We start from the raw sequence: 114,703 nt of genomic DNA on the forward strand, positions 1-114,703 counted from the left end.
GGATTCAAGACACCATATCAAGCAAGACAAGCAGTAATTCACGGTCACATTATGATTGGAGACAGAAAAGTAGACATTCCATCATATACTGTTACAGTTGAGGAAGAGAACAATATTCATTTTTCACCAGAATCCAAAATACCAGAAATGTTAGAGAAAACAAAATCAAAAGAACCAGTATTAGATACAGATGTTGAAGAAACTGCAGAGACTGCTGTTGAAGAACCAATAAAAGATGAAAGTTCTTCAACCGAATAATCAAAAAAATAGGCTTATCAGTAAATAACCCCCATTATCAGAGAGATTAACATGTGTTCAATTATAGGCTATTATGGAAAGATTAGTGCAGCACCAATTCTTGTTAAGGGATTAAAAAGAATGGAGTATAGGGGATACGATAGTGTTGGGGTTGCAACAGAATCAGATAACAGAATTGAATTAAAGAAAGGTATTGGAAAAGTTGATGAAGTAAATTCAAAAATTCAATTAGACATAATGCCTGGAAAAATAGGTATTGGTCATACAAGATGGGCAACTCATGGAAAAGTTACAGATACGAATGCACATCCTCATCCAAGTAATTCAGGAAAAATTGCAATAGTACATAATGGAATTATAGAGAATTTTGAGGAATTAAAACAAAGATTAGAAAATGAAGGGTATAGTTTCAAAAGTGAAACAGATAGTGAAATAATTGCAAATTTACTTCAAAAAAATTATGAGTTGACCGGAGATGTCAAAGAAACAGTAATGAAAACAGTTTCAGAGATCAAAGGTCATTATGCATTTGTTGCAATGTTTGAAAATGGGCAGCTTGCAGCAGCAAGATATCATGAACCATTGATTATTGGGGTCGGAAAAGACGATTTCTTTTTGTCAAGCGATGTTTTAGGATTCATCGAGTATACAGATGATGCAATTTACATGGAAAATGGAAATTTTGTAATTTTAGATAAAGATAGATTTCAGATCTGGGATTTTGATGGGAATCATGCAAAATATGGAATAACCAAAGTATCTAAAGAATTTGGAGATGCATACAAAGGAGATTATGCACATTTTACATTAAAAGAAATTTATGAACAACCTGAGACAATTTTGAAAGCTGGAGAAAAAACATTAAATGCAATTGATAAAACTGCAGATTACCTTAGACATGCAAAAAATGTATACATCACGGGAAGTGGAACAAGTTATAATTCTGCACTAATTGCAAAACAAATGTTTTCAAAATATGCCAAAATTAAGGTAGAACCAATTATGTCAAGTGAACTTCAGTTTTCACCTGATAGTATTGAAGAAAACTCGATTCTAATTGCAATATCCCAAAGTGGAGAAAGTGCAGATGTTTTAGACGCAGTAAAGATTGCAAAAAAAGCAAAATGTAAAATCATAGCTATTGTCAATCTTCTTACATCATCTCTTGCACGTGAAGCAGATGTAGTTATTGGAATGAATTGTGGGCCAGAAATAGGAGTTGCGGCAACTAAAAGTTTTACATCACAACTTGTGATAATTTACAAGATTGTACAAAAATTAAGTAATAATGAAATGAAGATTGATTTTGATAAGATGTCAAAATCAATTTCTAAAACATTGGACAAACCCATAAGAATTCAGATTGTTGCACAAAAATTAAAAAATATTTCAGACATCTATGTTCTAGGAAGAGGAATACATTATCCTATTGCAATTGAAGCTGCCTTGAAACTAAAAGAGCTCACATACATTCATGCAGAAGGAATTCCGGGAGGAGAATTAAAACATGGTCCACTTGCTTTAATGGATGAAAGTGTATTTGTATTAATCATCAATCCAAATGATTCAACATATTTAGATACACTAACTAGTGCGAGAGAAATTAAAGCTAGAGGATCAAAAATCATAGGAATTTCAGACATAGAAAGTGATGTATATGATTATTGGATCGATATTTCAAATGTGGAAGAGTTAATGTTCCCAATTTCAGAAATTATTCCCATACAATTGTTATCATATTATGCAGCACTTGAAAAAGATACAGATCCGGATTATCCCAGAAATTTAGCAAAATCAGTCACAGTGAAGTAAATAGTCGATGATATTCTTTTTCAACTAAATCCAAATATTTTATAGAATCATTTCCAGTTTTTATCATGGAAGATATAATACTTCCACCAGCACCTACACCTTCTTTTGCAAATCCTTCTGAAAATGCCTTAAGTCCAGAATATCTAGAATTTTCTAAATTAGGATTTACAGAAATTGCCGGAATATCAGCAATTTCTCGAACCAGATTTATAAAATTTGCACTTTCATCATGTGTAATGTATGATGTTGTTCCAATCACAGAATTTTCTTCATTGAATCCAATTTTAGATGCAAAAGCTAAAACTGCAGCCATCTGAGTTCCACCAGCCAGCATAACCTTAGATACATCAGAGGCAGAACTCAACATTCCAGCAACAAAGGGAATCATAGGATCACCGACCTTTGCCACAATACTATAAGGGTGAACTGAATTAACTCGTTCAAGTGCAGAATCAACAATTTGGTTTTTTAAATCCACAGGATTGTTTGGAATACTAGAACTGACCTTGGCATCATATCCTAATCCTCTCAATACAGCCAATGCAGTTGTAGTTCCTCCCGGAATACTTTCACCAATCACTAGACAATCAGTGAGAGATGCCAAACTTCTTCCAACAATTCTGCCATAATCTACAGCATGAGAAACTTGAGAATCAGACATAGCCTCACAAATCGAAATATTCTTTCCAAATGACAAACCTGCTTCAACAAAGGGTAATTGTGGGACAATTTTACTACCTGCATTAATAGTTAGATGAGGAATACTAGCAGATTCTAATGCAGTTTTTGTTAGTAAACCAGGAGTAGGTTTTCCATCAGGAGTCATCGGAATTTTATCAATTGTTTTACAATATCCATAGTGAAGATACTCGGCATCAGCAGGTGGAGTAAACTGAATTGAGTTCATATCTGCTCCAGCAAAAGTTATTCCAGGAATTTCACATGTTTCAGTATATGAAATAACAAATGAAAAAAGAAACCGTCCAGAATTCATAGTTTCGAAAAAATTATTTGCTCGATCTATATTACCATGTAGTTCAAAATTTTCCAAGAAATCACTATCCCATCATGTCAATAAATTGTTGTTCAGTTCGTTTTTGCATAACATGATTAGTCACCTTTTCTTGTCCGATTGTGGACACTTCTGATGGACCGTAATTATGACCGGAATATAACACCAGATTATCATCTAATGAATACAGAACATCAAACAGACTATGATATAGATCTTGTGCACTTCCTCCAGGCAAGTCAATTCGACCGCAATTTCCAACAAACAATGTATCACCTGAAAAAATTTTGCCATCACCTATTAGGCAAATGCTGTCTTTTGAGTGTCCAGGCGTATGGAGTACTTTTAATTTTGAATTACCAAATTCAATAAAATCACCGTCTTTTACGGAAATATCATGCGGTAATTCAGAAAACTCATGTTGAATAATTGGAGATTTTGTTGATTTTGCCATTGCTTCATTTCCCAAGGTGTGATCAAAATGATGATGAGTGTTTACAATGTATTTGACTTTAAGGTTATTTCTTTTAATGATCATTTCCAATTCTACTAAGTCCCAGGATGGATCAATGATTATTGCGTCACCGGTATCTTCATCTTCTATAATGTAAGAAAAGTTCTGCATATTCCCAACTTGGATTTGATGAACTTTCACAGTATTCCCTCTTCAGCTTCTGGAGGAATTCCAATTTTTTCTACAAACAATTCACCTGTCAAATCTTTTCTTTTAGGAATTCCTTGTTTCATTTTATGAAATGTAACAGTCATATCACATTTTGTACAAATATTTGCAGTCTCACCTGTTTGAGGATCTAATCCAGATGGAACATCTACTGCAAACTTGAAACAGTCTGTTTGATTGATGAAATTAATTGCAGATGCATATGGTTCTTTAATTTCTCCAGAAATGCCAGTTCCCAATATAGCATCAACTATTACATCAGGAGTAAAATGAAAATTAAAAGAATTTCCAGTCATTAATTTAACAGAAGTCATTTTCTCTAATATCGACCAATTCCAATTACTTTCTTCAGTTTTTATTTTTTCAAAAGTTCCAAGAAGCACAACAGTTACTTTTGCACCATAACCAGCTAAATGTCTTGCCATAACTAAACCATCACCTCCATTATTTCCCAAACCTACGAAAATGACAATATTTTTTGATTCTATGTTCCCAAGTTTGTCAACTAATCGTCTAACTGATGCGGCACCGGCATTTTCCATCATGAATTTTTTTAAAAATCCCATATCATGACCTTTATTTTCAATTTGATACATTTGATCCACAGTAATTTCCATACGGTAAATGAAAATCATATCCAAAATAAGAGTTTGGCAAACGGCTTTATCCTAGTTTTTAGATATTTTCATTATGACGCTAAAAAATGTCAAAATTTCATTAAATAAAATTTCAAAATCTTTAGTAGACATTCAGGATTCAAGAGAGTTTTTATTAAAAAATACTAGAGAAATAATCATTCTTTGTAGCAAAGCAATTATCGCAGTTCATAAAGGTGAACTTTCAACAGGTAAAAATAATTTAAAGCAGGCAGATATTCTCTTAAAAAAATATAAAAAAAAATCAACAGGAGGACTTGAAAAATATCTAATAACACCAGAACAAGAATTTGTAGAGGCGGCATCCCTCATAGCAATTGTTGAAAAAAAAGAAATTCCATCAGATAAAAAATTATCAGTGATGCCAGAATCATATGTCCTAGGATTGCTTGATTGTGTAGGAGAATTGAAAAGAATGGTGTTTGATAAAATCAGGATTGGAAAAATTGATGAAGCTACAAGAATTTTTGACATAATGGAGAATTTGTATCTTCAACTGTATACTTTTTCATTATATGATAAAGTAGTAAAAGAGGCCAGAAGGAAAATCGACGTAAACAGAATATTAGTAGACGATGTTAGATCTGCAATCACAGAAGAGAAACGACGAAGTGAATTAATCAAAACTTTACAAAAACTAGAAAAATAATTTTTAAATTTTAATGCGGGCGATGGGATTTGAACCCACGAACTCCTAAGAGACTAGCCCCTCAAGCTAGCGCCTTTGGCCAGGCTGGGCGACGCCCGCAGTGAAACTTCCTTGTATGGTTTTTATAATCCTTGATTACTTTTTCGTTCGTATGTTAATTCCTGTTAGATGTTTTACTTGTGGAAATTTAGTTGCAGATAAGTTTGAGGATTATCAAAACAAAATCAAATCTGGAGAAGATCCAGTAAAAACACTGGATTCTTTAGGAATTGAGAGATATTGTTGCAGAAGAATGCTTTTGACAACTGTGGAAACAATTCAGCAAGTAATCCCATTTTATGAAGCAATTCAGAGAAGAAAACAAGAAGTTCAATCTGAGTTAGAATAACTTGGCCAAAATATCCTCAATTGAAGGACGTATTCTATACAATAGTAGAGGAACAAAAACGATTGAGGTAGATGTTGAATCTGAGGGCAAATTTGTAGGAAGGGTTTGTGCACCATCAGGAGCAAGTGTAGGAAAATATGAAGCAGTCAGTTTTCCCAGTGGAAAACCAGAAGAGAGTTTAAAAATTTTAAAAGAAAATTCAAAAAAATTCATTGGATTAGAATCATCAGATCTTAAAGGAATCCATAATGCTTTGAAAAGTTTGGACAATTCTACAAATTACTCAAACATTGGAGGAGCATTAGCTTTTGCAGTAACAATTGCATCAATGGAATCGGCATCAAAAGCTTTGGGGCAAGAATTGTTTCAAATACTGTCGCAAGAAACATCATTCAAATTTCCATTCCCAATAGGGAATATTCTAGGCGGCGGAGCACATGCAGGTCCTGGTACCCCAGATATTCAAGAGATACTTATTTGTGCTACAGGTTCAAAAACAATTGAAGACGCCATTGAAACGAATTTGTTAGTTCATAAAGAATTACGTAATGTTTTAGAAAAAGAAGACCCACATTTTACAAATGGTAGAGGAGATGAAGGCGGATGGGCACCAAAATTAGAAAATATGAAAGCTTTAGAAGTTTCAGCAAAAGCCTGTGAGAATTTAGGATTTACATTAGGAAAAGAAGTGTCATTAGGAGTTGATTTTGCGTCATCTACTCAATGGAATGAAGAAAAAGGAAAATATGTGTATGACAGAGCAGGGTTTGAAAATTCTCCTGAGGAGCAAATTGATTTTGCAGCAGGCATTATTGAGAAATTCAAATTGATTTATGCAGAAGATGCAGTGCATGAAGAAGCATTTGAAGGAATGGCAGAACTGACAGAGAAATTTCCAGACATATTAGTTACAGGAGATGATTTAACAGTCACAAACAAAGACATTTTGACAAAAGCAATTGATTTAAAATCATGTAACGCAGCAATTCTCAAAGTCAATCAGGCAGGTAGTCTGTATGATGCACTAGAATTTGCCAACATTGCAAATCAAAACAATATTAAATTAATCACATCACATAGATCGGGAGAATCAACAGACTCACAAATCTCGCATATTGGTCTTGCTACAAAGTCAAAAATGCTCAAAGTAGGAGTAGTCGGGGGAGAAAGAGTAGCAAAATTAAATGAATTATTACGCCTCTCAGAGCATGATTTAATACGCGGTATGGCAGAGATTTAAAATCGTCATGAGCCAACAAACAGAAACAACTGACATTAAAAAGAAGATCCTGGCTACGGGAATTAGAGTAGGGACACAAGTAAAGACAAAATTCATGAGGTCATTTATCACCAAAGCCAGCCCTGAAGGACTTTACATGCTTGATCTAGACATTACGCTAGAGAAAATTAAAACTGCAGCAAAATTTATCAACAGATTAGGTGCGGAGAATCTCATAGTATGTTCAGGAAGACAATATGCAGAGACGCCAATAGAAAAATTTTGTGAGATGTTAAATTCCAAGAAGCTTCTTGGGAGATTTATGCCGGGAACATTGACAAACCCTTCATTACCATATTACATTGAGCCAAAATTAGTATTAATTTCAGATCCTCAAGTAGACGAACAAGCCATTATTGAAGCAACAAATGCAGGAATTCCAATCATAGGAATTGCAAATACAGATAACATCACATCAAATCTAGATGTAATCATTCCAGCAAACAACAGAGGGAGAAAAGCTCTTGCTACAGTATACTGGTTGTTAGTGCGTCAAGTCCTCATAGAAAGAGGAGAACTAAAAGAAGATGAATCAATGAAGTATGAAATTGATGATTTTGAAACAAAGATTACCGAAGAGGAAATCGAATAAATTAATTAGAATTCAGCATTCACTTGAAATCTAAAGCTTCTGCTCCGGGAAAAGTAATTCTTTTTGGAGAACATTTTGTTGTTTATGGAGTGAAAGCAATACTATGTGCAATTGATAAAAGAATAACAGTCACTGCAGAAAAAACAAAAGAGAGAAAAATTTCCATAAAATCAAATATCGGTAAATTAGAATTAGAACCAAATAAATTAATTTCAGAGATTAATTCTCCATTAAAACCATTTTATTATTTAGCAGACAAAATAATAAAAAATTATGAAACAGGGATTAAAATTACTGTAGAATCAGACATCCCATTAGGAGTAGGTTTAGGATCTTCATCTGCATGTTGTGTGGCTGGTGCTGCAGCAATTTCCAGATTATTCTCATATGCCACGAAAGAAGAAATTCTAAAACTAGCAATTGAGGCAGAAAAAACAATTTTTGAAAATACTTCAGGTGCAGATTGTACTGTTTGTACATATGGAGGAATAATGGAATATGATAAAAAAAACGGGTTTACTAAAATAAAATCCAAGCCTAATTTTCATTTAGTAATTGCAAATTCCAACATAGAGCATTCAACAGAAACGATTGTTGCGGGAGTTAGAGAATTTAAAGAAAATAATGAGGAAGAGTTTTCCAGATTATGTAAAGAAGAATCCAAATTGATTGAGGATGTCTTAAACGAATTAAAAACAAATAACATAATCGAAATAGGGAAAAAAGTTATTCAGAATCAAGAATATCTTGAAAAAATAGGAATATCAAACAACAAATTAAAAGAGATGGTAAAAATAGGTCACAGTGAATCTTTCGGAGCAAAAATAACAGGTGCTGGTGGCGGAGGATGTATTTTTGCTCTCACCGATGATTCAAATTTGAATAATACAATAAAACAATTCAAAAATAACAAGTATGATTGCTTTGCAGTAAAAATTGATTTTAAAGGACTGGATACTTTTTAATTAACTAAATAATTGTGAACAGCATGATTCTAATAAAATTTGGCGGTTCAATTATCACAAATAAAGAAAAACCGTTATCGCCACGAAAAAAATCAATTGATAATCTTTCAAAGAGTTTAAAGAAAATCAAGGAACCGATAATTATTGTTCATGGCGGCGGATCTTATGGACATTATTGGTCTGTAAAATATGATATGCACACAAAAGAAAAAAAGTACAATCCAAGAGGAGTTGCAATTGTCAAAAATTCAATGATAGAATTAAACAAAATGATTTTAGATTCATTACTATACTTTAAATTAAATCCATATTGTTTGCCACCAACAGATTTCATGTCAGGAAACAAACCAATTACTAAAAAAATCAAAGAGATTGAAAAAATTGCCAAATCGGGATTAATTCCAGTAACATATGGAGATGCATTATGGTATGGTCAGAAAAAAACATTCATTTTATCTGGAGATAAAATCATGACACACCTTGCAAAAATATTGAAACCAAGACTCTGCATTTTTGCATTAAATGAGGATGGACTTTATTCAGATCTAAAGTCAAAAAAACTAATTTACGAATTGCAAGGCGAACTTCCTTCAATATCAGAAAATAAGATGGATGTCACTGGCGGAATGACTAGAAAAGTAGAGGAAGCATCAAAAATATCAAAAATGGGAATAAACGTGTTCTTTGTGAATGGAAATAAGCCGGATAGAATTGTAAAAGCTGTTAAAAATAGGAAATTCGAAGGAACATTGTTCAGGAGTAAATGAAATGACGGATGAATTTGTTATTTTAGTTGATGAAAATGATAACCCAATTGGCAGTGAAGAGAAAGTAAAGTGTCATTTACCAAATGGAAAACTTCACAGAGCGTTCACTGCACTATTGTTTGATCAGGATGGTAGACTAGTACTTACAAGAAGAGCAAAAGAAAAAATGCTTTGGCCAAAAGATTGGGATGGAACGTTTGCAAGCCATCCAAGAGAATCAGAGACATATGTGTCATCAGGAGAAAGAAGAATGCCTGAAGAATTAGGAATAACAGGAACGCTGGATTATTTGCATAAATTTGAGTATCATGTTCCGTACAAAGACATAGGTTCTGAAAACGAAATTTGCGGAACATTGGTTGGAGTAATTGACAAATCCACAGAACTGAAAGAGGTTGAAGGAGAAATCGATGAAATAAAATGGATTTCGTCAAAGGAATTACTCTCAGAATTAAATACAAATCCTCAAAATTATTGTCCTTGGATGCTAATTGCTTTAGAATTACTAGAGAAATCTGATCAATCTATGCTTGAAAAATATGCAAATATCCTAACTACATGGATGAATAGTGAAGTGCATGAAGGATTACAAAAAGCAATAGAAACCCATCTGCCAAAAGAGAAATGGAGGTTAGTAAATGAAAAAAACTAAACAGATTGAAAAAAATGCAAAAACAGTAAACAGATATCTTAATTCAAAACTAAAGGGAAATCCAAAAAAACTCTATGATGCTGCAGGACATCTAATTGTAAATGGAGGAAAAAGACTTAGACCATACATGGTAATTAGAAGTTGTCAAATTTTAGGAGGCAAAAGTTCCAATGCGATGCCAGCTGCAAGTGCAGTAGAAATGGTTCACAATTTCACTTTGGTTCATGATGATATCATGGACAATGATGAAATGCGTCACGGAGTACCAACAGTGCATAAAAAATTCGGAATGCCAATTGCAATTCTTGCAGGAGATGTTTTATTTTCAAAAGCATTTCAAGTAATTACAGATTCCAAATTATCACCAAATGCTACAATTCAACTTGTGTCTAGACTAGCTAAAGCATGTGTGGATGTATGTGAAGGTCAATTGTTAGATGTAAAAATGGCAGAAGAAGAAAAAATTCCAACAGAGGCAGAATACATCACAATGGTAAGCAAAAAAACTGCGGCGTTATTTGATGTATCATGTGCAATGGGGGCAATATGTGCAACAAGTAGAATCAAAGATATTTCAAATCTTTCATCATTTGGAAGAAATTTAGGGATAGCATTTCAAATTACAGACGATCTTATTGGAGTCATGGGTGACCCAAAACTTACAAAGAAACCTGTAGGAAATGATCTCAGAGAGGGTAAAAAATCTCTTCCGATTTTAATGGCAATAAAATCAGCAAAAGGAAAAGATAAAAAAATAATTTTGAAGGCATTTGGAAATTCAAAAATTTCAAAAAACGATCTTAACAAGGCCGTAGATGTAATTCGTTCTCTCAATATTGAGGAAAATGTAAGAAAACAAGCTCTAAAATATGCAGATATGGCTGAAAAATCTCTTTCAACATACTCAAATCCTGCCAAAGCAGAACTCATATCGTTGTTAGATTTTGTAGTAAAAAGAAGTGTATAGTAGAAATAGGAAAAACAGGAATGGATGAAGAATTAAAAAAAGAAGTTAGGAAAATGTCACTTCAAAATGCATTTGAACATGGAGGAAAAACTCAAGATAAAATAATTTTAGGAAAAATTCTTGGCACAAAACCAGAATATCGAAACAAGGTGAAAGAAATTTCAAAAGATATTTCCGAAATTGTCAGTACAATAAATCAGTTATCATTGGAAGAGCAGGAAAAAGAGATTCAAGAATATTTTCCAGAAATTTTACAACCTAAGGAAAAAATTGAGGAAAGGGAAGGACTTCCAAAATTAAAAGATGCTGTACAGGGCAAAGTTGTCACAAGATTTCCTCCAGAACCTAATGGATATCCTCACATAGGACATGCAAAAGCCGCTATAATAAATTCAGAATATGCAAAGATGTATGATGGAAAATTTATTCTAAGAATGGATGATACAAATCCTGAAGCAGAACGTATGGAATATCATGCTGCCATTAAAGTTGGATTAGAATGGCTGGGAATAAAATTTGACAAGGTGAAGAATACTTCAGACGATATGGAAATATTTTATGAAAAATGTAGAGAACTGATTAACTCTGGAAAGGCATATGTTTGTACTTGTAAAAGAGAAGATATCAGCAAGAACAGAAGAGAAAGAAAATCCTGTAAATGCAGTATGAATGACATTGATAAAAATAATCAAAATTGGGTAAAAATGAATTCAAAATACAAAGCGGGAGAGGCGATTGTGAGATTTCGCGGAGATATGAAAGCAGACAATGCAGTAATGAGAGATCCCGTATTATTTAGAATAATTGATGAGAAACATTACACGTTGGGAGAAAAATTTAGAATTTGGCCCAGTTATGATATGGCAGTAGCAATTGAAGATAGCATTGATGGAGTAACACATGCCTTTCGTTCAAAAGAATTTGAACTTAGAAAAGAATTGATTGATGGAATTTTAGATGCACTAAACATGCGTAAACCACACCAAGGATTTTTCTCAAGACTAGAATTCAAAGGAATGCCAATTTCAAAAAGAATCATCAAACCATTGATTGAAGAAGGAAAGGTTTCATGGTATGATGATCCAAGATTACCCACTCTTGAAGCGCTAAGAAGAAGAGGAATAAAACCTGAGGCGATTAGAAAATTCATCATGTCGTTAGGTCTAACTAAAGCAAATACCCTTGCACCATTTGATTCTCTTGAAGCATTTAATCGAAAATTTGTGGATGCAGAAAGTATCAGATTATTCATGGTTAGCGATGCAAAAAAACTCCTAGTCAAAAATTTGTCAATTTCATATGTAGAAATTCCAAATCACCCAGTTAATGATATGGGAAAAAGAAAAATTGAGATCGATGAAAACTTTTATGTTTCTGGAGAAGATGGCAATAATTTCAAAGAAGGGGATCTGATCAGACTTTTAGGTGTAGGAAACATTATGATTAAAAAAATTGGTTCAGAATTCGAAGGAGAATTAGTTGATGTTCAGAATGCAAAAGACATTCCAAAAATACAATGGGTTCCTCAAAAAACTGCTCATGGAATAAAGATGATCATTCCAAAAGCATTATTCATTGGAGATGAATTTAATGAAGAGAGCTTAGAAGAATTAGATGTGTATACAGAACCACATTATCTACAATTAAAAGAAGGTGAAGAAATTCAATTTGTTAGATTTGGATATTGTAGAAAAGATTCACAAAATCAAGCAATTTTCACACACAAGTGATCTAAAATGAAAATAGCACGATTGTCATACGAGAATAATGAAACATATGGTTTTGTAAACGGAGATAATGTAGCTACAAAAGATGAGATCACATACCTTACAGGAGTCCCAATTCCACAAAATGTCAAAGATTTCCTTTTTGACGGATGGTATGATGAAATTAAAAATAAAATTAAAGATTTGCCATATGCAGAAAATATTTCAAAATACAAATTATTGCCTCCAATTCCAAATCCAAATAAGATTATCTGTTTAGCATTCAATTATGTAGATCACGCATTAGAACAAGGATTGGAAGCACCAGAAGATCCCGCCATCGTAATAAAGCCAAGAACTACACTCAACAGCACAGAATCAGACATAGTATGCCCAGATTTTGTCAAACAATTAGACTACGAAGTAGAATTAGCTCTAATAATTGGAAAAAACTGTAAAAATATCAGCGTAAAAGATGCATCAAGCGTTATTTTTGGATACATGATATTCAATGATGTATCAGCAAGAGACATTCAATTCAAAGATAAGCAATTTACAAGAGGAAAAAGTTTTGATTCATTTGCTCCTTGTGGACCATGGATCACAACAGTAGATGAAATTAAGAATGTGCAAAATCTAAAACTAACAACAAAGGTAAATGGAGAATTAAGACAAAACTCTTCGACAAACAACATGTTTATAAAAATTCCAGAAATTATTTCAAAAATATCTCATGTAATGACTTTGGAAAAGGGAGACATAATTTCTACAGGCACTCCAGCTGGAGTAATGTTAAACAAACCAAATGCGGTATTTTTAAAAGATGGTGATAAAGTAGAGATGGAAATAGAAGGTCTTGGAATTTTAAGTAACACAATAAAGTTTGTAAAATCAAATTAAACCAAACATTTTTTCATCAAATAAAATGAAATTTTATGTTCTAGTGTATCAAATGTTGGCAAATACTCTTTTGTTAAAATTTGTATTCGTTCATATTTTTTTTCCATTGCATAGTTTTGTAAAAATGAAATTAATTGTAGAACAGAATTTTCTGAACCCGAAAACAATGTAACAATCAAGGTTTTAGTGAAATGCTCAGAATCAACAAGAATAGCAATTGAATCATTTTCAAGGTTTGTGGATTTGATAATTTTTTTGTCATCATAAAATTTAGAAAGAGTGGAATCATCCAAAGGAAGCCACCTCCAAGATTTTACATAATGACTATAACGTTTTAAATTAAGTGATTTTTCAAACTGTATTTTATGATTCAGGTTATGTTTTGGCAATAGTGAAAAAAAATTCCATGTTTGAAATATTTCATAATCTAAAGAATGCGCCATTTTCAATGATGAAGAATTTTGAATATCTATTAACATATATGAAAAAGAAGCATTTTTTTCCTTACCCACAATTTCAGCATGCATTACTAGTTTAGAGGCAATTTTTTGTCTACGATGTTCAGGATCAATTCGAATACCTTCAATCCAGATTTGATCTTTGAAATAAAATGCGTGACAAATTCCAACTGGAAATTGCTTTTCAAATACGAACAGATTTCCTTCAGATAGCCAAAAATCCCAAACTTGTTCTATATAGTCACCCCAAGAAAAAGTATTTTTACAAAATTTTAAAATTGGAATTTTATCACCTATTGTTGCCTCTCGGATCATCGTTTTTATCATATACGAAAAAATATTAAGAAATGCTAGATAATAACTTCAATGGGAAAAATAATTGCTGGAAAAACATCAGATATTCCTCCTGGAAAAATGATTAAAGTTTCCATCGATGGAAGAGATATACTAGTTGCAAATATTGATGGAGAATATTGTGCTACAGATGATTCTTGCACTCATTCAGGTTCTAGTTTATCTGAAGGAAAATTAGAAGAAGGCATAATTACGTGTGGTTGGCATGCAGCACAATTTGATTGTAAAACTGGAAAATTGGTAAAATTTCCAGCAAAAATAAGAGATTTAACATCATACAACGTTATTGTAGAATCAGATAACATATTTGTAGAGATGTAACTATATACCTCTAATTTTTAATAGAATGTGATAAAATGGCCGATAATGCTCAGAATAAAGAATCTATGAAAGAAGCAATTGACACGTTAAATCAAATTGTTTCTAGCAATTCAACTCCAAAGACAATAAAAAAATCCATTACAGATTTAATCGTAGATTTGAACAATGAAGAATATTCGTTATCAGTAAGAGCTGCAAATACAATCAGCCTGTTAGACGATGTTACACAAGATCCTAACATGCCATCATATGTAAGAACTCAATTATGGCAAGCAGTTTCAAAACTAGAAAGCATAAGAGAATAAATTCTTGTTTACTTTATGTTGAATATTGAAAATTGAAGAATATTTAGAAACGCTTCCTGAGAACATACTTAATGGCGAAGATGTTCATCTTCCAGAAAAATCATTGAGAGAGATTTTCAAGTTTGTAAATTTAGGGAAAAATGATGTTTTTTATCATTTAGGTTGCGGAAATGAAAAAGGAGTAAAGATGGCAATTAATGAATTCAATGTAAAAAAGGCCATAGGAATAGACAATAATGATGAAAAAATTCAGCATGCAAAAGAGAATTTTGGAGAGAGTAATTGCGTACAATTCATTTGTAAAAACATAGAGGATTCAGATATTTCAGAAGCATCAGTGATTTTATTTTGGTTTACAGATGAAAATATGATAAATAAAATGATGAAAAAATTTGAGAATCTCAAACCAGAAACAAAAATAATTACAATTTGGGGACCACTTCAGGACTGTCTCCCAGACGAAGTGAATTTTCCATACATCATCAATAAAACACCATTCAAAAGAGCTGAAAATCTACAGGAGCAATTATTATCTATTTTTGGGGTAAAATGCATAGATTTTGTAACAGCATGGGAATTTGCAGAAAGATACACAAAGTCAATTGGAATGCCTGAGATTCAAAATGATCGATTTTTAACAATAATTCAAACCCTGATGATTTGGATTAATGCTAAAAAGTTAGGGGTAGCATGTGGTGAAGAAATTCCAGAATCCATTCAAACATACATTAGCATTATGAAAATGCATTTTGATATTGATTTTGAACACTTGTTGGATGAATAATGCATGCAATCTTTTTATTTTATTTTAACATGAATTGAGTATGGAAGGAAGAATCAACATCAATGTTTCTGCAATAGATTATGATAAAACTAGTAAAGCTTTAACACGCCAATTATCACTTTTAGAAGAAATGGTCCATGGTGAGGAAGACTTTACGATGACAGATTCAGAGTTTGCATTTGGTTGGCACTTTTTTGTATTAAGTGTGAATAAATCACTTGTTCAAAAACTGGCAGAAATGATGGGTTCGGATTTTGATAAATTAAAAGGAAAGGGAATCGAAAAAAAATTCCTCACATGGTTAACAAAGAACATAGAAAGTAAATCACCTAGATTCAAAATTGCCATAAAAGAAGAGATGGAATCTAGTAAATTTGGAATATTCTAAAATTTAAGCGGGCCCTCGAGGGGAATCGAACTCCTGTCCGAGGATCCACAATCCTCTATACTAACCACTGTACTACGAAGGCCACAAAGAAGAAATCTTGTTTATCCTGTAATAATCTTTTAGCTGGAAATTAGACTGTAGATTTATTATTAACTAGGTGGGATTTGTGTTATGAGATTATGGTGGGTAGCAATGGCAATCGCAATTGGATTAACATGGGTCGGAATGAATTACTTACTTCCATTCAAGTAAAAGATTATTTCAAAAATGTCTTATTTGTGATAAACGATAGTTTTTCTACCAAATAACGTCGATCGCTTTAAATTTGTTGTATATGGGTATTTTTCAACTTGAAAAAAGGATTTATCACTAAAAAATTACGTACAGGGAAAAGAATTCTTGAGGAGGATTCTAGTCAAAGAAAAATTGAGAGAATTCAAGGTGGAAAATTCACATGGTTGGATCTTCAAAATCCAGACAGAGGACAAATGGAAAAACTGGCCCAAGAACACAACCTAAATTCACTTAACGTAGAAGATTGTTTAACAAAGTTTGAACTCCAAAAATTAGATAGTTATGATAATCATTTCTTTGTAATTCTACATTTTCCTCCACTTTCACAAAAAGCAGGAATATCAAAGAATAGTCAATTATCCATTTTTATAGGCAAAGATTTTCTAATTACAGTTCATCAAGGAGATCTTAACCCATTGGTCGAATTAGTTGAATTATGTATGGGTGATTCGGATCAAGAAAGAAAAAATAGACTTTTAGAAAAATCTCCAGGACATTTACTACACGAAATAATAGATGTATTAGTAGATGATCTTCTGCACACATCTAGAAAGATTATTGCAAACCTAGATGAAATGGAAGACAGGGTATTTGATGAAAGAAAATCTGTAGCAAGAAGCATCTCATTGTTAAGAAGAGAAATTAACAGATTAAGAAGAATTGCCAATCCATTGAAAAAATTTGTTTTAGAAATTGCAAAAAACATTGAAAGATATTCAGATAAAGAACATGAAGAGCTTACATTATATTTTGACGATGTAATTGATCACATAGACAAAGTAATTGAAACATTAGAAGAATCACGAGAGACTATGGAGATTTACAAAGATACTGACTTTGTGTTAAGTACTGAAAAAACAAACAAGGTGTTAGGAGTATTAACAATTATCTTTACTTTAGCAATCCCAGCAACAGTGATCGGGACATTTTACGGAATGAATGTGAACTTGCCAGGAGGAATTGGAGATGATGTTATGTTTCTGGGTCCTTTTACAACATTCATTATTGTCATACTTGCATCAGCAATACCTGCAATTCTGATGTTCGTATATTTTAGAAGATTGGGCTGGATCAGCAGTTAAAATATCAACCACAAGTTTCCACTAGTTGAAAACCACAGATGCAAAAAAGAAGCTTAGATAAATACGAGATGTTTTAAACTAAATTATGGGGAAAATTAGAATTAGAACCGGTAGAGGCACAGGAACCATCGAAGTTGATGATGATCCTTCTAAATGGTCAGGAGATGAATATAGGAAAATCCAAGAAGCAAGGAAAAAAGCAGCGGCAAATAGAATGGTTCACACAGGTAGAGGAACTGGTTCAAGAAAGCTAGGCGATATGCCTGATCCAAAAGCTAGACCTTCAACAGAAGGAATGACCAGAGTTACAGGTAGAGGAACTAGTTCAAGAAAAAGTACTAACAAAGGTTCAAAATAATACCTCAATTTTTCATTTTTAAGATTTTTTACAGATTGCTTGAATTTGATTAGATTTTAACATCAGGATTTCCAGCTTTTAGTTTTTCCCAATCTGCAAGAAAATTTTCCAACCCAATTTTTGTCAAGGGATGTTGCAACATCTTATCTAACACAGCAGGAGGCAAAGTTACCACATCAGCTCCAATTTTTGCAGCATCAACTACATGTACAGGATGGCGCACACTTGCAACAAGAATTTGAGTTTTAAACGTAGGATAGTTTTTAAAAATTTCTTTAATATCTGCAATTAGTTTCATTCCATCCTGACCAACATCATCCAGTCTTCCAATAAATGGGCTAACATATTTTGCACCAGATTTTGCTGCAAGTAAAGCTTGATTTGCAGAAAATATCAATGTAACATTAACAGGAATTCCTTCAGAGGAAAGTGATTTGCACGCTTTAAGTCCATCAGGAGTCATAGGAACTTTAACAACAACATTATTTCCATATTCACGTAGTCGCTTACCTTCTTCAATCATTCCAGAATATTCAGTACTGACAACTTCTAGGCTAACATCACCTTTGATAATTTTTGTAATTTCCTCCATCGCATTCTTTGGATTTCCTCCTTCCTTTGACATCAAAGACGGATTGGTGGTAATTCCATCAAGCAATCCCATATCATTGAATTTTTTAATTGAATCTAAATTGGCCGTATCAAGAAAAATTTTCATAATTTTTTGCTCCTAATTTCTTTGACTTGTTTTGCTATATTAAAAGATGTTATTCCATGTTTTTCCAAGAGTAAAGGAACCTCATCATCTCTAGCAGATTCCCCAAACATGTCTTGAGCACCAATTCTCTTGATAGGAACAGGGTAAGATTCAGTAACAGATTCTGCGACTGCAGAACCCATTCCAGCAAAAATATTATGTTCTTCAGTAGTTACCATACAACCAGTTTCTCTGGCAGCTTTTTCCAATAACTCATTATCAAGAGGTTTTATTGAAAACATATCCAAAACTCTACATGAGATTCCATCGTGTTGCAATGTATCAGCCGCCTCTAATGCCATTCTAACAGTAATTCCACAGGCCACAATAGTGCAATCAGAACCATCTCGTAATGTTATTCCCTTTCCAATGTGAAATTCTTGAGATTCTGAATGGATTAATGGAGTTTTAGATCTTGCCATTCTCATGTAAAAAGGACCATATTCTCTTGCCATTAATTGAGTCAATTTAGAAACGGCCACAGTGTCGGCGGGAATTAAAACTCGGAAATTTGGAATCACTCTCATTATTGCAATATCTTCAATTTGCTGATGAGAGCCACCATCAGGTCCAACAGATAGACCACCATGAGATGAAACTAATTTTACATTTAGGCCTTTTTTCCCTGGAGGTGAAGGATATGCAACATTATTACGAATTTGATCAACCGCTCTTCCGGGTAAAAATATAGCATAAGTGCTTGCAAAAGAGATCTTTCCAGAAACAGCCAATCCTGCAGAAATTGTAACTAGATTTGCTTCGGCAATACCCACATTAAAGAACCTATCAGGAAATTCTTTTCCAAAATCAGAAGTCTTTAGTGAATCAGTTGTATCAGCACCTAAAACTACAACGTTGGGATTTTCTTTTCCAAGTTGTACAAGTGCTTTAGAATATGCTGAGCGCATATCAGTCATTATAGGATCATTCAAAGATATCCCGCCTCCTTTGCAATTCTTTGAATTTGATCTTGTTTTTCTCCCACCACATGCAAACCAATCCATTTTTTCACTAAATCAATTCCACCTAACTCATTTGCTTTATCAAGCAAAATTCGTCGTCTAGATTTTAAAACTTCATTTCTAAAATCTCTAATTGCAGATCTTACATCTTGTTGTCCAATAATTGCTCCACCACCAACAAATACACGTGCTCCATCAGCAAATACAGAGCCAATATTTTCTAGGTTTACGCCTCCATCAGCCTCAATATAACCTGAAAAGTTGTGTTCTTTTAGAACAGCGTTCAATCTATTCATTTTTGAGTGTGTCTCTTCAATGTATTTTTGTCCAGATTTTCCGGGTACTACAGACATTACAATTAGTTGATCCAATGATGGTATGAATTTGTAAAACCATTCAGGTAATTCAGTTTCTGGATTTATAGCAAAACCCACACCTACTTGATTTTGTTTAAGTAAATCATGAATTTCTCCAAAACTTGATTCGTCAGTTACTTCAGCATGAACTGTAATTATGTCACTGCCTGCATCGATGTAATCCTTAACATGTTTTACAGGCTCATTAATCATTAAGTGAGAATCAAATGGAATTACAGTAAGTGATCTTAGTTCTTTTATTTTATTATGATCAAAAGTTTTGGTTGGAACAAATCGACCATCCATTACATCAAGATGAATATAGTCAGCCCTGCCTGAAACACATCTTTTGATTTCATTTTCTAAATTTGTCATATCGCCTGCAATGATTGATGGGGCAATCATAAATTGAGAATCTAATTCAAGATTAATAATTTGGAGAACATCAGAGTCGGGAGATTTGCCATGCCATTGTGGATTATCCTCCATATGTTCAACAGACTTGCCCTTTATTGTTCTAGATATTATCATTGTAGGAACTCCTTTTGTAGCATTTGCTTTGGCTATTGCAGAGTCAATTTGCTCAATTCGATGACCGTCAATTTCAATGACATTCCAACCAAAAGATCTCCATTTATCTCCGGTCTTCCATCTTGAAGCATCCTTCCACATTTCAGAAAGATTATCGCCTTCTAATTTTTCATCAAGGGGCATAATTTTTTCAGTGTAAGAATCTTGTTGAATGAAATTTCTATCAAGAAAAGCAGTCAGATTGTCAACTTTGTATTTTGCAGCTGTCATTGCTGCCTCCCAAATCTGACCTTCGTCAGATTCACCATCGCCTATAATTGTGTAAATATGATGATTTTTGGAATCAATTTTTGCAGCCAGTGCAATTCCAATAGAATATGACAATCCAGTACCTAATGAACCGCCACAAAATTCTACGCCAGGACATTTAAGATCTGGATGTCCCTGTAATCTACTTCCAAATTTTCGTAAAGTATCAAGTTCAGATTCTGGAAAATAACCTGCTACCGCCATATTGGAAAATAACCCCGGAGCTGCATGACCTTTGGACAGAACTAAACGATCTCGATCTTCCCATTGAGGATTTTGAGGATCAAATTTCAAATACTTGTTGAATAAACACCCCATTATTTCTGCCATTGAGAAAGAACCACCAGGATGACCAGAACCTGCAGCGTTTGTTGCCGTGATAACTAATTTTCTGGCTTTAAGAATATTTTTCTTGATTTGATAATAATTGAGCCCCATCTCGAACGTTATCTTTGTAAATTGAATAAAAATCTACTTCTGCAATATTTTAATTGGATCGGCAATATGAGAAGATATGGAAATTATTGAAAATGTTCCAATAGTAGTTTTTGATAATCAATGCTATTTGTGTATAAAATTTGCAAAAGCTGTAGATTTTTTTGCCAGAGGTAAAATTTCAATGGTAGGTCATTATTCAGATTTTGGAAAAAAGATAAGAGACCAAATTTTAGATGAATCGGCTTTGGAAATGTTTTGGTTTATTGACAAAAAAACTGCGTATGGAGGAAGAGCTGCAATATACCCATTATTAAAATCATTTTTTTCTAAAAGAACAAAAAAATTAATTTCAGTTAAAATTGATGATAATTGTGAACAAAATTGCAAAACCGTAAATGCAGTTTTTGTTAGATCCTCTAGTTTACTAACTAATAGCAAAAAAATTAATTTTTAGTAAATCTAAATAATACTTCAAAATTATCAAGTTCAGTGAAAATAAAAACTGAAAGTTCTATTAAAAAGAAAACGGATTTACTTTGTGGATTTGTCCTAGAAAATTCAAACAAAGTGTTAGGATTATCTAAGATTGATAGAAAAATAGCACTGTCAGTAAATCAATCTCTAAAAGACATGGAAGGAAAGTTAGGGAAATTGAGCATCATTCCTTTGCCTGAGGACAAATATACTAAAAGAATTCTTCTTGCAGGATTAGGAAAAAGAGAAGAATGGACAGAAGATACTTTAAGAAATGTTTCAGGCAAAATTGCACAAAAAGCACGAGAGTTAAAGTTGAAAGAATTTTCAATAATTTTGCCCCCAAGTTTTGAAATTGATCCAATTTCATCTATTTCTCAAATTATCGAAGGCTCAAAAATGGCTCTGTATAAATTCGATAAATTTAAGGCAGAGAAAACAGAAAATGAACCAAATCTCACAATCATTGTTTCAGAATCAAATAAGATTTCCAAGGCCATCAGAACTTCCGAGATTGTTGCAGATAGTGCAATATTTACCAAAAGCATTGCAAACTTACCCCCAAACGAATGCACTCCGACTACTTTAGCAAACTTTGCAAAAATGATTTCAAAAAAGAACAAAATGAAATGCAGTGTTATTTCTAAACTTGAATTAAAAAAGAAAGGTTTTGGAGGAATTTCTGCAGTTGGACAAGGAAGTAAAAATGAACCAAAACTAATTGTTTTAGAACATAATAATGGACCAACAAATCAAAAACCTATTGTTCTAGTAGGTAAAGCTGTAACATTTGACACAGGCGGAATCTCATTGAAACCAGGGGATAAAATGGATGAAATGAAATTTGACAAATGTGGTGGATGTACAGTTCTAGGAATCATGAAAGCAGTTTCAGAATTAAGATTGCCAATCAACGTAGTAGGAATAATTCCTTCGGTTGAAAATATGCCAGGAGGGGAATCATACAGACCAGGCGATATTATAAAATTATACAGCGGAAAAACAGCAGAGATTCTCAATACAGACGCAGAAGGCAGATTGATTTTAGCGGATGCATTGTCATATGGAGAAAAACAATTTTCTCCAAAGGCAATAATTGATTTTGCAACACTTACTGGTGCATGCATTATTGCATTAGGAACCAATGTTGCTGCAATAGTATCAAATGACGAAAAACTAACAAGAAAGATCAACGACTCATCTAAAAGGACAAGTGAGGAGATTTGGGAGCTTCCACTAAATCAAGACTATATGGACATGATAAAATCAGATGTTGCAGATATGAAAAATGTAGGGATAGGAAGAGCTGCAGGAACCATCACAGCTGCAGCATTTTTGAAAAACGCTATTAACAATACACCATGGATACACTTCGATATTGCAGGAGTTGCGTGGACTCAAACAGCAACTAAAGAAAAATCATACAATCCAAAAGGTGCAACAGGATTTGGTGTAAGGTTAATTTTAGATTATTTACAAAAATTGGAAAGTTAGTACCCTCTACTGTTTCTATCAGGAACCCCAACATTTGGATTTCTCCAACCATGTTTGTCCATCATGTGATTTAGCAATCGAATATCATTGTCACACAATTCTCCACAAACGCTACAGTTAGGCATTGAATTCACTTCAATCCAAGTAATTGGATATTAAAAGATTGATTGTAAATTAGAAAATGCCAGCACTGTTGCTTCCCAAAGGCTCTCGCATTTTAGTAGCACAACAGCGACGTCAGGTTTGACTTCCAAGTTCGGAATGGGATTGGGTCGCACCCTAACGCTATGGCCGGCTTGAAAAATGATGATGAATTCTCATCTATTAACGTAACGCAGGATTTCAAATGCTCAAAATAGGTATAAAACGAAGAAAATACGAGATTACAGCATGACTCACAGGGTGGCTGTTTTAGATCAAGATCTATGCCAACCAAAAAAATGTGGTTTAGAATGTATAAAATACTGCCCAGTAAACAAATCAGGAGCAGAATGTATTGTTCTTAACGAGGAGTCAAAGAAAGCAAAGATAGACGAAGATATTTGCAATGGGTGTGGGATTTGTGTCAAAGTATGTCCATTTGATGCCATCACCATTGTGAATTTGGCAAGCGAGTTAGCTACGGATAAAATACATCAATATGGGGCAAATTCATTTAGACTGTTCAAATTACCCACTCCAAAAAAAGGGGAGGTTGTGGGATTATTAGGAAGAAACGGAATGGGAAAAAGTACTGTAGTAAATATTCTATCAGGAAATTTAAAGCCGAATCTTGGAAGATATGAAAATCCACCAGAATGGAATGAAATTTTAAAACACTATAGTGGAACTGAACTCAAACAACATTTTGAAAAAATTGAACAAAAACAAATTCGAGCATCTATAAAACCACAGCAGGTCCATCACATTGCACAAGCTTTTGACGGAACGGGAAAAGAACTTCTTGACAAATATGATGAAAGAGGAGTTTCAAGAGACTTGATCAAAGAATTAGGATTAGAAAACTCTATGGAACAGAGTTTAAAGGAATTAAGTGGAGGAGAGTTACAAAGAATTGCGGTAGCTGCTGCTGCGTCAAAAGATGTGGAATTTTATTTCTTTGATGAACCATCATCGTATAATGATGTTTTTCAAAGAACAGGAGTTGCTCGTGTAATTCAGAACTTGGCAAAAATTGGAAAAAGTGTAATGGTTGTAGAACATGATTTAACATTACTTGATTTTCTTAGTGATTATATCGAAGTTCTTTATGGCGAACCTGGGGCTTATGGGATTGTCTCGACCATACTTTCTACGAAAATTGGAATCAATGTCTTTCTTGACGGATATTTACCAAATGAAAATGTTAGATTTAGAGACAAAAAATTTTCTTTTGATGTGTCGTCATCTACTACAGACATATTTGAAGAAGGAAGTACAATTGTTACATATCCTAGATTAGTAAAAAAATACCCTACATTTTCAGTAACTGTTGAAGCTGGAGAAGTGAGAAAGGGTGAAGTCCTAGGCATAATGGGAGCCAATGCACTAGGAAAGACAACAATGATGAAGATGATTGCAGGAGTTGAAAAACCAGATTCTGGCAGCATTGATAAAAAAATAAAGATAGCATACAAACCTCAATATCTTCAAAACGACATTGACGTAGATGTCATATCAGTATTAGACAAAGCAAATGGCAATCCAGTGGAAGGAAGTATGGAAGAAGAACAAATACTGGAGCCATTAAAAATCAAAAAACTATACAATAAATCTATCAAAAACCTTTCTGGTGGAGAATTGCAGAAAATTGCAGTTGCATCATGCTTATTACAAAAAGTAGATTTGTATGCATTAGATGAGCCCTCTGCATTTTTAGATGTAGAAGACAGAATCGCAGTTGCAAAATTCATACAGAAATTTGTTCGTTCTTTTGGAAAATCAGCGATAATCATTGATCATGATCTACAGTTGATGGATTTGATTTCAGATTCAATAGTAATTTTTGAGGGAGAATCAGGAGTAGAGGGAAGAGCTACTACTCCAATGAGAAAAGCTGAAGCAATGAATAGATTTCTAAAATCCCTTGATATGTCATTTAGAAGAGACGAAAGAAGTCTCAGACCTCGTGTGAACAAACTAGATAGTAGATTGGATAAAAATCAGAAAACATCAGGAAATTTCTATTACAAGCATTGACTCGGATGTTAAAAAAAGCACTTTCAAGTGTGCTTTCTGAAAAAGAAAGTGAGGATTTGATCTCAGCATTTGATCAAATTGGAGACATAATTATTGTAAGAATCCCAAATTCCCTGTTGCCAAAGAAAAAAATCATTGGTGAGACTCTGCTAAATGAAGTAAAAATTGCCAGGAGTGTATTCTATCAAGCATCAGATGTCGAGGGAGATTTTCGCACAAGGAATTTAGAAATCCTAGCAGGAGAAGACAACACTGAGACAGAATACAAAGAATTTGGATGTAAATTCATAGTTGATGTTGAAAAGGCATTTTTTTCACCTAGATTATCAACAGAAAGAGAAAGAATTGCAAATTTGATTCAGGATGGAGAGGTAGTAACAAACATGTTTGCAGGAGTTGGAATGTTCTCGGTAATGGCTGCAAAAAAGAAAAAATGCACTGTTTATAGTTTAGATATCAATCCAGTTGCCTCAAAACTATGTGAAAAAAATATAGAACTAAACAAATTAACGGGAAAAATAATATCAATTAATGGAGATGCATCTAGAATTATCGAGGAACAGTTAGAGAATAAATCAGATAGAACATTGATGTTATTGCCAGAAAGATCGGATGAATTTTTAAAATCTGCAATTAGTACAACTAAAAATGAAGGAATAATCCATTATTATTCCCATATTCATGCTGATAAAAAATCGGAAGCTGGAAAACTTTCAGAAGAGCATTACCTTCAAGTCACACCAGTCAAATCAGAAATTCTAGGATCAAAAATTGTAAGAGCAGTAGGTCCAAGATATTATCAAACAGTAGTGGATGTAAAAATTTCTAAATAGTTAATCTTCAGATGTAATCGATGCAGATGATGGTTTGGTTGTTGCCATAACATATCCAATCCATGCAATAACTCCAAGAATTCCTCCTGCAATCATCAACACAGATAATTGCAGTACAATTGGACTCCATTCTGAAAGCATTAACAAATATGCATAAAGGAAAAATCCACCTATACAAAGAACAAAAATTGTGATGCCAGTTCCCTTACGTTTATCCATGGCGAGAAATTTTTTGTGAGTTATTTATTGGTTTGAACTAATCTAATTCAATGGCCATAAGATATGCATCTTCACCATCTCGATAATATGCGTTTAATTGTTGTCGAATTACAAATCCAAGTTTTTCGTATAGCCTGACAGCTTCATTATTACTACATCTTACTTCAAGATAAAATTCGTCACACTTTCTTAATTTGACACCATTAACCGATTCTTCTACAAGTGCTTGTCCAATACCTTTTCTTCTATATTCGTCAAGAACTGCAATGGAAACCACATGGCCTTTTTTAACAAACCCTAATTTTTTGAAGTTTGAAAATCCATATTCAGTTTTACACATTATGTAACCTACATGTTTCCCTCCTATTTCCGCAACAATGAAAGCTTCTGGAAGCTCTGCAAGCAAGCTCTCATAGAAATAATCAGAGTAATGCTCTGGAAGGGTTTTCAAATTGATTTCCATCACAGAGATAAGATCGCTGGGTTCTGCTCGTCTAATATTGCAATCCCCTAATTGCCTTAGAATTACTTGCATATTATAGATTAAGAGTATCAATATTTATTTTTAAACCAAAAGACCATTTAATGGAAAGATTTAGCATTTAAGAGATGGAAGACAACTCACAAGAAGATATTATTTCGTTAGTTAAATCAATATTTGAGGTAAGTGATTTTACAAAAACAGAGTTTTCCTTAGAGTTTAGAATAGAAGATTTTGATTTCAAATCAAAGTTTGAAAATTTAGCAAGAAAATTAGAGAATATGAATTATGCTGGAAAGTTAGAAGAAATAGATAACGGAAGATATGTAATCATTCAGAAATTTTCACCAAAAAAACAGAGAAAATGGATGAGCTCTTCTTGGACTCCTCGAATATTATTTGCAATTGTCATTTCATTTGTAATGATTGATGGGTATTATAGAACATCAGGAACAAATTCGATAATAGAGATCGGTGATCCTCTAGAGATGGCAGGAGTCTATACGTTATCATTGTTAGGAATTTTAGGGATTCATGAACTCGGTCATATTATTGCTGCAAAAATACACAGGCTAAAAACAACTTGGCCTTATTTCATTCCAGGATTACCTGTGATTGGAATTCCAACTTTTGGAGCATTTATTCAATCAAGAGGTTTAACAATTAACCGAGAAATATTATTTGATGTAGCCATTGCAGGTCCAATTGCAGGATTGGTAATTGCGATAATAGTTTCAATTTACGGAGCATATACTGCACCAATGTTGGATCAAGATATTGCAGCAGGATTATTTGCAGAATCGAAATTAATTGAATGGAATCAAGGAGAACCACTTCTAATGACAGCAAGTTTAGCATTATTTGGAAAAGGGGGAGACGGACAGGAAGTAATAATGACACCAGTAATGTTTGCGGCGTGGATTGGATTTTTAATTACATTTTTGAATCTGCTTCCAGCATGGCAATTAGATGGGGGACATATGGCAAGAACATTACTTGGACCAAAACTGCACAGATATGCAACTTTTGGGAGTATGGCAATTCTAATTTTGTTAAATTATTGGTTAATGGCAATGTTAATTCTCATTATGAGTTCAAGAAATCCCGGTGCTACACCACTTGATGATATATCGCCACTTTCAAGAAATAGAAAACTTGCGTATATTGGAATTATAGGGTTAGCAATTTTGTGTGCACCGTTACCATCAGATTTTCTACCGAACTTTCTACCTTAGCAAAAGTCTTGCGCCATCTGTAACAACTGCAACCTTTTGTCTTACTCCTTGTGTTTTTAGAATATAATCCATAGAATATTTTATTCCAGGTAGTGAAATCATATTCAGTTTCTTGGCGTAAAATTCGGGTAAAATTGAAACTAGTCCAATTTGAAAATTCTTTTGTACTTCTGTGAGGAATAACAAATCTTCCATTCCACTGAGATATTTTGTAGGATTTCGCAGTTGTTCCAAAGTCAATCTATCTTCAATATATTGTTGAATTGCATCAGAACCTAATCCACCCTTACATTCAGCTACTAAAATGGCAAGACCGTCTTTTTTGATTGCACCATAACAATTCCAAAGGGATGAAAGAGATTTGCCCAAATGGAAATTACTTGCATCCTTACCTGTACTAATTATCATAGTTTTATGTTCCCCTACATCCTTGATTGAATTAGATTCCAAAATTTTTGATGTTGAAAGAGTTTCTGATGGATGGCCAATTGAAAAATCAAGTATGCCTTTGGAATTTGCAACAATTTCGATCCCTTGAATTTCAAAATTATCAGTAAATTTTTTTGCTTCTACTAAACTTTCAGTATGTTGTCCAGGAACCGGTAAATTGCTTTGTCTTTTTGCATATGCTGAAAGCATGGAATCTAAACCAAATTTTTTGATTAGACGAGTTGAAATGGTTTCATAACCAAATAATCCATCAAATTCCATTTCACCCATGAATACAAGATTTGAATTAGAAATGTCAGCACTATCAAATTCGTTTATAGAGCTTCCTTCAGGAAGTCCTGCTTTGACCAAATTCAAGATTTTTTTCTCAGCAAAAATTTTTGGGAACGGTTTTGATTTTTGCTCACATAGTGTGAACAAAGAAGAGATGATTTTTTGAATGGATTTTGAATTATGCAAAACAACAAGTTCCATAGGTTTTGACAAATCAAGAGAATTTAGCTTTTCATTGATCGCAGAATCTTCCAAAATTTTTCCATCAGAGTCAATTTTTTGTTCTAAATTTTCTGCTCTTATATCCAAAACAACGTCTGTAACACCATAATTTAACCAGATTTCAGGCATAATTCATTGATAATACAAACCAAAATAAATCCAGTGTAGTTAACTTTGGTATGGAATTTGTAAAAGAGTTTGCAACCTTTTTGTATCAAAAAGGAATAATAAAATTTGGAGATTTTACTCTTGCAAGTGGAAAAAAGAGTTCATACTATGTAGATCTAAGACTGGTTCCAAGCTATCCTCACGAATTTAGGAAAATGGTGAAATATCTTGAAAATGAGATTGCTCAAAAAATTGGTTTAGAAAATTTCGATTCTTTTGTTTCTGTACCAACAGGAGGACTGGTGATAACATCAGCGTTAGCAATAGAAACTGTAAAACCGTTAATCTATGTCAGAAGCAAACCCAAAGATTATGGTACTTCAAAAGCAGTTGAAGGAAAAATTCATGATGGGATGAAAGTGATTATGATTGACGATGTGGCAACTACTGGTGGCTCAGTTGTAAATGCAATAAAATCTCTAAAAGAAGTAAACATTTCAATAAAGGATGCATATGTAATTGTCAATAGAATGGAAGGAGCAGATGAGGCTTTGGCAGATTTAGAAGTCAACATGCATTCAATTCTAAATATTTTGCAGATAACAGAAACTTTACATAAACAAAATTTAGTCGATGAAAGTATTTTAGAAAAAGTGAAAAAACAAATCAACAAATGAGTATTGGCAGCTCAGACAAATGCCTTCCAATCACCATTTCAGATATAACTCTGATTCTTCATTGCGGCCGATAAATTTTGGATTGGCTCATTTTAAAACTAATGGAAAAGAGATGGGCCCGAAGGGCTTCGATCCCTTGGCTCACCGGTTATGAGCCGGTTACTCTACCAAGCTGAGTTACGGGCCCTAAGCAGATGAATTTTTTCTTAGGTTTAAAATGTTATGAGATTAACAATATTCTTCATAGCAACTATCAAGCAACATGTTTTGGGCAGAGATAGATTTGTCTGCAATTTCTATCAAGTTGTTTGAGTCAGTTGAAGATTTTTCTAAAATGTTTCTCCATGAAGCAGCATGTCGGATATCAGCTTCTGTATGAAGTTTGAAATACTCTGTTGCATCATTATTTGTCATTCCATAAAATTCAGCCAACCCATCAAGTTTGGTTTGACTTATTTTTGGAATTTCTTTTTCAAAGGCATACATTGCACATGCACCACCTTCAAAAGAATCCATTAATTCACTTAAAATGGAAACGGCTTTCTGAGTTTTAGGCAAACCAGAATATGAGATCAGTTCATCTTCAGAGATACCAAGTTCTCCTGCAAACGCAATCCATGGTTTGATATGATCAGATTCTTCTTGTTGATTTTCAATTAATTCACTTGTGACTGAATTTGGTGCTTTTTCAATAATAGGAGTCATAAAATTTGGAACAGCTTTTACAAGTTGAAAATATTCTTTAGAATAACCTGCCAAAGATTCTTGCGTTAATTTTCCATCAGACCACATTTGATAGAAAGGATGTTTCAATAAACTTCTTTCTTCAATCATTTCATCAATTTTTTTAATTATACTCATGTTTCATCTCCAAATTTGCCAATAAAAAAATCTTTGTTGTTTACAAAAGATTTTATGGTCAAAATGCAGAATTTTCTTGGGTTCCAGTGGTGTAGACCGGTCAAGCATACTGCCCTTTCAAGGCAGTGATCCCGGGTTCAAAATCAAACGATGAAAATCCCGGCTGGAGCACCAAGATTTATTTACTAATGACAAAGTTTTTTGATCAGGCAATTTTGGACAGGAAAAATATTGAGATCAATCCTCTACTTGAAACTTATGGAAGATACATTCAAAAAATTGATGAAGCGTTAGATAATGAGCTTTCTCTTTATTCTGAATCTGAATTCATTGAACCGCTGAAATATTCACTGGACGGTGGAAAACGGATTAGACCCATTATTTTGACTCTCGCAGCCGAAAGTGTAGGAAAAATTGATGAAAATACACTATCTGCATCTTGTGCTGTTGAATTTTTACATATGGAATCAATCATTCATGATGATATCATTGATAATGAAACTATGCGAAGGCAAAAGGATCCGTTTCATATCAAATATGGTTACAATACCAGTGTACTTACAGGAGATTTTGTTTTAGGATTAATCCTTGCAATATCATCCAGATTAGATAACGCCAGAATTACAAAAGATTTAGCCACAACTGCAATGCTAATGAGCGAAGGAGAGATGATTGAGAATAGATTAGAGACCAGCGAAGATGTTACGTTTGATGATTATCTCAAGGTAATTGAATATAAGACAGCAACTGCGTTTGAAGTAGCTGCAAGAACAGGTGCGATTATTGCAAACGGTACCGAAGAACAAATCGAAGCACTAACAGAATATGGAAAAAACATAGGAATTGCATATCAAATAAGAGATGATCTGTTGGATTGGAAAAATGAGGATAAACTGTTTAATCTATTAATCAAAAAGAGTTCTGATCCAAGAGATGTTTTTAATAAAATGGAAGAGCTGCTAAAAGAATATTCTGAGAAAGCAAGAGCAGGTTTAAGAAAAATTCCAGACAATGATGCAAAAATGAATCTAGATAATTTAATTAAATTTACTTCGTTTAAGGCATAAGGCCCAAACTAATTACCGGAGTTGCAAATTCTACAAACTTAATGAGCGGATCTGGATACACACCAAATCCTACTAAGAATATAGTTGAGAAGATCATTACTGCAATAATTGATTTTGGTTCTGCAACTCTTTTTTCTGATTCTCCTTCAAAGTACATTTTTCTTGTAATCCAACCATAGTAAGCAAGAGATAATGCACTGTTAAGAACTCCAGCAATTGCAAGCCAAGGAGCCCACCACAATGCAGAACTTGCATCCAAGGCACTACCAAATAGCATGAGTTTACTCCAAAATCCTGAAAGTGGTGGAATTCCAGCTAATGCAAATAATGCAATCACCAAACCTAGGGCAGTTATTGGCATTCGTCTTCCAAGTCCTTTGAGTTTGTCGATATTAGTTACTGCAAGCGTTGTAACAATGCCAGCTATCGCAATGAATGCGGCACCTTTCATTACAGCATGATTCATGATTTGGTACAATGAACCTTGTAACCCAAGTGAACTATGTGGTGCAACTGCAAGTCCAATTAAAATATACCCCGCATGGGCAATACTGGAATATGCCAACATTCTTGACAGATTCTTTTGCATAATTGCAGCAACGTTTCCTATCGTCATAGTCATTACAGCAATAATACCAAGAGCTAATGTCCAATCAAGATTTAGAACTACCATTCCAAGAACTACAATTCGAATTGTTGCTGCAAATCCAGCTTTCTTTGTTGCTGCTGCAAGGAGTGCAGTAATTGGTGAAGGTGCGCCCTCATAAGTGTCAGGCAGCCACTGATGGAAAGGCACAAGCCCCATCTTGAATCCAAATCCTGCAATAAACATTCCAACAGAAAGTAAAGCAAGAGGCAATAGAGAAGGATCAAGTGCCGAATAACCTTGGATGACTTCTCCGATATTTGTAGAACCAGTCAATCCATAGGAAATAGAGATTCCGTAAACTATGATTGCAGAGGATAATGCACCAAATAAGAAATACTTTAGAGCAGCCTCATTGGAGCTTGGATTCTTTTTCATGAATCCAACTAAAACATATGTTGGAATACTCATTAGTTCCCACGCAACAAACAACATTACCAAATCAGTAGAATATGCTACTAACACCATACCAATCGTTGCAAGTAAAATTAGAGAATAGTATACAGCAGGAGAATTATGTTTCCTCATGTAATTGAAAGAACCAACTGTTGTGAACAAGGCAACAATCAACATTGCTATTGCAAAGAATCCACCAAATCCATCATCAACTAAAACATCTTCAGAGAAAAGAGCAGATGTAGAGACATTGTCGTTAATGAATTGATATCCAACATATCCCAAGGATACAATTAATGCAGCAAATGCAATTACAGCATAGAATGAATTAGAGCCTTTTTCTTTTCTTGCAATACTAATTATAGGAAGAATAACCCCCACGGTACCCAATATTGCAATCAATACCAATGGTGTTGAAGTAATTTCTAACAATTCATCAATCTCCTATATCAACAATATCAGGACTACGAATAGCAGTCCTGCTCCAAATACGAATAGATATGACTGTGAGACACCAGTTTGGGTTCCTTGAACAACTCTTGCACTCCATCCAACTGCTTTTTGAACTCCATCATTCATACCGTAATCGATAGCTGTCTTTTCAAAGTATCTGAATACACCTCTTGCCAACCATAATGGTGCTACAACAAAGCACCAGTAGATAATTGCATTAAGATACCATCTGTTTAAGATAATTTTGTGAATTGCATAAAAGAAGATGTTAGAGTTAACAAATCTTACTGGATCAACCCATCTGCCAATATAGAAGATGTAACCTAATCCAATTCCAATTGCAAATGCAGCTAACGATGAACCAAGAGCAACAGGATTGAGCCCTTGCAAGAATTCAGGCAGAATTGATGCTTCTGCAGCCACATGTTCAGTGTGGATACCAAATGAATGTTCAAGATAATCTGTAAACAAATGATGTAGTCCTTCTTCAGTGGATAATCCAATCAACCCAATTCCAATTGTAAGCACTGCAAGAATTCCATATGGAACCCACATTGATAATGATGCTTCATGAATATGATGTCCTTCTTCTTCCATCTTTTCAATATGTTTACTCTTCTTTCCAAAGAAGACCATGCCAATCATTCTTGTAGTGTAAAATGCTGTAATTACGGCAGTTAATACTGCAATTGCGTAAAGTGGAACTGCCCATTCGTTTCCTGATTCATATACTGCTGCAAATATTGCGTCCTTACTCCAGAAACCAGTTGAGATAAATGGTGCACCCATCAAACCTAGACCTGCAGCCCACATGAACGCATAAGTCTTCTTCATGTGTTTTCTAAGGCCACCCATATCTGTCATGAACCTAGAACCTACAATGTGCAATAGAGAACCCGCAGCCATGAATAATGAAGCTTTGAACATTGCATGTGAAATCAGGTGGAAAAATCCTGCAGTATAACCATCCACATATTGATGAGATAATCCCGCAACACCCATTGCCATCATCATATAACCAATTTGAGAACCAGTAGAATATGCAAGAACTTTCTTAATTTCAGGATTGACCATTCCTTGTGTTGCCAACAGCAAAGCAGTGATTGCACCAACCCAAGCAACAATCTCAAAGAACTGATCTGCCATAATACCTGCAGCACCTAATGCAAAAACAAGTGGTCCAATTCTTGCAACTAAGAACACACCTGCTTTGACCATAGTTGCAGCATGAATCAATGCTGAAACGGCAGTAGGACCAGTCATTGCTTCTAAGAGCCATTCGTTTAGTGGGAATTGTGCGGATTTTCCTATCGCACCTCCAAATAGCAATACAAATGCAGGAATCAAAAGTCCCTGAGCAGACATTGCGGTTGCCCATGCAGTATCACCCATTAATTCTTTGAATCCAAAGGTTCCAGCAAACAAAAATATCAAAAGCATACCTGCAATCATCATAACATCACCAACTTTGGTCATGATGAATGCCTTCATACCTGCATGTGTTGGAGCATAGTAATCTAACATGCCAAGAACAGTTCGTCCTTCAACACCAACATGATCTTTCTTCTTATCTCTATACCAAAAGCTGATCAAAGCATATGATGCAAGTCCTACACCTTCCCATCCAAAGAATACTTGAAGTAAGTTATCAGACAACACAATTAGCTGCATAGAGCCAATAAAGAACATCATCCAAAACCAGAATCTCGTGATATCTTTATCCCCTTTCATGTATCCTGTGCTGTATATCATAATCAAGAAAGAAATCCAACCCACAACATTGGCCATGATAATTGAAAGTGGATCGGCTAATACACCGCCTTTGAGACCAATTGATTCAATCCACATTATTTGATGATGTAACTCATGAGCCTCTAAAGCAACTGGGATCATTGTTGCTGCAGATAATGCACTCATCAAAGCAAATGCAACTGCAACATATCCAGTTGCATGTTTTGATAATTTTCCAACACCTGGAATAATCAGTGCAGCAGCAAATGGTAAAATCCAAACTAACCACGCACTGAGAGTTCCAACTTCAAATGGCAATCCAAAAGATTCTGTAGCCATATTCTAAACTCCCAACACTCCATTCATGTATGGAATAATTGTTTTGAAGAAAATATCTGGATAAATTCCAACTACAATAGAGAATCCTGCCAATACCATCATAGGGGCAGTCATGTACCAACTTCCTTCTTTTACATTTTCAAGATGTTCAGGAGTTTTACCAAAGAATACACGTTTTAGCATCCAAAGCATGTAAGACATTGTAAGTGCAGTTGCAACAAGACCCAACCCAAACGTTACTGCTCTAATTGTAGAGCCCTCTTCAATTGCAGTCTCCAATGCACCATAAAACAGAACCCATTCACCCATAAATCCACTAGTTGGTGGCACACCCATAATTGTTAACGCACCAATTACCGCACATACTGCTGTAATTGGCATCTTTCCTGCCAATCCTCCAAGTTTAGAAATACTACGCGTTCCAACTTTAACAATAATAATTCCAGCCATCATGAAGAGGATGCCTTTTCCTATTGCATGTGTTACATACATCATCTCGGCACCTGAAAGACCTAGAGCAGACATTGAACCAATTCCAAACAAAAGATAACCCATCTGGCTTATACTGGAATATGCAAGAAGGCGTTTCAAATCATCCTGCATCAGCGCCATTGCACCACCATAAATCATTGTAACTAGTCCCCAAATGTGGAACCATATTGAAAGCTCTGCAAACGTTGCAGGTAAGAATTCAACAATTAATCTAAAAATACCATATGCTCCAATTCCGATCATTGCTGGGGACAATAATGCACTGATTGGTGTTGGTGCAGAACCGTGAACATAAGGAAGCCAGATATGGAACATAAAGACGGCCAGTTTAACTCCAAGCCCTATTGCAATTGCTACTGCAGAAATCATAACAATATCTTGAGGAATTTCTGATTCACGAATATCTACAAAATCAAAACTGCCTAGAGAAAGACCAATCATCAAAAATCCCAATAATAAAACAACTGCTCCAGCATGAGTCCAAAACAAGAACATTAAACCAATTTTTCTTCTTGGCCCATCACCCCAAAATGCAACCAAAAAGAAACCAGGAATCAACATCACTTCAAAGAAAATGTAAAATTCAATTAAATTAGTTGAGAGAACGGTTCCAAGCATCCCCATTGCAAAGACAAGATACAATGCAAAGTATAGTCCAGATTTAGCATTGACATAATTTGAAAGAGAGGATGATTCAACTACAGAAGTTTGGCCACTTGAAGATGTATTGATGTGGTGTTCTTCTTCAAACTGTTCATGGAATTTGTGAATCATGTATGGTTTTGAGTAAAGTACCAGGATTGTAGATAGCACGTAAATCATTATTGCAAATGGTGATGCTAAGCCATCCAATAAGAAACCAAATTCGCCAAACTGTTCTGTCCATGGATAATGTTCCTCTACAGTTCCAGAAAGTGCGGCATTAATTACAAGAACTGTGGTGTAGAGTAAAATTGCAAATGTGAACCACATTGCAGGTGTTGGACCTACTTTTCTTCCAATGATGTAAGCAATTGGAGATAGAAGTAACGGCAAGAAAACTGCCTGTAATAATGCATATTCCATTAGCCTTTCAAACTCCTAAAGTCTGCAATATCGACATTTTGATACATACGATAAGCAACAATAATCAAAGACAATCCAACTGCTACTTCTGCCGCAGCAATTGCAATTGAGAATAAAGCCAAAGTCTGACCACCGCTATGAGGTAAAAATCTACCAAATGCCACAAGGTTAAGATTTGCAGCATTGATGATTATTTCAACTGCAAACAACATTCGAATAAAGTTACGTTTTACTGCAAGACCGTAAATTCCTATACCCAGTAAAGCAACAGATACAAGGGTAAAATCAACTAGCTCGCTGGTCATTCTCCACATCCTCACGTTTGGCTAAAACTAATGCACCAGTTACAGAACCGGCTAAAATTAATCCCATCAATATCAATGCAGGCCAATAATATGTCACAAAGTCTGTACCAATATCTCTAAAATCAACTGGAGGTTCATCAGTAGTCATTGTTTTTATTCCAGAATCTAGGAATACAGCTCCCAATGCAACCATGACTACTAACATTAATCCAATTCCTGCAAACTTTCTTCGTTTATCTTCAATTTTTTTGAAAATTAATTCTCTTTTTACTAACATAACGGTAAACAAAATCAAGACAGCTATAGAACCAACATAAACTGCCAATTGAAATAACGCAACAAATGGAGAATCCAACAAGAAAAAGAATCCCGCAATACCGCCAAGGGTCCCCATTAACGCAATTGAACCATAAATCAAAGATCGTAATTCAAGTGCGGCAATTGCCGAACCAATTGTTATTACGGTTAATGCTAAAAATACGGCATCAGCCATGTGTGGCACCTCTATCAGTAATCTGAATTTCACTGTCCTGAGCAACATATGGTTTTACAGCAAGTTGAGCAGGAGTATAGATCAAACCTTCTTTTGAAAATGAAGAGAGTTCATAATCATTTGTCATGTAAAGTGCATAAAATGGACATGCATCTACACAAAGGCCACAGAAGACACATTTTCCATAATCAATTTGAGGCATGATAGATTTTTTATTTTGTTTTTGTTCTTCTGGTACTTTTACCATTGCAATAGCTTCTGCAACACCTTCACATGCTATAGAACATAATTGACAACCAGTACAGTGATCATGAAATAACATATGACGGCCCTTAAGTCCAGCAATTCCAACACCCGTTGAAGGATCAAATTGATATCCATCTCCTACAAATTTTAATTTCTCTTCAGGATAACGAAGTGTAAATCGCTTTACTGCAATATGTTTAATTCCAGAGTTTAATGCGCGAATAATACCTGTTGCAGTTCCCATTATTGTAATCCTCCCGGTCCTAACACTCCAGCGTAAAGCAATCCTAGAGCAATAAAGATGTTAACGAATGCAAGACCAATTAATTTGGTCCAACCAAGACTCAATAACATGTCAATTCTAATTCTAGGAAATACTCCCCTGGGCAATAATATGAAGAAGATCACTCCTACAGTTTTTAGAATAAACCAAAGTGTTCCATTAAGCATTTCTTGTGTAAATACAGGCAAACCAGGGATTTTGGCAGTAATTGGGCCCATTACAATTCCATCTGTAAGAATTTCTGCCGGGAATGGAGGAACAACCATTGGACCATTCCATCCACCAAGGAACAACACTACAAACAATGCCGCAAATGCATAAAGTTTCAGATAGGTTCCTAATTGAACAAGACCATACATCATTCCAGATAATTCAGTTAACCAACCAGCAACAATTTCACTTTCTGCCTCTGGCAAGTCAAATGGAATTCTTTCTAATTCTGCAAGCATGGTAATAAAGAAGACAACAGCACCAACAGGCAAAAATACAATCCATGGAAAGCTAGATTGACTTGCTGCAATTTCAGACAAGTTTAGAGTTCCAGTTAGGATAACAACTCCTAACAAAGATAGAATTAACGGAATTTCAAATGAAACCATCTGGAATAAAGCTCTGATACCACCAATGAAGGGGAACTTACTATTTGCAGACCATGCAGAAAGAATTGTGATGATTGGGAAAAATCCAATTACTGCAAACACTCCAAGTAAACCAAGATCTACATCTGCAACCACCCAACCTGGAGCAACAGGAATTAATGCAACAAACGCTGCAGCTGCACCAACGAACATTACGGGAGCTGCCCAAAAAATGGGCTTGTCAGCTTTTGCCGGAATTATAATTTCTTTTGAGATTAATTTTAGTCCATCCCCCATTAATTGTAGTATACCTTCAACTTTTCCACAGTAAAAAGGACCAACTCGTAATTGTAATTTTGCAAGCATTTTTCTTTCAACAAATATGGTACCTGCAGCAAGCAATGCTGCAAAACCAAATCCTGGAAATGCCATTACTCTGAAAATATCAGTTGCCATGAATGCTTTGATGATTGGGAGTGTTCTAGATGGATCTGCTATCCATGTGAGAGCAAGAAATGGTGTAAGTAATTCACCATTAATTACGGGCATTTCGATTGCAAATAAAACCATGAAAACTGCTGGAATGCCAACCAAAACTAAAAGGAATAATATCCAGAATGCATTGTCAAGCAATGATTTGATAAATTCACTTAGTTTGAATTTTGGCGCAATTACTGACATTTATCGGTCTGCCTCCACTGGCCAATAGTTAAGACTCCAATAAACAGATGGCATGTTGCCAAGCTTTTCACCTTTGAGTAGATATGGTAATGCAATCAAGTTTCTAAAAGAACCAACACTCATCTTCAGTCTGTATGGTTCTGTTTTCCCATCAGATACAATATAACATCCTAAAGAACCTCTTCCAGATTCAACCCGTTTATAGACTGAATTAAGTCCTTTACCTTTTGGATTTGGTTTTAGTTTAGTTCTAACAGATCCTGACTTTGGCATTTTTTGCAATGCTTGTCTAATGATATTACAACTTTCCATCATGTCAAGCCATGGAACTCTAGATCGTGCATAAGAATCACCTTCTTTCATCACATTTGTATGAACATCTAATTCATCGTAGACATCATATGGTTCTTTCAATCGAAGATCATAATCTACACCACTTGCACGAAGTACAGAACCAGTTGTGCCAAGTCGAATAGCATCTTGACGGGAAAGAATACCAGTATCTCGAGTTCTAGAAATCAGAATGGGGTTATCATAGAACACTGCAGCATATTCTTTGATACGTTTTTCAAAATAATTTACTTGGCGCAAACAAACATCTTCAAAGTTTGGTGGCAAATCATTTCTGACTCCGCCCGGAACAAAGTGTGCATGTGTAACTCTGGCACCAGTCATTTTTTCCATTAAATCAATTAAGAGTTCACGATCACCAGCTGGCCACATAAACATTGTAGAATGGCCTAAGAAAATACCATAAATTGCCAGCCAATACATTGTGTAAATACATCGATTCAGCTCAGATGCAATTACTCTAACATATTTTGCACGTTCAGGAACTTCAATTCCAACAATTTCTTCAACTCCTAAAACATAGGGATAAAGAATATTACATGAATCATGAATTACTGGTCTTTCTAAGTGAGGAATATTTGTAATATAGTTTCTATATTCTGCCATTTTTTCCTCACCACGATGAACATACCCTGGATCAGGATCACATGCAACAATATAATCACCATCAATTTGAACAATAATTCTCATGTGACCAGAACCAGGATGTTGTGGTCCAACATTGAGGGTCATAATTCTCTCGTCAACTTTTTGGAGTGCTAATCCAGGAGGCAGTTCAGTAGTCATGTTCATCTTCCCTTTATTGCAAAATCCTTTCTAAGTGGTGGTAAATCTGCCCAATCTTCTGGTAAAAGCAATCGTCTATTATCAGGATGTCCTTCAAAGTAAACCCCAAACATTTCAAAAATTTCTCTTTCATGAAATTCTACACTGTAAAAAACATCTCTTAGAGTTGGAAGTTTAGTTGCATCATTTCCAGGAATTGGATTTTCTTCTCTTTGTGCCCTAGTTGATAAAACAAGAATCTGGCTTGCTAATGAAGAATCAGTATAAGATCCAATATGGTAAACAACTTCTATTTCTTTGTCTTGAGGATAATCTACACCAGAAACAGATTCCACATGATCATAGTTTAATCCATCACGAATGAATTCAGCAACTTCATGAACATTTTCTCGGCTTACATTAATTCCAACTCTATTCACTTTAACAAATGCAACTTGAACTTTATCACCGAATTTTTCTATAATTTTTTCTGAAATTCCTTTTTCAAATGCAGGTAAATCTGCAGGTTTTTCTTCAGGTTTTTTTGTGGGTGGTGTAGATTTCTCTTCGGGTTTTACATCTACAGATGGTTTTTCAAGATCAGAACTCATTATACAAACTTCCTAGCCTTCATTCTCTTGATTTTCTCTTGTAACAACATACATCCTTGGATGAGAGTTTCAGGTCTAGGTGGGCAACCTGGAACATAGACATCAACTGGAATGACTCCATCAATTCCTGGAAGTACGTTGTATGAATCAAAATACAATCCTCCAGTAATAGCACAAGCTCCCATAGCAATAACATATTTTGGTTCTGGCATTTGATCATAAACTAATCTAAGACGTGGTGCCATTTTTCTCGTAATAGTTCCTTGAACAACAACTAGATCACATTGTCTAAGTGAACCAAATGCTTCTATGATACCAAATCTTTCAACATCATACCTAGGACTCGATGCGGCGCCAAATTCAACACTACAACAAGCTGTTTCAATATGGACAGGCCAGAGTGACCAAATTCGACCCCAATTGATGGCATAGCCCAATGGTTTATCAATTGCTTTTTCCAAAATGTCTCCTAACTTTCCGACAAAGACATTCGCATTTTCTGGTGTAACTAAATCTTTAAGCAATCTTATCCCATACCCCCGTAAATACAATTTATATAAAAAACTACCATATTCTCCTTCTCCCTGATTGATATAACGCAAATGCCATTGCTCCAAACATGATTGCTAAAAATCCCATCATTGGCAATGTTGCACTTTTAGGAAGTTCTAAAAGAGCACTACCCCACGCATACAAGAAAATTGCCATCACATCAAAAACCACAAACATCAGAATGTATGGGTAATACTGCATCATGAAATGAGTTCTTCCTTCACCTGTTGGAACTTGGCCACATTCCATTGGCAAAAACTTGACAGGATTACTTCGTTTTCTTGGAGAAATCATTCTAGAAATAATTAACGCAGGAGCCATTGCTGCTACAGCAAAGCCAAACATCAATACAACGGTACTATAATTGCCCGCTAATTCCCCGACCAATTCAACTTCTGACCCTGATTTTTGTATAAAAAGGTATTCTTCCTTTTTCCCGATCAATTTTTTAAAAAAATATTTTTCTAAAGTACTTTATAGGACAATATCAATTAGCGATCATGTCATTGAATATCGGAGATATTGCTCCTAACTTTGAGCTTCCAGATACAGAATTAAAGTTGCGGACTTTGGATGATTTTAAAGGCGGAAAAATTGTTTTGTCATTCATAGTTGCTGCAAGTTCCCCAGTTTGTGAAACCGAACTGTGTAATTTTAGAGATTCCTGGAAAGAAATTTCAGATTTAGGTGCAAAAGTAGTAGCAATCAGTAATGATGGTCCATTTGCAAACAAAGCATTTGCAGAAAAAAATCACTTTAATTTTCCATTGTTGGGAGATTACAGTAGTAAGACAATTCGTGATTACGGAATTTTAATGCCAGACTTACTGCACATTAAAGGCTACAATGCAGCAAAACGTTCGGTCTTTATTGTTAATGAAGATGGAAAAATTGGTTACAAATGGGTTTCAGAAGACCCATTAAAAGAACCAAACTATGAAGAAATTAAAAATTTCCTGAAATAGGAAAAAATAATTTTTTTATTCAATATCAGCAATAGGGTCGCCTTTGGCAACAGTTGCTGTTTCTTTAATTTTGAGAGACTTTACAACTCCATCTTTGTGAGCCTTTACCGAAACTTGCATCTTCATTGATTCTAGTGTACAAATAACATCACCCTTCTTTACTGAATCACCCTCAGATACTGCAATTGAAACAACCTTACCAGGAATTTGACTCTTCAATGATAACTGTGCATTGCCTGCACCCGCTCCACCTGAATGCTTGTAAACTACTTCATCAAAGTGAGAATGACGATTAATAATAATTGGAACGTTATCTACAACAATATTCATTTCATTGGTTGATTGTTCAAGATATTTTGCGTTATGATATTTCTGATCTAAAATAAATTCAATTCCGCTTGAATTCATACTAATAATTTTTAATTGATGTTCGTTATCATTTACTTTAATTACATAATCGTTATTGCCTAGATTTTGTAGAATTTTTCCTTCAAATGATTTTTCAATATCAGTTATTTTGTAATCCATTTGTCATCAATCCAATTTGTATTTCCAATTAGAGCTTGCAGATACATCATTTTGTATACGACTCTTAAGGTATTCAGAATGAATTACTGCAGCAGCAATTGCAGCTTCACTTTTATCAATTTTTTCATTCTTTAGATCTTCAGTCAATCTATCAATCATATCAAATCGTTTAAGGAAATCAGTAGAAAGTTGACCATTTTTGTATTCTTCAGAAGATAGAATTGTTTTGTATAATGGAATTGATGTCTCAACACCTTGAATGTAAAAATCATTTAATGCTGCAAGCATTCTTGTTCTTGATTCCTCAAATGTTTGGCCCCATGTTACAAGTTTTGCCATAAGTGAATCATAAAATGGAGATACGGTACATCCAGGATACAAGTAAGTATCACATCTAACACCCGGGCCTGCAGGAATTGTAACATTTGGAACGGGTCCTGTTGAAGGTGCAAAGTCTAAGAAAGTATCTTCGGCATTAATTCTGCATTCTATTGCATATCCATTCATTTTCAAATCGCTTTGTTTGAATGGAATTTCCTCGCCATTTGCAATGTCTAATTGTAATTTTACCAAATCTAATCCAGAAACATATTCGGTAATTGGATGTTCTACTTGCAATCTAGCATTAATTTCAATGAAATAAAAATCACCATTATCCGCCCTTAGAAATTCTGCTGTACCCAGATTTGTGTAATCTACGGCTTTGGCTGCATTGCAAACAATTTCACCTATACGTTCACGAATCTCTTCATCTACTACAGGAGAGGGGGTTTGCTCAATTAATTTCTGATTGCGTCTTTGAATTGAACACTCTCTCTCAAAGATATGAACAGTGTTACCATGCTTGTCTCTTGCCATTTGATATTCAATGTGTCTTGTTTTCTCTAGGAATTTTTCAACCAGTATTGCAGATTTTCCTACAGCCGCAATTGATTCTCCAGTAACTGATACAAATCCTTCTCGTAGTTCTTTGTCATTGTTTGCAAGTCTAATTCCACGCCCTCCACCACCATAAACTGATTTAAGTAAAACTGGATACCCAATATCATTTGCAATAGATACAGCTTCTTCAACATCTTTTACCAAGTCTGGACTTCCTGGAACAGTTGGAACTTTAGCTTTGAGCATTGCAGCTTTACATCTCATTTTATCTCCACAGAGATTCATTGAATCAGCTGAAGGACCAATAAAATTAATTTTATTTTTCTCACATAATCTTGCAAAATCATCATTTTCAGAAAGAAAACCATAACCGGGATGAACAGCATCAGCACCTGCAGACAACATCACTTCAAGAATTTTTTCTTGATTAAGATATGATTTTGCAGGAGCAGCTTCTCCAATATGATATGCTTCTGAGGCTTGTTTTACATGCATAGAATTGTAATCTTCATCAGAATATACTGCAACAGTTTTGATTCCAAGTGCCTTACAAGTTCTAATAACACGTAAAGCTATTTCTCCTCTGTTTGCAATCAGTACTTTCTCAATCATATTCCATCACAAATTGATGTTTCCGTGTTTTCTTGGAAGTTGTTTTTCACGCTTGTTTGCAAGCATACGTAATGCTTTGATTAACATAGGTCTTGTTTCAGCTGGATCAATTACATTATCAACAGTTCCATGAGATGCAGCAACGTATGGATTCTCAAATTTTTCTGCAAATTCATCGATTAATTGTTTTTTTAGTTCTTCTGCATCATCTGCAGAATCAAGTTCCTTTCTATACATGATTTTAACTGCTGCCTCTCCTCCCAAAACGGCACATCTGGCAGTGGGCCATGCATAATTAATATCAGTTCTAAGATTTTTACTTCCCATTGCAATGTATGCACCACCATATGCTTTTCCAATTACTAAAGTAATTCTTGGAACAGTTGCTTCACAATATGCATATAGTAACTTACTTCCATGTCTAATGATTCCATTATGTTCTTGATTAGATCCTGGCATGTATCCTGGAGTATCAACCAGAGTAATTATTGGAATGTTAAATGCATCACAAAATCGAATGAACCTAGCTGCTTTGTTTGATGAATCAATATCAAGGGCACCTGCAAGATGAATTGGTTGGTTAGCAACAATTCCTACAACTTGACCATCCATTCTTCCATAACCTACAACAACATTTGGTGCAAATAGTTCATGTACTTCAAAGAATTCATGATTATCCACAATTGAATTAATAATTTCTTTCATGTCATAAGGTTGTAAAGGATTTTCAGGAATGATGTTAATCAAATTGTGATCCAATCTATTTGGATCATCATCAGTCTTGATTTTTGGAGGTGCTTCAGCATTGTTTTGAGGTAGATAAGAGATTAATTTTTTGATGTAATCCATACATTCGTACTCATTTTGTGCAACAAAATGCGCAACGCCACTTTTTGAACCATGTGTCATGGCGCCACCAAGATCATCAAATGAAATTTCTTCACCAAGAACAGTCTTAACCACATCAGGTCCGGTAACAAACATTGTTCCAACTTTTTCCACCATTATTACAAAGTCAGTCATTGCAGGAGAATATACAGAACCACCTGCTGAAGGACCAATACTTGCAGTAATTTGAGGAATAACTCCCGATGCTAATTGATTATGATAAAATATATCTGCAAATCCATCAAGACTCATAATTCCTTCTTGAATTCTTGCACCACCAGAATCCATAATACCAATAATTGGACAACCAGTTTTTACTGCATGATCCATCAATTTAGTAATTTTTTTGGCACCCATCTGACTTAGGGTTCCACCAAGAACAGTAAAATCATAAGCAAAGACAAAGATTTGCCTACCGTTTACATTTCCATAACCTCCAACAACACCATCTGTAAAGAATTTTTTCTTCTGCATTTCATATTCATGGTAATGATGTGTAGTTAATGGATCAATTTCAGTAAAAGTTCCTTCATCAAGTAAAAGATCGATTCTTTCACGGGCAGTTAATTTACCTTTATCATGTTGGGCTTTGATTCGATCCTGTCCCCCACCTTGTAATGCTGTGTTATTTCTTTTAGTATATCCTTCAATCTTTTCAGAATGCATAACAGTGATCTAACTCAAGTATGGTTACTATATTAATTTAGTTTTAGAATTAAAATATCATGTGATTTTGACAAAAATTCACAGATCATTGTTTTTTTAGAATTTCAAGAGTTAAGAATTGGAAATTTCTTGTGTGTGGATTTCTGATAAGAAATAAAAGCATCTTTTTCTCCACTGCACTTTTTACATATACATAATTGGGAAACGTTAGAAATATCACAAGTTTCCTGAAATTCACATTGAAGACAACCAGCTGATCCTCCACAAACGCTACATTGTAATTCATTAATTTGAGCACATTTTTCATGTTTTACACCTAATCCTTTTGCCCACAATCCAATTTCATTGATTTCTATTTTTTCATTACAGACAATACATGTGCCTGGAAATTTCATGGGAATTTTTCGCCAACTCATTGAATTAGTTCAATCTCCTTTTCAATAATATCTCCAAAAGTTTCTTCGAGTTCTAATTCCAGAGTTTTATTTTTAATGCAAAATAAAACATAAGGAAGACACAAAGTTACACAAGCACTTGAAGACATATGTAATTTTTTTGCCATTATAGATGATAATGATTTGATTTTTGCACCATCCCAACGAATTCTATTAAGTAATGGCCATGAAAGATTGTATTGTGCATATCTAATTCGATCATCATTTTGATATAATTTTATCAGAATATCATTTAGGTATCTCAAAAGTCTCCAATTCTGAGTTTTCATAATCTTTCCAAAAAGCATATCAGCATTTGAAATAGTTTCCAAATAGTTTGCAAGACTTGAGTTATCCAAAGTACTAGAGACAATACTAGAATAAAACGCATTGATTTTTTCCCTCGGATCAATTTGCATTGAATATAAAACAACTCTAGCTTCTTCAATCGAATTTGCTTTAAAGAAAGCATTTACACCATCTTCGACGTTGATATTTTCAAAAGTTGTTTCGGTTTGAGGATTAAAACCAGTAACTAAAGATTGGGCAAAGTTAATCATTGAACGAATATCCCCTTTAGATTTATCAATTACTTTGATTAATGAACCAGGACTTAGTTTTGCATTTTCTTTTTTCAGAATATTTTCAAGATAGACTCTAAGTAATCTAGGAGGAATTTTTTTGAAAGAGATTACTTTAACTACTTTTTTTATGCTTTTCATTTTATCGGATGTATCATTATTTGCAGCAAGAATAATTGGTACTGTAGGTTCTTTCAAAATATCAACAAGTGCTGAAGCTCCACCATAATCACCACGTCCATGAATTCCGTCAACTTCATCAACAAAAATCATTGGAGTTCCCAGAACGCTTACATTACCCAGAACAGGCGTAAGGATTTCATTAATTCTAGATTTACTTCTAACATCGCTTGCATTTAGTCCAATCATATCATATCCAAATTGCTTGGCCACAAGATATGCAATAGTAGTTTTTCCAATACCGGGTGGACCAACTAGAAGAAGAGGTTTGGTACCCTTTTTCCATTTTGCAAACCATTCCATAATTGCAGTACGCGATTCTTCATTTCCTACCATATCAGAAATATTCTGAGGTCGGTATTTTTCAGACCACATCAATTTTATCACTTAGGAAGTTTAGATTCAAAGTCAGACCATTTGTTGATCTTTTGTAATTTATTATACCAAAATTGATTGTAATGTTCAACAGTTAAAAATAAAAATTCCAGAAATTCTTTGTGTGTGAAATCTTTAGGCAATAATTCCAGAGTTAGTCTTGCATCTTGCAAATACAGATTACTTTTTTCCATAGTTATTTCGAATCCTTTTTTCACATCATTTGCCAACAAAGAATAGTAAAGTGGCCAGGAAGGGATTTTTACAAATCCATTTTTTATAGAATCTTCAATTTCATTTCCGCACCCAACACCTTCGGCAGCTCTTGCCATACCTAAATAGAAAATTTCTCCCAAGGGTCGTTCAGCAAGAGCCATATTTCTACCAGCAGTTCCCATGACAGCACGATATTTTTTGTAAGATAAAGTCATCTCTTCTTCAGTAATAGTAGTTGGTTTTGACTTTAATTTCTCATCCAAGTATTGTCCAACTCTAGCATCTTTAAATCCGTCTTCAAATTCTTTTAGAACTTGTTCACCACCTTTTGAAATTTTGTCTCTAGCCAATTTTAAGATATAAGGATTCATGAGTTTGTAATCATCAAGAAATTCCAAGTCTTCATCTTTATCTACAATTCTATCCATAGGTTCACTCAAATCAATTGCCAGAATATGTCCTTCAACCATATCTTGTTTTAATTTAGGATCACTCCTTCCAGAATATTCTGCCGCAGCATCAAACAATCCATTAAAAACAGGAAATGTCATTTTTACAAAATTAGAATTTAATATTCGGTTTACCCTATCTCGTATAACTTCAATAGTTTCTAATTTAGATTTTATAGGATCAATTTCAGATGCATTAAGAATAATTTCAGTTGAGCCTACTTCGTCACCAAAGGCTTGTTGAGTAAAGTTAGGATTTGTATCAGATTTTATTTCATTTAATAGCCCTTGTGCGAATCTTTCTGTAAAGTTAGGAAATTCACTTTCTGTTTCTTCCTTGTACTTGTTAAATAATTTGAAACCTTTTGATTTAAACAAAGCCTGTTTTATTATTTGTTTTCCAGGTTTGGTACTCATCAGAGATTCTTTACTCACAACAGATTGATCTTTACCACTCACAAACGTAAGCTTCTTTATTGTTATTTATGCTTTCAAAATAAAAAATTTTCTTCACTTAAATTACGAAGTAAAAAATATTCATTATGCAAACAGTGGATATTCTCAGGGAAGCATCAAATAGAATTTTTGAAAATGTAAAGAATCTTGCAGGTACTGAACATGCTGCAGGAGATTTTGGAATAGGTGCAGGCGGAGATATTTCAAGAAACATAGACATAGTTGCTGAAAAAACAGTTTTAGATTATCTTAAAGAAATTAATTTTGAATGTATTGTTTTAGGTGAAGAATGTGGACGAGTGGAATTATCAGACAATCCTAAGGGGTTTATTATAATGGATGCAATTGATGGTTCTGCAAATGCAGTTAGAGGGATTCCATTTTTTTGCAGTTCATTGGCATTTGCAACTGAAAATAAACTAAGTTCAATCACTGATGGTGTAATTACAAATCTGGCAAATGGAGAAATGTATTGGGCTTCAAAAAACAAGGGTTCATTTTTTAACGATCAGCAAATAAGAGTTCGTAGTAATGATCCCATATACAAAATAGTGGGAGTCAACATATCTGGTGCATCAGATAATTTGGTTAAACGAGTACTTCCCATATTTGAGAAACACGAACATCTTAGACATTTTGGTGCAAATGCTTTAGAAATGGCATTTTTTGCTAGAGGATTGCTTGATATTTTTATTGATTTACGAGAAAAAATTAGAATTCAAGATATTGCTGCAGGATATCTAATTGTAAGAGAAGCTGGAGGATTATTATTAGATTCAGATTTAAATCCACTAGATGCAGATCTCAGTTATGATACCAGGATTTCTTTCATTGCAGCATCGAATCAGAAAATTCTTGACGAAATAATGTCATTAATCGATCAATAACAGATTTTATTTTGAATCATATCGAGAAATTTAGCAATTAATTTGATAGATTAGAACAATGTTGAAACTTTTGAATCAATCATAACAGAAATATATTTATCCAAAGTCACGAAAAAACTTCTTGTATGGTAACTGAGATGAAAGCAAAGGTCGTCTATAGTGAATTACTAAAAGAAGATCTAGTAATCATACGACTAGTACCAGAAAATGGTATGCCTCAATACAAAACAGGTCAATTTTTAACAATAGGACTTCCAATACCATCAGAAAAAAAAATAGTAAGAAGAGCATACTCAATTGCATCACATGCAGAAAATAGAGATTACTTTGAATTTGTAATTAGATGGGTAAGGAAACCGCTTCCAGGAAGGGTTACAACCGAATTGTTTTATCTTAGCGTTGGTGATGAAGTATACCTTGGTGAACCAACAGGTGCTGCATTACAAATTAGTGACAAGCTGCCTAATGGACAAAAAGACAATAGAAGAGTAATTTGCGTAGGAGGAGGCACGGGATTAGCACCATTTATTGCATTTGCTAAACATTTCCATGATACAAATGATAAACGAGAAGTAATTGTTTTACATGGCGCAAGTTATGTAGACGAATTAAGCTACAAGCGCCTCTTAACTGATTTAGAATTAGAAAGTGAGAAAAGAGGGAGAGACAAATGGAATTTCAGATATAGAGCTGCAATTAGTAGACCGAAAGAGTATTTCAATAGATCATGGAATGGTCATGTTGGAAGAGTAGAGTCGTTTTTCCAACCCAATAAAAAAACAGGGTTATCACCAGTAGAAGAAATGGTAGGTGAAGAAATAACTCCAGAAAATACAATCATCTACATTTGTGGTTATCAGGGAACTATTGATGGTGTAATGGAATATTTAGGACCAAAGGGATTTGTAACAGAGCATGAAAAAAAGCCAGATGGTAGTTTTGCTATAAAGTATGAGTCTTATGGATAGAGTTTCTCAAAAGAATCATTACACATACAAATTTCTCGATCTGTGAAACCTAGAATAGTTGAATTAATGCATACCTGTGGATTTTTATATTGATTATTTTTCATCAAAACATGGCACAACTGAAGTGTAGAGATTATGGTTTTGAGTGTGATTTTGTAGCAGATGGTGAAATGGAACAAGTTATTGAAAATTTTAGAACACATACAGACGACGAACATGGAATAGATTATTCTAAAGAAGCCGTTATGCAATTTCTTTTAAGAAAACAAGGTTTGTAAAAATTAAGTATCGAATCGTTTCATTCTAGCAGACAAAACAGGTAATTCTTTTTCAATGATTTTCTCAACTGCTGGAACAATACCAGTTCTAGTCCTTACACTTTCTTCATAAATTTCCGCAATTTGATCTCTAAACAATAATTTGATTCCGGGAAGAGCAGTAATTCCCTCATCAACAGTTCGAGGTTCAGATAAATCTAAAATGAGCGTACCTTTTGTTTTTTCTTCCATTACTAATCTAATTCTATCATATGTGATTAAGAAGTAATCAGATGTAGTTGCAACAAAAACAATATCATACTTATCAAAACCTGTTAAAACATCATTAAAATCTATAGGATTTCCACCAAGAATAGTTGTAAAACCAGTTGCACGTTCAAGAGTTCTGCTTGTGACATCAAATGAGATACCCTTTTTATCTAAAGCTTTTACAAGCGTTGCTGCAGATTCACCAGTTCCAATAAGTAACACTTTTTTCTTAGAATCAAGGCCTGCCTTTTCATCCACAAGTTTTACCGCAACATCACCTAAAGATACAACATCTTTTGAAATTCCTGTTGTATCCCTCATTCTAGTTGATAATCGAATTACGCTTTCAAATAATTTATTTAGAATTGGTCCTGATGTACCAGCATTTTTTGCATTTGTAATTGCGTTAACAACATCATCAAATACATTTTGCCATCCAACAACTAACGCATCTAAACCGGAAGTTAGTCGTAAAAGATTAAGATACACATCATCACCCTTGTAAACCTCCAGAGTTTGATCAAAATGATCTATATCAATTTGTTCTAATGAAGATAAAGATATCCAAGTGTCTTTAATTTGATTTAACACAAGTACTTTACCTTCAGGTCTTCGTGCATCGGGTGAATCATCAGTCTCAACATTACTAACTGTAAAGATTTCAACCCGAGTTGCAGATTGAATAATCACGCATTCCTCAACACCAGGAATTTTTTTAAACTCTACACATGCAGCGTTTACATCTTTAAAGGAAAATTTGGATAATGTGTGTATGGGAACATTTTTGAAAGTTACTCTTGCATTCATTACATCAAAAGATATTTTGCTCAAATCATTCACCCATTATGCCTTTATTTTATCCCGTCCGCCTTTGGCTGTTCTAAAAACATTCATTCCAATATAGAAATTTTCATGTAAAGATTCCAAATAAACAATTTCATTTTCAGCATCTTTAAGTTCTTTTTCAGATGCATCAGGATTATTTTTTAATTTTTCAAGTTTTATTTTTGATTCTTCTAAAAATGAATCAACACCACGCTCGTAATTTGAAACTCCGCCAAACTCTGGACTAAGTACATGTTCTGGAACATATACAGGAGTTTGATCCTGAGGAATCTCTGCTTGTCTGGTTAGGGATTCTTGTTCTTCTTGTGAGAGGATTGGTCTAGGGAATCGATCTTTTTTATTTAAGAAGAATTCAGGCTCACCCATTTCCCGTCTGAATATTTCTTCACCTTGTCTCTTAAACGTGTAATCAGATTTCTTTGCTGCATCGGCTTTAACTTCAGCAGCTATTGCTTTGTATTCTTCCTCAGCTGCTGCTTCTGCTTCAGCTTTGGCTGCTTCTGCTTTTGCAAGAGCTTCTTTTACTGCAGCTTCAGCAGATTCTACAGCTTTTGCTGCTGCTTCTGCTTTTGCAATTGCTTCTTCGGCTGCTTTTGTTTCTCCAGCTGCTTTTGCTTCTTCAACCTTTTCTACTGCGGCTTCAGCAGATTCTACAGCTTTTGCTGCTGCTTCTTCAGCTATTTTAACACCAACGGCAGTATCTTTGACAGATGTCTCATCAGAAGATGAATCTACAGATTCTTTTTTATCTTCAGACATCAAATTTTACTAAAATTGCCTGAATTTTAATATTCTTGTAGATAATTAAGCGCTAGTTTTTTGTCTTCAATCATGAAAATTCTGATTGATCGCAATAAAAATTCAAATTAGTATAATAGAAACTATGAGTTATCCTCATAAGGTGGGGGATCAGTTCGATACTTTTATTGACTTAGGCATGAGTCCAAGGATTTCTATTATTTTGTGATAAAAGAGACACAAAATTCTATAATTCCAAAGTTTCACAAGTTCCAGAACCACATGCAGGACAATTAGAGATTGCTTTCAATCCTATCGTTCTGTTAAATATACAACCACAATCCGTACACACTCTAAGATCTGCTTTCACCATGATTTTTAAAACACCCCACAGATTTTGAATATTTGTGTCATAGTATTGTCCTGAGACCCTTACACCTATTTCTTATTGTTACTTCAGTAATGCCTGCAGCATCGGCAATGTCTTTTTGAGTTCGGTTTTCTTCCAAATCTATACTTGCAAGATATAATGCAGATGCAGCTAATCCCATAGGGTGTTTTCCGGCAAGGGCATTTTGTTTTTCTGCCTTTTTTAGAATTTTCATAGCATGTCGTTTTGTTTTTTCTGACAATTCAGCATTACTTGCAATTTTTGCAATGCATGAAACAGAATCAGCAACAGGTATTTTCAGTTCTAATTCTTTGAAAATCAATCTATAGCTTGCAGTAAGTTCTTTTCTTTTTATTCCCATTGACGATGCAATTTCTTGCAATGTACGTGGAGTCTCAGATTCACGACATGCAGCATAAAGTGCAGCTGCAATAAGGGCAGCAATAGAACGTCCTCTGACTAGTTTTTTCTCCAAAGCTTTTCTATAGATGTAAGATGCCTTTTCTACAACTGCATCAGGCAAGGACAGTTTTTCTTTTAATTTTAAAAGCTCTGATAATGCTTGTTGAAGATTTCGCTCATCATTATTTTTCATATGACTTCTATTATCCCATTTCCGAAGACGTTTCAAAGAAGATTTCATTGAAGCAGATAATGGATTTCCAGAAGAATCTTTGTCAAAGGGATTAATCATAGTACTTAGACCTCGATCGTGTCGTGTCAAGGTTGTCTTATCACCAGTATGAGATCTGTTGACGGTAGAATTTGTAAATATCCTCTCAGATCTACTGTCATTTACTTTTTCATCCAGTACCACACCACATTTGGAACAGAATACTTCCTGAGAGTCTACATCTGTAATCACAGTATTTTTTCCACATCTAGGACATTTTGTTTCTTGTAAACTCATAATAAAATCAAAAATACTTTGCACTAGTGTTCTGCATGTCTCTTCAGTTTTTCAGACATTGTGATTAAACTGGTTTCAAGTCTTTTAGGGCTTGCAATGTAAAAATCGGCATAAAAATGACCGTCATCTTCAAACCATTTTGTATCAATTCCCTTACTATGCAAAAGAGAGATTGTCTTGTGTTTTTCTTCAAAATCGGAGAATCTTCTCTGTCTGATTGGTTTTAGATCACTTTTTACAAGAGAGTAGTCATAATGATCAAAGGTGCTCTCAATTTTTTCCATATCAAAAATTCTCAAAACGGAGAACGCAAAGACAGGGTCTTTGTCTGAGAATTCTAAATCAGATTCAGATTGCTGTTTTTTAATTAATTCAAAAAGATTTGAGAATGCCTTGTATCCAATATAGCCAATGCAGCCAGTTGCAATTATCAGATCAGACCGTGGGATATTTTTGATAGGTAGATTCCCAGACTCTAAATTAACACATATTCCTTTTTTGCAAAGCCCCAGATTTTCAGAGAATTTGAGTGCAGGTTCAGATATATCTATTTGATAAAAATCAAACGTGTCATCATATGAAAGATTTTCAAAAATTTGTTTTGATTGTTCAATTGAAGGCTCCTGTTCTAAAAAGAAATCATCCAATTCAGACATTTTCAAATCATATTTCATCAGCGCAGAATTGATTCCATAAGAACTTCCAATATCCATAATGTTAATTTTTTTTGAAAGTTTTTTGTAAAGTTGTTTTGCAATAGAAAGATACAACGGTTTTGTTTTATCAGGAATGCGATAGTCCAGCCTTTTCATTTCTTTGAGATATGCATTTGGAAATTTCTGTGTGTAAATGTTTGTAAAATCTTTTTTTACTGCCAGCTCTTCCATGTTGGCAAAATGTTATCATGCCACCCGTTATAAAACCATCGATGAGATGGTTGGATATTGTAGTAACATCATAAAGTGAACATTAGTAATCCATATGTTTGGACATACAGTAATTCTCATGCCCCAACTGAAAACACGAGGAATACTTGTCCCACCAACTAAACAGAACCCTAGGAATTGGGCTCAGGAAGTTAATTTTTCAATTTTTACAGTATTCTTAAATCAAGAAAAAACGTGTTGAAAGAATTAGAGTTTTGATTATTTTCAATAGACCAATGATTACATTAAAGATGACGTTTTTGAATTAGTGTTGAGGAGATACAAACCTAAAATCTCGTATAGATTAAGAGAAATCCCAATAAAACAGATCAAAATATGGAAAGATGCTCAGGCACGAAAGCTTGACAGGGAAAATATTTCAGAACTGGCAAAATCTATTAAAAACGAAGGATTGTTGAATCCACCTCTAGTTCAAAAAGAAAATAAAAATACATACTTGCTAATGTCAGGACAGAGGCGACTTGCAGCAATGAAAAGGCTGGGTGCAAAAAAGATTCCAGTACACTTGCTTAGCAAAAAAACAGAGTATGATCTTGAAAATGCAAAGGCTGCATCGGTAGTTGAAAATATTCATCGAAACGATATGAACCACAGGGAAATTGCAGATGCGTGTAAGTTTTTGACTGAACAGGTTGGCAAATCATCAGCTGCAAAATCAATGGGAATGTCACTTGCAACATTAAACAAATATCTCGGATTTGCAGGTGTTCCTGAAAAACTGAAATTATTAGTGCCTTCACTAGTTTCAAGAGACGAAATTACAAGATTATACTTTATTGTTCCAAATGTAGCAAAAGCTGAAAAAATAGTTCAAAGAATATCAGGTTTGGATCATATCTTACGTAAAAAATACCTAATTGCATTGTCTCATACTCCAAAGTCATCACATCAGAAACTTTTGAAACGCGCGAAATCTCTTCGAGTTAAACAGAACATATCATTGAAGTTATCCAAAACAAATGCCAAAAAACTAGCAATTGAATCAAACAAGAAAGATATACAGCCGGATGAATTAGCAGGCAAGATAATATCAGACTATCTAAAACGTAAAAAAAGTAGAACGCGATAGAATTTTTTCAAGTCTTAACAGATATTATTTTTCATCGAATGTATTCTCCAGGCATCCAATATCACAGTATTTTTCAAATCCGATAAATTCTTTGTTACATATTACACATTTTTTTACTAGTCTCATAACATAATATGTCATTTCTAGAATAAAAAATGATCAATACATGTAATCTATATAATCTGAATTTTGTAGATTCTTTTGGTATTCAATTATTGCCTGATTGATGTTTTCTAATTCTTTTTTATTCATATGATTTAACATATGATTGATTTTCAGACCAAATTTCTCAATATTTTTAATAATTTCATCAGTCAACTAAAAAATGTCCAAAAAAGAAACCCATTTAAGATTTATTGTATAATGCGATCATCGGATTTTTTTGTTATAAAATTTCCAAATGTTCCAATTTTATCATAACAGAGATAATTCATCGTTTGAGATAAAACTATTCATGGATCTAAATGTGGGACTACCCAATCTTATGCCATATCCATTCTATGTTCATGACATCTTACATATGAACATGGAAGCAGTCTATGACTTTTACTTTACATTTTCTATACAACCAAGAATGTTGGCATTCATAATTTTCAAAAGAACAGAGTCAAATAGTTTCAATTTTTGAAATATTGTGAAAACTCCAATACTATCATTTAACAGCAATCAGAAATTCAAGATAACTTGGAAAATAATGCAAGTCACTTAAAAATGGAATATAAAAAAATTAGTTGCTTCCGATAAGAAACACAACTTGGATAGATGTTGTGATGTCTTGCTCGGAAGAAAACACAGGAGTTGAGGACATAATCTTTGATTCAGCCATTGCAAAATCTCCACTAAACACTGGTTGTGGGTATGGCATTCCAAATTCTGAAAGGGAGATGCTCTTTACTCCAATTACAGTGTGGTCAAGTGGATCTAATGCTTTTTTTGCCTTTGATTCTGCATTTGTTATTGCTTGTTCTAATAAATCATCTTTGAGGTCCATTTGTTTTTGTGGAGATAGAGAATAATACACAGAATCAACTCTGTTTACTCCTGCATCCACACCATTGTCTATGATGGATGCTGCAAGATTGAGTTTTTCTGTTTCTACGGAGAGAATGTTCGACACCTTATATCCCACAAGTTCTCTTGTTTGAATTCCCAAAAACTCATCACTGATATATTCATAGACAGGGTAGATATTCAAAGAAGATGTACTAATTTCTGACTCTGTAATTCCAACAGATTTTAGTGCTGAAATCACATTCTCCATCATCTTGGAATTTTCCTCCAGTGCTTGTTTTGCAGTAGGTTTCTGAATCTCTATGCCAAAAATGACACTCAGAAGATCAGGATCTACCGATGCTGTTGCCATGCCTGTAACTGATAGAGTCTTTTCCAATGAGAGAATTGATGCCGATTGTGCATTTGCCTCAGGATACAACGCTCCAAAAGAAATAGACACTGCAAGTACTGCAAGCATAGCAATAACTAGCTGTTTTGATTTCTTCATGATTTTAGATAATGATATTTTGAAGATAAGGTTTGATTAAATTTCAATTTAACCAGAAATCTTAATAACACAAATTAGAATAACAATGGTTCAATGAATTCGGATGATATTCCAGATTTATCAGACAGGGTAGATATTTTATCTACGGAAGATGAAAAATTAAAAACAATTGGAGAAATATTGTCATCCGATTCGAGTAGAAATATTCTCAAGATTTTGTTTAATGAATCACTTACTGCAAACCAAATAGCACAGAGAACAGAAATGTCTTTGCCACTGGTAATACACCATTTAAAAAAAATGCAATCAGCTCAAGTGATAAAGATTACAAATGTTGGAAAAAACTCAAAATCACATGACATGAAATATTACACAATTGACAAATTTGCAATTGTGATTCTTCCTACTGCCATGACCCAATCTGCAAAGAAAAGTAAATCACTGTTTAATTCCTTTACAAGAATTCATAGACTTGCAACACTTGGGGGCGTCTCAATTGCAGCATGGTTTTCATCACAATTTCTTCAAAATCAAACTAGTATTCCAGTAGTACAATCCAAGGTATCATCTAAGATATCTGAATCATCAGAGTCTATGATGATGCGTTCAATCCCTGAACAGTCAGAAAATATACAAGATGCATTACCATCAAGCTCATCTGATCCGCAAATTGGGGTTTTATTGTCTGTAGTTGTAGTTCTTTCAGTCATAGTTTCAGGATTGATAATTGAGTTAATAATCAAACAAAAATTAAACGCTGCAAAGTACAACTAGTTGGAACTGATCATTATATGAATACACAAAAAATAATTTCTGTACACTAACGTCGTAGATTGCTCATGAGTAAATTTTATGTACAAATAATAAACAAGGAAACAAGATTAAATTTCCCTCTAAAACTGCCATACATTGATTTCATTTATTCGCCATAAACAATCTGGAGAATAGAACTATTTCTGATAACTTCTGGAGTAAATTGAACATTGACTGTAACTTTGTTGTTAAAATCAATGTTCACATTATCAAACAATGATTTGTATTTGTCTACCGCTCTTCTGTTTCCTGTAAAGCCAAATCCAGTTTTTACAAGTAATCCCTGCTCTATGAGGAAATTGATTTTCCTGTATCCTGATGTTCTAGGAAGGTTTAGTTTTTCAATGATTTCAGAAATTGTCCATGGCTCCCCAATTGATGCGTTGAGAATTTTTGACATTTCATCATCACAGAACGCCTTTACGATTGATTGGCTGATTTTTGAATCAGATATTGCAAATCTCTTCTCAGACTTGTCTTTGTTCGATTTGATACTACAAATCTCCTTGAGGAATTTTTTTTCCAGACCCGCTGCGCCTGCTCCAAAAAATTCCCTCAAAACGTAGTCTATCTTGTCAAATTCTCTCATTGCAGAAGTAATAGATATGCCAAATTTTTCAAATAGTCTATCCTGTATCTTGCGAGAAGTATTCTCACCTAAATTGTCTCGAATTATTCTTTCTAGTGATTCTGCAAGAAGGGAATCCACGCCAGACATACCTTCATTAGGTAATACTTTCATATTAATTCTCCTCTGTTTAAAATCAACCTACAATCTCCGATAATTTACGAATGTTCGTCGTATTGTTTTTGCATGCCAAATCCAGTGCTTTTTGCATACTTGCTGTATATGATTCAAGACTGTTTTGTCCAGGTCCTATGATTTTACATTCTTGGATTATTGGCAATATTTTCAAATTCTTGTATTGCTCATAGGTTACCACACAAGAGTAAACGGAATCATCCTCTTTGAACATATATTGAATCTTAATTGATGATTTGCTATCTTCATCAAGAAGAACATCTGTTACTGTTTGTTTTATTGTATGGATATCAAATGGTTTGTCAATTACATGCACATTTAACGATTCAAGAAGTTCAGATTCTGTGGCATTAATGTCTCCTGTAACCATGATTATCTTCGCATCTGGGTATTTGTCTTTGATATTCTCAACTGCATACAATCCGTCATATGCAGGCATCTGCAAATCTGTAAAAACTATGTCAGGCACGTGTTTTTCATACAATTTGACCGCATCCCTGCCATCATATCCCCTGGCAAGAACATCTACTTTGATCATAGATAATAGTTCGCAAAACAGATCCACGGTATTTTGATCATCATCTATTACAATACAGCTAACCATTGTACAGTTTTCTCCAGCCAGTCATCATATATAATGTTAACATGTTATATTCATACTTTATTGTGTCACATTATTATATTATGTTAACAGTTATCTATATCAATAAGAAATCAAAATTGAGTAAGAGGTTTTTTATTTCCAAAGTAATGCGATATAGTGTGTCCTTCATATAACAAGCATCTTTTTTCATCATCAGCGCACTTGGCTTTGCATCTGTCTGGCGGACTAAATGGCATAAAATACAATACAGACGTCCATATTTAGATCAATCGCAGGTATTAGTGACACCATCTGAAATAGAATTATTCAGTGGTTTCAAGGCAATTATTACCTGTGTCTGTTCATTACTATTTGCTTTGATACAGACATTACAATTGCACTTGAATCGCATGGTTTGAGGATATAGTCCTTTGCGCCTCCTTTCTTAACTACATCTTCTACTGTTTCTTTATTTTCTTTTGCAGATATTACAATGATTTTTGCATTAGGATCATAGTGGTTTATGGCCATTGAAGCTTTTACTCCATCAACATTGGGCATTATGATGTCCATTATTGTTACATCAGGTTTGAAAGCAACATATTTTGAAATTGCTTCTTTTCCATCATTTGCCTCATAATATCTGCTTCCGATTTGTGCATCACTAAGGGTTCTTTTAATGAACGTTCGCATATATGCTGAATCATCAACTATGAGAATTTTACAAAATCGTAACGGATTCATTGTTTTCATGCTCATTTTTTCCACATCAATTAACATCCTGTTTCTGTAGTTTAGATAATGCTTCTTTGATCATGATTGGATCTATGGGTTTTGTAACATATCCTAGATTTGGAATCTTTCCGCTTTTTACTGCTATCATATTTGATTTGATGGATGTGACAATTATCATCATTACATTCTTGTCGATTTCTCGAATTTTTATTGCAGTCTCAATGCCGTTTAGGCCTGGCATCTCATAGTCAAGTGTCACCAAAGATGGCCTGTGCTTAATAAAAGCCCTGACTCCTTCAATGCCGTTTTTAGCCTCAATTATTGAGCCAATTTTCAAATAGGATAGTGTCTCTCTAATGCTTTCTCTCATGAATTTAGAGTCATCTACCACTAAAGCACTCAATCCCATGAATTATTATGATGTTACTACCACATGATATTGTGTCTGTATAAAAAATCCAAACAATATTAAAATTTTATTAGACTCATATGATATTATATTCTTGGAAGTTTACACAACACAAACATTAGATTTTATTGGCCAAAATACCCCCCCCATTCTACAATAATAATCCGTCTGGTTTCAAACATTTACGTTGCAGATTGATTATGAGTAAATTTTACGTACGAACAGCAGATAAGGGAATAATACAAAAAAAATTGCAAAAAAATTAATTTGTAGGATTCATCAAGGCAGCGCGTTCTTTTGTTTTTTGATCAACTAATGCATTAACATATTTGCCTGGTTCTGCATTACAAGCGCCAATATTTACTGCAAAGCCATCCATAGTTTCAGCAATACAACCACTTTCAGTATTTGCAATTACCTTGACCATCTCCATATTGTGTTCAGGTGCAGTATAGAACATCAAATATGCAAAAAGAAGACTAGATCCTAACGCAATGACTCCGGCAATGATGAAGGTAGTGTTTTTACTTGATTTTTTATCAGATCTGTTATTTATTGCAGACACATCACTTCTTCTTCTAAATTACTTATAAAGTACATAGATATTTTTCATTAATAGTTTTCAAATATGAAAGCTGTATGTGGCCATTGTTTCTGCATGTTAATCTTGTTTTTATACACTGTTCAATAGATCGATGTTTTATTGCAATAGTTACTTGTCAAGTAGAATCATGGTTCGCAATATTCTCTTGTCATAGTAATAAATACCGATATTCGCAAAATTTGATGGTTTTTGGCTCAACAATTCAATATCATGAGTAGGGATCTAAGGAGAATTGATGGCGCCCTCGGCGGGATTTGAACACGCGTCTCAGCCGTGACAGGGCCGAATTCTAGACCGGGCTATACTACAAGGGCACAAGTTGTTTGAACAAAATTGCCAGATTAAAAGTTTCTGTCACAACAAAAAATTTTGTAAAAGACTAAATTATACACGAAAAGCATTTTTGATGAGGGTCTATGGCGCAGCCAGGTAGCGCACCGGACTTTTAATCCGGTTGTCAAGGGTCCGAATCCCTTTAGACCCGCTACTTTTCTTTATTTTATTCAATAATTTCATTGATTTGTTTTGTCAATGATTCAATAGCAGAACTGATTTTATTTTCTCTTTTAGTGACATCGATTCTATATTGATTAATCTTGTGAGTTCTGTCAGAAATCATTCTTTTTTGTTCATCATATCCCGAAGATCCAAACGATTTTCTATCCTTCAAAGAAGAAACAACGGTGGTATTTGCGATGATTTTCGATACAAGTTTTGGATCAACCTTAGTATCAGACACAGATTTTTTTATTTGATCGGGAGTTAATTTTGAGATGGGTTTTTTTGATTGGTAAGCCATCTGGACTAAAGATCCTGAAATTTGATGAGTCACTCTAAAAGGAATTCCTTCCTTAACTAATTTTTCAGCAATATCAAGCGCAATAAGATTACTTGATTCAGTAACTTTTTTCATTTGTTTTTCATTTACTTTCAAAGTAAGGAGTATAGATTTTAGTATCAACAATGCACTGATGGATATTTTTGATGTTGACCAAATAGAAGATTTAATCTGTTGTAAATCACGTCCGTAACCAGATGCTAAACCTTTGATTGTCGTAAGTATTGCAGTAAGATTACCAATAATCTCAGATGTTTTACCGCGGGTTAATTCTAAAATATCTGGGTTTTTCTTTTGGGGCATAACACTAGAGGGAGACGTAAATTCATCAGCAAGCTCAATAAAAGAAAATTCAGATGTTGACCAAATTACAAAATCCTCAGACATCTTGCTTAGATTGGTCATCAAAATTGAAATCATTGCAATGTATTCAGCTACAAAATCACGCGTACTTGTTGCGTCAATAGAATTTTCAATGACATCGTCAAAACCAAGCATCTTTGCTGTACTATGTCTATCAATAGGAATACTTGTCCCACCAACAGGTCCCGCACCAAGTGGACTTTGATTTACTCGTTCAAATGTTCCATAAAGTCTCTGAAAATCTCTAGATAAGACATCTGCATGGGCTAAAAGATAATGAGAAAACAAACCAGCTTGAGCTTGCTGAAGATGAGTGTAAAGAGGCATGATTGTTTTTTGATGATTTTTAGCAACCGAAACTAGTGCTTCAATAGCATCTAAAAGACAACTACAAATGATGTTAATATCATCTCTAATTTTCATTCTAATATCTAAAGAAACTTGATCATTGCGTGATCTTGCAGTATGCATCTTGCCACCGCTTGCCATACCAGCTTTTTTGATAACTAGTGATTCAATTAATTCATGAATGTCTTCTGCTCCTGATGATACATCAAATTTTTCATTTTTTAAAAAATTCAATGCTGATAAGATCTTTTTTGCATCATTTTTTGTAATTATGTTATTTTGATATAACATCAAAGTGTGAGCTTGACTTCCAATAATATCATAATAAGCAATTTCAGAATCATCATTAATTGATGAAACATAATCTAAAGTTATATCACTCAAATCAGTACCAAGACGTGAACGATACATTATCTAAGGTTCTAGAATGGTTATATATAGCATCGACGCTTTTGCCCACATGAGTCAAGATATCAAACAGCTTAGAGTGAAAATCTTCGATGAATTATCAAAGATTGTAGATCCAGAAATCAATACATCAATTGTAGAATTAGAATTAATTGATGAAGTAGATATCAATAATGACAACGTCAAAGTGGATTTGCATCTTACCAGTCCATTCTGTCCTGCAGTATTTGGTTTTAAGATTTGTCAGGATATTCACGATAATTTATTGAAAGTGGATGGTGTAGATGATGTGAAAGTGAATGTTTCAAATCACTTTATGGCAGAACAGATTAACAACCAAGTTAACAATAGTCCAAATCCAAAAAAATCAGGCTAGCCTCTAAAACCGAGCAGGTAGCCTCTAAGTAATTGAATGCCCATTGCTGGGTCAACGCCTTTTGGACATACCTGACTACATGAGCCAGCAAAATGACATCTCCAGATACCATGAGATTCATCAATAATTTTCAGTCTAGAGTCTTTTCCTTTATCTCTGCTATCTGCAACATATCTATATGCTTGAGCTAATGCCTGAGGCCCAACAAAAGAGGAATCGGTTGCCATGGTTGGACATGCAGAGTTACACAATCCACATTTTATACAGTTTGCAAATTGTATGTATTGTTCAACTTCTTCAGGAGATTGTAAAAATTCCCGTTCATCAGATACTAGATCTGCATCATCTCGAATTAGATAGGGTTTGATTTTATGATGAGTATCAAATAATCGTTCAAATTTTACTGCAAGATCCCGGATAATTGGAAAATTATTCATAGGTTCGACTGTGATAACATCAGAATTTAGTTCACTGATTTTTGTAAAACATGCCAATCTAGGTTTCCCATTAATCATCATTCCACATGAACCACAAGTGGCTTGTCTACATGAATAACGAACTGCTACAGAATGATCAAGATGTTTTTTGACTTCAAGAATAGCTTCCAAAACTGTAGTCCATCTTTCATATGGAATCGTAAACTCCATGAATTTACTTGAATCATCGTGTTCCGGATTATATCTCGCAATTCTAAGTGTAACTGATTTTGATGAAGATATCGGCGTTGATGTTTGTTCATTTGCAATATGAGATACTTGTGCCATCTTATATCATCCCCATATTAGTCATAATAATTGTTCTTGAGCCATATGCTATTAAACCAAACATTGCGGCTAAGCAACCATATGAAACAGCTTTTTCATAAAGTTGGCCTTGTTTTAATTCCAATAAAATAACTCGTAATCCATTAAATCCATGAATTGAAAGTAGAATGAGAATTAATTCTAACATTGCAGCGTATGGAATAAATTTGTAGTTTGCAATAACGGATTCATATTCTAAAGACTCTGCAAAGCCCATCGTAAGTCGCATTAAAACATGTACTGCAACTAGAGCCACAGCTGCCAAGGCAGTCCCATAATGAATTTTCATAATTGTGCTTTCTCTCATATTATTCACCAAACATTACCGCTAGTCCGTACATCATAGCAATTGCTGCAAGAACTATTGCAGAATAGATGCCTATTTTGTGTCTGTAGTTTTGGGATGCAGGATCATATGGATAATCAGGTCTTGCAGGCTTTCCTACACCAATACCTCCATGTCCCAGCATTACTCTAATTCCATTAACTGTATGAAATACACACATTGCTATTACAATTGCCAAGAAAATGTGTCCTTCAGTAGTTTGAGTTAATTCAAGAAATTCATCCCATCCTACTTGTCCTCTTAGAATATTACTTGTTTCATAAATATGAGCCACAAAATATGCCAATAGTCCTAATCCACTTAGCCGCATTAACCAATAAGCTACTCTTTCAATTCCATAACGGCTAGGATTAGCCATTCCTTTGATTCCTTCTTTGTGTTCGTCTTCAGTCATCTAATATTTCCTCTCCACGGGCTGATATTTTGTAATTGTTACAGGATGTGTTTTCATAATTGGTTCGTTTGGATCATAGTAAGCTAGGGTATGATGTAAAAAGTTTGCATCATCACGTTTAGTATAATCAGTTCTTGCATGTGCACCACGAGATTCTTTTCTATTAATTGCGCCAAGTAAAACAATCTCTGCTACCCTAAACATGGAATCGAGTTCCATCACATTTACAAAATTGGTATTGTACTCTTTTGCTTTATCATCAACGTGTTTCCAAGTCATTGTTTTTAGTTCGCGAATTTTCTTTAGACCTGCAACTAGATCAGTTTCATTTCTATAAACATAGGCTTTTTCATTCATTGTATCAGTTAATTCCTGTCTAATTTCATATGGATTTACATCCCCATTTCCACGAAATATTCCATCGTAGATTCTCTTTTCGTCTGCTGCAACTAAGTGATGTGGCCAAGGATTTGATGATGTATTATTCATTGCATATTCTGCAGCCAATTCGCCTGTAATTTTTCCCCAAACAATGCACTCAGACGTGGAATTTGCACCTAATCTATTAGAGCCATGAACGCTATTACATGCTGCCTCTCCAGCAGCCCAAACGCCTTGGATTTCTGTTGCACCATCAATATCAGTATGAAGCCCACCCATCATATAATGGCAAACAGGTCTAATGTCAAGTAAATCTGTAGCAGGATCAACACCAGAAAACTTGATGGATATTTCTCTAATACCACCTAGTTTCTCTTTGATTTTTTCATCACCAATATGTCTCAAATCAAGTTTCATGCAATCAACACCTGTTTCATGTTTGAATCCACGTCCTTCTTGAATTTCTGTCATAATTGATCTTGATACAATATCACGAGGAGCTAATTCCATTTTTCCTGCAGCATAATTTTTCATAAATCGTTCTCCTTTGTTATTTAGAAGATAACCGCCTTCTCCTCTTGCACCCTCTGTAATTAAAATTCCCGATGGCATAATTCCTGTTGGATGGAATTGTACAAACTCCATATCTTTGAGTGCCATACCAGCACGCAATCCCATATCCAAGCCATCAGGGGTAGATGAAAGTGCATAAGTCGAGAAACTATACAATCGTCCAGCACCACCAGTTGCAATGATGAGAGCCTTTCCCTTAATAGTGTAAAATGTTCCTGAAGATAATTCAATAGCAGTTACTCCCATGAAACGTTTTCCATCATGTATGATTGATGTTACAAACCATTCGTTGAGATATTCAATATTTTCAAATTTTTGACATGTGTCATACAATGTCTGCATTTCAAAGAAACCTACTTTATCAGATGCATATGTAGCTCTTGGAAAACTATATCCTCCAAAATTTCGTTGATCAATTCTGCCATCGGGTCTTCTAGACCATGGCATTCCCCAATGATCTAACTGATGAATTTGTTGTGGCATTTCAACACAAAGTCTTTCAGCAACATCTTGGTCTGCAAGAAAGTCACTTCCTTTAACAGTATCATAAACATGAGATTCAATTGTATCGCCTTCGTCCTCAAATAGAACTGCAGCAGTGCCTCCCTCAGCTGAGACAGAATGAGAACGCATAACTTGTACCTTTGAAACAACCCCAATTTTGAGATGAGGTCCTTTTTTAGCAGCAGATATTGCAGCTCTCAGACCTGCAAGACCTGAACCACAAATAATTAAATCAAATTCTATTGAATCGACCATTTTTAGACAAACTTTCTTGAGGTGAGTTAAATATGTAGTAATTGTCAGGCATGAGCCAAAAATTTAAAATATATCACTAGTGATATTAATAATGATGATTTCTGAATGGTTTCAGAGAGTAGGTAGCTCAGTTCCAAGAGGATTTTCTAGATATTTCATTTTAGAATTATTGAAAAAGAAGGAAATCACGGGCAAGGAGATTATAGACTATGCGGTAGAACAAAGCAATGGAATATGGAAACCATCCCCAGGATTGATCTATCCATTGTTGGGAAGATTATTGGATGAAGAACTAATTGATGAAACAAAAGATGGAAAATACAAACTAACAAAAAAAGGCCTAGACACTGCTGCAGATGTAGATAAAATCAATGACATTGTAAAAAAACAGCTAGAGGTTCTTTTTAGATTGGGAAATGTAGGAAGATTTGTTGCATTAGATTTGTTAGAAAAGATCTCTACGATGGGATCAATTCTAAGTTCAAATTTAACAAATATGACTGATGATGAAACTCAAAAATATAAGAAATTCCTTCAAGACGAATTAAAAAAAATAGAGGAAAAAAGATCAAAGAAAGGAAAAGAGATCAAAATAGAATGATATTTTTGAAAAGTAAATTAATCTATTTTTTAGAAATCCATGATTCTTACTAAACAAAAATTCATAATTTTTGGTTCATAGGCATTATTAATTGTAGCAAATAACATCAAAAGATACAGTTAATTCCAAATATTGGAATTAATGTAATTATTGATTCAACCATTATTTTAACTGGTGTTAAAATCAAGCCCGAAACAAAAGATGTGTGATAGTTGAGATTATTTTTAAAATGATAAATAATTCATCAAGAGAACACAATTATGAAAAATTTGAAAAGTATGTTTAAATCAAAAAAACCACTTGTAATTCCAGGAGTTTATGATGCAATAGGTGCAAAGATTGTAGAAAAAGTTGGATTTGATGCAATGTTCCAAACAGGATATGGCACATCAGCAACCTTGTTTGGAATGCCAGATTATGGATTTATTGGCGCATCTGAAACAGTGGATAATGCAAGAAGAATATGTAGAGCAGTTTCAGTTCCAGTAATTGTTGATTCAGATACGGGCTATGGAAATGCACTAAGTGTTTGGAAGTTGGTAAAAGAATTAGAATCCTCAGGAGCATCTGGAATATTTCTAGAGGATCAGCGATGGCCTAAGAGATGTGGGCATATGCAAGGAAAAGAAGTCATTCCACAAGAAGAATATACAGAAAAACTAGGTGCTGCAATTGATGCAAGAGAAAGTAAAGACTTCATCATTGTTGCAAGAACGGATGCCAGAGCAACCGAAGGATTAGATGCTGCAATAGAGAGAGGGATTCAAAATAAAAAAACAGGAGCTGATGCAGTGTTTATTGAAGCGCCTAAAACATTAGATGAAATGAAAAAAATTGGAAAAGCAATCAAAGCACCACTTGTTGCAAACATGATTGAAGGAGGAGCTACACCGCTAAGTTCAGCCGAAGCGTTAAACAAAATGGGATTTAAAATAATACTGTATCCACTATCAGTATTGTTTGCCAATACATTTGCAACAATGAATATTTTACAAGAGTTAAAGAAATCAGGTTCCACTACGAAATTCAAACAAAAAGTGGTTAATTTTGATCAATTCAATGATCTTGTAGAATTACCAAAGTTTAGAAAGATGGAAAAAAAGTATGGATTTTCAAAGAGAGAATAAAAGAAAAAATTTCAAGTAAAGCATACAGTTATGCTGTATTTCTCTTTACTTCAATTTCTATTGTTGAAACGTTTCTGGTTCTACCGTCTTGGGACTCTAGTGATTCAGAGCCAATTTTTATTTCTCCGATAGAGTAGCCTGCATTTTCAGTTTTTCTTGCAATGATTTGAGCTACATCTACAGCACGGCCTATGCTGAGTCCTCTAGCTTTGATGTTGACGGATGGTAAGTTTGCCAATTGAATTAGCGTTGATGTAACATATGCCATCAATGGTTTCTTACCAATGAATATGGTGTCTCTGGCTTCGTTTGACATAGAATTTTTACTATTTAAGGATAATTTAAAGCTAAAAGTGTTTTTTGGAATTTGATGAAAAATATTGAAAAATTCTAACTAATATTAACCAGAAACGAGGATTTCTTAAGAACTTGGAAAATATTTCAAAAGTTTTAGAATCAGGAAATAGTCAAGAAAAAATCAAAATTTTAGAAACGCTAGACAAAACAGACAATCCAACAATTTTAGAAAAAATTATTTCAAAGTTAGATGATGAGGATATTCAAGTAAGAGGAGAAGCATTTGGTTCCCTCGTATTAAATAAAAATAAGATTTCAAATTTTTTGATTAAAAGTTTGAATTCTACCAGTAAAAATATCAGAGGTTTTGCATTACTAGTATTAGCAAACAGAAATGAAATAGAGGCAATTCCAGAAATAGTAAAACGGGTCAAAGACGAGAGTTCTATGGTTAGATCATGTGCAATAGGCGCGTTACGACATCTCAAGGCAAAGGAAGATAAGGAAATTTTTCTTCAATCTCTTTTAGATTCAAATTTAGAAGTAAGAAAAAGTGCTCTTCAAGCAATTATTGATCTAAAAATTTCAATTCCAGAAGACAAGAGAAATGAAATCAACAAACTGAAAGATTTGGAAATGGAAAAATTAATTTCTAAATTAAAATAGTGGACCGGAAGGGATTTGAACCCTTGATCCGATGCATGCCATGCACCTATCCTACCAGACTAGACGACCGGCCCAATAATCAGAAATCTGATTGAATAAGATTTTTCAAATTGGTTATTAACGTTTAGCGGTTTTATTGAAATCTACCTATGAAATTAACACAATATATTTAACCTCGAGAATGATGATTCAATCGTTATGGTAGTAGATAACAAAGCGACTGTCACCTATGTACAATTACTAAAAGAAGATCTTGTAATAATTAGATTAGTTCCAAAAGAAGGACCAGTTCCAGATTATCAAGCCGGTCAATTTATCACACTAGGATTACCAAATCCTGCAGAAGGTGGAAAAATTGTTAGACGTGCATATTCTATTGCATCTCATCCAGAAAATAGAGATTACATTGAGCTGGTAATTAGGTGGGTAAGAAAACCCCTTCCCGGAAGATTAACTACGCAGATATTTAATACAAAAGAAGGAGACGAGATTCTTTGGTTAAAGCCTACAGGCAGAGCGTTGTTAATTAATGAAGAACTTCCAAATGGAGAAAAAGACAACAGGAGAATTATTTGTATCGGTGGTGGTACTGGTCTTGCACCATTTGTTAGCTATGCGCAACATCTTCACGATATAGGAGATAAACGAGAGATCATTGTTTTGCATGGCGCAAGTTATGTTGATGAATTAAGTTACAAAGATTTGCTTACTGGTCTTGAAAATGAAAGTATTGCAAGAGGCAAGGATGAATGGAATTTTAAATATAGAGCAGCCATCAGTAGACCGCAAGAATGGTTTAACAGATCATGGGCAGGTCAAGTTGGCAGAGTTGAGACATTCCTAAGACCTAGAGACAATGGAATGTCACCACTAGAAGAATTAATCGGCGATAAAATCACAAAAGAAAATACAATGTTTTATGTTTGTGGTTGGCAGGGAACAATTGATGGAGTAATGGATTTCCTAAAACCAAAAGGCTTTGTAACAGAACATGATAAACGCGAAGACGGAAGCTTTGAAGTCAAATACGAATCTTACGGATGATTTTAAAAAAAGAAGATTCTCTAAAAATCAATCATTGAAATATGAGATCTATCTAAGAAAACTAATTTGATTACAGCATTATATCTTGCACATCTTAATCCAGTGACTAATGCTCATGTAGAAATAATTTCTGACCTAAAAAGAGAGGCAGACACAGTCAAGGTAATGCCAGTTGTCTTCAGAGATGGAGACAAGGAGATTAACAGTAAAAGTTTTCCATTTAATTTTGAAATCAGGAAAAAAATGCTTTTGTCAGTTTTTGGAGATTCAATTCAAATAACAGATGATTATGCTTTTTTTGCACCGTTTAAGAAATACATGCCACCGTTACTAGCACCAAAATCATGGCAACTACGAAAACAAATTCTCAGAGGAGTTCAAGGGGATTTTTTCTCGTATACTGGTGACAAAGCAGAGGGATACATGCTAAAAATATACAGATTAAATCCCAAAGTAGGAGAGAGAAAATCCCTTTCAGCTGCATCTGTTAAAGAGAAATTATATGATGCAGCTCTTGGAAAAGAATCTTCATGGAAAGAATACGTTCCAGAAAGTATTGCCAAGATAATTGAAGAAGAGTGGGAAACAGTTGAGAGATTTTCAAATTCTGAAGATTTGACTACCCGTGTAGTAGGAATGAAATTTCCCAAAGAAGGGTGGTCAAAGAATAGTTCAAAGTGATTTTTTCCAATTACTAAATTAGTGAAATATGAATAATTGAAAATAGATTAATACACATCAAGTAAAATTTTCTTATGAAACTTCCACTTTCAAAATATGTATGGTTTGATGGAGAATATACCCTTACTGAAAAGGCAAAAGTGCCAATTACTACACACGCAATTCACTACGGGACATCAATATTTGAAGGAATTAGAGGTTATTGGAATGGAAAAAACCTTTATGTTTTTAGACTAGATGAGCATGTAAAACGATTTAGAAGATCAGGACAATTCTACAACATCTCATTGAATTTTTCAGATAAAGAAATCACGGATGCCATTGTTGGGATCTGTAGGAAGAACACAATCAAAAAATCATGTTACATAAGACCGTTTTACTTTGTAGGCGATTATGGGATCAATCTCCATGTTACTGAAAAGGCTCCAACAAATGTTGCAATTTTTACATTTCCTTTTGGGGATTTATTTAACAAAAACGGAATTACTGCAGGAGTTGTATCTTGGAGAAAATTCTCAGACATGTCTACACCGCCACAAGCAAAAATGGGTGGGAATTATCTGAATTCAATCATTGCAACTCAAGAAGCAAAAAGAAATGGTTTTGATGAAGCAATTTTACTTGATCATAATGGAAATGTGAGTGAAGCACCAGGAGAAAATGTCTTCATTGTAAGAGAAGGACAACTAGTAACACCTGCATTATCATCATCTGCACTTGAAGGAATTACACGCGATGCAATTATCAAAATTGCAAAAGATTTGGATATCGATGTTATAGAAAGAGATGTTACTAGAAGTGAACTGATCATTTCAGAAGAGATTTTTCTTACGGGAACAGCAGCTGAAATCACACCTATCATATCAATGGATGCAAAAAAGATCGGTAATGGCAAACCAGGCGACATTACAAAGAAAATGATGCAGGAATATACAGACATAGTTATGAACAAAAATGGCGATTATTCTCATTGGCTAACGGAAGTGTACTAAATGAAAATTGTTCAAATTGGGACAGGAGGATGGGGGAAAAATCACACTAGAATTTTATCTCAACTAGGAGTTCTTTCAGCAATTTGTGATGCAAACCCTCAAAAAAGTAAAGAATACGGAGATAAGTATTCTGTAAAGCATTATGATTCATTAGATGAATTGCTAAATTCTGAGGAATTTGATGGTGCGTTTGTGGTAACACCAACATCTACTCATACTGAAATTGCAAAAAAATTGTTAGAGGCAAAAAAACATGTTTTTGTAGAAAAACCAATGACCTACAAATCGGAGGATGGCGAATTACTTGCTAAACTTGCAGAAAAGAACAAAGTTATTCTCACATGTGGATACATAGAGAGATTTAATCCAGCAGTAGATGAAGTGAAAAAATTGGTGAAAGGAAAAAAATTTGGTGATTTAGTAATGTTAGAATTTCATCGTGAAAATAGAATGCCTCTACATATCAAAGATGTTGGAATAATTTATGACACATCAGTTCACGATATTGATACTGCTAATTGGTTGTTTGATGACATGCCACACGTAGTTTTTGCAAGGGCAGGTAAAATTAAACATGAACATGAAGATTTTGCAAGCATAATGCTAGGATACAAAGATGACAGAGTCGCAATAATTTCATCAAATTGGATTACACCCAAAAAAGTTAGAAAATTCAATGCAGTATGTACAGATGCGATTATTTCATCAGATTTTATCACCCAAGAGATTATTGTAGAAAAAGACAATCATAATGAAACTATTCAAAATGAGAAACAAGAGCCATTATTACTAGAAATTCAAAGTTTCCTTGGAGCAATCGAGGGCAAAAATGAGCATATTGTAAAATCACAAGAAGCTGTAAATGTGACAAAAATCGCAGAAGCGGCACTCTTATCTAGTTTAAAGGGAATTCCAATTTATCTGGATTTAAAATGAATAAAACAATGATGGATATTTTAGCATGCCCAATTGACAAAAATCATCCGTTAGAATTATTCGAAATTGAAGAAAAAGACAACGTAATTTCAGAAGGTGCGTTATTTTGTGAAAAATGTTCTAGATTTTATCCTATTATAGAAGGTATTCCAATCATGCTTCCAGATGAATTAAGGGACAAAAAGCAAGAGATGGATTTCCTAAAAAATTACAAAAAAGAATTACCTGAAAAAATTATTACGCAGGGAAATCCATGGCACTTGTGAGACAATGGTTACAAATTTCATTTCAGATAAAGCAAAAATAGGTCAAAATGTGCAGATTTGGCATTTTTCATATGTGGGGGATAATGTAGAGATTGGAGACAATGTCAAAATTGGATCTCTTGCACATATTGATTATGATGTAAAGATTGGTGAAAACACAAAGATAGAAGGACAAGCGTACATTCCACCATTATCTAGAATTGGAAAGAATGTTTTCATAGGTCCAGCAGCAGCCCTTACAAATGATCCTTATCCAATGTGCGATAAAATGATTGGAGTTACAATTGAGGATAATGTAATAATTGGTGCAAGAGCAGTAATCAAAGCTGGTGTCACTGTAAGAAAGAACAGCGTTGTTGCAATGGGAGCAGTCGTAACAAGAGATGTTCCTGAAAATTCTGTGGTAATTGGTTCTCCTGCTACGATAAGATACAGCAGAGGAGAATACGACAAGAAACAAAGAAAATGGAAAGAAGGTTAAGATTTAATTTCTTTTTTAAATATCCAATTTTTCAGTTTTGATAATATTAGAATCCAAACTACAACAAGAACAATAGCAACTATAGCTTTGATGATTGATGCTATAAACAGACTAAATTCTCCATAACCAGTAATTGAGATTGGGCCTAAAATTGTAACAAGAATTCCACCTCCAAGAAGAATCAGAATCCACATTGCAAACAAGAATCCAAACAGATCAGATTTCAAAGAGACACTCCCATCAAAAATGCCGTAATTATTGCCAAAATTCCTGAAAAAATAGCCAGTCTAAAGATAGCAAATCCAACCTGTTTTTCAGTTAGTGGACCTCCAGCGAGAATTAATCTCACCAGAGTTACAGGTGCGGTTTTGTCATCAGTTGCTTTTAGTTTAAAATCATCAGTATGCTCTACAGGTTTTCCTTTGATTTGTCTATGTTCAACTATACGTTTTACACTTGACAGAAACAAAAAGGAGTTGATCACTGCAGGCAGCAGTGCTACTGCTGCAATTATTTCAACGCCACCAACGATTGCAATTGCTCCGTACATTGCACCAAGAGTTAGTGCACCAGAATCACCAGGAAAAATTTTGCTTGGGATTTTATGGTATTTGTAAAATGCTAGAGAAACAAATCCAAGTGGCAGACTTATGATTGCAATTTCATAATTTTGAATTATAAACAAACATAATGATAATGAAAAACTAGCAATTACCATAAAGCCACTTGCAACTCCATTTAGAACATCAATTGAATTAATTGTATTACCAGTAATAGGGATCATGAAAATTATTAATCCAAGATATAATGCTGGGATTTGAACAGTTCCAAATAGAGGAAAAGCAAGATCTGAATCATATGCACCAAAAACAATTATTGGAATTGCTGCAATTCCAAGCGCTATGGGTTTAAACCATCCACCCATAACTCTTCTATCATCAACGTATCCTATTAGAAAAGCTGCAAATGTGGTAATAGTTATCGCAAGAATTTCATTTGCCTGTAAAAATACATAAAGTGTAATTTCAGATGCAATAATTCCCACAATAATAGATATTCCACCAGGTCTTGCAACCATCACGTCCTCTTTCTTGTTCATATCTTTGACTGTAAGATTTCTTTTTTCAAGAAATTTAATCAGTGGAGGAGTCATTACAAAAACTAGAAAAAATGCAATAAAGCATGAAACTATTACAGGAAGTATTAATTCAATCAATTATCTAACCTTTCGTAACTCCGTCTTTATGTTATCCGCTATGGTTGAACCAATTTTATCAATTTCTGCCAATTTATTTACAGGAATTTTGGCCAAATCATCCAGATTCTTTATCCCATGTTTGAATAGAACTCTTGCTCTCACCCTTCCAATTCCTTTGACTTTAACTAGGTCCAATAACTCCTCTCGAATTCCATAGACAATTCTATTTCTCAGATCGGCTAATTCTTCAAGCAAATCTGCTCTTTCAACATGTTTTGAAATTTCCCTAAGGCAATATGATAGCCAATTGGCATTTTCAACCATCCTATGCATGTCTCCTGACTCTATTCCAAGGTTGTCAGACAAAGATAATTCAGAAGATTCGGTAATCCAAGACTGTAAGGCCAAAAGGCTTCGTGAGCAGTCATACTCAGAAATTGGTTCAAGTAATTCTGAAGAGTTATTTTCTATCATCAAGCTTGCTGACTCATAATCCTTTTGGCGTAATGAAAATTTTGGAAAAAATTCATCGCAATTTGTAATCAAATGCAAAAATCCGAACGTGTGTTTTCTTTCTTGAGATACGTTTTCAATTGCATCTCTAAAATACGTAGCAGTTAAAGGATCAATGTACAACATTGATGTTTTTTTGCCAAACTCAGTAGCTGCGTATCGTTCACCTTTTTTGATTATCAAAAATTTGCTAGAAAGAAAACGCAGAGATATGTCAATCGCAAATTTCAGAGTGGGTTTTCTTGATTGTAGTCCCCCCAACGTTTGCAAAAAGAATTCCAAAATTTCTTCTTTTTTAATTCCAGGGTGTGTCACTATTACACTAAGTATATGTGTTCGCAGAGATTTATCATCGGTAATCTTTGAAATTATTGGTTCTGGTTCCCCATTAATGTAATACTCTATAAGATCATCAGTGTTTCCATTTCCAACAATTATTGATTCGCCAAAATCGTCATATTGTGGTCTACCAGCTCTGCCACAAAGTTGTTTGTATTCCAGAATACTAATAGGTCTATTTGCACCAACTTTTGCATTATATCGATTAATATTTGAAATCACAACTCTTCTTGCAGGAAGATTTACACCTGCAGCTAAAGTTGGAGTCGAGGACAATAGTTTGATTGTGCCTTTCCTAAATTCAGTCTCTATTATCTCTCTGCATTTTTGATTCAGTCCTGCATGATGAAATGCAACTCCTTTTTTTACAAGGTGTGCTAATGTTTTTACTAATTCTGTATGCTCATTTTCAGATAGAATTTTTTTTGATGTTTTTTCTAATTCAGTCAATTCATTTTTTTTTAGAATCTGAAATATAGCATCAGCAGCTTTTGTAGCAAGGGATTTTGAGCGAGTCCTGGTTTCAGCAAATACCAATGATTGACCACCTTGTTGTACTGATTGCACGCCTAAATCAATTGGCGTTCCACGTAAACTCCGCTCAACTTCAAAGGTCTTACCATCACTCATAGTAACCTCACCACCATCACATACTCCTTCAGAGAGAGGTACTGGTCGCCAGTCATTTCTTACTAGTTTGCAGTTTAGCCAATCTGCAATCTCATCAGAATTGGTAATTGTTGCACTAAGTCCTACAAGTTGAGGCTTTGTATCTAATAGTTTTAGCTGTGTCAAAATTATTTCAAGTGTTGGACCTCTGCTTTCATCTCCAATCAAATGCACTTCATCAGAAATCACCAATCCAATTTCTTCAACCCATTCAACACCATGTCTAATAATTGAATCCATCTTCTCATTTGTCAGAATTAAGACATTGCTTTTCTCAAGATTTTTCTCAATATTTTCAAAATCACCAGTTGAAATTCCAACTTTGATTTTTTTTCCTAACGCAACTTTTTCTAATTTTTTAAATTCTGAAAACTTTTCAGCCGCTAATGCTCGCAAAGGACTAAGATAAATCACTTTACCGTCATTTTTAGAAAGAAAACTAATCATGGCAAGCATTGCAATCAGAGTCTTTCCACTTGCTGTTGGAGCAGAAACTAGAATATTTTTTCCAGATAATAATCCAGACTCTACACTATCTGCTTGTGGCGGATATAATTTTTCAAAACCTTGTGATTGTAAAAAATCAATTGCTGATTTTGGAAGATCTAGTTGCTCAATTTTCATACTCGGTTATAGTGACCGGGTTTTGATTCATAAATAGATGCTTCTCTGAGCATTCTTCGGATATAGTTTCTTGCCTCTTCTTCTGTGAATTTTTCACTCTTTTCAAGTTCTTTGACAAATGCTCTTTCTTCAACTGGAACTTTGTTGTCTCCTTCAAGACTTTTTAGAACATCCATGAATAGTTGCATCTTTGAAACTTCACTTCGTGGCTTTCCTTGTAATACTCCAAGGTCTACCTTTCCAGTATTCACATCAACACCGGCATCTTGAAGCATGCTTTGAATAAGGAATATTGCACGCTCAGCATCTTCTTCTTCTACCTTGTCTTTCATGAGCAATCTTGCTCGTGCAGTAGAAAGTCGAATAATTCCTTCTAGTTGTCTTGGAGTCACAGTAATCATTTCTTCAGATTCTACATTTCTCATTTGAAGGTAATACGACAGAATTTTTTCTTCTGCTTCTTTGGTTAATTCAGGAATACCGCGTTTTGCATAGGATAGGTACTTTGTAAGTAAATCAACCTCAATAACAGATTTTTTATCGGTTCCTTGAGTGGTGTTTCTTTGTATAATGTGTCTTGCAATCTTTTCATCTCTTTCTTTAGTTGGAATGTCTCTTACAACAAAGATCAAATCAAATCTTGTAAGTAATGGAATTGGCAAATTTACATTTTCAGTGATATTTTTGAAAGGATCATATTTTCCATACATGGGGTTTGCAGCAGCTAAGATTGAAGTTCGAGCATTTAGTGTCGCAACAATACCGCCCTTTGCAATACTCGCTGACTGTTGTTCCATTACTTCGTGTAATGCACTTCTGTCTTCTGGCTTCATCTTGTCAAATTCGTCTATACTTACAAGACCTTGATCCCCTAGAACTACTGCACCAGCTTCTAACATCATAATTCCTGTTTTATCTCTAACTACGGCAGCTGTAAGTCCTGCAGCAGTTGAACCCCTACCTGAAGTATACAAACCTCGTGGTGCAATTCTTGCACAGAATTTTAACATCTCACTTTTTGCAGTACCAGGATCCCCAACTAGAAATACGTTAATGTCCCCTCTAATCTTACTTCCATCGCCAAGTAATCTCTGATTAGAACCTACAATGAGTAGCAAAATAGATTCCTTGATTAATGACTGTCCTTGAATGTGTGGTGCAAATGAATCAATTAGTCTTTGATATACATCAGAACTTTGACTGAGAGCTTTGATCATTTTTTCTTCCTCAGGTGAAATCTCTTCTCTTCCTATTTTTCTATCAGTTTTAGAACCACGACCACTCAAAAATTCGATATTATTTCCCTCAATTCTTAATCGATATAATCCGCTGTGACCTCGCTGAATTCCTGCAACAGACTCTTGTTCTACTCTAACTACACCAGTAAGAATAATTCTATCACCAGGTCTTGAATTATCTACTAAATCCTGCCTAATTGTGACATCAATATAATGAGGAAGTTGACCAGGAGGCAAATCCTCAGGAAGTTCCTGTAATCTAAGTATTTGAAAATCAATAAACTTGCTTGCTTCAGGTTTTAACTCAAAATCTCTCTGTTTACAATTTGGATTATCACACACAACAGGAATTTTAACATCCATTCCCTTTAGCTGAATTACTTTTGTTGTATGTTCATCAGGGCATACAAAGACCAGCTCTTTGGCAAGTGGTTTTACTTCTGATGCTCTAACTACCATTCCTGAAACACTTGTAATGTGTCCAATTGTTTCAGCATTGATTTGTCTTAGACTTCGCTCTAGTGGGAAATTAATTAATCTTACACGAACTTCATCTTTGATTTTTTCTGCATAATCAGGAAATCTAGTTTGTAATGCTTCTTTGATTGCTCTAGAGAATGCATCAAATATCCTATCAGGATTTTTAGAAAACATTACTTCAATTTGTGGTTCTACTACCAAATCATTATAATCAACGATAATGTATTTTGCATTTTTTGGCATCATCTCATCGATTGCATCTACATACTTGTAGACACCATTCTTATCTTTGAATCTAGTCAGGAATTCTTTTACTTTATCTGACAAGGCAGAATCTGTAAAAGTACTAGCCTGTTTACTGCTCATTTAAGCCCCCAGTGATTTGTTTTTCAAACTCTTTGCTGTTATCATAGATAGTTTGGTAAAAGATATTTTCTTCAACAGTTAGTTTGTTATATAATTCAGAATTCAGTTTGATAGAGTCTGCCGTCTTTACTAGTTTTCCTCTTCTCATTCTAAATAATTCTAGCATCATGCTTTCAACTTTATCAAAATCATCACGATTCAGTTCTTTCATAGACTCTCTTAATTTTATGTAAAAATGTGGATCAAGTGTAGATATTTGATACTCTCCAACCATTTTTTCTTTTGACAGTGCTTGTTTTAATTCAGTAATCATATCAGGAGAATCCAGTACACCCAAGTTATTATCAGATAGAATCTTTCCTACCCACCGTGGAATATTATCAGTATCACCCTGAGTTGCATCAATTTTTACACCTGCCACATTAAATTTAAAATCCTGATTTACAGTGAATTTAGCATCCTTTAGGCGATATCCAATACTATGAACTTTTTCTACTTTATCAATTTCCATGCGAGACTACTTATCCTCTTTTAGATCCTCAAGTATCGGATCGATCAATTCTGTTAACAATTTAGTGAGATCAATTGATCCTAATTAATCTCAGGCTGATCGCATCTTGATTATAATGAATTTGATTTTAAAAGATGGTATGATACAATAACCAATTCGGATTTATTAATGGGGATTAGGCCTTAAGAACTCATGTTGGGAAGCGGCATGTGGGTTGAAAAGTATCGACCAACAAAACTCTCAGAGATCGTAAACCAAACTGAGATTATTGGGAGTTTGGAGGCCTTAATCAAAGATCCAACAGATATGCCTCATCTGATGTTTTCAGGATCTGCAGGGGTTGGAAAGACAACTGCCGCGCTATGTATCGCAAATCAGATTTTAGGAGACAATTTCAAAGACTACACACTTGAGCTAAACGCATCAGACGAGAGAGGAATCGGCATGGTCAGAGAAAAAGTTAAGAAATTTTCAAGATTTGCTGGAATGGGCGAAGTTCCATTCAAGATTATCATTTTAGATGAAGCAGATGAGATGACAGCAGATGCACAAACTGCCCTAAGAAGAATCATAGAAGACACTGCAAAAATTTGTAGATTTATTTTCATTGCGAATAACATTTCAAAAATTATCGACCCCATTCAAAGCAGGTGTGCTACATTCAAGTTCACAACCATTCCAGAAGAAGATCTCATTAAAAGACTAGAAGAGATTGCAAAGAATGAAAAAATAAAATTTGATAAAAAAGGCCTCAAGGCAATTTATGATTACTCTGAAGGAGACATGAGGCATGCAATTAATCTAATGCAGGCAACTGCAAGTCTTGGTGGGATTACAGAAGAGCATGTAAAGGGATCAGCTGGCCTAACTAAAACTAGCGATGTAGACGAGGTTCTAAAGATTGCTCTTTTGGGTAAAGTTGCAGAAGCAAGAGAGAAGATGATAGAATTAATCAAAGTTTATGGAATGTCGGAATCTGATTTTTTAAAATATCTCAACTCGGCAGTTTTCAAGTCAAAGCATGAAAAGTTATCAGACATTTTAGAGATTATCGCAAAATATGATTATAGAGTTCTAGTTGGCGCAAATTCTGAAATTCAGTTATCCGCAATGCTAGCTGAACTCGGAAAGATAGAAAAATAAGAACGCAGAGAGAGGGATTTGAACCCCCGTATGCTTGCGCACACAGGCTCTCAAGGCCCGCGCCCTACCGAGCTAGGCGACCTCTGCGAAAACTCTTCGATGGAAGTGATTAAAATTTGTTGATGTGAAATAGAAAAATAAGAAAAAAGAAAAAATTTCTTTAATCGTGTGCGTGTGGGTTTTCAGAGCCAGATTTCATAAGTACATATGTACCGGCTGCTTTCTCGTGCCATTCTTGGTTAGCTGATTCAATTCGAATTGCGCCTTCAGGACAGATTTCTTGACATGCCATGCAAACAGTACAATCATGTTCTCTGATTGGTTGTGATTTGTCTGTATAGTCTAATCTTTCATCTTGTTCTGTTTTACCAGTACCTTCAAAAGTTTCGCCCAGACATTTGTCTGCTGGAATATCTTTTTCGGTTCTGTACCATTGGAATGTTTGAACTGGGCATACACTCATGCATGCACCTGCTGCAACACAGGAATCCCAATCTACTGCGACAGTTGTTCCATGAATTCCTAGAGGAACTTGTTTTTCTCCTCGAGCTTCATAAGCTGCCTTCACATCTTCATTTGAAAATGCGGCACCATCAGTTCTTCCCTTGCCCCAAATCCAGTGGAAATTTTCACCATCTGCATGGCTTGTTTTTCCTGTTGGTTTTACATCATTGTGACAAAAGTCTTCTGGTATTTGTAATTCTGCCATATACAAACTACCCCCAAAATATTATTTAAATCTAGATATAATTAGTCAAGACTAAATAAAAAAGAAAATAAAAATTACAGATATGATTTTGTCTTGAATTTCTAAAGAGTTTTGGCTGCAGACTCATGTTTTTCAACATTTGACTGATCAACTTTGATTGCCTGCGGTGGACAAACTGATACACATGCCATACACCAAATACAATCATGTTCTCTGATTGGATCTGCCTTGTCAGTTAGATCTTTTCTTTCATCTTTGACATTGCTGCCAGTTCCGTTAAAAGTTTGACCAACAACATCTTTGGCCGGAATATCTTTTTCAGTTCGATACCATTGGAATACTTGTACAGGACACGCTTCAATACATGCACCATCTGCAACACAAGAATCCCAATCAACTGCAACCATCGTACCACTTACACCTAGAGGAACTTGTTCTTCACCTCTTGCAGCATATGCAGCAACTACATCGGCATCTGCAAACACTTCAGCTTGAGAACCGTCTGTGTTTTTCTCTTTACCTGGACCCCACATGATATGGAAATTTCCATCATCGAGTTTTATTTTTCCAAGTGGTTTTAGGCCTTCTGGAAAATTTTCTGCTATTGGCATAGTATAATTTTTCAGAGTTATTATTTAAAGCTAGATAGGGTAAATTACGAATGCACCAGTAACAATCGATCTTTCAGGAATGAATTCCTTACGTTCATAACGCTGAACGATCAATTCTCTGGATATGGATATTATCAAGTATGATGTATATCGTGGACCAAACATTGGAGTTTACACTAAAGTAAATGACAGTGTAATTTTACTTCCAATGGGATATGCACAATCAAAAGCAGAAAAACTTGCAAAATATCTTGGTGTAGAATATCGATTCATGTCAATTGCCAACACAAGATTAATTGGAGCATTATGTGTAATGAATAACAAAGGAATACTGATTCCAAAAACTGCATATCAAGATGAATTTGACTTTCTCAAAAACGAAACAGATCTGGAAGTAGGTGTTCTTGATTCAAAATTATCTGCTTTAGGAAATGTCATTTGTACTAATGACAAAGGAGCAGTTGTGTCTCCTTGGTTATCTCCTCAAGACTGTAAAAACATTTCAGATGTTTTAGGAGTTGAGGTAATTCAGAAAAAAATTGCAGGTTTTAATCAGACAGGAGCTGTAATGGTAGCAAACAATTCTGGTGCAGCAATTCATCCGGAAGCGGATGAAGAAGATATGAAGACATTTTCCAATTTGTTAGGCGTAAAAATCGAGCAGTGCTCCATAAATAACGGAATTCCATATGTAGCATCAGGAATTCTAGTAAACAATCATTCTCTTGTTGTAGGGTCATTAACTACTGGTCCTGAAATAATGATGTTGACTAGGGCTTTTCTAAATTAAGAATAGACTTTGGATCCTCAGTTAATTTCTCCAGTGAAATGGTTCCTTCAGTTCCATTAACCATATCTTTGAGTACGACATTTCCTTCTTCAAGTTCATCAGGACCAACTATAATTGATAATTGTGCATTGCTTGCAATATCCATTTGTTTTTTTAGATTTCGCCCTGCCAAGTCAATATCAGTTGGAATATTGTTTAGTCTTAACAGTGATGCAATTGAATATGCGACTTTTTGCATTTCTTCATTTATGTACAATACTGCAACTCGCTTTTGTAAAATTTTTGGAATTATTTTTTGTTCTTGCATTGTAAGGATTATTCTTTCAACACCTCCTGCAACTCCAGTTGCACCAATATCATCCCTTCCAAATGCTTTAGTTAGTGTGTCATATCTACCACCACCGGCTAGTGCACCCAGTGTAGAATTTTTGTCAAATACTTCAAATACAGTACCGGAATAGTAATCCAGTCCTCTAACAATACCAAAATTAATTCTAACATTTGATACTCCCCTATTCTCAAGCGAATCAAATAGTTGTTTTAGTTCATTCCATGATCCTAATTGTGTTGTGTCAAATATTTTTTCAACTTCTGAAATTGTTCCTTTGATTTGCGAGAACTCTAGTATTTTTTCAATTTTTTCTGTTTGGTAACCTTTTGCTTGAAATTCCTTTAGGATTTCGTCTTTTGATTTTTTTGCAATTTTGTCGACTGCTCGTAAAATATCAGCAACTAATTCGGGATCATTAGAATTAAATATTTTGTTAATGTATGACTCTACCAGATTTCGGTGATTAATGTCAATGGTGATTTCACGGAGTAAAAGCGAATCAAACAATCTAGAGGTTAATTCAATGATTTCAGCTTCTGATTCAATGCTTGGTTTTCCATATATCTCAATATCCCATTGATGAAAGTATCGATATCTACCTTTTTGTGGTTCATCATATCTGAAGACACCTCCAAAACTGGATAGCTTTGCAGGAAGTTTCATCGATTTTTGAGATGCGGCATATCTTGTTAGGCCCATTGTAAAGTCAAATCTTAATGCAACTTCTCGATCTCCTTTGTCTTTGAAATAGTAAATTTCGTCCCGTATTCCTGGACCTGACTTTGTCTCTAGAGTCGATAGCAGTTCAATGGGAGATGGATCCATAAATGAAAACCCATACAAATTTGATAACTGCTTGAAATGATACCTGACATGCTCAATGTTTGCATTTTCTGCTCCCTCAAAATCTTTCATTCCTCGTGGCAGTTCCAAGATGATTCTTTCTTAGATGGTTGTGATTTAGATATTTCTCTAAAAATGCCAATTTTTTAAAGAGATTTTTTCTAAGAATACTTGTGACAATTGAGAAAATCACTATTGGAGAAGATTTGGAAATTTGTAGAATTCTAAACGGAATGTGGCAAGTTGCAGGAGGTCATGGTCAAATTGACAAAGAATTGGCGATAGCAGACATGATAGAATATCACAAATCAGGATTTACAACTTGGGACTTGGCAGACATTTATGGTCCTGCAGAATCACTAATTGGAGAATTCCAAGAAAAAATAGACAAGACTCAATCTCAAGCACTTACTAAGTTTGTTCCCAATCCAGGTCCTATGAGCAACAGTATTGTTACCTATCATATAGAGCAATCATTAAAAAAAATGAAAACAGAATGTATTGATTTACTCCAGTTTCATTGGTGGGATTATAATGATTCAAGTTATCTTGATGCATTGAATCATTTATCAAAATTACAAAAAGATGGGAAAATTAAACATCTTGGATTGACAAACTTTGACACCAAACGAGTAAAAATAATGATTGAGAATGATTTTCAAATTGTATCAAACCAAGTTCAGTATTCAATTTTAGATCAAAGGCCAGAAAAAATCATGACTCCATTTTTTGCAAAACATGGAATAAAGATTTTAACATATGGAACATTACTTGGAGGATTCTTTTCTGAAAAATATCTGGGTTTGGATGAACCGCATAGAGGAGAATTAACCACATCCAGTCTGCAAAAATACAAGAATATGATTGATGTTTGGGGAGGATGGAATTTATTTCAAGAATTACTTTGTGCCTTAGATCAAATTTCAAAGAAACATGGTTGCAGCATTGCCAATGTTGCAACAAGATTTGTATTAGATAGGCCACAAGTTACAGGAGTAATTATTGGCGCAAGACTTGGAATCAATAATCACAGAAATGACAATTCAAAAGTTTTTGACATAAAATTAGATAACGATGATATTTCAATGATTAATGCCATCACTGAAAAATCAAATGATTTGTTTGAGATTATTGGTGATTGTGGAGACGAATACAGATAAAAATTAGTGAGAAAGAGGTTGTTACTTTTTTGCAATAAATTGTCTGTACGTACATATATCAGAAGGAGTAATGGAATCACATCCTTCAAGAATCCTGTGAAGTTAATTTTTTGCAGGCTTGAGGTTTTGACAAGAATTATTCATGGAATTTTGATGATTGCTCATCAAAACCCATGGTGTGTTAGGTGATTTAATTTTCAAAATTTGTATTTAACCCCGATGGTCGATTTATCCGTAAATTGCAGCAAATTCTAACTAGAGAATTTTAGATATAACTATGCAAAACTATTCAGTTTTTGAAAATGAATTGGTTTGGTTTCAATGCCCCTTAATTTAGGTGTAAAAACACAGTTTTAATTATTATAAAAAAATGTAGAATCAATGTCAGAACCAATTGACAGATCAGAGTATTGTTCTGGATTCAAAGAATAGCACACACTGGGCTCAAATTGTATTACAGTAGATTCTTTTTCAGATAATGATTTTATTTTTGGAGAGGAATTTTTTTGCAATATGTTTTTAATTATTGATTCTTTAATCTCGGTTCTGATAGGTTCATCTGTAATAAAACGTACATTTCCACGAAGTTGATAACCTTCTAAATCATCTTTGTTAAAAACAGCAACAGTGACCCATGAATTTATTTGGAAATTCTTGTAGGATTTGTGTTTAAAAAAATCAAGCCAGTAAATTACATTTTCTTCCACCTTGAAGAATATTCTAGGAGATACATTTGCAATCGTGGTGCCACTAACGGTTCCTACAACAAAAATTCCTTGCGTATTAATGAAATCTTTAATCGTGTCTGGAATCCGCACACCATATGATGAATTGAAGTTGGTAATAAAGACACAATTTTAATTTAAAATATGAGTGATGCTGGATGTTTCTATTATTATCGATAATCAGTTAAAATCCAAAATAAGATTTTCAAGTTCGAGAACGTGTACCTATTCTTATTACACATACATAAATGGATAAATTATGGTCATAAAGTCTTTCAAGTATCCCATTCCACAGATTACTTATCTAGTAAAGAAAAGACTTTGGGCTCAAGTTCTATTTGCATTGTTTTTAGGATTAGTGGCAGGGATAATTTTAGGTCCAGAAATAGGATTAGTTGAGAAAGAAACTGCAGGAGTCATCACTGATTGGTTATCAATTCCAGCAAATCTGTTTTTAAAAATTATTCAAATGATCATTATTCCGTTAATTTTTGCATCAATCATTAGAGGAATAACATCGTCTGGAAGTATGGAACAATTACAAAAACTAGGATTAGGTGTATCAGTATATTTTGTTGCAACAACAATCATTGCATTAACAATAGGAATTCTACTTGTATCAACAATAGAACCGGGAAATTTTATTGACAGTTCTTTGATTAGAGAAAGTTTTGGAATTGAAGATGCCGAACCTGTTGAAAAAGCAGAATTTAGCATACAAGATATTCCTCAAAGCATAGTGAGTTTGATCCCAAGTAATCCTTTAGCTTCTTTTATGTCTGGAGAGATGTTAAGCATCATAATTTTTGCATTGATTGTAGGAGTGTCTATGATTTCAATTCCCAAACAAAGTTCTCTACCAATTCTGGATTTATTAGAATCCATACAAAAAATTACTCTGAAAGTAGTTTCATGGGCCATGCGTCTTGCGCCGTTTGCAGCATTTGGTCTAATGGCAGGAATTACGTCTAAAATTGGTCTTTCCGCATTAGGAGTACTTGGGGCATACATGCTAACTGTTGTGATAGGTCTTTTTGTAATGATATTGGTGTACATGCTAATCATCAAGTTTTTTGCAAAGAGACCACTTTCTTCCACATTTAAAATGATGAAAGATGCTCAACTTCTTGCATTTTCAACTTCTAGTTCGGCAGCTGTTATGCCGTTATCAATTAAAACTGCTGAAGAAAAAATGAAAATCAAGCCCAAAGTTTCTCAGTTTATCATCCCATTAGGCGCTACAATTAACATGGATGGAACTGCACTTTATCAAATTGTAGCAGTATTTTTTCTTGCACAGCTTTTTAGCATAGATTTAGGATTTACAACAATTCTTTTGATAACATTAACTGCACTTGCAGCATCTATTGGTGCACCGTCAGCACCTGGAACAGGTATTGTAATTCTTTCAACAATTCTCATCACTGCAGGCATTCCACCTGTTGCAGTTGTATTATTGCTTGGAGTAGACAGAATATTAGACATGACAAGAACAATGGTCAATGTTACTGGAGATCTTACTGCATGTTTGGTTTTCGATAAGAGGGTAAAAGAAGAAGATATTGTCGAAGATTAATTTTCATATTGATGCAAATTACGCTTTTTTAATTCAACAAATCGGGATTTGAAATTATTCCAATTACTTTTTAATTATCTTTAAGATCAACTGCAGGAACACACCAAATGGATGAGTTCATAGTTTGAATTACAGAATAAAGATAATCATTCTATAATATTATTTCCAAGGATCAGATTCATCATTCCATGATTCTATACCTTTTGATGATTCATCAGCAGGTTTACTATTTCTGATGTCAGATAAAAGACATTCATCAGAGCAATGGGTGGCATCTATATTCTTCATTAATCTTCCACATTTCTTGCAGAATTTACCCATGTCTGATGATTGATTCTAAAAATAAAACAAGTTCGCAGTTTTTCATGCTTGATAATGAACTAGTATTTAATTTGTTTAGTCATAATTTAAATATGTTCATATGATAATATTCGTTCGATGGATGTCTCAACAGTAAAACGAAAACCCCACATCCCAAAAAAGGAAAAAACAAGAACGATAACATATAGACTTTCAGAAAAACTTGTTGCGGAACTAGAAAACGAAGCTATGCAAAAAGGAATTTCTCACAATGTTTTGATGAATCAGATTGCAGAAAAATATATCCAATGGGATAGGTTTGGCGACAAAATCGGAATGATACCTGTTCCAAAAGGGTGCTGACAGCACTTGGCATTGATTTGGAAAGACAGGACATCAACATGGTTGTGGATCTTCTAAAGCCTGTCATCAAAGATAATGTGATGTTCATGAAAGGAAAGTATGATCTAAAAAGATGCATAGAGGCACTTGAGGATTACATGAGGGCATCTGGAATGAAATCAGATCACAGAATTGAAGGATCGTTGCATCATTTTATTATTCAGCATGGACTTGGGATGAATTGGTCATTACTCACTGAACAACTATTAAAAGAAATATTCCATGAATTCTTGCCAGAAAAGAATGTAAAAGCACAGATAACTGAAACTACTGTGATCACCACTATCTCATTGGGCGAGGACTTTAACGAGCATGAATATTAGAAAAATAACTAGTTGAGAATTAACTCAACTTCTGTCTTACCATCATTGTATCTACTTTGAATTCCTTTGATCCTGCTTTTGTACATGAATAGTCTTTTACCATCATCAGTGATGATTCCAGATGTTTTGAGTAATTTGTTGTCATGAAGTGTTTGAATTCTTCTATACACCGTACTCATCGGGATTCCAGCCTCTGCGGTTATCTCAATTGCGGACTTTGGCTTGTCCATAGTAGATTCTAGGATGGCTCTACAATACTTGTCAGATAAAATTTCAAGTAGGCTATCTTTTTGCTCTGCTTCTTCAACTTTGAAGACATGTTGTAATGTTTGCATGAGTAATATCAAACAACATTTGATATAACGACTCAGTACACACTGTATTGCAAATATTTGATATTATTTTTAATGCCTAAATAATTTAAAAAGATCAATAAATCATACCATCATCGCTATAGAACACAATTTTCATACCTAAAATTGGTCTAAAAAATAAAAAAGAAAGATTAGTTAGCAGGAACTACAATTCCCCTATCGATCATCTTAAGAGCAGTGTCTGATTTGAGACACATTGGTACTCCATTTGATGCTTTCATTACCAGACTGAATCCTTCACGACACTCTACGTCTGAAGCATCAATGCCTGCAGTAATTTGTGTACGTGGGGAAATCCATGCTAATTGTATGTTTTTTGCCTTTTCAATGAATTCTTCTCTAAGTTTTTGTTTTTCCTCGTCAGTCATTTCAGATGCTTTCTCACGAAGTTCTGCCTTGAATGCCTTCATGTCAGCCAGTCTGTCATGAATTGCAGATCTTCGCTCATCAGACATTTTGATTTTGACTTTTGTCATGTGATCTTTGAACTTTATCTTTAATTCTGATTTTAGCTCATCTGTTATCTCACCGTGTTTTTCTCTGTATTTCATCTTGATTTCTTCACGTTTCTCATCTGAGATTTCATGGTTTTCCATGATCATTGCCTTGAGTCGTGGGGACATGTCAGACATTCTAATTCTGTCAGTAACTTTGTCTTTGATGTCATCATGATGTTCTTTGTAGTCATCTCTTTCTTCAGGTGTCATATTACACCATTTTGAGATTCTATCAAGTGTTGCAACATCAGTAATTTCTGCGGCTCTATCAGATGCGGTCATTGAACACAATCTATCATAATCCATGACGTCTGTCATTTTATCATGAATTTTCTCGTTCATGTAATCACGCATAACATCTTTGTGTTCTGCAATAAATTTGTCAATTGCGTCATCCCTTTCATTTTCGGATATTTCACAATAGTTCAGAATTCTATCAGAAAACTGTTCTAGTCTTGGATAGTTATCAAAGAATTTCCGTTTGTCTTCGTTTGTCATATCACAGAATCGTTCCAGCATATCATCAAGATCATATTTGTCATGTTCTTTAGTATCGGACACATGTTCTCTGATGAAATCATCAATTTTATCTTCACGTTCATCTTCAGACAAACCACAATAGTTTACTAATCTGTCTGAGAACTGTTCTAGTCTTGGATGGTCTGCAAATAACTGACGTTTTTCCTCGCCAGTCATGTCACAGAAATATTTCAGTCTATCTTCAAGATCTGCATGTCGGTTATATTTGTCGTCTACATCGTTTTCTTCGTCTCTATCATCTTCTAGTTCATCATATTCGTCATCAAAGTCGTTTTCAATTTCGTCTCTAGCTAGAACAACATCAAAAATGAAATCATCAAGAGCATTTTCACGTTCATCCTCATCTTCTATCTCACAAATTACAGAAAGTTTTTCATCATATTCTACCATATCTGGATAGTCGATGAAAAAGTCGCTTCTTTGCTCGATGTTCATTTCACAAAAGTCTTCTAGTCTATCTTCAAGATCATCGGTATCAGCAAATGCCGTACTACTGGCAGTTACTCCAGTAAACATGATCAGTGAAAAAACAACGCTTAGAAGTTGTGTATTTTTCATTACGAGAATTTTTTATTTTAGTATATAAAGAATATCGGTCAATATCATAGCAAGTATTATTACAAATGAGACAATTTTTGAAAAATCATGCCTGACTGGCATTGTTTAATTTTAGTCAAAATAATAATGTGTAATCAAATTGATCTTATGAACAAAAGATAAGTGAATAGTAATTTCTTTTATTCTATAATTGATAATTTTTTTATGTTTTCTCAGAAAGAAAATGAGTTTGTAGATGAGATAGCGAAATGGGCAGAATCAGTCGGGATTAATCTGGATAGAGATCCTGAGCAGGTGTAGCTTTTGAACACGCATTTTGTTAAGTAAAAAAAATTTGAAGGAAAGTCATGAAACTAATAGGACAAACAAAACTACCACATGGAATTGTATATCACTATTCAAACAGTAGTGGAAATATAGAATCCTATTTTATTGAACATGAATCTCAATAGAATTTTTAATGGAATGAATCAATTCATTTCAGTTGGAATCAATTGAATCGCTAAACAAAAAAATTGCAAGTTGCAAAAAATGTCCCAGATTATCAAAATACATCAGAGATGTTGCAAAAAATAAGGTCAGGCGATTCAAAGATGACAGATACTATGGAAAACCCCTTTCAGGATTTGGGGATGTCAATGCTAAATTACTCATAGTGGGTTTAGCCCCAGCTGCACATGGAGGAAACAGAACGGGAAGAATGTTTACTGGGGATTCATCAGGGGATTGGATCGCCAAAGTAATGTACAAACATGGATTTGCATCAATTCCTACCAGTCAGAGAATTGATGATGGACTGATCCTCAAAAATGCATACATCACTGCTGCAGTTAGATGTGCACCACCACAAAACAAGCCTACACAGGAGGAGATGAATACATGTTTTGGTTACTTGGAGAAAGAAAAAGAGATTCTAAAAAACATCACAACAGTTCTTTGTCTTGGAAAAATAGCATATGATGCTACTTGTAAATTGTACAAGATAAAACCTGAAAAATTTGGGCATAACAAGTTATTCCGATATGATAAAATCAGAATTCTTACATCTTATCACCCCTCAAAACAAAATACCCAGACAGGACGACTGACTTGGGCACAATGGTCCGCAGTATTTGCAAAAGCCAAAAAACTCACTATGGCTTGAATTAATGATTTTTAGCGAAAAATAAAAATATTGTAAATACTCAGACTGCTAAAATGGCCGCAGGTAAGGGTTGTTTGACATGCAATTCAGAGCATGACGGAGATTTTTACAGATTTTGCAAGTGTTCTTGTCATGACAGAATTGCAAGGGAAATTGCAGGTTAGAAATAAGTTAATTAAAATCTAAAACTTTAAGGTTTTTTTCAATCATTTTTTTCATAAAGTCTCTTGATTTGTTCAACAGTTGTGGAATCTAACTTTTCAAAAAACTTTTGTAAATCTTGTTCATCTAATTCTTCATCATGAAATAACATTCTATTTTCTATCTGATTTACCATGTTTCAAAGATTATCTTGTTTGATTACAAACAATGTACCAATGACTCAAAAAAATATACTTTTTCAGAATTTACATCCCATGAAACTCAGACCACTGATGTTCTAGCTTGTAAATTATTTTCCAAGCAAGTCTATCTATGTTTACGTTGGGTTCAGCAATAACCAATAATATATATCTGCCAAAAGGAAAACTCATCATCACAACCTTTTCTCTCCTTGAAGATGAATATTTGACTCTGCCCAAATTGGCATCAAATCCTTTTCTGTTTGCAACTCTATGAGCTAGTTCTTGAAATGTCTGCCTTCGTCTTGCATCATTTTCAAAAGGAATAACTCCTTCTTTAAAATCACCTGCAATTAGTTCTCCTTGGCAATCAATCAAACCACAATATCGAATTTCAGGTTCTGCCAAAATATCTTTAATTTTATTTTTAACATCTTCAATTGAAAATTGCTCATCAGACATATGAAATAAGATGTGTTTTTGTGTATTTAATACAACTATTCATAGATGAGATTAGTTAGAGAGAAAAATTAAATAACAATTAAAATAATTAATTTGATGTATATTTGTTTGAATATTTTATAAATAATGAATAAATATTAAGAATTTTCTTAGAATACTTTAAATTTCATTTTTACATAATGTACATGACGAGGTCTATCATATCTGCCGAAAGTCAAAAGGAGAAATTTGAGGAGGTAGACAGATAGGAAAACACGAAAAAAGATGGAAACATCTAAAGTTCGTAGTTTTCCAGCATACCTCGTTTCCTATTTCGTACCAATTCAATTACATAATTGAAAGAATGTCTAGATTCATCACAGTATCCAAAAAGATATGAAAAAATACCAATGTGACAAATGTGATTATTCAAATTAGATCAAGGAGCTTGAGCATATGTATGAAGAAAATGTGATAGTTCAAGCAGAATTTGAAAACGATTAATCTGTATCAACAATCAAAGAGATTTGTGAATCTTGCGAGAAAGGACAACACAAGGAAACAAAGTAATTAAAAATATAAAATATTCATTAAACCTTAATTGTAAAAGAAACTAACAAACTCTAGTGAAAGAGATAATTTTTGCAGTTATTTTATTTTCAATTCCAGTGTCTTTTGCTCAAGAATACCCTGAAATTGGTGTGAAAGTGGAGACGGTGGCTGAAAATCTAACCATACCTTGGAGTATTGATTGGTTACCTGATGGAACAATATTGTTTACAGAAAGAAATGGGCATCTTAGAGTAATTCAAAATGGAGAATTGTTGGAAGAACCATTATTGTCACTGGGAGTTGGCGGAGTAGAAGGAGGGATGCTAGGAGTTGCAGTTGATCCAGATTTTGAGGAGAATAATTTCATATATCTATATTATACATACAATGAATTTCTATCAACCATAAACAAACTTGTTCGGTTTCAACTTGTAGATGGAAAATTGACTGAAGATAAAATGTTGCTAGATGGGATTCCCGGAGGGCCATTTCATGATGGAGGGAGAATTCAATTTGGACCGGATGGAAAATTATACATAACTACAGGAGAAGCAGGGGATCCAAAATTAGCCCAAGATCTAAATTCACTTGGTGGGAAAATTCTTCGAATAAATTCAGATGGAACAATTCCAGAAGACAATCCCTGGGAGAATTCTTCCATTTACTCAATTGGTCATAGAAACCCACAAGGGATTGACTGGGATGAATTTGGAAATCTTGTTGCAACAGAGCATGGACCATCAGGATGGAGAGGGGTAGCACATGATGAAATCAATCTAATTTTTCCAGGCATGAATTATGGGTGGCCAGACATTATTGGGGACGAAACTGCAGATGGTTTGCAAAATCCAATCTTGCATACAGGGGATGATACATGGGCACCATCTGGTTCAGAATTCTATTATGGTGATAAAATTCCACAATGGACTGGAAAATATTTTGTTGCAACATTAAGGGGAAGTCATTTGCATATGATTGATTTTGATTTGCAAGAAAAAAAGGTGTTGTCACATGAAAAACTTTTCCAGGATGAATTTGGAAGGCTGCGAGATGTGCAAACAGGACCAGATGGCTTTTTGTATATTCTCACAAGTAATCAAGACGGCAGAGGATTTCCAAATGCTAATGATGATAAAATTCTCCGAATCATTCCAATAAATTCAATTAATAATTTTGAGGAGTGTGTTGCATTTGGAAACCCTGTAATGGAATCATATCCTAGACAATGTAGGACTGAAGATGGAAAACATTTCGTGGAAGTGATTTCTGAAATTCCTGATTGGGTCAGAAAAACTGCAAAATGGTGGTCATTAAATCAAATTGCAGATGAAGAATACGCTTCAGGTTTACAATACCTCATAGAAAAAAATATCATTATTGTTCCGGCAGGGACTCTAGCTGAAGGATCCTCCGAGCAGCAACTGCCATCATGGTTAAGAAAAGATGCAGGATGGTGGAGTCAGGGATTAATATCAGATGAAGAATATTTTAAAAGCATCCAATGGATGATAAATAACAATTTTATCAAAACAGAACTTGGGTTAAAATAATAAAAATTACTTTTTTAGAGACTTGCTTAATTCTGCGTTAATTACATGTGAGAAACTTATGTTTTTAGAGGATTCTTGGATCATTTTAGCTTGTTTAAGTCTTAGCCTCTTGACAATATCATCCTGCAAAACTACGGTTATTCTTTGTGCCATCTTAACTTCTCTATTTATGTAAAGATGATTTTCAGTATAAAAACCACATCTATTTCGTATAAAATTATCTCAAAATAAAAAATGCAAACAATTGTTATGAGAGGATTAACAAGAGTAAAACCAACTGTTAATCTCGGTACTTTGAATCTAGTTTTGATAAATTTGACTTTTTGATACAGGCGGAATGTAAATGAATTTGGATTCTCTTTTCTTTTTTAGATTAAACATAGATTAATTTATCAAAATTTTCATATAAACTTCAAGTAGAAATTATCCATTTAACTTTGAAATTATACATATTAACATATGAAAAATATCATAAATACTAAGATCATATTCAATTGTAGCCTTTTCCTTCTCTGAACATTGATTTAAGGTTCAAGTGTCTATTACCAGCACAAAAGGAAACATCATGCTTTAGATCTATAATCATCGGCATATCTGAGAATGAGGATCTACTTTTTATTTAATAACTGCATATAGTACTGTGGAAAGCTGACACAATATCCTATTGTCTGAATGCAGGTGATTGTTTACCGGTCTATGCATACAGCAGGGCTGTGTAAAGATTAATCCGCTCTAGTCAGCTTTCAAATTTTTAAAAACAGAGTTTGCCCTATTCATTCAATGAATATCAAAATTGGGTGCACCGGATGGAGCTATAAAGGATGGTCCGACACATTTTATCCCAGAAATCTAAAGAGTTCAGAATGGCTCAAATACTATTCACAGATTTTTGAAATTACTGAAATTAATTCCACATTTTACAAGATACCTTCTCAAGAAATTGTAAGAAAATGGAATGCAGACACTCCAAGACATTTTAGATTTACAGCCAAATTTCCAGCATTAATTACGCATGAAAAGAGGCTAGAAAGGGTAAATTCAGAGATTTTTTCATTCATGTCATCACTCATTCCAATTCATGAAAAGATTTCAGCATTAGTTCTTCAACTGCCTCCATCATTATCATTTGATGAGGCAAAACCAAGACTGGAAGAATTGTTTGATATTTTGCCTAACGATTTTTTATATCCCATCGAGGGCAGACACGAATCATGGTTTACTGATGAAGCGACATCATATCTTAAACAAAACAAACATTGCCTTGTATGGAATGATGTCGAGGGAGTATCCAATCCAATGCCGGTAACTGCAAGCTATCTGTATGTAAGATTAATTGGAGATCACTCTATTCCAGATTCAGAATTTGGTAAAGTTTCAAAAAGCAAAAAAGAAGCAATTAGAAACTGGGCAGAGAGACTAGGAAACATTCAAGATGTTCCACTCGCAATGGTAATGACAAATAATCACTATGAAGGATTTGGTCCTGCAACTGCTAATTCTTTAAGAATGGAATTAGGAATGAGAGAATTGATGTGGGACGAAAAAAAACAGAAAACATTGGGTAATTTTTAAACAGAAATTCTTCAATAACTAGGGGAGCATTGAAGAATTCCTGTCAAACATCCGCCAAACAATAGGATGGTATTATACATAGAGCATTTTTGATATTTAAGGTAATGATGAAATTACATTGGTACCAAGTCCTACCGCTTCTCCAAAATAATATCCAGACAGAATTGTTCCAGTAGACCAAACACATGATCCAGCAAATGTGTAAGCCACAAATTTGGGAATTCTCATTTTCAATAATCCAGCAGGAATTGAAATCATTTCTCTCATCACTGGAACCATTCTTCCCAAAAATACAGCTTTGTCACCATATTTTTCAAACCATATTTCAACTCGTTCTAATTTTTTTTCAGATACGCGAACATATCGTAAATAACGAATTAGAACAACTCGTCCAAGTTTTAATGCAATTAGGTAAATAGCCGAAGTACCAAGAGTGGCACCAATTGCTCCCAGTATAATCATTGGAATAAGACCAATGACAGAAATTCCCTGTTGTGATGCCAAGAATCCAGCAGTAGGAAAAACAGCAAGTGTCGGGATAGGCGGAACTATAGTCTCAAGTAAGGCAGCTAGGAAAATTCCTTCGTAGAGATGTTCTCCTAGAAAATCTGCAATCCAGACCAGAAACGAATCAAACGGTTCCATTTGCTTCTGCCAGTGAAATCTTACTAAATTACTTTACGAGTGTAAATAGGACAGACTAGTCACTTTGAGATGACAACTTGAGATGATGTGTTAATTAGAATTATTGAGCATTTGTTGATTTTATAATATGGCAAACCACATTATTCATTTTGCAGTGTCAATTAAAAACCCTATTTCAGGTCAGGAAAATGCAGGATCATGTGAATTTGAAAAACTAGCAAGTTTCAGAAAATTAAATATTTTGGATTATGATCGATCTTTTAAAAAATATTTTTTGGAAATTGGGATCACTTGATTATTCGAGTTAAAATTTGTAAAATGAATAAATTTTGTAGATCTTTATTTTGAATAATTGTGATCCATAAAATGAAAAATAACAAAATAAAGGATTTATACTCAAAAATATTTTTGTATGTTAGGGGAGTAATGGAGCAAAAAGAATTTCACCTAATGGTAGACATGTTAAAGACTGCAATTAAACAAGAAAGAGAATTTACAAAAGATGAATTAAAAAAGTTTGATGACTTGTTTGAAAAGATAATAGATGTCAAAGTAACTTAATATTTTAGGTTTTACTGTTTAGTGACTTATTTTTCAGAATTCATTCATTTTTTCTACCGATGTTAAAAAAATCAAGAATGCTAAACATATTGAAGTATTTGTGAATATTTGTACGAATATGGATAAAAGTAATGAAATGTACATTATATTGTGGAAGAACAAGATGATGAAGAAATAACTTGTTTGGTATGCAGTGCTGAGATTATTGAATATTTTGAGGAACGATACAAAGGTCAAAGAGGCAAATGCACGATATGTAAAATTGATTTTCCCTTAGAATGATTCTTGAATTAGGGGAGTATTACCAGAGAATGTCAATACAGAGCAAAAACGTATTGTCCTCTATGCATATACATTGTACAAACCATCTATTTTAGGAATATCGTTTGTCGAACAATTAGCTTGTCTCCTTTTTGACAATTTTCTATATTCACCAAGTATCGAAATGACTGAGAAAGCACAATAGCACTAAACTAGAATAAGGAATAATTCAAATTTTACAATAGAGGAAAAAAGTTTTGGAATTAGTTAAAAATGCAGAATTGTTTGCAAAAGCAAAACATTCTGGACAATACAGAAAAGACAGCAACGCACCATATTCAAAACATCTAGACGATGTTGTTAACAGACTCAAAAGTTTGGGCGTAATAGATCAAGAGATTCTAAGTGCAGGATGGCTTCATGACATTATTGAAGAGACGGATACAAATTTTGATGATTTGTATGAGCAATTTGGAAACAGAATAGCAGTAATTGTATCATCATTAAGTAAAAATAAAACACTGCCAAGAAAGAAAAGAGAGAAAGAATACAGCATACAACTCAGAGAAGCATCATTTGATGCAAAATTAATCAAACTTTGTGATATTTCCGCAAACTTGAGTGATTTAAAAAATTATGAAACATCAAAATCTAAAAAAATCCGTCAAGCAAAACAAAAAAGACATTATCTAACAATAATCAAAACGGATTTAACAAATAGCAACTATCCCAAGATTGCAACATTACTAGAAACAATCAATCAAATCCTAAAGAGATACGGACTGAAATCTGTTTCTCTTCAACCAGAATTAAGATAAATCATAGTTCTCTGTCAACATAGATTCAAAATAGACTAGATTAATAATCAGAAAGTTTCCAAAAAATACAATTGAGTTACAAGTTTTTAGATCATGCAACTGATGCAATTATTGAAGTCACTGCAAAAGATATCAAAGAAGCATTTGCAGTAGCAGCAGATGCAGAAATTAATCTCACACTTGATCAAGACAAAGTTGAAGAAAAAGATAAAAAAGAATTTTCTGCCAATGGAAAAGATTTACGCTATCTTCTTTTCAGTTGGCTTGAAGAGATACCATTTCTTCTAATTACCGAAGGCTTTGCTATTAAAAGGATTGAATTTGACATCGAGGAAAATAATGGATATAAAATTAGTGCAACAGCATTTGGAGAACCACTTGATGTTCACAAGCATAATTTCAAAGTAGAGATTAAGGCTCCAACATTTTATGACATGGAGATTAGAACAAACGGTCAAGTTTACATGAGATTCCTGCTAGATTTGTAGGTTTGGTGAAGATTTCTTTGCATAAAGCAAGAAGAAATTATACGTGTTTTTTAAAAATAAACTCGGAATAAGCATTATTGTGCTCATTAAATTAACAGGATTTCTTGTATTATCGTTGTTTGTTTTAATGGTAATTCCATCATATGCAGAAGTAACAGAAGTATCTATGGGAAAAAGTTTCTACACTATTGATGAAAAAATTTCATTTTTGGGAAATGAAAGCGAAGGTAGTGTGTTGGTCAACGTAGTTGTAAAAGATCCGAATGGTAAAGCAAAATTACTTGGAGGTTTTTCTGATCCTGATGGAGGTTTTGAAACAATACCGCAAACTGTAAAAAATATCTTTTCTACAGTGGGAACCTATAATGCAACTGCATTTGTATATAAAATCGAGAATGGTACAAGTTTATCTCTTCAATTTGATGGAACCAGAGTTTTAAAAATTCAAAATTTTGTATTGCAATTAAATTCTATTTCAGATAAAGAAGTGAACGTAGAAAAAACAGTCACATTTACTGCGAGTCTTACTGATAGTTCAATTACTAATACAGTATTTAGTTTGAATAATGCTCCATCAGGTGCAACAATAGATCAAAATTCAGGAAAATTTGTTTGGACTCCTTCAAAATCTCATGGGAATATTCAAGATGTTTTTTATACATTCGATGTTGTCGCAACCAACGGAAACCAGGAAGATAGAGAAAAAGTCACAATTACTGTAAAAAAATCATATGAAGAAATTGAACCTAAACAAACAACACCTGAACCAGAACCCGAACCTAAAGAATTAGAGATTCCAGCTTCATTTGTTGATGAAACAAAAGATCCACAAAGTTATGTTGACAGATACAACAATGAGGCAAGCTACAAAAAGTGGTTTGACGATAATTTTGCAGAGTATGAGTCAATTTATCAAGCAGTAGGATTGGAGGAGCCGTTGCAAGTGCCGGCTGCATTTGTTGATGAAACAAAAGATCCACAAAGTTATGTTGACAGATACAACAATGAGGCAAGCTACAAAAAGTGGTTTGACGATAATTTTGCAGAGTATGAGTCAATTTATCAAGCAGTAGGATTGGAGGAGCCAAAAGAATTAGCAGCATTTGTCGATCCAAATCTGGATCCTCAGTATTACATTGACAGATACAATAGAGAAGATACTTACAAAAAATGGTTTGATAAAACATATCCAGACATCACAATTTATGATGCAGTTGGAATTCAAGAGCCTGAAATTGAGGAACCAGTAGTTGAAGAATCTGAATTTGGCGAATGTGGTGAAGGAACAGAATTGATTGAAGGGATGTGTATCATTATAGACAATTCCGAAGGCGGCGGTTGCCTTATTGCAACTGCAACATATGGGACTGAATTAGCGCCACAAGTTCAATTACTCAGAGAAATTCGAGACAATCAATTGATGAATACCCACTCAGGCGCATCATTTATGGCAGGATTCAACCAATTCTACTATTCATTCTCACCAATAGTTGCAGACATGGAAAGAGAGAATCCAGTGTTCAGAGAAGCAGTGAAGATTGGAATCACCCCATTGCTGTCATCACTAGTTATTTTATCACATGCCGAGTCTGAATCAGAGGTCTTGGGATATGGGATAGGCGTGATTTTGATGAACATAGGGATGTATTTTGTAGCACCAGTCATAGTGATTTTAAAATCTAGAAAATACATCAAAATTTAGAAAAATCTGGAAATATTGTAAATCTCAATTGATCAAATGAGTAGTGAAATTAATTATTCAGTTTATTAAATTTGTATTCAAGGAAATTACAACTTGAAGAAAAAAATAATTTTTAGTTTATTGTTTGTGCTTTGTATAGCATCTATCCAAATAGCACATGCAGAACCAGAATTTACCTTCAAGTTTGGCACATTAGGTTCAGATGATGATGAATTAGATACTCCAACTGATCTTATAATGGATAAAAATGGAAAAAATATCTATGTAGTAGATAACAAGAACAGCAGAATCAATGTATTTGAAGATGATGGAGATGATGACTTTATTTATGGCTCATTTTGTGATATTACGGCAATTCAGAATTGTGATAACAATGCAGATGGAGCAAATGAAATAGGAGACGGTCAATTTAATGATCCAATTAGCATTGCCAGAGATGCATTAGGAAAATTTTTTGTTGTGGATTCAGATAATTCAAGAATTCAGATATTTGATGACGATGGAGAGTTTCAATCAAAATTTGGATCATCAGATAGTGGTATTGATGAATACCTAGGATCAGCTAAAGGAATTGCAATACAAGAATCAACAAAGAACATTCTAGTTTCAGATATTGAAAGAGATTCAGTTTCTGTTTTTGATTCTACAGGTGATTTTCTGTTCAAGTTTGACTCATTTGATGGAAATGATGATTTTCAAAATCCAACATACATGGTAATTGACAACTCGGAGGAAATGTTGTATGTTACAGACTCAGGAAATGACAGGATTGTAATCTTTGAGCTAGTTGACGGTACAACGTGTCCTAGTGGCACAGAAGAGGTGGTAGATGGCGTATGTTTTGTAGAAGAGTTTGGTTCTTCAGGTGATGACAATGGAGAATTCGATGATCCGTCAGGTCTAGCGTTTGATTCAACCAATAATTTGTTATATGTTGCAGATACAGACAACAATAGAATTCAAATATTTGAAATCATTGATGGTACAACGTGTCCTAGTGGCACAGAAGAAATAGTAGATGGCGTATGTTTTGTAGAAGAGTTTGGTACTTTAGGAACAGGTAATGGAAATTTTGATGCCCCATTAGGAATAACACTAGATCCAACAAATGAATTACTGTTTGTTGCAGACTCGGACAATAATAGAATTCAGGCATTTAATGTGAACCCAGAACCAGTTGCATTAATTCCAGAAAAACCAAGTAATCTCAAAGCATCTCCAATATCACCGACTTCAGTAATAATTTCATGGGATGAACCCGTAATTGATGAAAACGTGCCTGAAATAACAGGATATAAAATTGAATACAAAATTGGCTCAGAAGATTTCATGATAATTACTGCAGATACTGCTAGTACTTCCACATCATTTATTCATCAGGGACTTGATTCAAAGAATGTTTATTTTTATCGAGTGCATGCTATTAATTCAGAGGGAATAAGTGATTCATCATCAATTGTTTCTGTAAAACCAGAACACACCACAGCTCCTGCAGCATTAACGGCAACTGCTATTTCACCTAGTCAAATAAAGCTTTCATGGTCACCACCATCAGAAACTTTTGGACAAAAAATTAATGGATATGAAATTAAACGAGAGATTATTCCGGGCGTTTATGACAATATAGGAGACACAAATGCTAGTACTAGAACATTTATTGTTAGTAATTTAGCAATTGACAAGACATATTCATTTGCAGTAAGTGCAAAGATTGGATTTGGATCAACAGAAGAATCAAACGCCGCATCCGCCACTCCTAGAGAAGATTCTACAGACACATCAGAAGAACCAGTTACATCTACTGCAGTACAAATGACGGTTTCTACACCGCCAATAAAATTAACGGCATCTGTTGTATCTTCAACTCAAATCAATTTATCGTGGAGTCCACCAGTAGAGAATGGAAAAACTCCAATTACAGGTTATAAAATTGAAGTAAAAAAAGACAGTAATTCATACACAACACTAGTTGAAGATACTGAAAGTACAACTAGAACATATTCGCATACAAATCTAGTTACAAATACAAAGTATACCTACAGAGTATCAGCAATTAACAATGTGGGAATTAGTGAACCATCAAATGAATTTTCTGCAACACCAAAATCAACAAATGTGCAGATTAGTCCAATAGGAAAACTTTCAATCGATGAAGGAAAACTCCTATCATTTACAGTCAGGCTTTTAGATAATTCAGTTAAAGATGTGGTATTTAGTTTAGAAAAAAATCCACCTGCAGGTGCAAAAATCATATCAAATACAGGCATGTTTTCATGGATTCCATCCGCATCTGATGCGGGAAAAACCCACACATTTGACGTGGTAACAAAAAAAGATGGGCTAGTAGATAGAGAAACAATCACAATAACTGTAAACGACATTATTGGGAATTCACAACCCACATCAGAGCCTGAACCAGAACCCGAACCTAAAGAATTAGAGATTCCAGCTTCATTTGTTGATGAAACAAAAGATCCACAAAGTTATGTTGACAGATACAACAATGAGGCAAGCTACAAAAAGTGGTTTGACGATAATTTTGCAGAGTATGAGTCAATTTATCAAGCAGTAGGATTGGAGGAGCCGTTGCAAGTGCCGGCTGCATTTGTTGATGAAACAAAAGATCCACAAAGTTATGTTGACAGATACAACAATGAGGCAAGCTACAAAAAGTGGTTTGACGATAATTTTGCAGAGTATGAGTCAATTTATCAAGCAGTAGGATTGGAAGAGCCAAAAGTTGTAGAGAAAAAATTTGGCATATGTGGTCCTGGAACAAAGTTGATTGAAGGAGTTTGTACTATTGTTGTTAAACCATCTGTAAAGCCATGGTGGCAATTTTGGTAATTTTCATAAAAGTTAAGTTTTAATCATAATGCTTATTCAGCATCAGTATGGGGAAGTTGAGTCGAAATCTTAGAATTTGTGGAGACTGTGGGATTGCATACACTTCTGTAAGCTTTACAAAATACATAGATCAGTGTCCTATATGCAAATCACGAAGATTTGAAGCTATTCCCATTAAAACAGACGATGATTGACTTACAGAAATAGTTTAAGATTCAATATTTACTAGATTTCTGAATCACATAAAGAACTAGCAATAGAACAATATAACAAATAAAAAACAGCATCCATTCTCAAATTCAGTGTTGCAATTTTTGATAATTTCATAAGTGAATAATTTTTTTACTGCATGATAGACGAATTGTTTCCCTAGTGTTAATTTGTGATTAATAATGAGGTTAGATTTTTTAGTAGAAGTTTTTTCTTGTAATTATTGTCTGAAGACCCAGAAATTCAAAAAATTATGCAGAAAAAATTAGCAGAGATGCTTAACCAGAAAAATCAACCTAAAATTGAGCCTGGAATAATTGATTTGAACGGTTCCAATTTTGACCAAATAATATCTGCTGAAAATCCAACGTTGGTAGATTTTTGGGCAGAATGGTGTGGTCCGTGTAAATCTATGCATCCAGTATTTGAAAGCCTCTCAAAAAAATATCCAAACATAAAGTTTGCCAGAGTAAATGTTGATCAAAATCAAAATATTTCAATCAGGTATGGAGTTCAATCTATTCCAACATTTATCATGTTCAGATCTGGTAAAGTCGTGGATAAGATGATGGGCGCAGTAGGAGCTCCTGGAATTCACATGATCTGTAAAAAGCATTCAGACTAAAAATCAGAATGTTTATTTTTAAAATTTAATCTAATAACCGTATATTGGTTCTTTTTCTCTCTGAATTCTAACAATATCATTCAGAACTTCTTGTTCTTCAGGACTTAATTTGTGCATGTACTTGGTAAGTAATTTTTTCGCATCAGGTGAGGGAGGAAATGTGTAAAATATCTCTTCTTCAAATATTTGCCTTCCTATTGTAACGTCATTTACAGAACATGCAACCTCATCACCTGCTTTTGCTGATGATACTGTTTTTTTGTCAAGTTGTAATTGATGAATAGTTCCAACTTTGCGTCCAGACATATTCATAAATGGAATTTTATGTTTTAAAGTTCCGACATCTACACGAACTCCAAATACTGCAGGATTGTTATTTCTAAATATCATTCCTTTAAGAAAAGTGAATTTAGCAATAGGAGTTAGTTCTGCAAACATTGCATCTTCTTCATTTGCGGTATCTTCTTCAACCCATGCGTTGTAGTTATCAATCAAACTGTAGATAACTTTGTCTTCAAATATTTTGATATGACTATCTTCTGATTCATCTTTTGCATCTGGCAAAATTTTAACATTAAATGCCAAAACAATTCCAAGATGTCGATCGTTTTCTTTGATTGCCTTTGCTTCCATAATATCACGTCTATTCACAGGTCCAATGTCGGCCTTTGCAATAGGAACTTGTGAACGTCTTAGCATCTCAACTATAGCCTCAAGTGAGCCTATTGTATCACATTTGAGGATTATTCCATTAGTTTCAGTATCAATGAACACAGATTTCATTTCAGCCTCAATGAGCTTGGTGTATTTTTCAATCTCAGCATCATTTGTTGCAACATAAAGAGTACTTCCAGGAAGTACACCTTCAAGATCAGGTGACGCTATTTTTAGTCCTGCTGCTGCATCTACTTGTGAAACGGGTTTGAATTTATCTCGAGGATCTCGCATCTCATCAAGGGGTTTTGGTAAAAGTATTGCTTTGGGTTTTGTGACAATTACAGAATCTCTTTTTGCAACTACAATGCTGTTTTCTTTTTTAATCGTACCATCAATCAAAATGATATTTGCAGTTTGACCCAATCCAACTTCATCATTAACTTCTAAAACAATGCCGCGTGGTTCTTTTTCTTCCTGATTGAGTCTCTTCTGAAGATATTGTTGTGTCAATCCTACTAGAACACTTAGTAATTCAGGAATTCCTACACCAGAACGAGCAGAGATTGGAACTATTGCAATTTCAGATCTAAAGTCCTTGACACGATAAAACGCCTCTGATTGATATCCAAGAATTGACAAAGTTCCTACAACATCATAGATTTTTTGATCAAGATCAGTTTGAATTGAAGCATCTTGTTCTTTGATTGCTTGTGAGATGAATTTTGTTTCAGATTTCCTCCATCCAGAAATTTGATCACATTTGTTTAGCGCAACAACAAAAGGAACTTTTCTGCTCTGTAAAATTTTCAAACTTTCATTAGTTTGTGGTTGAAATCCGCGATTCACATCAACTACTAGAATTGCTATATCAGCAGCAGAACCCCCACGTGAACGAAGATTTGTAAAAACTTCGTGTCCAGGAGTGTCAATCACTAAAATTCCAGGAACTTTGTGTTCTGCCTGTTCAAGTTTTTTGTATAGTATACCACAAGTTTCTTTGATTGTTTCAGATGGAAGAAAACTTGCACCAATGTGTTGAGTGATACCTCCTGCTTCTCTACCTTGAACTCCAGTACCACGAATTCTATCTAAAAGAGATGTTTTTCCAGAGTCTACGTGACCAAGAACTGCCACTATGGGCTGACGAATTTGCAAATCAGATCACTCAAATGCTACCCTCGATTCGTGATCAAAACTTTCTTGTGAATCTGATGCGTGAATAATGTTTTCACTAAATCCTAATCCAAAATCCCCTCTAATTGAGCCAGGTTCTGCTTCAAATGATTTTGTTGCACCAATCATAATTCTAGTAGTTGCAATTGCATTATTTCCTTCAATTATTGCTGCAACAACAGGTCCTGATGTGATAAACGATGTCAGTTCACCAAAAAAGGGTTTATCTTTGTGTACACCGTAAAAATTCTCGGCTTGTTGTTGAGTAAATGTAAACATCTTCAATTTCAATAGTTTGAACCCCTTCCTTTCAAATCGTGATATGACTTGACCAACTAGATTTCTAGCTACCGCATCAGGCTTTACAATGAATAATGATTGTTCAGTCAATTCTATTTCTTTCTAATTCCGCCTTTGACGTATTTCTTTGTCCACTTTAGTTTTCTTGGATCACGTTTTAGGTCTAGCATATTCTTTTTGCATTTTGAAGAGCAAAACCAAAGAACAGTTCCATCATTTTTTGCAAGCATTGTACCAGAGCCTTTGGCGACAGGTCTGTCACAGAAATTGCATGGTTTAACTAAAAGACTCATATCTTATCACCTATTTGATTTTCTTTGCTTCTCTCTCGGTTTCTCGTAGCATTAGAATTTCGCTTACCCTAACAGAACCTTTGACGTTTCTTGTAAGAATTCTACCTTTATCTTTACCAGTAAGAACTTTAACTCTAACTTGAATAACTTCACCAGCAATACCAGTTCGTCCAACAATTTGAATAATTTCAGCTTGAACTACTTCTTCAGTTGTAGAGCTCATTGATCAGTCTTTCCACCTTTAATTTTAGCAATTGATGATACAACTTGGTCTACAATGTGTTGTGCATCACCAGCATCCAAAATTGCTGCAGCGGCAGAAGTAATATCAATACCCAAAGACTTGCCTAATTCTTGTTTACTTGGTACAAATGCATATGCTGCCCCTTGTTCCTCACATAGAATTGGAAGATGTGCTACAACCTCTGGTGGTTCTACATCTTCAGCGATAACAATTAGTTTGCTAGTACCACGCTCTATTGCCTTTGTAGCCTCATTGGTTCCTTTCTTTACTTTACCGCTGGTAGATGCTACTCTAACGGCCTCTAAGATTGGATTTACGAGGTCTTCTGGCGTTTCAAATTTAACATAATACGATTTTCCCATACTTCGTCACCCTTAGGGTTCATTCTCCATTCTCTCAAAACGTTGGAATGGTTTTAAAAGTGTTATCGGGAAATGGTTGTCTTGACTTTTTTGAGGTATTCGGACATCAAAGAGTCTAGTTTTTCTTGACTTTCAGCTTCTGCATAGATTCTAACTATCGGTTCCGTACCACTTGGTCTAATCATTACCCAATTTTTTGGATCTATGGTAATTTTAATTCCATCTGTAAGATCAGAATTTGGAAACTCTTCTTTAAGAGAGGAAATCAATCCTGAAACTTTTTCAGAAGGACACGGTACTTTGTCCTTTGTAGTAAAAGAGGGAGGTAAAAGAGAAATCTCATCAGACAATGTTTTTCCAGATGTAGCTAGGAGATCAAGCATTAGTCCTAACGTCATACAGCCATCTCTTACTTGGTTATGTTTTCCATACATGAATCCACCATTTTCTTCAAACCCAATTAATGCATTAATTGGAACCATCTTCCTTGATACTTCTACACTTCCGACTTTAGTTCGAATAACTTTTGAATTAAATTTTTCAGCTATTTTTTCAATGTTAGATCCTGAATTCAAACAAGTTACGACTAGTGAGTTTGGATTCTTCTTTAAGATATGTTGAGTAAGTAAAAGTGCAGATTTATCGCCAGTCAGAATGTTTCCCTTGTTATCACAGAATATACTTCTATCACCATCACCATCAAATGCTATACCCACGTCAGCGTTATTTTCAATTACAGTTTGTGAAAGCAATGAAAGATTTTCCGGTGTTGGTTCGGATCCACGACCTGGAAAATTGCCATCTATGTATTCATTTACAAGAAATGTTTCACATTGTAGTTTTTTGCAAAAAGTAGGTGCAGATATTGCTTGTGCACCATTTCCTAAATCTAAAACAACTCTAAATTTTTTTGATTCTATCAACGTAGAATCAATGTGGGAAAAAATTCCATCGATATAGGTATCAATAGTTCTATTTTCTATTCCTGTAGTGCCCCATTTTGAAGGATTTGTAATCCAGTTTTTGTTCATGTAAATGTCTTCAATTATTAATTCATCTTCTCTTGAAATTTCCACTCCATCTTTTGCAGCAGGTTTAATTCCATTGTATTGAGGAGGATTATGAGATGCAGTGATCATGATTCCACCAGAATATCCCAAAGTCTTTACTGCAAATTCAAGACAAGGTGTTGGAATAATTCCTGCAACATTGCAATCAATTCCAATTGAATTAAGAGCAGCGCTTACAACCTTACAAACAATTGGACTTGATTCTCTTCCATCATATCCAATTAACACAGGTCCACACTCAAAGTAAGTTCCAATAGCCAAAGTCATATCATGAACAAATTCTAAAGTAAAATCTTCAGAAAACACTCCACGAATTCCATTAGTTCCAAAAAATTTTGCCATGTCATTATTCAATAATAGATAAATTTGTGTTTAATGGCAAAGTCGTTGCGGGAGTCGCCCAGCCTGGTCAAAGGCGTAGGGCTTAGGACCCTATCTCTTAGGAGTTCGTGGGTTCAAATCCCACCTCCCGCACCATTTTAATTTCTGTGAATGATTAATAATGAGAAAATCTTCACCAAACAAAGTCATGAAAAAGACAGTAGTAGGAATTACAATAGTAGGAAAAGATAGAGAGGGAATTGTTGCATCATTTACTAATTTTGCATTTTCAAAAGGCGGAAACATTGAGAAAGTAAATCAAAATGTAATCAAAGGTCTTTTTGGAATGTATCTAGAGGTATCATTTTCAAAATCACTTGATGTAAAGAAATTTGATTCAGAGATTCAGAATTTGGCTAAAAAAGAAAAGATGGATGTTAGTACTCATCATGAAACAAACTCAGAGAAAAATATTGCAGTGTTTGTAACAAAAGAGCCATTGTGTCTTGAAACAATTCTTAAAAATACAAAATCCCTTAAAGGAAAAATATCCGTAATAATAGGTACAGAAAATACATTGGAATCACTTGCAAAAAAGGCCAAGATTCCATTTGTCGCAGTAGAAGAAAATAATCAAGAAAAAGCCGAGGAGAAAATTATTCAGATATGCAAAAAATATGATGTAGATTTAATTGCACTTGCAAGATACATGCGAATTCTTAGTCCCAATTTTGTTTGGAGATATCCAAATAGAATAATTAACATCCATCCATCTCTGTTGCCCGCATTTCCCGGTGCCCTAGCATACGCACAAGCATTTGAGAGAGGCACAAAAATTGTAGGCGTAACTTCACATTACGTAACTGAAAACTTGGATCAAGGGCCAATCATATTCCAAGATTCCTTCAAGGTAGATCCTAATGACACATTAGAACAAATAAAAACAAAGGGGCAAAAATTGGAAGCAGATACACTGCTCAAAGCAATGAAGATGCATCTAGAAAACAAACTTGAAGTACGTTGGAGAAAGGTTCACATCAAATCCAAGTGAATTAAATGACAGATATCAAATCACAGTTAGATCCAGATCTTAGAAAATTAATTTCAAAGAACAAACAAGTTGCAATAATTCCAGTGGGCTCAATTGAGCAACACGGATCACACTTGCCAATATCAACTGACACAGATATTGTAACTGAAGTTGCAAAAAGAATATCAGAAAAAAATAGATATCTTCTCCTTCCAACTATAACCTTTGGAGTATCATTTGAGCATGCACCATTTTTTAATCTGAGTATAAGAGAATCTACTTTACGAACAGTTCTTTCTGATTTGTGTATATCATTATTATCAAATAGAATCAAGACTGTTTTCATTATTAATGGACATCATGGAAATCTAAAGCCAATAAAGAATATAGATATCAGACTAAAGAAACTCTCAAAAAACAAGCTTAAAGTTTTCCCATTATCTTATTGGCATTTTATGAATAGAGAGTTTGATCATGCAGGATTTGTGGAAACATCGCTAATGCTTGCAATCTCAAAAAATGTAAAAATGAAATTAGCTAAAAAAGGACTAACCACAGATAAAATGACAAAGCAACAAATCCAAAAACTAGGGAAATTAGCAAACAAATCATTTCCAAAAGCTACCAAAAATGGGATTTGGGGTGATCCAACAAAGGCAACAAAGAAAGATGGACAGAGAATTTTAGACGAAATCATCAATAATCTATCAAAAAGGTGTCAAACTTGCCTTACTGGGCATAGCTCATAGTTTCACCAATGGAAATTTAATATAACGCCTCAATATCCAAGTCAATAAGTGATTATAGATGTCCGTTGATATGGCAGTAAAAGTATTGGATGAGAGTATCAATCAAGTTGTATTGATAAAACTCAAAGGAAATAAAACCATCAGAGGCATGCTTCTGGGTTTTGACCAACACATGAACCTGCTACTCGATTCTTCAGAGGAAATTCCTACTGAAGGCGATTCTAAAAGCCTTGGAAGCATTGTAGTTAGAGGAGACAATGTCGTTATGATATCTCCTCCACCAGCACAACATTAGGTGATTTGAGATGACTAAAGGCACAACTTCTATGGGTGGTTTTACAAAGAAAAAAGTTCACATCAGATGTAGACGATGTGGTAAAAACTCACTTCATAAACGTCATCATGAATGCGCAAGTTGTGGATTCCCAGAGGCTAAACGCAGAAAGTATTCCTGGATTAAATGGTATACATAGATGCAAGAAATTGTATTAATTCTTAGTTCATTAGCAGGCGTTGCTACTGCTGCTGCAGTACGAAAAATGCCTCGAGATAAAAATCAATTACTTAGTCTTGGTGCAAGCTCACATATCAAAAGTCAAATTAATTCTCTAAAGATAGAAAAAGATATTCTCACTAAAACAATATCACGATTGTATCAAGCAGATACTGAATTTTCTAAAATTCAAAAAGACAAACTTTTACTGAAATACCAGCATCAATTAGGAATTGTTCTAGCAAAGTTAGAAAAACTAGAACAAGCAAGCAAACACCCAGACTTGGGTCCAGTGGGAGATGGTTTGATCACTTTGATGGATCAAAAATTATCAAAACTAGATGATAGGCTTTATGAATTATCATCAAAGATCATCAGCTCAAAAGCTGAAACAGAAAGCACAGTAAAAGAATCAAAACAAGACATTTCAAAATCATTCAAAAATACATTCAACTTTGAAGTTCCAAAGAAAACAGAGACAAAACCAATTGAGATTCCTGCAACAAAATCAAGACAATCATTTGAGTTAACTACATTAACAAACATTACAAGAAAAGAACCAAAGTTTCCACTCTTTGAAAAAGAAGAAAAACAAGTCGTAAAACCAATGCCACAGCCAAGAGTGATGCAAACAGAACTAATCAAACCAAAAGAAGAGATAGTTGAAGAAATTATTCAACCAAAACCAAAAGTTGAGGATAAAATTGAGATTATTCAATCAGTTACTCCAAAACCAGAAGTAAACTTTGAAACTAAACCGGATATTAACAAAGAAGTAGCAAAAATTACCGAGCATAAAGCATTACCAGAACCAGAAAAACCAAAGACTACAACACTAGATGATGACTTTGATGATGATACAGATGATTTAGATAAAATCAAAGGAAACATCATGAGAGTATTATCAAAGCTTGATCAAGCAGAGGTAGAGTGATTGTCTTACGATGATGCCATTGCGGCATTGTCAAATGATGCATTAAAGTTAGTTAAAGACAATTACATCGTTGGATTGGGAAGTGGCAGAGCAGCTACTACACTTGTAAAATCACTTGGAAAACTAATCAGAATAAAAAATTACAATATTAGAGGAGTTCCTACATCTTTGCAAATCAAATTGGTTGCAGAAAAAGTTGGCATTCCACTTGTAGAAGCTGATCAGGTGAGCCACATTGATGTTGTTTTTGATGGTGCAGATCAAATTGATTCTCAAAAATATGTTATCAAGGGAGGGGGCGGTGCACTACTACGAGAAAATATTTTGTTTAGCCTTGCAAAAAAAGTAATTGTCATGGCAGATAGTACAAAATTTGTAAAAAACTTTACAAGATCTGTTCCAGTAGAAGTTCATCCACTTGCAAGAAATTCAGTAATATCATCAATTCAAAAACTAGGAGGAAAAGCACAATTACGTTCGCTTGACAGAGGATATCCATTCTTTACAGAAAATGGAAATATCATTTTGGATTGTGATTTTGGAACAATAAAGAACCCTAAAGTCATCACTCAAAAAATCAAGCAAATCACAGGGGTTTTAGAGTCAGGAATTTTCCTGAGAAAACCAGACATTATTTACAGAGCCAAAACTGGCGGTAAATTTGACATACTATAGAAAGAGATAATTCAGATTTGTAAGAATTTCGTTGTCAAACAGTAAGATAATTCTAATAAGTTACAACATGTCATAAATATGACAACATTAAAATATCAAAAAAAGGTTAATCTCGACAATGCAAATTGCAACTTTTCAGCCAGATGAGTTACAATCAAAACCAAAATCAGAAAGACAAATTACATATTTTTGCAGATTGTGCAGACAATACAAAATTAAAACAAGAAAAGCTCATCTGCAAAATTTCCATAATGCAAATAGAGATACTGTTACAAAAAGAAGCAACAATGATCTAGTTGACGTAATTTTCATTGAATCAAAATGATTTTTGAAAAATAGAAAAAAATTATTGTACAGACACTGATTTTTTGGCCTGTACTTTAGTTGGTGTTGATTTGGGCAAGACGATATCCAACACTCCATCTGTGAGTTTTGCCTTTGCTTGTCCAGAAACTACTTTTTCTGAAAGTGGCAATGTTCTATAATAGGAGACTTGGCTACGTTCCTTTCTCAGATAGTTCTTTTTCTTTTCTTCTGATTCTTCTTTGTGTTCAGCAGATACTTCTAAGGAATTATCTGTCACGTTTAGCTTGATGTCTTTTTTCTGAATTCCCGGAACATTCATCTTTACTCTGAGTTGTTTTCCCTCATCAATTACATCACACGAAGTCTCTTGCATATGTGGGAATCTAGGCATTGAAATCGAAGGAAATGATGAAAATGATTTTTCAAGATCCCTCCTAAAATTTTCAAAGGTTTTGTCCAGTTCTTCCCAACTAGAATGCCACGGAGAAATTCCACGTGAAGATTTCTTTGGTGTATTTTTAGAAACCATGTATTATGTTTTTTTTGGATATACTTATTGTATGAATTTGATTCTCAAATATGGAAATTAATATCTGCTGATAAGAACCAAACTCCATTAAAAATGCCAAATTCACGACTATGAGAAAAATTTCCAGAGAGGAAACATTTGAGTAAAATTATGTAGATTAATTTGCATTTTTAGCAATTAAAACACTGTGAATTCCAAATTAATTTAAAATTCAGTTACTGGTTTCAGGATTTTCATGTCTTATAGAATTCATAAACTCAGGATTCTCCAACATTAATTTTATCATTTGTTGGCGTAAATCTTCATCATCCATTATTGCATCAAGCATTGGATCCATTAGTTGGTATGACATTTGAGCCAAGTGAGTTGGGTTTTGAATCATCAGCCTATGCATATCATTGCTCATTCCAGAATTCACCCATATCGCATGAATCACATCCATCATTCTATCTGAATTTTCAAACCCCATTGAAGGAGAACTAGTGTGCATTTGATAATTTGGACACCACGAACATGTACTATGCATTCCAGAATTCATCATTTCATGATGAACTGAATCCATCCATTCTGAATGCATTTTTAGAGAATTTTCCATTTTAGAGTGACTCTTCATAGATTCAATCATTTTTTCACGCAATTGCGGCTCACTTGTCATCGGACCCAACATATTTTTCATCAATTCAGGTTCTTCCTTCATTTGAGAAACCCAATCACTCATGGTATGCATCAGAATACTAGGATTTTTCTGCATCATCTCATGCCAATGATACATTAGTTTTTCATTTGCGACCATGTTTTGCATGAGTTGGTTCATCATGTCTGGACGTTTGCTCATTATTGATGAAT

General features: G+C 34.3%; 132 protein-coding genes, 9 tRNA genes, 1 rRNA gene and 3 pseudogenes (2 of these 145 only partly in view). 68 read left to right on the forward strand and 77 right to left on the reverse strand.

From position 1 onward, the window contains the following. Window positions 1–258 carry the final stretch of a 30S ribosomal protein S4 gene (locus tag OO712_RS08685; protein WP_109876442.1) on the forward strand. 339 nt of this gene lie to the left of the window's left edge, so 258 of the gene's 597 nt are visible here — the last part of the coding sequence; the start codon falls outside the window, past its left edge; the stop codon is at window positions 256–258. A gap of 51 nt (window positions 259–309) precedes the next feature. Then, the gene (gene glmS, locus OO712_RS08690) at window positions 310–2,070 is read left to right on the forward strand and encodes a glutamine--fructose-6-phosphate transaminase (isomerizing) (protein WP_109876443.1); all 1,761 of its coding nucleotides are present in this window, start codon (window positions 310–312) and stop codon (window positions 2,068–2,070) included. On the opposite strand, the gene cobT is transcribed toward glmS, so the two are convergent. Genes cobT through OO712_RS08705 form a run of 3 tightly spaced genes read right to left on the reverse strand, consistent with a single transcriptional unit; the run spans window position 2,057 to window position 4,381 of the window. Then, entirely contained in the window at window positions 2,057–3,121 is a 1,065-nt protein-coding gene (gene cobT, locus OO712_RS08695; RefSeq protein ID WP_109876444.1) for a nicotinate mononucleotide-dependent phosphoribosyltransferase CobT, read from the reverse strand. The two genes, glmS and cobT, sit on opposite strands and share 14 nt — an antisense overlap. A gap of 7 nt (window positions 3,122–3,128) precedes the next feature. Continuing rightward, a complete protein-coding gene (locus OO712_RS08700) occupies window positions 3,129–3,737 on the reverse strand; it encodes a hydroxyacylglutathione hydrolase family protein (protein WP_109876445.1) in 609 nt (202 codons plus the stop codon). Continuing rightward, window positions 3,734–4,381, reverse strand: coding sequence for an NAD(P)H-hydrate epimerase (locus tag OO712_RS08705; protein ID WP_109876446.1), 648 nt, complete (start codon window positions 4,379–4,381; stop codon window positions 3,734–3,736). Before OO712_RS08705 ends, OO712_RS08700 begins: the two co-directional genes overlap by 4 nt. A 73-nt stretch (window positions 4,382–4,454) precedes the next feature. Between OO712_RS08705 and OO712_RS08710 the strand changes: the two genes are divergently transcribed. Further along, complete coding sequence (locus tag OO712_RS08710; protein ID WP_109876447.1) at window positions 4,455–5,069, forward strand: translin family protein; 615 nt, start codon at window positions 4,455–4,457, stop codon at window positions 5,067–5,069. A 14-nt stretch (window positions 5,070–5,083) separates the two neighbouring features. Here the strand turns inward: OO712_RS08710 and OO712_RS08715 are convergent. Continuing rightward, window positions 5,084–5,168 (reverse strand) — tRNA-Leu (locus tag OO712_RS08715). Window positions 5,169–5,220: 52 nt separating this feature from the next. Here OO712_RS08715 and OO712_RS08720 point away from each other — a divergent pair. The 9 genes from OO712_RS08720 to OO712_RS08760 are packed head-to-tail and all read left to right on the forward strand — an operon-like array spanning window position 5,221 to window position 13,285. Continuing rightward, entirely contained in the window at window positions 5,221–5,457 is a 237-nt protein-coding gene (locus OO712_RS08720) for a DNA-directed RNA polymerase subunit N (protein WP_048117776.1), read from the forward strand. Window position 5,458: 1 nt separating this feature from the next. Continuing rightward, window positions 5,459–6,697: a phosphopyruvate hydratase gene (eno, locus tag OO712_RS08725; RefSeq protein ID WP_109876448.1), complete on the forward strand. Its 1,239-nt coding sequence runs from the start codon at window positions 5,459–5,461 to the stop codon at window positions 6,695–6,697. Window positions 6,698–6,704: 7 nt separating this feature from the next. Then, on the forward strand, window positions 6,705–7,328 hold the full coding sequence (gene rpsB / locus OO712_RS08730) for a 30S ribosomal protein S2 (RefSeq protein WP_109876449.1): 624 nt from the start codon (window positions 6,705–6,707) through the stop codon (window positions 7,326–7,328). A 23-nt stretch (window positions 7,329–7,351) separates the two neighbouring features. Beyond that, window positions 7,352–8,293, forward strand: coding sequence for a mevalonate kinase (gene mvk / locus OO712_RS08735; protein WP_109876450.1), 942 nt, complete (start codon window positions 7,352–7,354; stop codon window positions 8,291–8,293). A 23-nt stretch (window positions 8,294–8,316) separates the two neighbouring features. After that, entirely contained in the window at window positions 8,317–9,060 is a 744-nt protein-coding gene (locus tag OO712_RS08740) for an isopentenyl phosphate kinase (RefSeq protein WP_109876451.1), read from the forward strand. Between the two features lies 1 nt (window position 9,061). Next, window positions 9,062–9,712: an isopentenyl-diphosphate Delta-isomerase gene (gene idi, locus OO712_RS08745; RefSeq protein ID WP_109876452.1), complete on the forward strand. Its 651-nt coding sequence runs from the start codon at window positions 9,062–9,064 to the stop codon at window positions 9,710–9,712. Beyond that, window positions 9,699–10,679, forward strand: coding sequence for a polyprenyl synthetase family protein (locus OO712_RS08750; protein WP_109876453.1), 981 nt, complete (start codon window positions 9,699–9,701; stop codon window positions 10,677–10,679). Before idi ends, OO712_RS08750 begins: the two co-directional genes overlap by 14 nt. Window positions 10,680–10,699: 20 nt before the next feature. Next, on the forward strand, window positions 10,700–12,409 hold the full coding sequence (locus tag OO712_RS08755; RefSeq protein WP_109876454.1) for a glutamate--tRNA ligase: 1,710 nt from the start codon (window positions 10,700–10,702) through the stop codon (window positions 12,407–12,409). Between the two features lie 6 nt (window positions 12,410–12,415). After that, a complete protein-coding gene (locus tag OO712_RS08760) occupies window positions 12,416–13,285 on the forward strand; it encodes a fumarylacetoacetate hydrolase family protein (protein WP_109876455.1) in 870 nt (289 codons plus the stop codon). On the opposite strand, the gene OO712_RS08765 is transcribed toward OO712_RS08760, so the two are convergent. Next, window positions 13,282–14,058 carry a GNAT family N-acetyltransferase gene (locus OO712_RS08765; RefSeq protein WP_109876456.1) on the reverse strand — a complete coding sequence of 259 codons (777 nt, stop codon included), beginning with the start codon at window positions 14,056–14,058 and terminating at the stop codon, window positions 13,282–13,284. The two genes, OO712_RS08760 and OO712_RS08765, sit on opposite strands and share 4 nt — an antisense overlap. A gap of 51 nt (window positions 14,059–14,109) precedes the next feature. Between OO712_RS08765 and OO712_RS08770 the strand changes: the two genes are divergently transcribed. The 4 genes from OO712_RS08770 to OO712_RS08785 are packed head-to-tail and all read left to right on the forward strand — an operon-like array spanning window position 14,110 to window position 15,895. Beyond that, window positions 14,110–14,418: a Rieske (2Fe-2S) protein gene (locus tag OO712_RS08770; protein ID WP_109876457.1), complete on the forward strand. Its 309-nt coding sequence runs from the start codon at window positions 14,110–14,112 to the stop codon at window positions 14,416–14,418. Window positions 14,419–14,453: 35 nt separating this feature from the next. Then, on the forward strand, window positions 14,454–14,723 hold the full coding sequence (locus tag OO712_RS08775) for a stationary phase-response protein (protein ID WP_109876458.1): 270 nt from the start codon (window positions 14,454–14,456) through the stop codon (window positions 14,721–14,723). A gap of 25 nt (window positions 14,724–14,748) precedes the next feature. Then, on the forward strand, window positions 14,749–15,507 hold the full coding sequence (locus OO712_RS08780; RefSeq protein WP_109876459.1) for a class I SAM-dependent methyltransferase: 759 nt from the start codon (window positions 14,749–14,751) through the stop codon (window positions 15,505–15,507). Window positions 15,508–15,547: 40 nt separating this feature from the next. Then, complete coding sequence (locus OO712_RS08785; RefSeq protein ID WP_109876460.1) at window positions 15,548–15,895, forward strand: hypothetical protein; 348 nt, start codon at window positions 15,548–15,550, stop codon at window positions 15,893–15,895. Between the two features lie 10 nt (window positions 15,896–15,905). On the opposite strand, the gene OO712_RS08790 is transcribed toward OO712_RS08785, so the two are convergent. Then, a tRNA-His gene (locus OO712_RS08790) sits at window positions 15,906–15,977 on the reverse strand. Window positions 15,978–16,245: 268 nt separating this feature from the next. On the opposite strand from OO712_RS08790, the gene OO712_RS08795 reads away from it, so the two are divergent. Both OO712_RS08795 and OO712_RS08800 read left to right on the forward strand, forming a co-directional pair. Continuing rightward, a complete protein-coding gene (locus tag OO712_RS08795) occupies window positions 16,246–17,271 on the forward strand; it encodes a magnesium transporter CorA family protein (RefSeq protein ID WP_109876461.1) in 1,026 nt (341 codons plus the stop codon). An 85-nt stretch (window positions 17,272–17,356) separates the two neighbouring features. Beyond that, window positions 17,357–17,629 (forward strand): hypothetical protein, encoded by a 273-nt coding sequence (locus OO712_RS08800; RefSeq protein ID WP_109876462.1) that lies wholly within the window; start codon window positions 17,357–17,359, stop codon window positions 17,627–17,629. 49 nt (window positions 17,630–17,678) lie between these two features. On the opposite strand, the gene fsa is transcribed toward OO712_RS08800, so the two are convergent. Genes fsa through OO712_RS08815 form a run of 3 tightly spaced genes read right to left on the reverse strand, consistent with a single transcriptional unit; the run spans window position 17,679 to window position 20,982 of the window. Next, a complete protein-coding gene (gene fsa, locus OO712_RS08805) occupies window positions 17,679–18,347 on the reverse strand; it encodes a fructose-6-phosphate aldolase (protein WP_109876463.1) in 669 nt (222 codons plus the stop codon). Continuing rightward, window positions 18,344–19,318 carry a transketolase family protein gene (locus tag OO712_RS08810; protein WP_109876563.1) on the reverse strand — a complete coding sequence of 325 codons (975 nt, stop codon included), beginning with the start codon at window positions 19,316–19,318 and terminating at the stop codon, window positions 18,344–18,346. Before OO712_RS08810 ends, fsa begins: the two co-directional genes overlap by 4 nt. Further along, window positions 19,315–20,982: a ribulose-phosphate 3-epimerase gene (locus OO712_RS08815; protein WP_109876464.1), complete on the reverse strand. Its 1,668-nt coding sequence runs from the start codon at window positions 20,980–20,982 to the stop codon at window positions 19,315–19,317. The genes OO712_RS08810 and OO712_RS08815 overlap by 4 nt, the downstream gene beginning before the upstream one ends. Window positions 20,983–21,058: 76 nt before the next feature. On the opposite strand from OO712_RS08815, the gene OO712_RS08820 reads away from it, so the two are divergent. Both OO712_RS08820 and OO712_RS08825 read left to right on the forward strand, forming a co-directional pair. Beyond that, on the forward strand, window positions 21,059–21,436 hold the full coding sequence (locus OO712_RS08820) for a hypothetical protein (RefSeq protein ID WP_109876465.1): 378 nt from the start codon (window positions 21,059–21,061) through the stop codon (window positions 21,434–21,436). A gap of 35 nt (window positions 21,437–21,471) precedes the next feature. Continuing rightward, window positions 21,472–22,950: a leucyl aminopeptidase gene (locus tag OO712_RS08825; RefSeq protein WP_109876466.1), complete on the forward strand. Its 1,479-nt coding sequence runs from the start codon at window positions 21,472–21,474 to the stop codon at window positions 22,948–22,950. A 179-nt stretch (window positions 22,951–23,129) separates the two neighbouring features. Here OO712_RS08825 and rrf read toward each other — a convergent pair. Further along, a 5S ribosomal RNA gene (gene rrf, locus OO712_RS08830) occupies window positions 23,130–23,249 on the reverse strand. 91 nt (window positions 23,250–23,340) lie between these two features. On the opposite strand from rrf, the gene OO712_RS08835 reads away from it, so the two are divergent. Next, the gene (locus tag OO712_RS08835; RefSeq protein WP_109876467.1) at window positions 23,341–25,128 is read left to right on the forward strand and encodes a ribosome biogenesis/translation initiation ATPase RLI; all 1,788 of its coding nucleotides are present in this window, start codon (window positions 23,341–23,343) and stop codon (window positions 25,126–25,128) included. A 5-nt stretch (window positions 25,129–25,133) separates the two neighbouring features. Further along, the gene (locus tag OO712_RS08840; protein ID WP_109876468.1) at window positions 25,134–25,961 is read left to right on the forward strand and encodes a class I SAM-dependent methyltransferase; all 828 of its coding nucleotides are present in this window, start codon (window positions 25,134–25,136) and stop codon (window positions 25,959–25,961) included. On the opposite strand, the gene OO712_RS08845 is transcribed toward OO712_RS08840, so the two are convergent. Continuing rightward, on the reverse strand, window positions 25,962–26,180 hold the full coding sequence (locus OO712_RS08845) for a transcriptional regulator (protein ID WP_109876469.1): 219 nt from the start codon (window positions 26,178–26,180) through the stop codon (window positions 25,962–25,964). It abuts the gene before it with no gap. A 37-nt stretch (window positions 26,181–26,217) separates the two neighbouring features. Next, entirely contained in the window at window positions 26,218–26,715 is a 498-nt protein-coding gene (gene rimI / locus OO712_RS08850) for a ribosomal protein S18-alanine N-acetyltransferase (RefSeq protein WP_109876470.1), read from the reverse strand. 74 nt (window positions 26,716–26,789) lie between these two features. Here rimI and OO712_RS08855 point away from each other — a divergent pair, with 74 nt between their 5' ends. Then, the gene (locus OO712_RS08855) at window positions 26,790–27,896 is read left to right on the forward strand and encodes a site-2 protease family protein (RefSeq protein ID WP_109876471.1); all 1,107 of its coding nucleotides are present in this window, start codon (window positions 26,790–26,792) and stop codon (window positions 27,894–27,896) included. Here OO712_RS08855 and OO712_RS08860 read toward each other — a convergent pair. Beyond that, window positions 27,888–28,970, reverse strand: coding sequence for a nickel-dependent lactate racemase family protein (locus tag OO712_RS08860; protein ID WP_109876472.1), 1,083 nt, complete (start codon window positions 28,968–28,970; stop codon window positions 27,888–27,890). The two genes, OO712_RS08855 and OO712_RS08860, sit on opposite strands and share 9 nt — an antisense overlap. Before the next feature lie 50 nt (window positions 28,971–29,020). On the opposite strand from OO712_RS08860, the gene pyrE reads away from it, so the two are divergent. Continuing rightward, a complete protein-coding gene (gene pyrE, locus OO712_RS08865; RefSeq protein ID WP_109876473.1) occupies window positions 29,021–29,626 on the forward strand; it encodes an orotate phosphoribosyltransferase in 606 nt (201 codons plus the stop codon). A gap of 113 nt (window positions 29,627–29,739) precedes the next feature. Here pyrE and OO712_RS08870 read toward each other — a convergent pair. After that, window positions 29,740–29,813: transfer RNA gene (locus OO712_RS08870), tRNA-Ile, on the reverse strand. Between the two features lie 41 nt (window positions 29,814–29,854). Beyond that, on the reverse strand, window positions 29,855–30,487 hold the full coding sequence (locus tag OO712_RS08875) for an iron-containing redox enzyme family protein (protein WP_109876474.1): 633 nt from the start codon (window positions 30,485–30,487) through the stop codon (window positions 29,855–29,857). A gap of 80 nt (window positions 30,488–30,567) precedes the next feature. On the opposite strand from OO712_RS08875, the gene OO712_RS08880 reads away from it, so the two are divergent. Together OO712_RS08880 and OO712_RS08885 are read left to right on the forward strand one after the other, a co-directional pair. After that, a tRNA-Glu gene (locus tag OO712_RS08880) sits at window positions 30,568–30,661 on the forward strand. Between the two features lie 14 nt (window positions 30,662–30,675). Further along, the gene (locus tag OO712_RS08885; RefSeq protein ID WP_225866826.1) at window positions 30,676–31,554 is read left to right on the forward strand and encodes a polyprenyl synthetase family protein; all 879 of its coding nucleotides are present in this window, start codon (window positions 30,676–30,678) and stop codon (window positions 31,552–31,554) included. On the opposite strand, the gene OO712_RS08890 is transcribed toward OO712_RS08885, so the two are convergent. Genes OO712_RS08890 through OO712_RS08940 form a run of 11 tightly spaced genes read right to left on the reverse strand, consistent with a single transcriptional unit; the run spans window position 31,544 to window position 41,886 of the window. Beyond that, window positions 31,544–33,028 (reverse strand): NADH-quinone oxidoreductase subunit N, encoded by a 1,485-nt coding sequence (locus OO712_RS08890; RefSeq protein ID WP_109876475.1) that lies wholly within the window; start codon window positions 33,026–33,028, stop codon window positions 31,544–31,546. The two genes, OO712_RS08885 and OO712_RS08890, sit on opposite strands and share 11 nt — an antisense overlap. Before the next feature lie 12 nt (window positions 33,029–33,040). Then, a complete protein-coding gene (locus tag OO712_RS08895) occupies window positions 33,041–35,119 on the reverse strand; it encodes an NADH-quinone oxidoreductase subunit 5 family protein (protein WP_109876476.1) in 2,079 nt (692 codons plus the stop codon). 3 nt (window positions 35,120–35,122) lie between these two features. Next, window positions 35,123–36,676: a complex I subunit 4 family protein gene (locus OO712_RS08900; RefSeq protein ID WP_109876477.1), complete on the reverse strand. Its 1,554-nt coding sequence runs from the start codon at window positions 36,674–36,676 to the stop codon at window positions 35,123–35,125. Continuing rightward, complete coding sequence (nuoK, locus tag OO712_RS08905; RefSeq protein ID WP_109876478.1) at window positions 36,676–36,981, reverse strand: NADH-quinone oxidoreductase subunit NuoK; 306 nt, start codon at window positions 36,979–36,981, stop codon at window positions 36,676–36,678. Before nuoK ends, OO712_RS08900 begins: the two co-directional genes overlap by 1 nt. Further along, window positions 36,962–37,474, reverse strand: a complete 513-nt coding sequence (locus OO712_RS08910; RefSeq protein ID WP_109876479.1) for an NADH-quinone oxidoreductase subunit J family protein — start codon at window positions 37,472–37,474, stop codon at window positions 36,962–36,964. Before OO712_RS08910 ends, nuoK begins: the two co-directional genes overlap by 20 nt. Next, complete coding sequence (locus OO712_RS08915) at window positions 37,467–37,964, reverse strand: NADH-quinone oxidoreductase subunit I (RefSeq protein ID WP_109876480.1); 498 nt, start codon at window positions 37,962–37,964, stop codon at window positions 37,467–37,469. Before OO712_RS08915 ends, OO712_RS08910 begins: the two co-directional genes overlap by 8 nt. Further along, a complete protein-coding gene (nuoH, locus tag OO712_RS08920) occupies window positions 37,964–39,262 on the reverse strand; it encodes an NADH-quinone oxidoreductase subunit NuoH (RefSeq protein ID WP_109876481.1) in 1,299 nt (432 codons plus the stop codon). Before nuoH ends, OO712_RS08915 begins: the two co-directional genes overlap by 1 nt. Beyond that, window positions 39,263–40,399, reverse strand: coding sequence for an NADH-quinone oxidoreductase subunit D (locus OO712_RS08925; RefSeq protein ID WP_109876565.1), 1,137 nt, complete (start codon window positions 40,397–40,399; stop codon window positions 39,263–39,265). A 2-nt stretch (window positions 40,400–40,401) separates the two neighbouring features. Continuing rightward, complete coding sequence (locus tag OO712_RS08930; RefSeq protein WP_109876482.1) at window positions 40,402–40,989, reverse strand: NADH-quinone oxidoreductase subunit C; 588 nt, start codon at window positions 40,987–40,989, stop codon at window positions 40,402–40,404. Beyond that, on the reverse strand, window positions 40,989–41,513 hold the full coding sequence (locus OO712_RS08935) for an NADH-quinone oxidoreductase subunit B (RefSeq protein ID WP_014964441.1): 525 nt from the start codon (window positions 41,511–41,513) through the stop codon (window positions 40,989–40,991). Before OO712_RS08935 ends, OO712_RS08930 begins: the two co-directional genes overlap by 1 nt. A 40-nt stretch (window positions 41,514–41,553) precedes the next feature. Then, window positions 41,554–41,886 carry an NADH-quinone oxidoreductase subunit A gene (locus tag OO712_RS08940; RefSeq protein ID WP_109876566.1) on the reverse strand — a complete coding sequence of 111 codons (333 nt, stop codon included), beginning with the start codon at window positions 41,884–41,886 and terminating at the stop codon, window positions 41,554–41,556. A gap of 155 nt (window positions 41,887–42,041) precedes the next feature. Between OO712_RS08940 and OO712_RS08945 the strand changes: the two genes are divergently transcribed. Beyond that, window positions 42,042–42,506 (forward strand): redoxin domain-containing protein, encoded by a 465-nt coding sequence (locus OO712_RS08945; RefSeq protein ID WP_109876483.1) that lies wholly within the window; start codon window positions 42,042–42,044, stop codon window positions 42,504–42,506. A gap of 15 nt (window positions 42,507–42,521) precedes the next feature. Here OO712_RS08945 and OO712_RS08950 read toward each other — a convergent pair whose 3' ends face one another. The 6 genes from OO712_RS08950 to OO712_RS08975 form a co-directional block, all read right to left on the reverse strand. After that, window positions 42,522–43,034, reverse strand: a complete 513-nt coding sequence (locus OO712_RS08950; RefSeq protein ID WP_109876484.1) for an acyl-CoA carboxylase biotin carboxyl carrier protein subunit — start codon at window positions 43,032–43,034, stop codon at window positions 42,522–42,524. A gap of 6 nt (window positions 43,035–43,040) precedes the next feature. Then, entirely contained in the window at window positions 43,041–44,528 is a 1,488-nt protein-coding gene (locus tag OO712_RS08955) for an acetyl-CoA carboxylase biotin carboxylase subunit (RefSeq protein ID WP_109876485.1), read from the reverse strand. 6 nt (window positions 44,529–44,534) lie between these two features. Beyond that, window positions 44,535–46,082, reverse strand: coding sequence for an acyl-CoA carboxylase subunit beta (locus tag OO712_RS08960; RefSeq protein ID WP_109876486.1), 1,548 nt, complete (start codon window positions 46,080–46,082; stop codon window positions 44,535–44,537). Between the two features lie 104 nt (window positions 46,083–46,186). Beyond that, entirely contained in the window at window positions 46,187–46,498 is a 312-nt protein-coding gene (locus tag OO712_RS08965; RefSeq protein ID WP_109876487.1) for a hypothetical protein, read from the reverse strand. Further along, a complete protein-coding gene (locus OO712_RS08970) occupies window positions 46,495–47,652 on the reverse strand; it encodes an AAA family ATPase (RefSeq protein WP_109876488.1) in 1,158 nt (385 codons plus the stop codon). The genes OO712_RS08965 and OO712_RS08970 overlap by 4 nt, the downstream gene beginning before the upstream one ends. 8 nt (window positions 47,653–47,660) lie before the next feature. Then, window positions 47,661–48,776, reverse strand: coding sequence for a hypothetical protein (locus OO712_RS08975; protein WP_263970054.1), 1,116 nt, complete (start codon window positions 48,774–48,776; stop codon window positions 47,661–47,663). Window positions 48,777–48,859: 83 nt separating this feature from the next. On the opposite strand from OO712_RS08975, the gene OO712_RS08980 reads away from it, so the two are divergent. From OO712_RS08980 to OO712_RS08990, 3 genes are all read left to right on the forward strand, one after another. Continuing rightward, window positions 48,860–49,660, forward strand: a complete 801-nt coding sequence (locus tag OO712_RS08980; protein WP_109876489.1) for an inositol monophosphatase family protein — start codon at window positions 48,860–48,862, stop codon at window positions 49,658–49,660. Between the two features lie 125 nt (window positions 49,661–49,785). Further along, the gene (locus OO712_RS08985) at window positions 49,786–50,628 is read left to right on the forward strand and encodes an FAD-binding oxidoreductase (RefSeq protein WP_109876490.1); all 843 of its coding nucleotides are present in this window, start codon (window positions 49,786–49,788) and stop codon (window positions 50,626–50,628) included. Between the two features lie 110 nt (window positions 50,629–50,738). Beyond that, the gene (locus OO712_RS08990) at window positions 50,739–50,906 is read left to right on the forward strand and encodes a DUF1059 domain-containing protein (protein ID WP_109876491.1); all 168 of its coding nucleotides are present in this window, start codon (window positions 50,739–50,741) and stop codon (window positions 50,904–50,906) included. A gap of 3 nt (window positions 50,907–50,909) precedes the next feature. Here the strand turns inward: OO712_RS08990 and OO712_RS08995 are convergent, their stop codons facing one another. The 5 genes from OO712_RS08995 to OO712_RS09015 all read right to left on the reverse strand — a co-directional run bounded on the left by OO712_RS08995 (window position 50,910) and on the right by OO712_RS09015 (window position 54,927). Further along, window positions 50,910–51,986: a glutamyl-tRNA reductase gene (locus OO712_RS08995; RefSeq protein ID WP_109876568.1), complete on the reverse strand. Its 1,077-nt coding sequence runs from the start codon at window positions 51,984–51,986 to the stop codon at window positions 50,910–50,912. 12 nt (window positions 51,987–51,998) lie between these two features. After that, window positions 51,999–52,760 (reverse strand): hypothetical protein, encoded by a 762-nt coding sequence (locus tag OO712_RS09000; protein WP_109876492.1) that lies wholly within the window; start codon window positions 52,758–52,760, stop codon window positions 51,999–52,001. Window positions 52,761–52,986: 226 nt separating this feature from the next. Continuing rightward, window positions 52,987–53,112, reverse strand: coding sequence for a hypothetical protein (locus tag OO712_RS09005; RefSeq protein ID WP_263970055.1), 126 nt, complete (start codon window positions 53,110–53,112; stop codon window positions 52,987–52,989). A 37-nt stretch (window positions 53,113–53,149) separates the two neighbouring features. Continuing rightward, window positions 53,150–54,040, reverse strand: a complete 891-nt coding sequence (locus OO712_RS09010) for a transcription initiation factor IIB (RefSeq protein ID WP_109876569.1) — start codon at window positions 54,038–54,040, stop codon at window positions 53,150–53,152. Window positions 54,041–54,063: 23 nt separating this feature from the next. Continuing rightward, entirely contained in the window at window positions 54,064–54,927 is an 864-nt protein-coding gene (locus OO712_RS09015) for a hypothetical protein (protein ID WP_109876493.1), read from the reverse strand. 307 nt (window positions 54,928–55,234) lie between these two features. Between OO712_RS09015 and OO712_RS09020 the strand changes: the two genes are divergently transcribed. Beyond that, complete coding sequence (locus OO712_RS09020) at window positions 55,235–56,056, forward strand: ParB/RepB/Spo0J family partition protein (protein ID WP_109876494.1); 822 nt, start codon at window positions 55,235–55,237, stop codon at window positions 56,054–56,056. 159 nt (window positions 56,057–56,215) lie between these two features. On the opposite strand, the gene OO712_RS09025 is transcribed toward OO712_RS09020, so the two are convergent. Beyond that, window positions 56,216–56,374, reverse strand: a complete 159-nt coding sequence (locus OO712_RS09025) for a hypothetical protein (RefSeq protein WP_264953678.1) — start codon at window positions 56,372–56,374, stop codon at window positions 56,216–56,218. Between the two features lie 409 nt (window positions 56,375–56,783). Continuing rightward, window positions 56,784–57,557 (reverse strand): SIMPL domain-containing protein, encoded by a 774-nt coding sequence (locus OO712_RS09030; RefSeq protein WP_109876495.1) that lies wholly within the window; start codon window positions 57,555–57,557, stop codon window positions 56,784–56,786. Window positions 57,558–57,650: 93 nt separating this feature from the next. On the opposite strand from OO712_RS09030, the gene OO712_RS09035 reads away from it, so the two are divergent. Continuing rightward, on the forward strand, window positions 57,651–58,331 hold the full coding sequence (locus OO712_RS09035) for a winged helix-turn-helix domain-containing protein (protein WP_109876496.1): 681 nt from the start codon (window positions 57,651–57,653) through the stop codon (window positions 58,329–58,331). A 145-nt stretch (window positions 58,332–58,476) separates the two neighbouring features. Here the strand turns inward: OO712_RS09035 and OO712_RS09040 are convergent, their stop codons facing one another. From OO712_RS09040 to OO712_RS09065, 6 genes are all read right to left on the reverse strand, one after another. Next, window positions 58,477–59,112 (reverse strand): helix-turn-helix domain-containing protein, encoded by a 636-nt coding sequence (locus OO712_RS09040; RefSeq protein ID WP_225866828.1) that lies wholly within the window; start codon window positions 59,110–59,112, stop codon window positions 58,477–58,479. A 22-nt stretch (window positions 59,113–59,134) separates the two neighbouring features. Continuing rightward, window positions 59,135–59,737 (reverse strand): response regulator, encoded by a 603-nt coding sequence (locus OO712_RS09045; RefSeq protein ID WP_109876497.1) that lies wholly within the window; start codon window positions 59,735–59,737, stop codon window positions 59,135–59,137. A 327-nt stretch (window positions 59,738–60,064) separates the two neighbouring features. Next, window positions 60,065–60,469 (reverse strand): response regulator, encoded by a 405-nt coding sequence (locus OO712_RS09050; protein WP_160049195.1) that lies wholly within the window; start codon window positions 60,467–60,469, stop codon window positions 60,065–60,067. A 16-nt stretch (window positions 60,470–60,485) separates the two neighbouring features. Next, window positions 60,486–60,842 carry a response regulator gene (locus tag OO712_RS09055; RefSeq protein WP_160049196.1) on the reverse strand — a complete coding sequence of 119 codons (357 nt, stop codon included), beginning with the start codon at window positions 60,840–60,842 and terminating at the stop codon, window positions 60,486–60,488. A 280-nt stretch (window positions 60,843–61,122) separates the two neighbouring features. Then, window positions 61,123–61,425, reverse strand: coding sequence for a hypothetical protein (locus tag OO712_RS09060; protein ID WP_109876500.1), 303 nt, complete (start codon window positions 61,423–61,425; stop codon window positions 61,123–61,125). 275 nt (window positions 61,426–61,700) lie between these two features. Beyond that, window positions 61,701–61,778, reverse strand: a tRNA-Asp gene (locus OO712_RS09065). 96 nt (window positions 61,779–61,874) lie between these two features. On the opposite strand from OO712_RS09065, the gene OO712_RS09070 reads away from it, so the two are divergent. Then, window positions 61,875–61,948 (forward strand) — tRNA-Lys (locus OO712_RS09070). 15 nt (window positions 61,949–61,963) lie between these two features. Here OO712_RS09070 and argH read toward each other — a convergent pair. Continuing rightward, window positions 61,964–63,424, reverse strand: coding sequence for an argininosuccinate lyase (gene argH, locus OO712_RS09075; RefSeq protein ID WP_109876501.1), 1,461 nt, complete (start codon window positions 63,422–63,424; stop codon window positions 61,964–61,966). Window positions 63,425–63,473: 49 nt separating this feature from the next. Between argH and OO712_RS09080 the strand changes: the two genes are divergently transcribed. After that, window positions 63,474–63,797, forward strand: coding sequence for a metal-sulfur cluster assembly factor (locus OO712_RS09080; protein ID WP_109876502.1), 324 nt, complete (start codon window positions 63,474–63,476; stop codon window positions 63,795–63,797). On the opposite strand, the gene OO712_RS09085 is transcribed toward OO712_RS09080, so the two are convergent. From OO712_RS09085 to OO712_RS09100, 4 genes are read right to left on the reverse strand one after another with little or no spacing between them, the layout of a single operon-like run. Then, window positions 63,794–64,561 (reverse strand): succinate dehydrogenase/fumarate reductase iron-sulfur subunit, encoded by a 768-nt coding sequence (locus OO712_RS09085; RefSeq protein ID WP_109876503.1) that lies wholly within the window; start codon window positions 64,559–64,561, stop codon window positions 63,794–63,796. The genes OO712_RS09080 and OO712_RS09085 overlap by 4 nt on opposite strands. Window position 64,562: 1 nt before the next feature. Then, window positions 64,563–64,907 (reverse strand): succinate dehydrogenase/fumarate reductase transmembrane subunit, encoded by a 345-nt coding sequence (locus OO712_RS09090; RefSeq protein WP_109876504.1) that lies wholly within the window; start codon window positions 64,905–64,907, stop codon window positions 64,563–64,565. A gap of 1 nt (window position 64,908) precedes the next feature. Continuing rightward, entirely contained in the window at window positions 64,909–65,340 is a 432-nt protein-coding gene (locus OO712_RS09095; RefSeq protein WP_109876505.1) for a succinate dehydrogenase/fumarate reductase transmembrane subunit, read from the reverse strand. After that, window positions 65,341–67,053: a succinate dehydrogenase/fumarate reductase flavoprotein subunit gene (locus OO712_RS09100; RefSeq protein WP_109876506.1), complete on the reverse strand. Its 1,713-nt coding sequence runs from the start codon at window positions 67,051–67,053 to the stop codon at window positions 65,341–65,343. Between the two features lie 91 nt (window positions 67,054–67,144). On the opposite strand from OO712_RS09100, the gene OO712_RS09105 reads away from it, so the two are divergent. Both OO712_RS09105 and OO712_RS09110 read left to right on the forward strand, forming a co-directional pair. Then, a complete protein-coding gene (locus tag OO712_RS09105; protein WP_225866829.1) occupies window positions 67,145–67,654 on the forward strand; it encodes a PadR family transcriptional regulator in 510 nt (169 codons plus the stop codon). A gap of 278 nt (window positions 67,655–67,932) precedes the next feature. Beyond that, window positions 67,933–68,781, forward strand: coding sequence for an isocitrate lyase/PEP mutase family protein (locus tag OO712_RS09110; RefSeq protein ID WP_109876507.1), 849 nt, complete (start codon window positions 67,933–67,935; stop codon window positions 68,779–68,781). Between the two features lie 28 nt (window positions 68,782–68,809). Here OO712_RS09110 and OO712_RS09115 read toward each other — a convergent pair whose 3' ends face one another. After that, window positions 68,810–69,097: an AlbA family DNA/RNA-binding protein gene (locus OO712_RS09115; protein ID WP_109876508.1), complete on the reverse strand. Its 288-nt coding sequence runs from the start codon at window positions 69,095–69,097 to the stop codon at window positions 68,810–68,812. 113 nt (window positions 69,098–69,210) lie between these two features. Between OO712_RS09115 and OO712_RS09120 the strand changes: the two genes are divergently transcribed. Further along, on the forward strand, window positions 69,211–69,744 hold the full coding sequence (locus OO712_RS09120) for a HEAT repeat domain-containing protein (RefSeq protein ID WP_109876509.1): 534 nt from the start codon (window positions 69,211–69,213) through the stop codon (window positions 69,742–69,744). On the opposite strand, the gene OO712_RS09125 is transcribed toward OO712_RS09120, so the two are convergent. Next, window positions 69,745–69,818 (reverse strand) — tRNA-Ala (locus OO712_RS09125). It abuts the gene before it with no gap. A gap of 124 nt (window positions 69,819–69,942) precedes the next feature. Between OO712_RS09125 and OO712_RS09130 the strand changes: the two genes are divergently transcribed. The 6 genes from OO712_RS09130 to OO712_RS09155 all read left to right on the forward strand — a co-directional run bounded on the left by OO712_RS09130 (window position 69,943) and on the right by OO712_RS09155 (window position 74,144). After that, the gene (locus OO712_RS09130) at window positions 69,943–70,788 is read left to right on the forward strand and encodes an FAD-binding oxidoreductase (RefSeq protein WP_109876510.1); all 846 of its coding nucleotides are present in this window, start codon (window positions 69,943–69,945) and stop codon (window positions 70,786–70,788) included. 66 nt (window positions 70,789–70,854) lie between these two features. Then, the gene (locus OO712_RS09135) at window positions 70,855–71,469 is read left to right on the forward strand and encodes a hypothetical protein (protein WP_109876511.1); all 615 of its coding nucleotides are present in this window, start codon (window positions 70,855–70,857) and stop codon (window positions 71,467–71,469) included. Window positions 71,470–71,543: 74 nt separating this feature from the next. After that, on the forward strand, window positions 71,544–72,461 hold the full coding sequence (locus OO712_RS09140; RefSeq protein WP_109876512.1) for a branched-chain amino acid transaminase: 918 nt from the start codon (window positions 71,544–71,546) through the stop codon (window positions 72,459–72,461). Further along, a complete protein-coding gene (locus OO712_RS09145) occupies window positions 72,462–73,397 on the forward strand; it encodes a Gfo/Idh/MocA family protein (RefSeq protein WP_109876513.1) in 936 nt (311 codons plus the stop codon). Next, window positions 73,394–73,663 (forward strand): Trm112 family protein, encoded by a 270-nt coding sequence (locus OO712_RS09150; protein ID WP_109876514.1) that lies wholly within the window; start codon window positions 73,394–73,396, stop codon window positions 73,661–73,663. Before OO712_RS09145 ends, OO712_RS09150 begins: the two co-directional genes overlap by 4 nt. Window positions 73,664–73,667: 4 nt before the next feature. Beyond that, entirely contained in the window at window positions 73,668–74,144 is a 477-nt protein-coding gene (locus OO712_RS09155; protein ID WP_109876515.1) for an acyltransferase, read from the forward strand. On the opposite strand, the gene OO712_RS09160 is transcribed toward OO712_RS09155, so the two are convergent. From OO712_RS09160 to gins23, 5 genes are read right to left on the reverse strand one after another with little or no spacing between them, the layout of a single operon-like run. Then, window positions 74,141–74,371: a hypothetical protein gene (locus OO712_RS09160; RefSeq protein ID WP_109876516.1), complete on the reverse strand. Its 231-nt coding sequence runs from the start codon at window positions 74,369–74,371 to the stop codon at window positions 74,141–74,143. The genes OO712_RS09155 and OO712_RS09160 overlap by 4 nt on opposite strands. Beyond that, a complete protein-coding gene (locus OO712_RS09165; protein WP_109876517.1) occupies window positions 74,368–75,360 on the reverse strand; it encodes an MraY family glycosyltransferase in 993 nt (330 codons plus the stop codon). Before OO712_RS09165 ends, OO712_RS09160 begins: the two co-directional genes overlap by 4 nt. Next, window positions 75,361–77,487 (reverse strand): DEAD/DEAH box helicase, encoded by a 2,127-nt coding sequence (locus OO712_RS09170; RefSeq protein ID WP_109876518.1) that lies wholly within the window; start codon window positions 77,485–77,487, stop codon window positions 75,361–75,363. It abuts the gene before it with no gap. Then, window positions 77,484–79,571 carry a minichromosome maintenance protein MCM gene (locus OO712_RS09175; RefSeq protein ID WP_109876519.1) on the reverse strand — a complete coding sequence of 696 codons (2,088 nt, stop codon included), beginning with the start codon at window positions 79,569–79,571 and terminating at the stop codon, window positions 77,484–77,486. The genes OO712_RS09170 and OO712_RS09175 overlap by 4 nt, the downstream gene beginning before the upstream one ends. Beyond that, window positions 79,561–80,082: a DNA replication protein Gins23 gene (gene gins23, locus OO712_RS09180; protein WP_109876520.1), complete on the reverse strand. Its 522-nt coding sequence runs from the start codon at window positions 80,080–80,082 to the stop codon at window positions 79,561–79,563. Before gins23 ends, OO712_RS09175 begins: the two co-directional genes overlap by 11 nt. Before the next feature lie 192 nt (window positions 80,083–80,274). On the opposite strand from gins23, the gene OO712_RS09185 reads away from it, so the two are divergent. Beyond that, on the forward strand, window positions 80,275–81,225 hold the full coding sequence (locus OO712_RS09185; protein WP_109876521.1) for a replication factor C small subunit: 951 nt from the start codon (window positions 80,275–80,277) through the stop codon (window positions 81,223–81,225). Between the two features lie 3 nt (window positions 81,226–81,228). Here OO712_RS09185 and OO712_RS09190 read toward each other — a convergent pair. The 3 genes from OO712_RS09190 to OO712_RS09200 form a co-directional block, all read right to left on the reverse strand. Beyond that, window positions 81,229–81,312: transfer RNA gene (locus tag OO712_RS09190), tRNA-Ser, on the reverse strand. A gap of 73 nt (window positions 81,313–81,385) precedes the next feature. Continuing rightward, on the reverse strand, window positions 81,386–81,934 hold the full coding sequence (locus tag OO712_RS09195; protein WP_109876522.1) for a 4Fe-4S dicluster domain-containing protein: 549 nt from the start codon (window positions 81,932–81,934) through the stop codon (window positions 81,386–81,388). A gap of 101 nt (window positions 81,935–82,035) precedes the next feature. Beyond that, entirely contained in the window at window positions 82,036–82,545 is a 510-nt protein-coding gene (locus tag OO712_RS09200; RefSeq protein WP_109876523.1) for a 4Fe-4S dicluster domain-containing protein, read from the reverse strand. Window positions 82,546–82,669: 124 nt separating this feature from the next. On the opposite strand from OO712_RS09200, the gene OO712_RS09205 reads away from it, so the two are divergent. Next, window positions 82,670–83,335: a translation initiation factor IF-6 gene (locus OO712_RS09205; RefSeq protein WP_109876524.1), complete on the forward strand. Its 666-nt coding sequence runs from the start codon at window positions 82,670–82,672 to the stop codon at window positions 83,333–83,335. Here the strand turns inward: OO712_RS09205 and hisS are convergent. Further along, window positions 83,316–84,599 carry a histidine--tRNA ligase gene (gene hisS, locus OO712_RS09210; RefSeq protein ID WP_109876525.1) on the reverse strand — a complete coding sequence of 428 codons (1,284 nt, stop codon included), beginning with the start codon at window positions 84,597–84,599 and terminating at the stop codon, window positions 83,316–83,318. The two genes, OO712_RS09205 and hisS, sit on opposite strands and share 20 nt — an antisense overlap. Window positions 84,600–84,682: 83 nt before the next feature. Here hisS and OO712_RS09215 point away from each other — a divergent pair, with 83 nt between their 5' ends. Continuing rightward, window positions 84,683–85,669 (forward strand): aldo/keto reductase, encoded by a 987-nt coding sequence (locus tag OO712_RS09215; protein WP_109876526.1) that lies wholly within the window; start codon window positions 84,683–84,685, stop codon window positions 85,667–85,669. A 353-nt stretch (window positions 85,670–86,022) separates the two neighbouring features. On the opposite strand, the gene OO712_RS09220 is transcribed toward OO712_RS09215, so the two are convergent. Then, window positions 86,023–86,487 (reverse strand): pyridoxamine 5'-phosphate oxidase family protein, encoded by a 465-nt coding sequence (locus OO712_RS09220; RefSeq protein WP_109876527.1) that lies wholly within the window; start codon window positions 86,485–86,487, stop codon window positions 86,023–86,025. 166 nt (window positions 86,488–86,653) lie between these two features. Here OO712_RS09220 and OO712_RS09225 point away from each other — a divergent pair, with 166 nt between their 5' ends. Continuing rightward, entirely contained in the window at window positions 86,654–87,970 is a 1,317-nt protein-coding gene (locus tag OO712_RS09225; RefSeq protein WP_109876528.1) for a dicarboxylate/amino acid:cation symporter, read from the forward strand. A 159-nt stretch (window positions 87,971–88,129) separates the two neighbouring features. On the opposite strand, the gene OO712_RS09230 is transcribed toward OO712_RS09225, so the two are convergent. Next, the gene (locus OO712_RS09230; RefSeq protein ID WP_263970057.1) at window positions 88,130–88,258 is read right to left on the reverse strand and encodes a hypothetical protein; all 129 of its coding nucleotides are present in this window, start codon (window positions 88,256–88,258) and stop codon (window positions 88,130–88,132) included. A gap of 150 nt (window positions 88,259–88,408) precedes the next feature. On the opposite strand from OO712_RS09230, the pseudogene OO712_RS09235 reads away from it, so the two are divergent. Beyond that, window positions 88,409–88,995, forward strand: a pseudogene (locus OO712_RS09235) (hypothetical protein). Between the two features lie 8 nt (window positions 88,996–89,003). Here OO712_RS09235 and OO712_RS09240 read toward each other — a convergent pair. Together OO712_RS09240 and OO712_RS09245 are read right to left on the reverse strand one after the other, a co-directional pair. Then, window positions 89,004–89,330: a winged helix-turn-helix domain-containing protein gene (locus OO712_RS09240; protein ID WP_109876529.1), complete on the reverse strand. Its 327-nt coding sequence runs from the start codon at window positions 89,328–89,330 to the stop codon at window positions 89,004–89,006. 170 nt (window positions 89,331–89,500) lie between these two features. After that, entirely contained in the window at window positions 89,501–90,964 is a 1,464-nt protein-coding gene (locus OO712_RS09245; protein WP_109876530.1) for a WING-49 domain-containing protein, read from the reverse strand. 484 nt (window positions 90,965–91,448) lie between these two features. On the opposite strand from OO712_RS09245, the gene OO712_RS09250 reads away from it, so the two are divergent. Continuing rightward, window positions 91,449–92,108 (forward strand): uracil-DNA glycosylase, encoded by a 660-nt coding sequence (locus tag OO712_RS09250; RefSeq protein WP_109876531.1) that lies wholly within the window; start codon window positions 91,449–91,451, stop codon window positions 92,106–92,108. A 202-nt stretch (window positions 92,109–92,310) separates the two neighbouring features. Here OO712_RS09250 and OO712_RS09255 read toward each other — a convergent pair whose 3' ends face one another. Both OO712_RS09255 and OO712_RS09260 read right to left on the reverse strand, forming a co-directional pair. Next, window positions 92,311–92,445 carry a hypothetical protein gene (locus tag OO712_RS09255; RefSeq protein ID WP_263970058.1) on the reverse strand — a complete coding sequence of 45 codons (135 nt, stop codon included), beginning with the start codon at window positions 92,443–92,445 and terminating at the stop codon, window positions 92,311–92,313. Window positions 92,446–92,515: 70 nt separating this feature from the next. Continuing rightward, entirely contained in the window at window positions 92,516–92,911 is a 396-nt protein-coding gene (locus OO712_RS09260) for a DUF6659 family protein (protein WP_109876532.1), read from the reverse strand. Window positions 92,912–93,516: 605 nt separating this feature from the next. Between OO712_RS09260 and OO712_RS09265 the strand changes: the two genes are divergently transcribed. Next, on the forward strand, window positions 93,517–94,992 hold the full coding sequence (locus tag OO712_RS09265) for a PQQ-dependent sugar dehydrogenase (RefSeq protein WP_109876533.1): 1,476 nt from the start codon (window positions 93,517–93,519) through the stop codon (window positions 94,990–94,992). A 6-nt stretch (window positions 94,993–94,998) separates the two neighbouring features. On the opposite strand, the gene OO712_RS09270 is transcribed toward OO712_RS09265, so the two are convergent. Then, window positions 94,999–95,145 (reverse strand): hypothetical protein, encoded by a 147-nt coding sequence (locus tag OO712_RS09270; protein WP_200829044.1) that lies wholly within the window; start codon window positions 95,143–95,145, stop codon window positions 94,999–95,001. A 627-nt stretch (window positions 95,146–95,772) separates the two neighbouring features. On the opposite strand from OO712_RS09270, the gene OO712_RS09275 reads away from it, so the two are divergent. Beyond that, on the forward strand, window positions 95,773–96,564 hold the full coding sequence (locus tag OO712_RS09275) for a DUF72 domain-containing protein (protein WP_109876534.1): 792 nt from the start codon (window positions 95,773–95,775) through the stop codon (window positions 96,562–96,564). A gap of 96 nt (window positions 96,565–96,660) precedes the next feature. On the opposite strand, the gene OO712_RS09280 is transcribed toward OO712_RS09275, so the two are convergent. Continuing rightward, window positions 96,661–97,209 (reverse strand): DedA family protein, encoded by a 549-nt coding sequence (locus OO712_RS09280; protein ID WP_109876535.1) that lies wholly within the window; start codon window positions 97,207–97,209, stop codon window positions 96,661–96,663. A gap of 366 nt (window positions 97,210–97,575) precedes the next feature. Between OO712_RS09280 and OO712_RS09285 the strand changes: the two genes are divergently transcribed. From OO712_RS09285 to trxA, 9 genes and pseudogenes are all read left to right on the forward strand, one after another. Continuing rightward, on the forward strand, window positions 97,576–97,770 hold the full coding sequence (locus tag OO712_RS09285; RefSeq protein ID WP_109876536.1) for a hypothetical protein: 195 nt from the start codon (window positions 97,576–97,578) through the stop codon (window positions 97,768–97,770). 150 nt (window positions 97,771–97,920) lie between these two features. Continuing rightward, window positions 97,921–98,052 (forward strand): hypothetical protein, encoded by a 132-nt coding sequence (locus OO712_RS09290; RefSeq protein WP_263970059.1) that lies wholly within the window; start codon window positions 97,921–97,923, stop codon window positions 98,050–98,052. 236 nt (window positions 98,053–98,288) lie between these two features. Then, the gene (locus tag OO712_RS09295; RefSeq protein ID WP_109876537.1) at window positions 98,289–98,849 is read left to right on the forward strand and encodes an HD domain-containing protein; all 561 of its coding nucleotides are present in this window, start codon (window positions 98,289–98,291) and stop codon (window positions 98,847–98,849) included. Window positions 98,850–98,920: 71 nt separating this feature from the next. Beyond that, window positions 98,921–99,337, forward strand: coding sequence for an archease (locus OO712_RS09300; RefSeq protein ID WP_109876538.1), 417 nt, complete (start codon window positions 98,921–98,923; stop codon window positions 99,335–99,337). Between the two features lie 79 nt (window positions 99,338–99,416). After that, window positions 99,417–101,039, forward strand: a complete 1,623-nt coding sequence (locus OO712_RS09305) for an Ig domain-containing protein (protein ID WP_507021944.1) — start codon at window positions 99,417–99,419, stop codon at window positions 101,037–101,039. 237 nt (window positions 101,040–101,276) lie between these two features. Then, a pseudogene (locus OO712_RS09310) lies at window positions 101,277–103,073 on the forward strand (fibronectin type III domain-containing protein); the annotation flags it as partial. 81 nt (window positions 103,074–103,154) lie between these two features. Next, window positions 103,155–103,847 (forward strand): annotated as a pseudogene (locus tag OO712_RS10720) (Ig domain-containing protein); the annotation flags it as partial. An 86-nt stretch (window positions 103,848–103,933) separates the two neighbouring features. Continuing rightward, window positions 103,934–104,080: a hypothetical protein gene (locus tag OO712_RS09315; protein WP_200829115.1), complete on the forward strand. Its 147-nt coding sequence runs from the start codon at window positions 103,934–103,936 to the stop codon at window positions 104,078–104,080. A gap of 239 nt (window positions 104,081–104,319) precedes the next feature. After that, window positions 104,320–104,721 carry a thioredoxin gene (trxA, locus tag OO712_RS09320; protein WP_109877670.1) on the forward strand — a complete coding sequence of 134 codons (402 nt, stop codon included), beginning with the start codon at window positions 104,320–104,322 and terminating at the stop codon, window positions 104,719–104,721. Between the two features lie 30 nt (window positions 104,722–104,751). Here trxA and infB read toward each other — a convergent pair whose 3' ends face one another. The 6 genes from infB to glmM all read right to left on the reverse strand — a co-directional run bounded on the left by infB (window position 104,752) and on the right by glmM (window position 109,162). Then, entirely contained in the window at window positions 104,752–106,512 is a 1,761-nt protein-coding gene (gene infB / locus OO712_RS09325) for a translation initiation factor IF-2 (protein WP_342453487.1), read from the reverse strand. A gap of 27 nt (window positions 106,513–106,539) precedes the next feature. Next, a complete protein-coding gene (gene ndk / locus OO712_RS09330; protein WP_109877672.1) occupies window positions 106,540–106,941 on the reverse strand; it encodes a nucleoside-diphosphate kinase in 402 nt (133 codons plus the stop codon). 2 nt (window positions 106,942–106,943) lie between these two features. Then, window positions 106,944–107,144, reverse strand: a complete 201-nt coding sequence (locus OO712_RS09335; protein WP_109877673.1) for a 50S ribosomal protein L24e — start codon at window positions 107,142–107,144, stop codon at window positions 106,944–106,946. A 10-nt stretch (window positions 107,145–107,154) separates the two neighbouring features. Further along, window positions 107,155–107,367 carry a 30S ribosomal protein S28e gene (locus tag OO712_RS09340; RefSeq protein ID WP_109877674.1) on the reverse strand — a complete coding sequence of 71 codons (213 nt, stop codon included), beginning with the start codon at window positions 107,365–107,367 and terminating at the stop codon, window positions 107,155–107,157. Continuing rightward, window positions 107,364–107,750, reverse strand: a complete 387-nt coding sequence (rpl7ae, locus tag OO712_RS09345) for a 50S ribosomal protein L7Ae (RefSeq protein WP_109877675.1) — start codon at window positions 107,748–107,750, stop codon at window positions 107,364–107,366. The genes OO712_RS09340 and rpl7ae overlap by 4 nt, the downstream gene beginning before the upstream one ends. 62 nt (window positions 107,751–107,812) lie before the next feature. Continuing rightward, entirely contained in the window at window positions 107,813–109,162 is a 1,350-nt protein-coding gene (glmM, locus tag OO712_RS09350; RefSeq protein ID WP_109877676.1) for a phosphoglucosamine mutase, read from the reverse strand. Between the two features lie 47 nt (window positions 109,163–109,209). On the opposite strand from glmM, the gene OO712_RS09355 reads away from it, so the two are divergent. The 8 genes from OO712_RS09355 to OO712_RS09390 all read left to right on the forward strand — a co-directional run bounded on the left by OO712_RS09355 (window position 109,210) and on the right by OO712_RS09390 (window position 113,347). Next, window positions 109,210–109,297, forward strand: a tRNA-Leu gene (locus OO712_RS09355). Between the two features lie 52 nt (window positions 109,298–109,349). After that, window positions 109,350–110,192 (forward strand): formyltetrahydrofolate deformylase, encoded by an 843-nt coding sequence (locus OO712_RS09360; RefSeq protein WP_109877857.1) that lies wholly within the window; start codon window positions 109,350–109,352, stop codon window positions 110,190–110,192. Window positions 110,193–110,197: 5 nt separating this feature from the next. Next, the gene (locus tag OO712_RS09365) at window positions 110,198–110,920 is read left to right on the forward strand and encodes a creatininase family protein (RefSeq protein ID WP_109877677.1); all 723 of its coding nucleotides are present in this window, start codon (window positions 110,198–110,200) and stop codon (window positions 110,918–110,920) included. Between the two features lie 58 nt (window positions 110,921–110,978). Continuing rightward, window positions 110,979–111,215, forward strand: coding sequence for an LSm family protein (locus tag OO712_RS09370; RefSeq protein ID WP_109877678.1), 237 nt, complete (start codon window positions 110,979–110,981; stop codon window positions 111,213–111,215). A gap of 10 nt (window positions 111,216–111,225) precedes the next feature. Next, window positions 111,226–111,393 carry a 50S ribosomal protein L37e gene (locus OO712_RS09375; RefSeq protein WP_014964369.1) on the forward strand — a complete coding sequence of 56 codons (168 nt, stop codon included), beginning with the start codon at window positions 111,226–111,228 and terminating at the stop codon, window positions 111,391–111,393. Then, the gene (locus OO712_RS09380; protein WP_109877679.1) at window positions 111,394–112,347 is read left to right on the forward strand and encodes a hypothetical protein; all 954 of its coding nucleotides are present in this window, start codon (window positions 111,394–111,396) and stop codon (window positions 112,345–112,347) included. Then, window positions 112,348–113,022: a ribose-5-phosphate isomerase RpiA gene (rpiA, locus tag OO712_RS09385; RefSeq protein ID WP_109877680.1), complete on the forward strand. Its 675-nt coding sequence runs from the start codon at window positions 112,348–112,350 to the stop codon at window positions 113,020–113,022. Window positions 113,023–113,140: 118 nt separating this feature from the next. Then, on the forward strand, window positions 113,141–113,347 hold the full coding sequence (locus OO712_RS09390) for a hypothetical protein (protein WP_109877681.1): 207 nt from the start codon (window positions 113,141–113,143) through the stop codon (window positions 113,345–113,347). A 21-nt stretch (window positions 113,348–113,368) separates the two neighbouring features. On the opposite strand, the gene OO712_RS09395 is transcribed toward OO712_RS09390, so the two are convergent. Beyond that, window positions 113,369–113,857, reverse strand: coding sequence for an Hsp20/alpha crystallin family protein (locus tag OO712_RS09395; RefSeq protein ID WP_109877682.1), 489 nt, complete (start codon window positions 113,855–113,857; stop codon window positions 113,369–113,371). Between the two features lie 211 nt (window positions 113,858–114,068). Beyond that, window positions 114,069–114,703, reverse strand: partial view of a WING-49 domain-containing protein gene (locus tag OO712_RS09400; protein ID WP_225866936.1) — the 3' portion only. It continues 235 nt past the right edge of the window; the window shows 635 of its 870 coding nt (coding positions 236–870); the start codon falls outside the window, past its right edge; the stop codon is at window positions 114,069–114,071.

It is taken from the genome of Nitrosopumilus zosterae (assembly GCF_025998175.1).
In the GTDB taxonomy this organism is placed as follows: Archaea; Thermoproteota; Nitrososphaeria; order Nitrososphaerales; family Nitrosopumilaceae; genus Nitrosopumilus; species Nitrosopumilus zosterae.

Bases quoted from the DNA above. Each gene is read 5' to 3' on its own strand.
- OO712_RS08835 (WP_109876467.1), top strand. From the start codon at position 23,341: ATGACTCACAGGGTGGCTGTTTTAGATCAAGATCTATGCCAACCAAAA.
- OO712_RS08720 (WP_048117776.1), top strand. From the start codon at position 5,221: ATGTTAATTCCTGTTAGATGTTTTACTTGTGGAAATTTAGTTGCAGAT.
- OO712_RS09015 (WP_109876493.1), bottom strand. From the start codon at position 54,927: ATGGAAGAGCTGGCAGTAAAAAAAGATTTTACAAACATTTACACACAG.
- OO712_RS09205 (WP_109876524.1), top strand. From the start codon at position 82,670: ATGGATATTATCAAGTATGATGTATATCGTGGACCAAACATTGGAGTT.
- OO712_RS08960 (WP_109876486.1), bottom strand. From the start codon at position 46,082: ATGCATTCTGAAAAGATTGAAGGATATACTAAAAGAAATAACACAGCA.
- OO712_RS08875 (WP_109876474.1), bottom strand. From the start codon at position 30,487: ATGAGTATAATTAAAAAAATTGATGAAATGATTGAAGAAAGAAGTTTA.
- glmM (WP_109877676.1), bottom strand. From the start codon at position 109,162: ATGGCAAAATTTTTTGGAACTAATGGAATTCGTGGAGTGTTTTCTGAA.
- OO712_RS08760 (WP_109876455.1), top strand. From the start codon at position 12,416: ATGAAAATAGCACGATTGTCATACGAGAATAATGAAACATATGGTTTT.
- OO712_RS08855 (WP_109876471.1), top strand. From the start codon at position 26,790: ATGGAAGACAACTCACAAGAAGATATTATTTCGTTAGTTAAATCAATA.
- OO712_RS09040 (WP_225866828.1), bottom strand. From the start codon at position 59,112: ATGAAAGTATTACCTAATGAAGGTATGTCTGGCGTGGATTCCCTTCTT.
- OO712_RS09370 (WP_109877678.1), top strand. From the start codon at position 110,979: ATGTCCGTTGATATGGCAGTAAAAGTATTGGATGAGAGTATCAATCAA.
- glmS (WP_109876443.1), top strand. From the start codon at position 310: ATGTGTTCAATTATAGGCTATTATGGAAAGATTAGTGCAGCACCAATT.
- OO712_RS09110 (WP_109876507.1), top strand. From the start codon at position 67,933: ATGTTTAAATCAAAAAAACCACTTGTAATTCCAGGAGTTTATGATGCA.
- OO712_RS08925 (WP_109876565.1), bottom strand. From the start codon at position 40,399: ATGACTACTGAACTGCCTCCTGGATTAGCACTCCAAAAAGTTGACGAG.
- OO712_RS09000 (WP_109876492.1), bottom strand. From the start codon at position 52,760: ATGTCTGAAGATAAAAAAGAATCTGTAGATTCATCTTCTGATGAGACA.
- OO712_RS09200 (WP_109876523.1), bottom strand. From the start codon at position 82,545: ATGCCAATAGCAGAAAATTTTCCAGAAGGCCTAAAACCACTTGGAAAA.
- OO712_RS09100 (WP_109876506.1), bottom strand. From the start codon at position 67,053: ATGGTCGATTCAATAGAATTTGATTTAATTATTTGTGGTTCAGGTCTT.
- OO712_RS08945 (WP_109876483.1), top strand. From the start codon at position 42,042: ATGTCATTGAATATCGGAGATATTGCTCCTAACTTTGAGCTTCCAGAT.
- OO712_RS09145 (WP_109876513.1), top strand. From the start codon at position 72,462: ATGAAAATTGTTCAAATTGGGACAGGAGGATGGGGGAAAAATCACACT.
- OO712_RS08885 (WP_225866826.1), top strand. From the start codon at position 30,676: ATGACAAAGTTTTTTGATCAGGCAATTTTGGACAGGAAAAATATTGAG.
- OO712_RS09150 (WP_109876514.1), top strand. From the start codon at position 73,394: ATGAATAAAACAATGATGGATATTTTAGCATGCCCAATTGACAAAAAT.
- OO712_RS08860 (WP_109876472.1), bottom strand. From the start codon at position 28,970: ATGCCTGAAATCTGGTTAAATTATGGTGTTACAGACGTTGTTTTGGAT.
- OO712_RS09185 (WP_109876521.1), top strand. From the start codon at position 80,275: ATGTTGGGAAGCGGCATGTGGGTTGAAAAGTATCGACCAACAAAACTC.
- OO712_RS09080 (WP_109876502.1), top strand. From the start codon at position 63,474: ATGAGTCAAGATATCAAACAGCTTAGAGTGAAAATCTTCGATGAATTA.
- OO712_RS09255 (WP_263970058.1), bottom strand. From the start codon at position 92,445: ATGGTAAATCAGATAGAAAATAGAATGTTATTTCATGATGAAGAATTA.
- rpsB (WP_109876449.1), top strand. From the start codon at position 6,705: ATGAGCCAACAAACAGAAACAACTGACATTAAAAAGAAGATCCTGGCT.
- rpl7ae (WP_109877675.1), bottom strand. From the start codon at position 107,750: ATGGGAAAATCGTATTATGTTAAATTTGAAACGCCAGAAGACCTCGTA.
- OO712_RS09375 (WP_014964369.1), top strand. From the start codon at position 111,226: ATGACTAAAGGCACAACTTCTATGGGTGGTTTTACAAAGAAAAAAGTT.
- OO712_RS08840 (WP_109876468.1), top strand. From the start codon at position 25,134: ATGTTAAAAAAAGCACTTTCAAGTGTGCTTTCTGAAAAAGAAAGTGAG.
- OO712_RS08845 (WP_109876469.1), bottom strand. From the start codon at position 26,180: ATGGATAAACGTAAGGGAACTGGCATCACAATTTTTGTTCTTTGTATA.
- OO712_RS08775 (WP_109876458.1), top strand. From the start codon at position 14,454: ATGGCCGATAATGCTCAGAATAAAGAATCTATGAAAGAAGCAATTGAC.
- OO712_RS08910 (WP_109876479.1), bottom strand. From the start codon at position 37,474: ATGGCTGATGCCGTATTTTTAGCATTAACCGTAATAACAATTGGTTCG.
- OO712_RS09275 (WP_109876534.1), top strand. From the start codon at position 95,773: ATGAATATCAAAATTGGGTGCACCGGATGGAGCTATAAAGGATGGTCC.
- OO712_RS09155 (WP_109876515.1), top strand. From the start codon at position 73,668: ATGGTTACAAATTTCATTTCAGATAAAGCAAAAATAGGTCAAAATGTG.
- OO712_RS09140 (WP_109876512.1), top strand. From the start codon at position 71,544: ATGAAACTTCCACTTTCAAAATATGTATGGTTTGATGGAGAATATACC.
- OO712_RS09050 (WP_160049195.1), bottom strand. From the start codon at position 60,469: ATGAAAACAATGAATCCGTTACGATTTTGTAAAATTCTCATAGTTGAT.
- idi (WP_109876452.1), top strand. From the start codon at position 9,062: ATGACGGATGAATTTGTTATTTTAGTTGATGAAAATGATAACCCAATT.
- OO712_RS08955 (WP_109876485.1), bottom strand. From the start codon at position 44,528: ATGATTGAGAAAGTACTGATTGCAAACAGAGGAGAAATAGCTTTACGT.
- OO712_RS09390 (WP_109877681.1), top strand. From the start codon at position 113,141: ATGCAAATTGCAACTTTTCAGCCAGATGAGTTACAATCAAAACCAAAA.
- OO712_RS09195 (WP_109876522.1), bottom strand. From the start codon at position 81,934: ATGGCAGAATTACAAATACCAGAAGACTTTTGTCACAATGATGTAAAA.
- OO712_RS08990 (WP_109876491.1), top strand. From the start codon at position 50,739: ATGGCACAACTGAAGTGTAGAGATTATGGTTTTGAGTGTGATTTTGTA.
- nuoK (WP_109876478.1), bottom strand. From the start codon at position 36,981: ATGACCAGCGAGCTAGTTGATTTTACCCTTGTATCTGTTGCTTTACTG.
- OO712_RS08940 (WP_109876566.1), bottom strand. From the start codon at position 41,886: ATGTTTGGCTTTGCTGTAGCAGCAATGGCTCCTGCGTTAATTATTTCT.
- OO712_RS08965 (WP_109876487.1), bottom strand. From the start codon at position 46,498: ATGAGTTGGCGAAAAATTCCCATGAAATTTCCAGGCACATGTATTGTC.
- OO712_RS09090 (WP_109876504.1), bottom strand. From the start codon at position 64,907: ATGAGAGAAAGCACAATTATGAAAATTCATTATGGGACTGCCTTGGCA.
- OO712_RS09280 (WP_109876535.1), bottom strand. From the start codon at position 97,209: ATGGAACCGTTTGATTCGTTTCTGGTCTGGATTGCAGATTTTCTAGGA.
- OO712_RS08820 (WP_109876465.1), top strand. From the start codon at position 21,059: ATGGAAATTATTGAAAATGTTCCAATAGTAGTTTTTGATAATCAATGC.
- OO712_RS08970 (WP_109876488.1), bottom strand. From the start codon at position 47,652: ATGTGGTCTGAAAAATACCGACCTCAGAATATTTCTGATATGGTAGGA.
- OO712_RS08750 (WP_109876453.1), top strand. From the start codon at position 9,699: ATGAAAAAAACTAAACAGATTGAAAAAAATGCAAAAACAGTAAACAGA.
- OO712_RS09105 (WP_225866829.1), top strand. From the start codon at position 67,145: ATGATGATTTCTGAATGGTTTCAGAGAGTAGGTAGCTCAGTTCCAAGA.
- OO712_RS08900 (WP_109876477.1), bottom strand. From the start codon at position 36,676: ATGGAATATGCATTATTACAGGCAGTTTTCTTGCCGTTACTTCTATCT.
- OO712_RS09030 (WP_109876495.1), bottom strand. From the start codon at position 57,557: ATGAAGAAATCAAAACAGCTAGTTATTGCTATGCTTGCAGTACTTGCA.
- OO712_RS09245 (WP_109876530.1), bottom strand. From the start codon at position 90,964: ATGAAAAATACACAACTTCTAAGCGTTGTTTTTTCACTGATCATGTTT.
- OO712_RS08895 (WP_109876476.1), bottom strand. From the start codon at position 35,119: ATGGCTACAGAATCTTTTGGATTGCCATTTGAAGTTGGAACTCTCAGT.
- nuoH (WP_109876481.1), bottom strand. From the start codon at position 39,262: ATGTCAGTAATTGCGCCAAAATTCAAACTAAGTGAATTTATCAAATCA.
- gins23 (WP_109876520.1), bottom strand. From the start codon at position 80,082: ATGGAAATTGATAAAGTAGAAAAAGTTCATAGTATTGGATATCGCCTA.
- fsa (WP_109876463.1), bottom strand. From the start codon at position 18,347: ATGAAAATTTTTCTTGATACGGCCAATTTAGATTCAATTAAAAAATTC.
- OO712_RS08985 (WP_109876490.1), top strand. From the start codon at position 49,786: ATGGTAACTGAGATGAAAGCAAAGGTCGTCTATAGTGAATTACTAAAA.
- OO712_RS08800 (WP_109876462.1), top strand. From the start codon at position 17,357: ATGGGGAAAATTAGAATTAGAACCGGTAGAGGCACAGGAACCATCGAA.
- OO712_RS09270 (WP_200829044.1), bottom strand. From the start codon at position 95,145: ATGGCACAAAGAATAACCGTAGTTTTGCAGGATGATATTGTCAAGAGG.
- OO712_RS08755 (WP_109876454.1), top strand. From the start codon at position 10,700: ATGGATGAAGAATTAAAAAAAGAAGTTAGGAAAATGTCACTTCAAAAT.
- OO712_RS09230 (WP_263970057.1), bottom strand. From the start codon at position 88,258: ATGAAGAATATAGATGCCACCCATTGCTCTGATGAATGTCTTTTATCT.
- OO712_RS09035 (WP_109876496.1), top strand. From the start codon at position 57,651: ATGAATTCGGATGATATTCCAGATTTATCAGACAGGGTAGATATTTTA.
- OO712_RS08785 (WP_109876460.1), top strand. From the start codon at position 15,548: ATGGAAGGAAGAATCAACATCAATGTTTCTGCAATAGATTATGATAAA.
- OO712_RS09130 (WP_109876510.1), top strand. From the start codon at position 69,943: ATGGTAGTAGATAACAAAGCGACTGTCACCTATGTACAATTACTAAAA.
- OO712_RS09365 (WP_109877677.1), top strand. From the start codon at position 110,198: ATGACAGATATCAAATCACAGTTAGATCCAGATCTTAGAAAATTAATT.
- OO712_RS09380 (WP_109877679.1), top strand. From the start codon at position 111,394: ATGCAAGAAATTGTATTAATTCTTAGTTCATTAGCAGGCGTTGCTACT.
- OO712_RS08815 (WP_109876464.1), bottom strand. From the start codon at position 20,982: ATGGGGCTCAATTATTATCAAATCAAGAAAAATATTCTTAAAGCCAGA.
- OO712_RS09260 (WP_109876532.1), bottom strand. From the start codon at position 92,911: ATGTCTGATGAGCAATTTTCAATTGAAGATGTTAAAAATAAAATTAAA.
- OO712_RS08950 (WP_109876484.1), bottom strand. From the start codon at position 43,034: ATGGATTACAAAATAACTGATATTGAAAAATCATTTGAAGGAAAAATT.
- OO712_RS08705 (WP_109876446.1), bottom strand. From the start codon at position 4,381: ATGGAAATTACTGTGGATCAAATGTATCAAATTGAAAATAAAGGTCAT.
- OO712_RS09115 (WP_109876508.1), bottom strand. From the start codon at position 69,097: ATGTCAAACGAAGCCAGAGACACCATATTCATTGGTAAGAAACCATTG.
- OO712_RS08915 (WP_109876480.1), bottom strand. From the start codon at position 37,964: ATGGGAACTGCAACAGGTATTATTCGCGCATTAAACTCTGGAATTAAA.
- OO712_RS09360 (WP_109877857.1), top strand. From the start codon at position 109,350: ATGAAAAAGACAGTAGTAGGAATTACAATAGTAGGAAAAGATAGAGAG.
- OO712_RS09315 (WP_200829115.1), top strand. From the start codon at position 103,934: ATGGGGAAGTTGAGTCGAAATCTTAGAATTTGTGGAGACTGTGGGATT.
- OO712_RS08770 (WP_109876457.1), top strand. From the start codon at position 14,110: ATGGGAAAAATAATTGCTGGAAAAACATCAGATATTCCTCCTGGAAAA.
- OO712_RS09395 (WP_109877682.1), bottom strand. From the start codon at position 113,857: ATGGTTTCTAAAAATACACCAAAGAAATCTTCACGTGGAATTTCTCCG.
- OO712_RS09240 (WP_109876529.1), bottom strand. From the start codon at position 89,330: ATGCAAACATTACAACATGTCTTCAAAGTTGAAGAAGCAGAGCAAAAA.
- OO712_RS08930 (WP_109876482.1), bottom strand. From the start codon at position 40,989: ATGAGTTCTGATCTTGAAAAACCATCTGTAGATGTAAAACCCGAAGAG.
- OO712_RS08740 (WP_109876451.1), top strand. From the start codon at position 8,317: ATGATTCTAATAAAATTTGGCGGTTCAATTATCACAAATAAAGAAAAA.
- OO712_RS09010 (WP_109876569.1), bottom strand. From the start codon at position 54,040: ATGAGTTTACAAGAAACAAAATGTCCTAGATGTGGAAAAAATACTGTG.
- OO712_RS09175 (WP_109876519.1), bottom strand. From the start codon at position 79,571: ATGAGCAGTAAACAGGCTAGTACTTTTACAGATTCTGCCTTGTCAGAT.
- OO712_RS08980 (WP_109876489.1), top strand. From the start codon at position 48,860: ATGCAAACAGTGGATATTCTCAGGGAAGCATCAAATAGAATTTTTGAA.
- OO712_RS09340 (WP_109877674.1), bottom strand. From the start codon at position 107,367: ATGAGCTCTACAACTGAAGAAGTAGTTCAAGCTGAAATTATTCAAATT.
- OO712_RS09170 (WP_109876518.1), bottom strand. From the start codon at position 77,487: ATGAAAATTGAGCAACTAGATCTTCCAAAATCAGCAATTGATTTTTTA.
- pyrE (WP_109876473.1), top strand. From the start codon at position 29,021: ATGGAATTTGTAAAAGAGTTTGCAACCTTTTTGTATCAAAAAGGAATA.
- OO712_RS09225 (WP_109876528.1), top strand. From the start codon at position 86,654: ATGGTCATAAAGTCTTTCAAGTATCCCATTCCACAGATTACTTATCTA.
- OO712_RS09005 (WP_263970055.1), bottom strand. From the start codon at position 53,112: ATGGTGAAAGCAGATCTTAGAGTGTGTACGGATTGTGGTTGTATATTT.
- OO712_RS09285 (WP_109876536.1), top strand. From the start codon at position 97,576: ATGAAAAATAACAAAATAAAGGATTTATACTCAAAAATATTTTTGTAT.
- OO712_RS09045 (WP_109876497.1), bottom strand. From the start codon at position 59,737: ATGGTTAGCTGTATTGTAATAGATGATGATCAAAATACCGTGGATCTG.
- OO712_RS08710 (WP_109876447.1), top strand. From the start codon at position 4,455: ATGACGCTAAAAAATGTCAAAATTTCATTAAATAAAATTTCAAAATCT.
- OO712_RS08765 (WP_109876456.1), bottom strand. From the start codon at position 14,058: ATGATCCGAGAGGCAACAATAGGTGATAAAATTCCAATTTTAAAATTT.
- OO712_RS09085 (WP_109876503.1), bottom strand. From the start codon at position 64,561: ATGGCACAAGTATCTCATATTGCAAATGAACAAACATCAACGCCGATA.
- OO712_RS09095 (WP_109876505.1), bottom strand. From the start codon at position 65,340: ATGACTGAAGACGAACACAAAGAAGGAATCAAAGGAATGGCTAATCCT.
- rimI (WP_109876470.1), bottom strand. From the start codon at position 26,715: ATGCAAGTAATTCTAAGGCAATTAGGGGATTGCAATATTAGACGAGCA.
- OO712_RS09335 (WP_109877673.1), bottom strand. From the start codon at position 107,144: ATGAGTCTTTTAGTTAAACCATGCAATTTCTGTGACAGACCTGTCGCC.
- argH (WP_109876501.1), bottom strand. From the start codon at position 63,424: ATGTATCGTTCACGTCTTGGTACTGATTTGAGTGATATAACTTTAGAT.